Genomic DNA, 110348 nt, shown 5'->3' on the forward strand with positions numbered 1-110348 from the left:
CTTTGTGAGGCGTCAATCTGACCAGCTCAAGCGCAGTCTGCAGCCCCTACGCCAACCCATGGATCTGGCGCAAGAACCCCTCCCCCATGTAGGCGGTGATGTGCTCAAACGCTCCCTGGCCAGAGCTCGTGACCACTGGCTTGAGCTCTACGGCAAGGTTGCCAATGAGGCGGTACTGGAAGCCGCAATGGTGTGGTTAGCTCAGGACATTTGGGCCCAGAGTGATCAGAGTGAGGGGCGCCCTTTTACTTGGTCGCTTGCCTGCGATGTGGTGGCTAATACGGCTCCCAGCTGGGGCAGGGAACCCGCAACTTTTGAGCGAGTCATGGTGATGGCAGGTTTGCTGGAGGATCCCTTCAGCACTTCCACCCTGGAACTTCGCTTACCAACGCTGATCAGGCGCTTTGTTCATCGTTTCCGCAAGCGACGTAAAGGCACATCGTTCCAGACTCTGGAACACACCATGACCCTGCATGGAGCCTTGAAGCTGCTGCAACTGCCAACGGCACCAGGCCAGCGTCTCACCTTGCGACAAATACGGGAGGCTTACCGCGAGTTGGCGATGAGCCATCACCCCGACTCTGGCGGCACGGAAGAAACCATGCGGCGCCTAAACGAGGCCTACCAGCTGCTGAAAGAGCTGTACCGCAACGAATAGACGCGTATATCAAGTCCTGGCTGAGACGCGTAATGGGTCTTGAATTGATTCTTGCGTGAGACTAGTGATCTGTGGCTTTGCGTCTTGCTTGGCTGCAGCATCTCTATAGGCCAAGCGTTTGATTGCCCAGATGCTGGACGGAAATCTATCTAGCTGTTCTCATAAGAGATTTATTATTGGTCTCGTCAAAAGTCTCGGCCGAGGAGGGTGGGAATATGGATTCGTGGCCTGATTAGCTTGGTCTTGGGTTTGGACTAGTAATCAGTCTTGGATGAGATAGCTGAGCCGGCTGCAGGCGAGCATTTCCCCTGGTGATCGTGCCTAGTTGGGCTGATTTCCAATTTTTCCGTATTTCTACTTGTATGTCCCTAGGGGATAGCCCTCTATGGCTTCCTTATTGCTGCGGCCAGAAAATGGGCTGAACAGCTTGTCCAGTCACCTGATGTGGGCTGGTCCAGATGGCCTGTCTCGTTTCAAAGTCATTGCAGCAGCTTGCTTGAAGTGCTTGCGTCACTGTGTCATACACAGGTACGCAGACATTTCTGGCCACTCGTGAGGCTTGTTGAAGCTCCAGAACTTGCTGGCTGTGGATGGCGCCAAGCAGCTGGCTGACGGGATCACCAGTTATCTCAACAAGGACACATGCTAAGACTTAAAATGCGTCTTGAATGAGACTATGCAGAAGGGTGCTGGTTGGGGTTCGAGCTCGGCCGCCAGAGATCAAAACTTGAACAACGCCCTGCCGCTCCATCCGTGCGGGCAAGCGGTGATTCTCTTGCATCCCGGCTGGGACGCATTAATAGTCCAATAAAAAGACCCGGACGAGACAGGCGCTCCTCCGGGTCTTGCGGCTGGTTTGGATTGTCTGAATCAGGTGCTGGTTTGCATGCCCTGGATCAAAAAGTCGAAGTAAGGCCCGGCAAGGGAGGCCTGGTCTGTGCTCAGCAAGGCAAGCGAGGCTTCCTTCATGGTGCGCATTGCGTCCACCATTCCTGGCATGGGTACGCCCAGGCTGTTGTACATCTCACGGGCACCGACCAGGCCAATCTGTTGAATCATCTCGGTGCTCCCGGCGAGAACGCCGTAGGTCACCAAGCGTAGATACCAGCTGTAGTCCCGCAGGCACTGGGCCCGCTGCTTTTGGCCGTAGGCATTGCCACCGGGGGCCACGTAGTCGGGGTTGCGCTGGAAGAGCTGCTTGGCCGACTCATCAACAATTTTTTTCTCGTTGTCGGTAAGAACCCGAACAACCGCCAGCCTTTCGGCTCCCCGGCTGAGGTACTCCACCATGGAGCGCAACTCGCCGCCACTGGGATACCGCAGCTGATCATCAGCCTGAAGGATCAGATCCCGAACGACGCTCATCGCAGCGACCACACGCGTGCATCACTGTATCGACTCCGCAGCAAGATCACCGTGCCCCGCCGCAAGGTGTAACGCCCCTTTGCACGACGTAGGGTGAAGGATTGGTATGCGGGCGTGGGCACTAAAAGCTTTGGCAACGGCGCAGGTGGTGGCATGGGCAGTGGCGTCGAGCTGTCCACCGGCATGACCGTGACGGTGGCCATCACTGGGCTATCCCATGACGGGCAGGGCGTAGCCCGCCTCGCAGATCGGGTCCTCTTTGTAGCTGGTGCCTTGCCTGGGGAGCAGGCGAAGGTACGCCTCACCCATAAGGCCCGTCGCCACTGGTTGGCTGAGCTTCAGCAGGTGCTTGAGCCGGCACCGGAGCGGCGAAGACCTCCGTGCATCCTTGCTGAAGATTGTGGTGGTTGCAGTTTGCAGCACCTCGACGACTCGGCGCAGCAGCACTGGAAGCACCAAAAAGTCGTTGATGCCCTGCGGCGTATTGCCCACCTTGATACCGATGTTGCGCCGTTAATGGCTGCGCCAGAAGGGCTCGGCTATCGCAATAGGGCGATTATCCCGCTTGAGCGCTGCGAGGACGGGCGGTTGCGGGCTGGCTTTTATCGCCCTGGCACCCACAAGATTGTCAATATGAACCGGTGCCCGGTGCTTGATCCGCGCCTGGACGCGTTGATCGCACCGCTTAAGTCGGATCTTGAGACCAGTGACTGGCCCGTTGATCGCGACTGCCGCGAGGGGGGTGGCCTGCGCCATCTGGCCCTGCGAATCGGCAGCTATACCGGCGAGTTGCTGATCACCCTGGTAAGCAGCACCCCAGACCTGGAGGGCATCGAGATCCTGGCCGCCCAATGGATGCACCGCTGGCCAGACCTTGTGGGGGTCTGCCTGAACCTGCAACCCCTAGCTACCAACACCCTGATGGGTCCCGAGACACGCGTGGTGGTTGGTCGGGGCTGGGTGCAGGAGCGTTTCTGTGACCTCGAGCTGCGCATTGCAGCAGACACTTTTTTCCAGGTCCATACCAGGCAGGCTGAACGAATTGTGCCCCTGGTGCTTGCCGCCCTTGCGGGCTCTGCGCCTGGCGTGATGGTCGATGCCTACTGCGGCATTGGCACTTACAGCCTGCCGGTGGCTGCGGCTGGCTGGCACGTTCACGGCATTGAACTAAGCCCCGAGGCCGTGCACCAAGCCAAGGCCAATGCCCGCGAAAACGGCCTAAGTGAATCAGCCACCTTTGAGACCGGAGTGGTGGCCGAGTGCCTGGCTGAGCACCTGGTGCACTGCGATGCGGTCTTTCTCGATCCCCCCCGCAAGGGACTGGAGCCCGCCACCCTGCAGGCGATCATCGAACGCCCCCCTGCCCACCTGCTCTACCTCAGTTGCGACCCCGCCACCCTGGCCAGGGACCTGGCTCTTCTGGTTGGCGGCGGTAGTTATCGCTTGGAGAGCGTTCAGCCGATCGACTTTTTCCCCCAAACAAGCCACATAGAGACTTTGACCGTTCTGAGCCGTATCGGAGCCGGCATCCCAACCCCGCAGCCTGAGGCAGCGGAGCCGGAGTAGGGGTGGACCTGCTGCCGCCTGGATATCAGCTGCGCAACAGGGCGCCTAGCTGCTTTTCCAGGGCTGCCCGGATTGAGGAGTGGGCAACTTCCACCTCTTCATCGGTCAGGGTGCGGCTGGCATCGCGGTAGCGCAGCCGGAAGGCTTGACTGCACTGGCCTGCAGCAAGTTGACCACCCTCGTAGCGGTCTACTAATTCCGCGTGCTCCAGCAGCGGCTTGCCGGCCTTGCGAATCACCTGAAGCAGCTCAGCTGAATTCGTGCTGGCTGCCACCACTACGGCCAGATCTCGCTCCGAAGCGGGAACGGTGGCATAGGGGGCAAAGGCTGGCTGCCAGCGGTTGCGGCGGGTGGCGGCGATGAGCAAGGCATCGAGTTCGAGCTCGAAGATGATGCTTGTTTGCGGCAGGTCGAGCTTTTCGGCCTGCTCCGGGTGCAGCTGGCCAAACCAGCCCTGGGGCCGTCCCTCCACTACCAGCTGGGCGGCTCGGCCCGGGTGTAGCAACGGGTGCTGGCTAAGGGGGCGATCTTCGATTGGAATCGCCAGCGACACCAAGGCTTGCTGCAACAGGCCGCGGGCCTGGTGATAGCTGGGAGGCTGGGGTTTGCCACTGCTGCTCCAGCGCTCACCTCGCCGTTCGCCACAGATAACCCCAGCCAGCAGCTGGCGATCAGACCTGGCGGCATCGCTGCTGAACACCTGGCCGATCTCAAAAGCCCAGAAACCTGGCTGCCCACTTTGCAAGTTGCGGCGTGCAGCGGCGAGCAACTCGCCATGCAGGTTGTCGCGCAGGTAGCCGTAATCAGCTAGCAGGGGATTAGCCAGGGGTATGCGCCCAGCTGCAGCCGGCACCAGGGAAAAGCTGCAGGCCTCCTGCAGCCCGGCAGCGCACAGTTGGCGGCGTAGGCGGCGCTCCACCTGCTGGGCTGGAGTTAGGCCCCCAGGCTCCAGTGGGTCGGGTAGGTGGCAGGCGAAGTGGTCGTAACCAACCAGACGGGCCACCTCCTCGATTAGATCGACTTCCCGCTGCAGATCCATCAACCGCGAGGGGGGCACGGTGACGCGCCAACCCTCACCATCTAGCTCCTCTGCCAGCTGGCAACCAAGGGCCGTCAAGGTCTGGACGATTCTGTCGTCACTTAGGTCTGAATAGCCTTCGCCGTCTTGGACAGGTCCGAGCAAATTGTGCAGGGCGTCACGCCTCAGTTGCAATGGCTCGATTGGCTGCTCGTCTCGTTGATGCAGCCAGCGGCCGGAAACCTTGGCATCGCAATGTTGCTTAAGCAGGGCAACGGCCCGATCTGCAGCAGAGAGGGTGGCCTCCCTGGGCAACCCCTTCTCAAAACGGCTGCTTGCTTCAGTGCGTAAGCCAACGCTGCGGGCGGAGCGGCGCACCGCCTGGGGAGCAAATACAGCAGCCTCAAGCCATATAGTGGTGGTGGTTTCATTTACGGCTTCATCCGCACCACCCATCACGCCAGCCAGGGCGATGGGGCGGTTGCTGTAAGTAACCACCAGGGCTTCGGGGCTGAGTTTGTGTTCCGTAGCGTCCAGGCTGGTGAATTCCTCACCGTCAAGCGCCTGGCGTAGCCCCAGGCTGGCTAGCTGGGGCTCGCTATGTCCAGCGATTACAGCTAGGCGCTTGCTGTCGAAGGCGTGCAGGGGCTGTCCCGTCTCCAGCATCACCAAGTTGGTGATGTCAACAATGTTGTTGATTGGGCGAATGCCGGCCTTTTGCAGGCGCTGTTGCAGCCAGAGGGGCGACGGGGCGACCTTCAGCCCGTCGAGGGCTGTGATGCTGAATAGCCCCCCAGCCTCAACTGCGAGCCGGTCACTGGCGGAAAGAGGCAGCGGCTGGCTTGGTGCGGCAACTTCAGGGGCCTTTATCTGGGTTTGGCCGCCCACCAGGGCCGCCACCTCCCTGGCGATGCCTTGCATGGAGAGGCCATCAGGTCGGTTGGCGGTAATCGCCAACTCCAAAACCTGGTCATCTAGCCCCAGGCTTGGTCCCACCGCTGCCCCCAAGGGGGGCACCTGCTCCAGCAGCTCATCAAGAATGGCGATTCCTTCCCCATCTGCCGCCTGGCCAAGCTCGGCAAGGGAGCAGATCATGCCGCTGCTGGCCACACCGCGAAGTTCGGCTGGTTTGATCGTGAGGTTGACCGCCGGCAGAGTGGCGCCCACCAGGGCAACGGGCACATGGATGCCAGCCCGCACATTCGCTGCCCCGCAGACGATCTGCAGGGTTTCGGCGGCGCCGATATCTACTGAACAGACGCTGAGCTTGTCTGCGTTGGGATGGGCCTGGCGGTCACGCACGAAGCCCACCACGACACCGCCGGCCTGGGCGGCCAGGTCTTCTATGGCATCTACCTCAAAACCAGCCAAAGACAGACGCTCGGCTAGCGGCCCTGGAGCGAGGGCTTGTTCGGGGCCGGTCACCAGCTCCTGCAGCCATTGGAGCGAGACCCGCATAGCCCGTGGTGTGTTGATCGTCGATCTTAGGGATCAACCGGGGGGTGGGACTACCGCCAGGTATGGTGTCAACTTGTCCTTTCGCATCGCTCCAGCGGCGCAACGTCCTTCATGGCTAAAAACAAGGGCGTCCGGATCGTGATCACTCTCGAGTGCACCGAATGCCGGTCCAACCCCGCAAAGCGTTCTCCAGGTGTGTCCCGTTACACCACTGAGAAGAACCGCCGTAACACCACCGAACGGCTTGAGCTGAAGAAGTTCTGTACCCACTGCAACTCCTCGACGGTTCACAAGGAAATCAAGTGATTCAGGCTTGGGCCCCAGCTTTGGAGCTCATTCATCAGTTTCAACTTGATTTGCCCCAGCCCCGTCAGGTACTGGTCAGATCCAGCTTCATTCACCACTCGCCTTCGTAATCCATGTCCAGCTCTTTTTTCAAAAAGCGCCTGTCGCCAATCAAGCCTGGCGATCCGATCGACTACAAAGATGTCGATCTGCTCAAGAAGTTCATCACCGAGCGCGGCAAGATCCTGCCCCGCCGGCTCACTGGCCTGACAGCCAAACAGCAGCGTGACCTGACCAACGCTGTTAAGCGTGCACGCATTGTGGCCTTGCTGCCTTTTGTGAATCCCGAAGGCTGAGGCCTCTCCCCTGGCGGCTGCAACCTTCCAAGTTGGCGATCTGGTGGGACTGGGCGATGAGCGCGGTCCCCAGCTTGCTGTTGTATTGGCTGTGGCCTCAAATAAGGCCTCTTTAGCTATTGGTACAAGCGCGAGGCAGCAGATCCAGCCGCTGCGACAACTCTTGTTGCTTGCTGCGTTTTCTGGCGAGTGCGACCCACCCCAGCGCCTTAGTCAAGCTCCGTGGTCGATCAGTGACGACGCTTTGATGGCAGTGCTGCCTGCTCGAAGCGATTTCGCGGCAGCTTGGAACCTGATGCAGGCTGAACCTCAGGGATTGCAGCTGAGCGACTGGGTTGATCTGGTGTCTTCGCGACGGGATGGCCTAGCTATTGCTGCCTGCTGGCGCTGGTGTCTCGGTCCCCAAACCCTGTTTCGTCTGCGCCAAAACCTTGTAGAGGCCAGGCCCCTGGCGGATCTGCGCCGTCTGCGGCGAGAACGCAGGCTGCGGGTGCTCCAGGAGCAGGCTGAAATGCGCTGGCAGCAGCAGCTGCGCGAGCGTCAGCCGCTTGATCTGCAACTGCTCAGCGCCGAGCAGCGCCAGCAGCTTGAGCTATTGATTGATTGGGCTGGAGGTGAGTGCACAACTCCCCTACCCCTTCCCCTGCGCCAGGCTTTGCAGGCCGCCAAAGTCACGGTTGATACGGGTTCAATTCGCCACCTGTTGGTTGATCTGGGCCAGTGGCAAGCCCACAATTTGCCGTCTCTACGAGCCACGGTCTGGGAGCAAGGTTTTTCCGCTGAGCTACTGGCTGATGCCGAACGCCTGCTAGCTAGCGCTGAGACTGAACAACCAGGCGATGCCGAGCGTCTGGACCTCAGCGGCCAGCGCAGCGTCACCATTGATGACGCTGATACCTGCGACATAGACGACGGCTTGGCGTTGGAAACAACTCCGGCCGGCCAGGTGAAGATTTGGATCCACGTGGCGGATCCAGGTCGCTTGATTGCGCTGGATTCGCCCCTCGACCTAGAAGCAAGACGGCGGGGCAGCAGTCTTTATCTGGCATCAGGAATTTTGCCGATGTTCCCGGAGGCGCTTGCCACCGGCCCCATGAGCCTGCGGGCAGGCCATCGCAGTGCCGCCTGGAGCATCTGGGTTGAACTCGATGGCGATGGGGCTGTTAAGGCTTCGGGTATGCAGCGCAGCTGGGTTAAGCCCACCTACCGGCTCAGCTATGGCGACGCCGATGATCTGATCGATCTTGCCCCGCCTCAGGAGCGCGATCTTGCCGACCTGCACGACCTGCTGCTGCGCCGCCGCCAATGGCGTGTGCGCCAGGGTGCCATGCTGCTGGATCAGCCGGAGGGTCGGATTCGGGCCCAGGGAGACGCTGCCCAGCTTGAGATCACCGAACCCAGCCCCGCCCGATTGATGGTGGCCGAAGCGATGATTCTGGCGGGCGCGGTGGTGGCCGGTTTCGGCCAAGAGCAAGCACTAGCCCTGCCCTATCGCAGCCAACTGACCGCAACTTTGCCGCCGGAGGCCGAGCTGGCAGCCCTGCCGGCTGGCCCGGTACGCAATTGCGCCATTAAGCGGTGTCTTAGTCGCGGTCATACCGGCACCGAGCCAAGCCCCCATTTCAGCCTGGGCTTGCCGGCCTATGTCCAAGTCACCTCGCCGATTCGCCGCTACGCCGATCTTGTGGCGCAACGGCAACTGCTGGCAATTCAACAGGCGCGCCAGCCCATGGTTGCCGCCGATCTAGCCGCCCTGCTCTCCGACCTAGACGGTCCGCTCAGGCAGGGGACGCAGATCAGCCGGGAAGACCAGCGTCACTGGCAGCAGGTGTGGTTTGCGGCCCACGGGAGTGAGCATTGGCAGGCCTGTTTCCTGCGCTGGCTGCGGCCCCAGGACCGGCTGGGGCTGGTGCACGTTGATGCCCTGGCCATGGATCTGGCAGCCGAGTGTCCAGCCCGCTCGTCCCCAGGCGATCTGCTGCAACTGCGAGTTCAGGCGGTAGACCCCCTGCGCGACCAACTGCGACTGCAGGCCACGGGCTAATCCGCGGCCAGTCGCGAGGCCCGCAACCACGGCCCCCATGGATTGGCACAGCCAATCAACTTGGCCTGGGTCGGCTTATCAAGGTTCTGCAGCCAGCGGTTCAGGCCTGGCTCCAGGCTGATTAGGGGCCACTCCCTTTTGGCGTTATCACTGCTGAGATCGGTTTCGCTCACAAAGGTGTAGCCGCCCTGGCCGTCTGGCAGCACCCTTCCTTGCCACAGAGACTCCCTGGGTTCGGGATGGCCCTGGCTCGGACTTAGGGGTCTTTGAAATGGGCGCCCAATTTGGCCATTGGCCTGGAGGAGTTCGGGATTGGCAAGCAGCTGCAGCTGGCGGGCTAACCAATCGCTGGCATGCCAGGGGGTGTCCCAGAGCGGCACTACCGCCGCTGGAGCACGGTGATCGTGGATCAGGCACTGCTGAACTGCCAGGGGAGCAAGCTCAGCTGGGGGGATGCCCCGCTGTACCGCCAGGGCCGCTGCCGCACCGGCCGCCTGGCCGATGTTCAGAATTAGGGGCTGCAAACGGGTGGCCCCATTGGCCATGTGGCTGCTGCCGAAGGCCTTGTCAGCTACCAGCAGGTTGTCGATCTCAGCGCTCAGCAGGGCGCCGTAGGGAATGCAGAAGGGAGTGCCGCTCCAGCGCCCGCCCCAGCGAATGCTTTTAGGTGCCAGGGGCCAGTCAGGCCCGGGGTAGTGGTGGTCGTTGGCGTAGTTGCCCACCGCTATCGACTCCAGTTCGCCGCTGGCATTGAGCGGCAGTGGCCCTTGGGATTCAGCGCTGCCTAGGGGGAGCAGGTGCTGTTCCAGCACCAGCGAGCGGCCCACCAGCCTTCGACCCTCTCGCCAATAGGGCATGGCAGCCAGCCAGGGGGCAGGACTGCCGGCTTCAGCAGGAAAGGCATGGCCCAGTTGAAGCCACCCCCCACTTGCCTGCTCAAGGGCTCTTGCAAATTGCAGGCTGTAGGACTGCATTTCGGCCGCTAATGCAGCTTGCTCCGCTTCATCAGCGCTGAAGGCGCGTTCCAGCCCTTGGTGCCAGTCATTTCCGTGCAACGGCCAGTTGAGCATCACCAGGCCGCCTGGCAGGCGCCCGTAGTTGATCGTGCGCTCTAAACCGAAGGCCTCGCTGGCCAGTTCAAATGGCGCAGCCAAAGGCGGGGGGGCAGCAGCTGGCGGCAACACTTCGCTCTGGAGTTGACCCATCACCACCCAGGTGGGTGATTGCACGGGTTGTTGCTTGAAAAAAGCTTCCGTTTGCAGCCGTTGCAGGCTGGGGGCACTGGGTTCGCCCCATTGCTCCTGGGCTTCCCAGCCGAGTCGAAATGGAGCCTGCGCTAGCGGCAGCAGGTCGCCGCGGTCGCTGCCATCGACCACAACTTTGCAGGCCAGCCATTGGCTTTCACCCTTGTGCTCCAGCTGTATTGCTGTGATGCGGGCCCCCTGACGCTGTACCGCCAGCAGCCTGCTGTTTGGCCACCACTGCAGATTGGCCAGTTCGCTTACCCAGCCCTGCAGGATCGCTTCTGCGCTGGCGGGCCGGTAACCAAAGCAACTCACCCAGTTTTGATCCAGTCCCTCCGGCTCGGCCTGTTCAAGGGCGCGCAGAAAGGCTCCCCAGAGACCTGTCTGCCAGGGGGTGAGCTCATTGCCATCGGGGCAGCAAACGCCGGCGGCGCTCACCATGCCCCCAAGCCAGTTGCCAGGGGTGAGCAACAGCGTGCTGGCACCGCCGCGGGCCGCCTGGATTGCTGCGGCCACGCCGCCGGTGCCGCCCCCCCAAACCAAAACATCCACTGCTTCTGAAGGCAGGGTCATGGCTGGCGGATACGGCTGACATAAGACTCGCAGGGGATGATCTGAGCTGGCGTACTCGTGGTCAGCCTTTCTGTCCGTCGCCGCTCCGTAGGATCAAAAGGATGACTTACACGCTCACCACCCCCCTTTATTACGTCAACGACCGCGCCCATCTCGGCAGTGCTTACACAACGCTTGCCTGCGATGCGGTGGCACGCCACCAGCGGCTGAGGGGTGAATCGGTGATGTTTATCACCGGCTGCGATGAACACGGCCAGAAGATCCAACGCACGGCCGAAGCGGCTGGACTTAGTCCGCAGGCCCATTGCGATCTAATCAGCGAGGGATATCGCGATCTTTGGAACCGTTGGCAAATCAGCAACGACCGCTTCATTCGCACCACCGACCCTCGCCACCGCCAATTGGTGGCTCAATTTTTTGACCGCGTGCAGGCCAATGGCGACGTGGTTGAGGGGCGTCAGCAGGGCTGGTATTGCGTTGCTTGCGAGGAATTCAAAGACGACGCACCGGGCAGTGAGGATCCCGAATGCCCGATCCATCGCAAGCCGTTGGAGTGGCGCGATGAGGTCAATTTGTTTTTCCGCCTTTCCCGCTATCAGGCCCAGATCGAGGCCCTGATTCGTCAGCCGGGCTTCATTGCCCCCGCCACCAGGCAAAAGGAGGTGGAAAACTTTGTGGCCCAGGGGCTGCGCGATTTTTCAATTTCCCGGATCGACCTGCCATGGGGCATTCCGGTGCCCGGCCATGAAGGCCATACCTTTTATGTGTGGTTTGACGCCCTGCTCGGCTATCTCACGGCCCTGCTCGACCCGGCGGAGCCAGTGGTGCTGGAGCAGGTGCTGGAGCGTGGCTGGCCGGCCCAGCTACATGTGATTGGCAAGGACATCCTGCGCTTCCACGCGGTTTATTGGCCGGCGATGTTGCTGTCTGCGGGGTTGCCGCTGCCAGAGCGCGTATTTGGCCACGGCTTTTTGACCCGCGAAGGCCAGAAGATGGGCAAGTCCCTTGGCAATGTGCTCGACCCTGAAGTGCTACTTGAGCGCTGTGGCCGCGATGCGGTGCGCTGGTACTTGCTGCGCGACATACCCTTCGGCGAGGACGGTGATTTCCAGCAGCAGCGCTTCACTGATCTGGTCAACAACGATTTGGCAAATACCATCGGCAATCTGCTGAACCGCACCTCCTCGATGGCACGGCGCTGGTTTGCAGATGCCGTGCCACCGGCCGGAGCCGCCGCCCAAGCCGATCACCCCCTGGCCGTTGCTGCCCTCGCGGCCGGCAACAGCGTCAATACGGCCTTAGACGACCTGGACTTCCGTCGCGCCGCTGAAGTGTCGCTGCAGCTAGCAATCGCTGCAAATGGCTACCTCAACGACCAGGCCCCCTGGAAGCAAATGAAGCTCGAGGGTCAGGAGAGTTTGGTGGCGGCGGATCTTTATGCCGTGCTCGAGGCCACCCGCTGGGTGGCGGTGCTGCTGGCTCCGCTCCTGCCTGAGCTTTCTGATCGGATGTTGGTCCAGCTCGGTCAGGAACCATTTGCCAGTGGCCCGCTGGCTTCTGCCTGCGACCCTGGCAGCCAAGCTTCTCCTTGGCTGCTAGCCCAGCGATGGGGTCAGCTAGAGCCAGGACTGGCCCTGATTGAGCCGCAGCCGGTGATGTTGCGACTTGAGCTCGAGTCACCTCTGTGACCACGACTGCTGTGACCACGACTGCCCGGCTGCAGTGGTGCCCCCTGCTGACCCTGAGCCTGGGTGCGGCAGTAACCCTGCCCGTGCTGTTGGTTGGATGCCGCCCCCAGGTGCCTAAGGAGGAGCCGGCCCAGCCTTTTGTCTTCCGCTCCCTCAACCTGCGCCAGAAGGATTCCAGCGGACGGCCCCTGTGGGAATTGACCAGCCCGGAGGTCCGCTACGACCTTGGTCGCCGTGTTGCCCAAGCCCGTGACCTGCGCGGCACCATCTATGCCAAGGGCCTACCCCTGTATCGAATAACGGCCAGCAGTGGCACCGTCATCAACGATGGTGAAGTGGTGCAGTTGGAGGGCCCGACCCGGCTGCAGCGACTTGGGCCCAAGCCACTTGTTGTGACCTCTACTCGTGTGCGTTGGTATCCCAAGCAGGAGCGGATGGAATTGGACCGCAGTCCGCGCGCTTCCCAGGGGGAGTTGCTCTTGTCCGCTCGGCGGGCCCGCTTCTGGATCAAGCAGGACAAGTTGGAGTTGCGGGGTCTGCCCCTGTTGGAGCGTTCAGGGGCCGTCGGCTTGAAGCTGGCGCTGAGTTCTGCAGATTGGTTCCCAACGACTGGCCAACTGATCGGTCGAGGACCAGTTCGGGGAGAACGGCGTCTGGCCGCTAGTGGAGTTCAAACACTTTCGGCCCCTTCCCTCAGCGGTAATTCCCTGCTTCAGCTGATCGACCTACAGGCGCCGGTGCAGGTGCTTGATCCTGGCCGCAAGGGCCGTCTTGATGCCAGCCATACCCGCCTAGACCTGGCACGGGAGCGCATTAGCAGTGCCCATCCATTCACCGCTGTGCTGGACCAGTCCCGGCTTAGCGGCACTGGCTTTGAAGCGATTGGTCCTAGTCACACCTTGGTGGTTCCACTTAATTGCCGCCTAACCCAACCGACGGATTCCCTCGTCGCCAATAGCTGCAGCTGGAATTGGCAGACAAATCAGATTGAGGCCCTTGGTGCTGTCGAGCTGCGCCGCACCGCTCTAGCCCAGGTCACCCGCTCACAGAGGCTTCAGGGCGTGCTCACTAAGCAGGGGATGGCTGTATTCAGCAGTCCGGGGGCACGGGTGGAAACTCGGGTGACTTTGCCCCCCCGGGCCCGATCAGGTCCTGATTCCCGCAAGCTGGCTCCATTCGCTCTCTAAGCCGCTGGGACCAACCCTCGAGCCAGGTCAAATCGCTGCGGTTAAAGCAGCGTGGCGACCAGCCGGCAAGCACTACCAAGCCCCTTGAGTCAATCGGCTGAACCACCACGGCTGGCACCCCAGGCAGCAGGCTCTCAAATTCAGCACGGCCTGGATAGAGGTTCAGATCTACAAGTGAGATGGCGGCCCCTTTTTCCTGGGCTCGCTGGCAGATTGCCCCTGGTTCAAAGGCCACCGGCGCCAGCAGGCCGCGGCGCAGCAAACACTTGTTTTGCCACAGCACCACCACCGCTGCCGCTGGGGTGGCGGTGAGCAACATCTGGCTACCCCAGCCCAATTCTTCTGCCAACTCTTCAGGTAGCCCATCTGCGAGCTCAACTCCCTGTACCCCTTCGAGGGCAACTCGGGCAGCCGCTTCGGGCAAGGCCCGGGTCCAGAGCACACCCACCAACATCAGAGCCACCGCCAAGAAACTGGCCAATACGGCGGCTCGCTCAAGGGCGGGATCGATGCTGGTAGCGGTTGTTTGATTCAGTACAACCAGGGCTAGGGAGGCCACCCCAGAGAGAAAACAGACCCTTGCGGGTGTGGAGGGGGCCATGGGGGTTAAGCAGGAGGCGACAGCTGGGCCCGCAGGCGGCAAACTAGATCCATGTTGGGCCTGAACCGTTGCCCCCTTCCCTGCGTGTGACCCGTCGGTTTCCCTTATTGGCAGTTGTGGCAGCCCTGTTTATGGGCTTTGCAGCCATTTGGATGCCTGCCCCGGCTCTGGCAATTGCCGCAAGTGGTTTACCGGCCTCCGCTCCCGAGGAACGCATCCTTGACACCGCCGATGTGTTGAGCCGAGCAGCCATCGGCGAGCTCAGCAAAACCCTCGAAAGCTTTTCAGCAGAGCGGGTGGATGCCCACTTGATCACCGTTAACCGCCTTGACTACGGGCTGAGCCTTTCCCAGCTCGGCAATTCAGTCCTGGAGCGTTGGTCCGAGTCTGGGGGCGAGCCCAACCAGGTGCTTTTTTTAATTGACAGCCAGACGAACAGTGCGGCGGTGGTGACCTCCCCAGGTCTGGTTACCCAGCTTGATGCCAGCCTGCTGCGCAGCACGGCCCGAACCACGATGGCCCAGCCGATCCGAGATGGTGGTCGCTATCGCCAGGGCAGCCTCGATGCCATGACTCGCCTGCTCACAGTGCTGCAGGGAGGTGAGGATCCCGGCGAACCAATCACCGCTGAGGTTGTCAGCCAGCCCACCAATATCCCCACGAAGGAGGAAACGAAGTCAAGCAATGCCTTCACTTGGATTGTGGTGCTTCTAACCGTTGGCACGATTGTGCCCATGCTCACCTGGTGGGTCTTCTCGCGCTGATCCGATGGCACTAACCAACTGGATGGGGGCATTTGGGCGCGCCCAAGCCCTAGACCTCAGCAACGATTTGGAGCGCGGTTATGAATCTGCCCTGCTCATCCAGAGCATTGAGCTAGAGCACTACAACGACCGGCCCGTACGGCCGGAATTGGACCTGCGTATTCCCAGGTCGGCCCAAGCCCAGTTGCTGCGTCGTTTCCGAGCTGCGCTAGAGGTCTGCCGCCAGTCTGTACAAACCCTGCAGGGCCACCGAGGCGAGCTGGCCGGTCAGGAAATCCGCCAGTTTCAACTGATTGAGTCTGTAGTTGCCCGCTACGCGGCCAGTAGGGATCCTCTGCCTGCCATCTCTCGCTCTCCTGAGGTGCTGCCCCGCAGCCTGATTGGTGTTGTTGATCAGGTACGTCGCCAGCTCGACCCCGAGGCAGAAGCGAATGTGGTGGCGGGCTTTCGCCGGCGCAGAGACTCCACTTTGGTGTCATTGCGCATCCTGCTACTGCTGATTTTGGTGCCGGTGCTGGTTCAGCAGATCAGCCGCACCTATGTGGTTTCGCCCCTAGTAGATCGCTTCGCTCCAGACAACGCTTTTCTTACCTATCCCAAACCAAAACTTGAGGAAAAGGCGGTTGAGAAATTGCGTCTTTTCCAGGCGGAGATTGAATTTGATGCCCTTTTAAACGGCAATCCCCTGCCAACCCGTGATGAGCTGCAGATGCAGCTGGCGAACAAGGCTCAGACGCTAAAGGATGAAGCCGATCTGGAAAGCACCCACGCCATTAAGAACGTGTTTGCCGATCTTGGTGGTCTGGTTGGTTTTGTTTGCGTTTGCTTGTTTGGTCGCCGTGATCTTCAGGTGTTGCGCGGTTTTCTTGATGAGCTCGTTTACGGATTGAGCGACAGCGCCAAGGCCTTCGGAATTATACTGTTTACCGATATTTTTGTCGGCTTTCACAGCCCGGAGGGCTGGACAGTACTGCTGGATGGCGTCGCTAACCACCTCGGCCTGCCCGCCCAGGAGAATTTCATAATGTTATTCATTGCCACCTTCCCGGTGGTTTTAGCAACTGTGTTCAAATACTGGATTTTCCGCTATCTCAACCGTGTATCACCCTCTTCTGTGGCCACGCTCCACAACATGAACGGTGGTGGTTGATTTTTGCCAGCCATGCACGCTCGTGCTTGGTCCTGCCCGCAGTGGCAAGAGCCGCTGGGCCGAGCACCTCGCTATGCAGTCGGGCCTACCGGTTACCTACTTGGCAACCGGGCCTCGGCCAACACAAGACGATGCAACCTGGTTGGCAAGGGTTGAGGCCCACGCCGCTAGACGTCCACCGCACTGGAACGTCTTGGAGGTTGATAGCGCCTTGGCCGGCGCCCTCGACTCTCTAAGCCCGCCTGGGTTTGCTCTGGTCGATTCCCTCGGCACCTGGGTCGCTGCTGGCCTCGAGCTCGATGCTTCTGCTTGGCAACAGCGCTGTACAGGCCTTGGCCAAAGCTTGAGCCGCTGCAAGGTGCCCGTGCTGCTCGTGAGTGAGCAAACTGGTTGGGGCGTAGTGCCAGCCACCGCGATCGGCGGTTTATTTCGCGATCGGCTTGGCTCTTTGGAGCAGCAGCTTGCCCCCCTCTGCGCTGCTATCTGGCTTGTGGTTGCGGGCCGCGCGCTCAATCTGAGCAACCTGGGTTTTGCCGTACCACCCCCTTGATCGTGCCGCGGATCGTTTTGTTCCAGCCGCAAATTCCACCCAACACAGGCAATGTGGCTCGCACCTGCGCCGCCACTGGCACGGAGCTGCACCTTGTGGAGCCCCTGGGCTTCCAAATCGATGATCGCCAGCTCAAACGTGCTGGCCTCGACTACTGGCCCCTGGTGTCCTTGCAGCGCCATGTCGACTGGTCAGCGTTTGCTGATCATCGAGTCCGCAGCGGCGGTCGCCTGATCGCCCTTAGTAGCCATGCAAGCCAGCCCTACACCAGTTGGCAATTTGAACCCGATGACTGGCTGCTGTTTGGCCGCGAAACCGACGGCCTGCCAACGGATGTGCTGGGCTCGGCCGATGCCGCCCTCACGATCCCAATGTCAGGCGCCAAGCGGCCCCAGCAGGCCGGAGTGCGTAGCCTCAACCTCTCCGTATCGGTTGGGGTCGTGTTGTTTGAGGCGCTACGACAACAGAACTTGCTGACATTGGCGTGATCCCCTGAAGTGACAGGGATCTGGTCAGCCCATCCGCGTTTGTTGTCGCAAGGAGCACTTGTGGCGCTGAGTTCCGTCCGCTACTGTCTGGCCGGCTTGGGGATATCGGCTTCTTCAAAAGCTTTGTCCGACTGAATGAAATGCATGAAGCCTTTGCAAACGACTCTGCGATTCCTGATCCCCTGCGCCATTGCCCTGCCGGCAGTGGTCGCAGCTCTTGACCCCGCCGATATCGAGAAGGCTTCTGTTGATTCTTTGATCGCCGCCCTACCTGCCCCCAGCATCGACAAGATCTGGGTGAAGGTGCGCCAGCCCATCAGCGTTGAAGAGCTTTCCGGCAGCCTCAAGCTTGATGAAGAGCGGCTGGCCAAGCTCAATGATGTCAACGAAGACCACCATTTCCGTCAAGGTGACTGGCTGGTTGTTCCCAGCCAGCAATCGAGGCAAATAAAGCAGCTGGCAGCGATCGATACCAGTGAGTTGCGTCGTACACCCCCTCTCCAGTCCCTGCCGCCTGTGGAGGACCGTGCTGTTGTCCGCTTTGGCGACACGGTCGTAAAGATTGCTCAGCGCTATGGACTGACCCTGCAGGAACTGCTGCGTCTGAATCCTGGCCTTGAAACAGCACGTCTTGTGGTCGGCAGCCAAGTACGGCTAGCCCAGGCATCATCCGGTCGCACCCGCATGGTGCTGGGGCTCAAGCCAACCACTAGCGGTGGTATCAGTTGGCCTGAATTGCCTGGTTTTGATGAGCTCAACAAGCCCTTCTCTGGCCCTAGCTCAGCTCAGGGCTGGATTTGGCCGACCAAGGGAGTTTTTACTTCCGGTTACGGCTGGCGCTGGGGACGCATGCACAAGGGCATCGACGTGGCAAACAACGTGGGGACCCCGATCGTGGCGGCCAAGGCTGGTCGCGTGGTCTTCTCTGGCTGGCACGACGGCGGCTACGGCTACTTGGTGACCCTGGCCCATGCCGATGGCAGCCGTTCCCTTTACGGCCACAACAGCCGTCTGATGGTCCGGGTAGGGCAGGATGTTGAACAGGGATCTTTGATATCCCATATGGGCAGCACAGGCCGAAGCACCGGCCCCCACCTGCACTTCGAGGTACACCCCCCTAGTTCCGGGGCTGCCAACCCACTCCATTTCCTGCCACCTAGAGCCTGATAAACTCAATCAACGGCTCGGTAGCTCAGCTGGTTAGAGCGTGGGATTCATAACCCCAAGGTCGGGAGTTCAAGTCTCCCCCGAGCCATTTCTTTGACTGGGCCTGGATTCAGGCCCTTTTTTATTTTCTATCTATTTGCTTACTAGCGCAATTCGACTGTGTTGAGCCTTTCTCGAAATGAGGCCACGTCGCCGTGATCGCTTGCCATGCTGCTCACCAGCTCAAACGGATCTGGATCAAGCTTTAGCTGTTGAACATCCGGCGAGGCGGAGGAGGCGCCAGCAGTTATGGCAGCACCACCCCGTCTTCCACGGACATAGCCCTGGGAGCGCCCCTCAATTGCCCGAATCAAGGACTTGCTGCGATTGACCTCGCCGATGCTCTGGCCTTCCTTGGGCCGGACCAAAGGGTTGCCTTTCAGCTCAGAGCGCAGCTGGCTAAGCAGACGGAAATGCCCAGTCGTGTTGTATTTCCGCAGCACACTCGGCTCCCAAGCCATCGCCATCACTCCCATAGACATCGCAAGGATCAGCCTATGGCCCCGCCAGCCTGGATCATGTGATAAATTGTGAACAGCAACTGGTAGTCGATCCGACTTTGGACTGAAGTCCCCAGTGTGCCCAGTCCTCACTTACTTAACCAGCATGTCCCGGCTAGTTGGCCTGCAGGCTCCCGATTTCACAGCCACCGCCGTAGTGGATCAGGAATTCAAGGAGATCAGTCTCTCCCAGTTCCGCGGCAAATACGTGGTGCTGTTCTTCTATCCCCTCGACTTCACTTTTGTCTGCCCAACGGAGATCATCGCTTTCTCCGAGCGCTACAACGACTTCTCCAGCCGCAACTGCGAAGTGCTGGGTGTTTCAGTAGATAGCCAGTTCAGTCACCTCGCCTGGGTTCAGACGGATCGTAAGAACGGTGGTATTGGTGATATTGCCTATCCCCTCGTTGCCGACCTCAAGAAGGACATCGCCCGCTCCTACGAAGTCCTCGATGAGGAAGCAGGTGTCGCCCTACGTGGTCTGTTCATCATTGATCCTGATGGCGTGATCATGCAGAGCACAATCAACAATCTGCCCGTGGGCCGCAGTGTGGACGAGACCCTGCGTCTGCTGCAGGCCTTCCAGCACATCCGCAACAACCCCGACGAAGTCTGCCCCGCAAACTGGAACCCAGGTGATAAGACCATGAATCCCGACCCGGTTAAGAGCAAGGAGTTCTTTGCCGCCGTCAACTGATTTCTATCAAGCTTCAATTTTTTGATCCTCAGCGATCAAACCCGGGGGCCTTTGGCCCCCTTTTTTACGACCGCTTGCTATGTGTCGAGTTTGCCAGCCTTCAATTGCGCAGGCTGCTAAGCAGTCTCAATCCGTCTAGCCCCCCTGTGATCGGGTCGCAGGCGCGCTCCGGATGGGGCATCAGACCCAACACATTGCCGCCTGCGTTGGTTAGGCCCGCCACATCACCAACCGAACCGTTGGGATTGCTTGAGTAGCGCAACACCACCTGACCATTTGCTTCGAGCTCAGCCAGTTGCTCGCTCTCGCACTGGTATCGCCCCTCCCCATGGGCGATTGGCAGCACGATCGCTTCTGCCTCGCTGTACCCTCTCAGCCAGCGACAGTTGCCCGGATTAACGCTCAGCGGTGTTGGTTCACAGAGAAAATGCAGCCGAGCATTGCGGGTGAGAGCCCCTGGCAATAACCCCATTTCTGTGAGTACCTGAAAGCCATTGCAGATACCCAATACCGCACCGCCTGCTTCAGCGAAAAGCTTCACCGACTCCAATACGGGGGCAAACCTGGCAATTGCACCGCAGCGCAAATAGTCTCCATAGCTGAAGCCGCCAGGGATCACCACTGCGTCTAGGCCGCTGAGATCGCGCTCCTCATGCCAAAGGAACCGGGTCGGTAGACCGACGCACCCCTCTAAGGCCCAGCGCATATCCCGGTCACAATTTGAGCCTGGGAACACCACGATGCCAATGGTCATTGCTGCTCCTCCCCGGCCTTTTCATGCAGCTCTAGCTGCCAATTTTCGATCACAGGATTGGCAAACAAGCGATCACTGAGTAGTTCCAGCTGAGCTTGGGCGGTGGTTTTGTCCGGAGCCTCCAGTTCCAGCTCTATTGCCTTGCCGATGCGCAGGCTGCGGACGCCGTCGACGCCGAGTCGGGCTGCTGCAGCCCTGGTGGCCTCGCCAGCCGGATCAAGCACCGAGGGCCGAAGTGAAACCTGAACGCGAGCGCGGAAGAGTGGCACCAGAGGAGCAGGAGGTTTGTTAAATCTTGGCAGCCCGATGGCCCGCTGACGTCAGTTTTGGTCAGCTTGAAAGCAGCCCCCTGGCATTTCAGCCGTGGCTTGGCGCTTCAACCCAGTTCCTATTGGCTTCTTGCCAGCCTGCAGGGCAGTGCTGGCAGGCTTGATAGCCATTTGTGCGCCAGCTGCGCTGGCCCAGCCGTTGCAGTGCCGTCTGGCTGATGGTCCTTGGCAGCCATGCACGATGCTCGTTGAAGCCCCGGCAGGTGAGTTGCCTATTCGGTGGACGATTGAGCTCGGCCCACGTCGAATTGACTTCCGCCACGACGGCAGCGGCACGGTGCAGATGCTTGATTCAGCTGGGTGGTTGCCGGTTGATACCAGCTGGATTGCGGGGCCTGCGCTCTGCTGGAACGGGCTATGCGCCCAAGGGGATATCCCCTTGGATTGATCAGCTAGTAGCAGCTGCCAGCTCACCGGTCAGGGCCTGGTTTAGGCAGGATTCGATAGCAGGGCGATCAAGTTGGAAGCCAAGCAAAACCAGCTCCAGGCCTGGGGCCTGCTGGGAGGCAGCAGCCTGCTCAACTCCTGGTTCAAACCAGCACTCCAACCGCGGTCCAACAGCCTGGATCTGAAGCGGTCGGTTTTTACCTGAAAGCCAAAGTCGCCCCTTGAGCCGGATCAGGGCGCTATCACCAACTAGCTGCAGCAGTTGTTGCTCAAGGGCAACGCGGCAGAAATCGCCAGGTAGGTCGAGGGCAAGCGACTCGATGGCGACATGGGTGTGATCGTGATGCTCGTGATGGTCATGGTCATGGTCATGGTCGTGATGGTCATGGCCTGTGGTGGTCGGCTGCCGGGGCTCAAGGCCCAGCACCAGCTCTGGGGAGACCACACCCCTGCCCATCGACAACAGCACAGCTCCTGGCTGCAGCTGGGGGGCAAGGCCCTCATGCACCAGATCAATCTCGCCGGCCGATAGGCAGTCGGCGCGGCTGATCAAAACCAGATCGGCAGCCTCAAGCTGCTCGGCAAACAATTCATCGATAGCCGAAGCGTGATCCAGGCTTGGATCAGCAAGCCGCTGGGCTTCGAGAGCGGCTGGATTTGCCACCACACTGCCTGCTGCAAGGGCTTCGCCATCAACAACAGCCACCACGCCGTTGAGGCGAATGCGGGTGCGGATTTGCGGCCAATTCAGGGCAGCAATCAGTGGTTCCGGTAGCGCCAGACCACTGGTTTCCACCACGATCCCATCGAGGCTGTCTGCTCGTTCAAGCAGCTTCTCCATGGTTGGCAAGAAGTCGTCTTGGACAGTGCAGCAGAGGCAGCCATTTGCCAACTCCACCAGGCGGGTATCGAGCTCATCCTCGGGGCAGAAACCACAGCTGCGCAGCAGCTCCCCGTCGATACCAACCTCGCCGAATTCATTAACCAGCACAGCCAGACGTTGGCCGCTGTTCAGCAGCAGATGACGCAGCAAGGTTGTTTTGCCCGCACCGAGAAAGCCTGTCACCACGGTGACAGGCAGCCTTCCAGTTTGTTTTGTCATCTCAGGCAGTCAAACCCGCCAGGGCCCAGGTGCCCCCAAGGGCCATTAGGGCGAAACCAAGCCAGCGCAGCTGGGTGGAAGAAAGGCGTGCCCCCAAAGGTCGCAACGCAATCAGTGCCAGCGCAAGCAGGGCTGCTTGGGAAAGAAACAGGCCCGTGCCGTAGGCCAATACGGGCATGGCGCTCCAGCCAAATACGGGGCCGCTTAGTACATATCCGTGCAAGGCCATGGCGGGAAGCAGCAGCAGGGGCGGCAACCGCCGCAGCAACACCAGTGCCTCAACAATGAGGGTGCAGGCCACTAGGGATTCAGCGCCTGGCATCCCTGGCCACAGCAGTCCAGCAGCACTGCCGAGCAAGCCAACAGCAAGTAGTCCCAGGCTCCAGCCAAGCCGTTGCTGCAACCCCACCAAGGAAAGTGCCAGTAGGAAAAGCAGATGATCCGGGCCCAGCACTGGGTGGGCGAGGCCACTCAGCACGCCATTGATCGTGCTGGGTTGCAGCTGGCTGACATCAGCAAAATGATGCGCCTGGACTGGGCTCATGGCGCCAATACCGACTGCTGCCAGGCCAGCACCTAGTAGCCAACGGCCCAGTGCTTGGCCGTGGGGTGGTGTTTTTGTCAAATTCATGGACCGGTCCGCGCCGTAGGAAGAACAAAACCGGCGGGCGTTCTGACTTGGCAATGGTTCGCAAGCAGGCCCCAAAGTTGGAGCAGATTCGCGGGCCAAGGCCTTTACAGCTGCGGGACAGTGTCGGATTTCCACCGACCTTTCCCCCTTACCTCCAGTGGCTGATCCCCACTGGAACCGGAAATTAGATGCTATCGGCAAGGGGCCCTATCGGCATGCCAGGCTTTCCTTGGTAGCGACTCCGGTGCTCGGATTGACACCGGCAGCGCGTTTACAGAGTGCTTTCTGCTCAGGCAGGTCGAGCACCGCGTCACTGAAATCAGCTCCTTCAATGGTTGCTCCTTTGAAGTGGCTCTGCATCAACATGGCGTTTCGCAGCACAGCACCACTTAGGTCAGTGTCCTCAAAGTGACTTGCGAAGGCCACCGCGTCTTCCAGGTTGGCGTCTTTCAGGTTGGCTCCGCGTAGGTCGCTGCTGTTGAAAACAGCTCCGCGCAGATCGGTTCCGCTCAGATCGAAGCCCGTCAGGGTCGCCTTCAAAAACTCCTGCTGTTGAAGGTTGCGCCCGTGCATGTCGGGTTGGAGGTCTTGTAGCGAACGCTGGCTGCGCAGCTCTGGGGCGGTGATCGCTGTGGCCGGAGAGACTCCCAGGCACCAGGTCAGCACTAGGGCCAGTGCGGCCAGCAGCCAGCTACCAGACCAACTCGCTCGGCTTTCAGATCTCGAGCTCATGGGCGCGCACTTACGGTGAATCATCAAGTTATGGCAACCATGGTGATGGCTTTGCGGGTGGTGGTTCCCCCCCACCCCCTGATTGGCCACTGGCTTGGCGTACTGCGCGATCGACACACGCCTAGCTCTCTTTACGCCTCCGCTACTGCCGAGCTAGGTCGCTGGCTCACTTATGAGGCTGTGCGCGATTGGCTGCCCCACAGGCGCATCCAGCTGGAATCACCACTTGCTCCGGCAGAGGCGGACGTGGTGGATCCGGCGGTTCCCCTGCTGGCAATGCCCCTGCTAACCGCTGGGCTTGGCCTTTGGCAGGGCGGCCAAACAGTGCTTCCTTCTGCCCAGGTGCTCCACCTCCAAGAAAGCCTCGGTGTGATAACCCCTCCAGCCGGGCCCATCCCCCCCCGCTGTGGAGTTTTGCTGTTCTTAGCGGAACTAGGAGATGGCGAATCCCTGCTCCATCTGCTTGATGACCTTTCAGCCCTAGGAGTGACGGGCGATCGCTTACGAGTGATTACATCCCTGGCCTCCGGGCCAGGACTCAAGGCTGTGGGGGAGCGGCACGGGAGCCTCACCATTTACGCCGCTGGCATTGATCCAGATTTGAACGAAGCCGGTGCGATCGTGCCGGGTATCGGCGATGTGAAGCAGCGGTTGTTCGGTGGCACGGTGCTGGATGAACTGCCCACCGATACCTAGGCTCGCTGAAGAAAGGGCTTGATTTATGGGTAATCACAACGGCGGCACCCCTGCTAGAGGCAGTTCCAGCCTCAGTGTCTTGGCAGGTGCTGTTATTGGTGCTGCCGGCCTTGCCTGGTGGTTGCTGGCTGAGGCAGAGCGACGCCGGCACCAAGCCCGGCCTGCCCGCGCCGCTGGAATCGCCGCCTCGCCGGCTCTTACCAGGACGGACCGGGACCTTCACGATCGGGTCCATGAGCTCAACCAGGCGATCGACGACGTGCGCCGTCAACTGGAGACCATGACCATCCAGGGTTAAGTCTTCTGGGCCTATCGCCCCGGTGGGTAGGTTTCTTCAAGCCCAACCCACCACCATGCTCCGCTCCGCTGCGATCACGCAAGGCATTCAGCGCTCCCCCAACCGCGCCATGTTGCGGGCCGTTGGCTTTGGTGATGGCGATTTCAACAAGCCGATTATTGGCGTTGCCAATGGCTACAGCACAATTACACCTTGCAACCTGGGCTTAAACGAGCTAGCTCAGTGCGCCGAGACGGCTCTTCATACAGCCGGTGCAATGCCCCAGATGTTTGGCACCATCACGGTGAGCGATGGCATATCAATGGGCACGGAGGGAATGAAGTATTCCCTGGTGAGCCGCGAGGTAATTGCCGATTCGATTGAAACTGCCTGCAACGCCCAAAGCATGGATGGCTTGCTGGCAATTGGTGGTTGTGACAAAAATATGCCAGGAGCCATGTTGGCCATGGCGCGCATGAATATTCCCTCCATTTTTGTCTACGGTGGCACGATTAAGCCTGGCAAGCTTGGAGCCTGTGATCTCACGGTAGTAAGTGCTTTTGAGGCTGTCGGTCAATACAGCGGTGGTCGTATTGATGAGCAAGAGCTCACTGCTATTGAAAAGAATGCCTGTCCAGGTGCCGGCAGTTGTGGCGGCATGTTTACTGCCAATACTATGAGTGCCGCCTTTGAAGTATTGGGGTTAAGCCTGCCTTACAGCTCCACCATGGCTGCAGAGGACCCTGAGAAAGCAGAGAGTGCTGCTCGCAGCGCAGAGGTTTTGGTTGATGCACTTAAGGCAAACATCTTGCCTAGTGACCTACTCACCCGAGAGGCCTTCGAAAATGCCATCAGCGTGATCATGGCGGTGGGCGGCTCTACCAATTCCGTGTTGCACCTACTGGCGGTGGCCCGCACCGCTGGAGTACCCCTAACCATCGACGACTTTGAGACGATCCGCCAGCGGGTGCCAGTGATCTGCGATCTGAAGCCCAGTGGCCGCTATGTGACCGTTGACCTTCATCAGGCTGGTGGCATACCCCAGGTGATGAAGCTGCTGCTTGATGCGGGCTTACTGCATGCCGATTGCCGCACCATCGAGGGCAAAACCCTGGCTGAGTTGTTGGCATCTGTTCCTTCCGAGCCCCCCTCTGGTCAGGATGTGATCCGTCCACTTAGCAACCCCCTCTATCCCAAAGGGCACCTAGCGATTCTCAAGGGAAACTTGGCAGAAGAAGGTGCGGTGGCCAAGATCAGTGGGGTTAAAAATCCTGTAATCACCGGTCCAGCAAGGGTTTTTGAAAGCGAGGAATCCTGCTTGGCCGCAATCCTTGATAAGCAGATCAACCCCGGTGATGTGGTGGTAGTGCGCAACGAGGGCCCGGTGGGAGGCCCTGGCATGCGGGAGATGCTCAGTCCTACTGCTGCGATCGTGGGCCAGGGCCTGCTCGATTCGGTGGCCCTGATCACCGATGGCCGCTTTTCAGGCGGTTCCTTCGGTCTGGTGGTGGGTCACGTTGCACCCGAGGCTGCCGTGGGGGGCACCATCGGCCTGGTTGAGGAAGGGGACAGCATCACGGTCGATGCCATCGAATTGCTAATTCAGCTCAATGTCCCTGATGTGGAAATCGCTCGGCGGCGCTCGGCCTGGGTCAAGCCTGAGCCCCTTTACCGCACTGGGGTGCTTGGCAAATATGCCCGCCTGGTTGGTAGCAGCAGCCGGGGTGCGGTGACCGATGAGATCTAATAGCCAAAGCCAGGCCTCAGTCCAGCGGCACTAACAGGGCCCTGAGTCTTCGTGCCAAAGCCTCCAGGGGGGCACCATCAACTGGTCGCTCGCAGCGGAGCCCTGACTCCGGCTCCATCCACACCGGATGGCTCCCCTGCCAAAGCAGGGGGCGTTGATGGTCGTGGCACCAGGCCAGGGTGAGGTTGAGGTCATCACCGCTGCGATAGATCTCAATTTCGAGATCGGCGGCGGGATAGCGCTGTCCATCGGCCTGTCTTACCTCCAGTCTCAAGTTGCAATCGTCGCAGCGCTGAGTGTCATCCAGGGGCAGCACGGCGTGACGCAATGGCTTGCGACAGAGATCGGCGGCGGCTGCAACCAGCTGTTGCAGGTTGCTATTAACCAGCTCAGGGGTAGCCACGTACAGCGCGAAGTTGTAGGTAGATCGGACCGGCGCGGAAGCCAGCATTTAAGCCGCCATCATCGGCGAAGCGTGAATGCAAAAGTTGCAGCCTGGTGATCCGGCTTGGGTCAAATTTCATGGGCAGCCCCACCGGCTTAGCGCGCACCGAGGCTCGTAGATCTGCGAACGGAATCCTCACGAGGCTGGGTCCCTCTGGCTCCGTAGCGAATTCGATCACCCAGCGCAGGCCCCCAGGGATCAAGTTGGTGAGTCCGGCCAGACCGTCAGCGCAGGCAACCGCCAACTTGAAGCGTCTGCCAGCACCAACCAGCTCAAGTTCAAGCCCCTCACAACTCGAGAGATCGAGAGGGGGAGAAAACAGAGGCGAGCGGCAACTGATGAAGCCCCCTCCCTCCTCAACGAGCGTGCCTTCAAACTCCAGCCCTGTTGAGGCGATCCGGCAGTTTCCCTGGCTGCGACCACCCATCACGGTGTCGTTTAAGGCATGCCAGCCAATGAAGCCGTCGCCGCTGGCGATGGAAATCATTGGCTGACTCCAGCCGCTGCTGCTTGGTCAGCAAATATCAGCACCTCACTGGCGGGCTTAACCAACTTGGCTGGGGTCCGCAGAGATGATTCCTCGGGGTCGAGTAACCGTTGCAGGGCCTGCACCTTGCCGGCGCCACTCACTAGGAAGACCACCCGCCGCGCTGCTGAAAGGGTTGGGGCTGTAAGGCTGACCCGGGGTAGACCCTTGCCCTGCCCCAGGGTTACGGAGCGGTCTCGCACCCCCGGTGCAGCGGTGCCTGGAAACAACGAGGCGGTGTGACCATCGTCGCCGAGGCCCAACAGCACCACGTCCAACACCGGTGGGAAGTTGCCGCACAGCTGTTGCAGCAGGTCTGCGTACGCTGCCGCTCCCTGCTCCGGGCTGGCGAGCTGGGTGGGAACCGCATGCAAGCAGGCCTTACTAGCGGGGAGCTCCGCCATCAATGTTTCCCTAAACATGCGGGCATTGCTGGAGGGGTCGTCGCTCGGCACCCAACGCTCATCACCGAGCAACACATCGACCCGATCCCAGGGCAGGTGTTGCTGACCAAGTAGGCGATAGGTCGCCTTCGGTGTCTCTCCGCCGGCCAGTGCTATCTGGGCGCGGTCGCGCTGGGCCAATACCTGATCAAGCTCTGAGGCCAGGGCTTGGGCCGTCTGACGGGCGAGCTCAGCTGCCGACTCAGCCACCACCAGGCGATAGCGAGTATTGGAGCCTGGAGTGATTGGGGTCATTGGTTCAGTCCAGCCACTCGGTGTGGAAGTTGCCAGGCTTGTCGACCCGCTCGTAGGTGTGGGAGCCAAAGCAGTCGCGCATGGCCTGGACCAGGTTTTGGGGTAGGCGGGCGCTGCGGTAGCTGTCGATGTAATCAAGGGTGCTGCTTAAGCAGGGCACGGGAATCCCCGCCAGGGCAGCGCCGGCAACCACCTGCCGCAGCCCGGGCAGACGCCTGTTGATCTGCTCGGCAAACCAGGGGTCGAGCATGAGGTTGGCCAGGCTGGGGTTGGCGCCATAGGCATCCTGAATTCGCTGCAGCAAGCGGGCCCGGATGATGCAGCCCCCTTTCCAGATCTGGCCGATGGCCGAAAAATTGAGGTTGTAATCGTGCAGCTTTGAGGCTTCCTGCAGCAGGGCCATGCCCTGGCCATAGCTAACTATGCAGGCGGCAATGCAGGCATCGCGCAGGGGAGCCATGTCATCTGCCGCGCTGCCAAGATTGAAGCTGTGGGCGGCAGGCTCTGGCAGCAGGGCGCCCGCCTCGAGTCGCTCGGAGCGCAGCGAGCTCAGCACTCGGGCATTGAGGGCGGCATAGATGGTTGGCACGGGTACACCCATCTCCAGGGCACTCACCACGGTCCAAAGACCAGTGCCCTTTTGGCCAGCCGCATCCACGATCGCCTCCACTAGATCGGCACCGGTTTCGGGATCCTTGGTGCGCAGGCAAACCTCGGTGATCTCCACCAGGAATGAGGCCAACTCCTCGGTTTGATTCCAGCTGGCCAGGACGTCGGCCATCTGGTCGCCGTTCAGTCCGCCAACCCGCTTCATCAGGTCGTAGGCCTCAGCCAGGATCTGCTCAATGCCGTATTCGATGCCGTTGTGCACCGTTTTGACGAAGTGACCAGCGCCCCCGGGGCCGATGTAGGTGACACAGGGACCATCGTCTACCTGGGCTGCCATCTTGCGCACCAGCGGTTCAATGGCGTCGTAGGCCGCCTTGGTGCCACCGGGCATCATGCTCGGCCCTTCCAGGGCGCCTTTGGCGCCACCGGAGACGCCCATGCCGATGTAACCGAAGCTCTTGCTCTCCAGCTCGGCAACGCGCCGTTCCGTATCGGCGTAGAGAGAATTGCCGCCATCAATCAGCAGGTCACCCTCCTCAAGGAAGGGGGAGATTGCCGCAATTGTGTCGTCAACGGGCTGGCCCGCCTTGACCATCATCAGGATGCGGCGTGGACGCTCCAGGGTCGCCACAAACTCCTCAAGGGTCGCGGCGCCAACAATGTCCTTGCCTGCACCACGACCTGCCAGAAAATCATCGGTTTTTGCCTTGGTGCGATTGAAGACAACGGAGGAGTAGCCGTTGCGCTCAGCATTGAGGACGAGGTTTTCCCCCATCACTCCCAAGCCGATCAGGCCGAAATGCGCCTTACCCATGACTGAATTTGAAGCTTTTGGCGACAGTGTGGCGAAGCGTGCTGGTCAGCCCAGGCATCCGTCACAACTTGGTGGCAAAGGTGTCAGCAACTCCTGGTTTTTGGCCCGACACCTTGGCAGCTTCCCCTGCTCAGATCACCGTGCCGTCAGCGATGGTCCCATTTTTGACAACCACCACAATGCCGTTGCGTATATAGAAATTGAGCTCGGGTCGGTCAGCTTCCTCCACGTGGTCCTTGTTGACGATCGTGACGTTGTTGCCGATCCGCACGTTCTTGTCGAGGATGGCCCGTTTAACAGTGGTGCCCCTGCCCACGCCCAGGGGGATGCCCCCACGCTCGCGCAGAGCTAGGCGCTCCTCGGAAGACTCGAAGTAGTCGGCTCCCATCACCAGGGTGTCCTGGAGCACCACCTCGTCTTCAACGCGGGAGCGCACACCCAATACGCAGTGGTGAATGCTGCAGGCCTTGAGCAAGGAGCCCTCACCGATTATCGAGGCGGTTACCTGGGCGTCTTGCAACTTGCTGGGGGGCAAGTAGCGGGGCCTGGTGTAAATCGGGAACTTCTCGTCGTAAAAGGAGAAGGCCGGGTTGGGTTGGTCGGTAAGCGCCAGGTTGGCTTCATAGAAGGCGCCGATAGTACCGATGTCCTCCCAGTAATCGTCAAAGAGGAAGCTTTGGAGCCGGTCGCCGCGGGCGAGGGAGGCGGGGATGATCTCTTTGCCAAAGTCTGTTGAAGTTGGGTTGCTGCTCAGCAGGTCAAAGAGGGTGTCACGGCTGAATACATATATGCCCATCGAGGCGAGGTATGGGCGTTTGGCCGCCTCCTCCGGCGAGAGGCCAAGGGCCTGGGTGTCGACTCGCATCGTCTCCAGCTCCGCACCCTTGGGCTTCTCGCGAAACTCCTGGATGCGTCCATCACGGCTGGTGCGCATCAGGCCAAAGCCCTCGGCTTGAGCGGGGTCCACGGGCAAGGCACCCACAGTGAGCTGGGCGCCGGTGTCGATGTGGTGCTGTACAAAACGGCTGTAGTCCATCCGGTATAGCTGGTCACCGGAAAGAATCAAGTAGTGGTCAACGTCCCATTCGTGGAAAAGCCACTGGTATTTACGGACTGCATCCGCCGTGCCCTCAAACCAGCTTGGGCTTTCTGGGGTCTGCTGGGCTGCCAAAACCTCCACAAAACCTTGGCCAAATCCAGCCGAAAGGTTGTAGCTCATCGTCAGGTGACGATTCAGCGACGCACTGTTGAACTGAGTAAGTACATAGATTTTGTTGATTTCCGAATTAATGCAATTGCTGATTGGAATGTCAATCAGCCGATATTTTCCTGCCAGTGGCACTGCTGGCTTGGCCCGCATTTTGGTCAACGGGTAAAGGCGGGTACCAGCACCACCTCCCAGAATTATCGCCAGTACACGCTTCATAAATCCTGCTACCAGCGGGTCTCGGGGCTGACCGTACTTGAGCGTCCTGCTATTGGGCGAGCCTTTTGATCACCTGCGGCACGAACTGTTGCAGTGCCGCAGGCTGGGGCTGGTTCAGGGCTCTGGCGGACGCTCCTGCAGCTCAAAGAGATCCTCGAGGACTCTCATGGCGCTGTGTCGCTGCTGGCGCGGCTGGGGGGCCCGCAAGTTGGTAACAGGCGTGTGCAGGATCTTGTTGATGATGCCCTTGCTGAGGGCTTCAACCACCTTGCGCTCCCTGGCTGAGAGGTCTGGACCCATGCGGCTCAAGGCCTTCTGGAGTTCCTGCTCACGGATGTCTTCCAGCTGGCGCCGGAGGCGGTTTACAACCGGCACCGCTTCAAGCCCGTCCCACCATTCCAGGAAGGCACGAGACTCCTCCTGCAGCAGCCCTTCGGCCTCAGCTGCCATTTCGCGCCGAGCCTCCTGGTTGCGGTTTACCACCTCCTGCAAATCATCAACGTCGTAGGACTGCACGCCGGGCAGGCCAGCCGTATCGGCCGAAATGTTGCGGGGTACGCCGATGTCTACCAGCATCAAGCTGGAGCGGCGATTCAGTCCGCTGAGGCGCTGCGCCGTAATGATTGGTGTGTCAGCAGCGGTACTGGTGAAAACCAGCGAGCAGGTGCTGAGGCAATGGTCCAGGTCGTCAAGGGGACGGCACTGAACTGGCAGTGCTGGGAAGTCAGCGGCCAGTAGTTCCGCCTTGCTAACCGTGCGGTTAAGCAGCACGAGTCCCTTACAGCCCTTGGCCTGAAGGTGCTGTAGCAGCAGCCTGGCCATGCGCCCTGCTCCCACCACGGCCACTTGCTCCTGATCAAGGGGCACCAGCTCATCGAGGCCTCGAGCTTGGCCCACCTTGAGCTGGGCCAGCTCCACCGCCGCTGAACTGATCGAGACAGCGCCGGTGCCAAGGTTCGTTTCTGTACGGACCCGTTTGCCGGTACTAACTGCCTGGGTAAGCAGCCGATTGAGGATTGGCCCAACGGAGTGGTGCTCCTGGCCAAGCCTCACCATTTTTTTTACTTGAGAGAGGATTTGCCCCTCCCCAAGCACTAGAGAATCGAGGCCGGCTGAAACCCTCAGCAGGTGGCTGATCGCCTCCTCGTGGTGAAAGGTAAATAAGTGCGGTGTGAGCTCCTCGACCGCCAAGCCGGAGAGCTGGCTTAAAAAAGCTCCGACAGCAGAAATACCCCGCTCCGGATGGCGGAGCAGGGTGTAAATCTCCAGCCGATTACAGGTGCTGAGTATGGATGCCTCTAGCACCTGATCGTCAGCCCGCAGCTGCTGCAGCGAAGCCTCCATGGTTTGTTCCGGGATGCTGAGGCGCTCCCGGATCTCCACTGGAGCCGTGCGATGACTGAGGCCGACGACGGCAATGTGCATGGAGGCTGGCTGGGGTGCTCGGACTACGGCGGGCTTCAGCTCAGCGCGATGCTCTGGGCTCCATCCTTCATGTGAATGGTATTGGTAAAGCGAGCGGTGTTGTCCAGGTTGCTGATCACCAGGGAGCTGGTGCGGGTGCAATCCTTCTCAAACTTGACACCGTGGAACAGCAGGCCATCGGTGATGCCACTGCCAGCGAATACCACGTTTTCACCTGAAGCAAGCTCCTCTGCCTCGTAGATCTTATCTACGTCGGTGATGCCCATCTCGTTAAGACGAGCGATGTTGCCTTCCTTGGTGTAGTCAGCCCACTCAGATGTCTGAGCCACCGCGGGGTCGTACACGAGCTGGCCCTGGAAGTGACCGCCAAGGGCGCGCATGGCAGCGGCGGAGATCACGCCCTCGGGGGCTGCGCCGATGCCCATCAGGCAATGGGTGCCAGTGCCTGCAAAACCGCAGGCGATAGCGGCCTGAACGTCGCCGTCCGAGATGGGTTGAATCCTGGCGCCAGTAGCACGGATCTCGGCGATCAGGTCCTTGTGACGAGCGCGGTCCATCACGACGATGGTGAGTTCGCTGGCTGCAAGACCAAGGCACTCGCTGAGGATCTTGATGTTCTCGGTAGCCGACTTACGGATGTCCACCTTGCCCTTGGCAGCCGGGGGGGCAGCCAGTTTCTTCATGTAAAAGTCGGGAGCGTTGAAAAGTCCCCCGCGATCAGAAGCGGCCAGGACTGCCATGGAGCCTCGCTGGCTGTTGGCGCAGAGGTTGGTTCCCTCGCAGGGATCAACGGCGAAATCCACGCCGGGGCCGGTGCCACTGCCTACTTCCTCGCCGATGTAGAGCATGGGAGCTTCATCGCGCTCGCCTTCGCCAATAACGATGCGGCCCTGCATTTGGATGAGGCCCATGCGGGTGCGCATGGCTTCAACGGCTGCAGCGTCTGCTTCATCTTTCTTGCCTAGGCCGGTCAGTTCGGCAGAGGCGATGGCAGCTTGCTCAACGACCTCGAGAATTTCCTGGATGAGGGTGCGATCCACGGTGATCCGGCAGGGGAATGGGCTTCAGTAATGGCGTCGGCCGGGCGGGACACGGTTCAGAATCCTGCTGCTGCCAAGCCTTTCGAAGATGAAGCGGCCGCAACTGTATCAGTGCCTGCGGCCATGGGACCTAGGGACCACTCAAGGCTTGTCTGCAGACCACTTCCTACAATCCAAAGCCACCCGATCGGTTGATCCAGCATGAGCACCAAATCCCTGGTGATCTCCCCGTCAATTCTGTCCGCCGACTTCTCCCGTCTCGGCGACGACGTTCGTGCTGTCGATCAAGCTGGTGCCGACTGGATCCACGTAGACGTCATGGATGGCCGGTTTGTGCCGAACATCACAATTGGCCCCTTAATTGTGCAGGCGTTGCGGCCTGTAACCACCAAGACCCTCGACGTTCACCTAATGATCGTTGAGCCCGAGCGATACGTGGCCGATTTTGCCAAAGCTGGCGCAGACATCATTTCTGTGCAGGTTGAGGCTTGTCCGCATCTGCATCGCAACCTTGCCCAGATCAAGGATCTTGGCAAACTTGCTGGTGCCGTACTGAACCCCAGCACCCCTTTAGACACGCTCGACTACTGCCTGGAGCTCTGCGATCTAGTGCTGATCATGAGTGTCAACCCTGGCTTCGGCGGCCAGAGTTTCATCGACAACCAGGTGCAAAAGATTCGCGATCTACGCCGCATGTGCGATGAGCGTGGCCTGGACCCTTGGATTGAAGTGGATGGCGGCATCAAGGCAGAAAACGCCTGGAAAGTAATTGAAGCGGGCGCGAATGCCATCGTTAGCGGTTCTGGTGTTTTCAACCAGCCTGATTACGCCGCAGCAATCACCGGGATTCGCAACAGCAAGCGTCCCGGGGCATGAGCCTCTGAATTGGTTCACAATCTAATTCAGAATCCAGTTCCCTATCCCCCCGCGCATGTGTGCGGGGGGACTCAAATAGGTTTAGCTCCTATCTGTAGTGGAATAAACGCGCTTGGGGTTTAGCTGTCAAAGAACCAGCCGTAGCTGTGCAAGCCAATGCCCAGTAGATTTACACCGATATAGCAAACCACGATAACTACCAAACCTGCTGCGGCTACTAGAGCCGGCTTACGTCCCTGCCAGCCACGGATCAAGCGAGTGTGCAAATAGGCGGCGTAGACGAGCCAGCAGATCAAGGCCCAAGTTTCCTTCGGATCCCAGCTCCACCAGCTGCCCCAGGCCTCGTTGGCCCACACCGCTCCACTTACCAGACCAACCGACAGCAGCAGGAAGCCCACTGTGATCGTGCGGTAGCTGAGGGAATCAAGCTGTTCAACCGCAGGCATGGCAACGCTGCTTAGTTGCAGCTGGGGTGTAGCCAGTTGGGCCTGGCGATAGCCGCCACTGCCGATGGAGCTGCTGCGTAGTTCCAATGAATTGCCGCGGTCAGTGAATAGCACCGCCAACGAAAGCAATGACCCCACCAGCAGGGCCGCGTAGCTGACCATGATCACGCTGACGTGCATCACTAGCCAGCTAGAGCGGAGGGCCGGCACCAGCGGCGAGGCTTCCTGGAGCCGATCAGGTAGGGCAAAGCTGGCAAAAGCAACACAACCGAGGGCCATGGGGGTTGCCGCTGCAGGCACCAACGGCGAAGGCCAGCTGCGCTCAACCAGCAGCTGGGTGAGGGTGCAGCCCCAGGCGAGAAAGCAGAGGGATTCGTAGAGGTTGCTGATCGGGAAATGCCCCGATTCCCACCAGCGCAACACCAATTGGGCCGTGAGGCAGAGATTGGCGCCGGCAACCAGCAGGCGTACCGCCGTGCTCGATCGGCCGCCGCTAAGCGACCAGAAGGCCAGCGGCAGAGCGACCAGCAAGAGGGCAAACGCCGTCAGACCCAGGCCAAGCACTGGGTCGTTCAACAGGGCGGGCACGGGCAATGAATCGGTATCTGCTCAGTTTGGCGAATGGCAGGTGCTGTTAGCGGCTGGCCTGCCGTAACAGATACACGCCGCCACCCAAACCGATCACCACTGGCAGCCAGGCGGAGAAGTAGGGACTGAGCGTCCCCTTGACCCCGAGCGAACTGAAAACAAATGCCACCAGGTAGTAGCCAAAGATCAGCAGGACGCTGAGTCCGAATCCCTGGCTACGGCTGCGCCGCGAATGGGGGCGCACTCCAAGGCTGCTACCAATTAATCCAAACACCAAGCAGACTGCGGGGAAGGCGAACTTCTCCTGGATGCGAACTCGCAGCTTGCGGGCACCTTGCAGATCACTTGCCTCTCTGAGCAGCCGTTCGGCGGTTCGTGCTTGGCCGATTGTCATTGAATTGGAATCCTTTGGCAGCTTGGCAACCTGAAGCGGCTGACTACCCAGCGGATATAGGTAGCGGTCGAAATCAGCTGAAGTGGTGGAGCTGTCCGATCCCTCCGTGACCCCAAAGACATGGCCATCAAGGAATTCCCACTGGGCATCGGCCTCGCTCCAGCGGGCTCGATCGGCACTGAGCAGCACCCGTTGATCTCGGCGTGAAAGGTCTAGCAGGGTGACCCGCTCCATCACTCCTTTATTGAAGCGTTGGGCGTAGAAAAAGTGGGTAAGGCCCCGCTCCGTGCTGCCGTCTTCCGCCTGTATCTCACCGTATTTAGAGAACATGACGTTGTCTTTCTGCTCGCCAGATACGGCACGTCCAATCGCACGGTTGAGGGTGTTTTTGGCCTCGAGCAAGGTGCGCGGCACTATGGCCTCGTTGAAGGTGAAGGTGAGCATGGTCATCACCAGCGCGATAGCAACGGCGGGCACCACCATTCGCCAGGTGGCAACGCCCACGCTGCGCAGGGCGGTGAGCTCACTGTTGCCTGAAAGCTTTGAATAGGTGAGCAACGTGGCCATCAGCGTGGCCATGGGGAAAGAGAGCACAAGAAAGGAGGGCATCTCCAGTACCAGCACCCGCACGGCCACATCTAGGGGCAACCCCGATTCCGCAACCCGGCGGACAAGCTCAAATACGGCACCTACTGAGAGGGAAACGGCGGTGAATGCGGCTACACCGAAAATCAGGGGGCCGATCAGTTCCGCCAGTAGCCAGCGATCAAGCAGGGGTAGGTGGCGCCAAGGGGTCAGCAGCTGCTGGCGTGCGCGATGTGACCAACTCATAGCCGGAAGGATTCTCCGAGGTAGTGGCGGCGAACCAGGGGATCGGAACCCACCTGCTGAGAGCTGCCGGAAGCCAAAATCGATCCTTCAGAAAGGATGTAGGCCCGATCTGTGATCGCCAGGGTTTCGCGCACGTTGTGGTCTGTGATCAGCAGACCCATTCCCCGCCCCTTGAGCTGGTGGATCAACTGCTGCAGGTCTGACACCGCGATTGGGTCTACTCCCGCAAAAGGCTCATCCAGCAGCAGGTAGCTGGGACCTTCCACACCCACAGCCAATGCCCGGGCAACCTCACAGCGCCGCCGCTCACCTCCGGACAACTGGTAGCCCTTGCGGTTTTGAAATTCGCTGAGGTGAAAATCCTCGATTAAGCCATTGAGGCGCTGGCGCCTCAGCTCCATCGGCGTGGCACTTTCTTGCAGGGCAAGGCTCAGGTTGTCACGCACACTTAGCTGCCGAAACACGCTGGGCTCCTGGGGCAAGTAGCCGATGCCTAGGCGGGCACGTTGGGGCATGGGCAGCTGTTCGATTGCCATGCCATCCATCAACACCTGGCCGGAGTCGGGGCGCAATAAGCCAGTCACCAAACCAAAAGTGGTGGTTTTGCCCGCCCCGTTTGGACCAAGCAAGCCCACAACTTCACCAGGCTCCAGCTGCAGCGACACGTGGTTGACCAGCATTCGGCCGCCGATGGCCAGGGCCACATTGACGAGCTCCAGGCTCATGGCGACATGCCTTCTTTTGGTGTTGGCGCATTTATTCGGTAGTGGGTGATCACTTGTTGTCCAGGGGCGGGCTCAGCCACGATTCGCTCCCGCTCCACCAGGTACACCAACCGTTCAGCCCGAATGCTATGACCCGAATCTTGAATTACATCCACATCACCGCTGAGCACCACCCTGCCCTCACGACTGAAGTATTGGGCCTGACGGGCCGTGGCCACTACCCGTTGGTCTGGGTAAACGATGCGCACATTGCCGGTTGCTGTCACAACCCCGGTGCTGTTATCGGCCTTTTGCAAGTCGGATTCAATCGTTACCAGCCCACTGGTGGGAGTCACCAAGGCGGGAGCTGCAAGCGCAGGGGCCAACATTGCCGAGAGGAAAAGGGGCATGGCCATCAGCCGCAAGAGCACGGAGCGCCTAGGGGTAAATAGCAACAGTTGGGTATGAGCCATTGAGTAATTTTTAATCTGTAGAACGGTTACGGGGCGGCGTCTTAACCAATCTGGGCAATTCCAAACCCTCAATTGGAGTCTGCTGCTGCAATGCCAGCAGCCGCTGCATGGATGTGTTGATCAATGCGACTAAATCTATGCCTAGGGCGGTAGGCGAACAAGCCTTAAGGCGGCCTAGACCCTCACCCATCAGGATTGTGGCGCCACGGCAGTTTCCCCGTTCAAGGTGAAGTTCCGCCACGGCGATTTGCAGAATTCCCTGCAAAACTGGCCGCATAGGACCAGCTGTTTCATGCCAGAGGGATTCGAAGCCGTCGTGGCAGGCATACCAATCACCGCTGTTAAACAAGAATATGGCCTCGCCCAGACGGGTGTCGGCCAATAATTCCTGCTCTTCGCTTAAAACCTGCTGCTCAGGGTTCGAGCGCACTGATCAGCGCTTAGCGGCCTTTTTGGAAGGCAGTTTGCGCAATCTGATCGATTGGGGTGTGACCTCAAGCATTTCATCGGGTCCGATGTACTCGAGAGCCCGCTCTAGGGTCATCTGGATAGGTGCCTGCAAGGTGTCAAGCACCTCTGCGCCAGCCGAGCGAATATTGGTAACCTGCTTTGCCTTGCAAACGTTGAGTTCTAGGTCGGGTGGTCGGTTGTGTTCGCCAACAATCATTCCCTTGTAGACCTTGGTACCAGGCGTAATGAAGAACTGGCCGCGATCTTCCGCACCCTTCAGTGCATAGAAGGTGGCTGTGCCTTCCTCAAAGGCAATCAACACGCCATTGCGGCGGTTGTCCATGTCTCCCTGCATCGGCCGGTAGTCGAGGAAGGAGTGGCTCATGATGCCCTCGCCCCTTGTGGCGCGAATGAATTCGCCTCGGAAGCCAATCAGGCCCCGAGCTGGCACCACAAACTCAAGCTGGGTGCGACCATCATTCGTATTTTCCATGTTCTGCATCTCGGCTTTGCGAATGCCTAGCTTCTCGATGCAGGCGCCCACTGACTCCTCAGGCACATCCAAAACCAAGGTTTCGTAGGGCTCCGATGGGGTGCCATCAATGGTGCGGAAAATCACCTGGGGCTGGGATACCTGGAACTCATAACCTTCACGGCGCATTGTTTCGATCAGGATGCCAAGGTGTAATTCACCACGGCCGCTGACGGCCCAGCGATCGGGTGAGTCGGTGTCCTCTACCCGTAGGGCGACGTTGGTGAGCAGTTCTTTCTGCAGGCGATCTCGCACCTGACGGCTGGTCACAAATTTGCCCTCCTTGCCAGCGAAGGGAGAGTCATTGATGACGAAAGTCATCTGAAGGGTGGGTTCGTCAACCCGAATCAGGGGCAGGGCCTCAGGGTGATCGGGGCAGGCAATCGTCTCACCAATATTTACCTCGTCAAAGCCGGCCACGGCCACGAGATCGCCAGCGCGGGCCTCCTCAATTTCAACGCGCTGCAGGCCCTGGAAGCCAAGCAACTTGCTGATGCGGCTGCGCTTGATGCTGCCGTCGTCACGGATAAGCGCAGCAGGTTGGCCAGCCCTGATTGTGCCGTTGTGGATGCGTCCAATCATGATCCGACCCAAAAAGTCGGAGTAGTCCAAGGTGGTGACTTGAAGCTGCAGCGGCTTCTCGGGATCGCCCACTGGAGGCGGAACGTGCCGCAGGATCGCATCGAAGAGCGGTTTCATATTGTCGCTCTCGGTTTTCATGTCTGGCTTGGCGTAGCCGCCCATGCCACTCCCAAACAAATAAGGGAAATCGCACTGGTCGTCGTCGGCACCCAGCTCGAGGAACAAGTCGAGAACCTTGTCGACAGCAACCTCGGGGTCTACCCGGGCCCGATCAATCTTGTTTACGAAAACGATTGGACGTAACCCTTTCTCGAGGGCTTTTTTAAGCACAAATCGGGTTTGGGGCATGGGCCCCTCGTTGGCATCAACAATCAGGAGGCAGCCGTCAACCATGCCGAGAACTCGCTCCACCTCACCGCCGAAATCAGCGTGTCCAGGGGTGTCAACGATGTTGATACGAATTCCTTCGTAATCGACGGCGGTGTTTTTGGAAAGGATTGTGATCCCGCGCTCACGCTCAAGATCGTTCGAGTCCATCACACAGGTCGGAACCGCCTCTCCCTCGCGGAAGATGCCCGATTGGGTGAGCATGGCATCCACCAATGTGGTTTTGCCATGGTCAACGTGGGCGATGATCGCAATATTGCGAATCGGCGTACCTGGGTGTGCACCGCTCATACAAATAAAACCCTACTTTTACGTTGAATGGAATCTGTTGACTTGAAGTTTATGTAGACGGAACGTTTGATGGAACGTTTACGCAGACTTGAAGCCATCGACCAACTCTATCCCACACCCCTGCCGCTTTTGAGGCTGCCGCGGGTCACGCCAAGACGGCTGTCCAGCTGTTCCTGCTGCCAGAGGCTGCGTCCGCTGATCTCACCCCGCAGGGTCGCTGAATATTGCTGCACCCGACGCTGGCTTTCGGCCCCTGATTCCTGCAACAACTCAATTCGGAACTGACGCACCCCAGCTCGCATCAAATGGGGCAGGGCCTCAGCAGCTGTCTGAGCTCGGCCATTAAACAAGGTGTTACGGCAGCCAAGATCCGCCCTCAGCGGGTGCTCACTGCCGCTGCGATCACGCAGAAGCACCGTGTGCTTTTCGCAAGGGCGGCCGCAGTCGGTGTGGTCGTGTCCGTCAGATAAGAAGGCGCAAAAGAGGCAGTGCTCCATGTGGAACAGGGGCATGTGCTGGTGGGCGGTTACCTCCACCTGGCCGGGGGGGCAGCCCCGCACCAGGGACAACATCTGCTTGAGGTCAAGGTCGTAGCTGGCGGTGATTCGCTGCAGCTTCCAATGATCTAGGAACCACGCGGCGGAAATTGGATTTGCGACATTCAAGGAAAAATCGCCATAGCAGGGAGCAAGGGGGGTTAGCGCCTCGAGCTGGTCGGCATTGCGCACCAGGTAGCCATCGGGGGCCGCCCGCACTAGGGGCTCCAGGGTCCAGCGCTCATCAGGCCGTGTGATGCGAGCCCCAGCCAGCCAGATGCCTCCAGGCCAGCAGCCACGGCCGATTGCCACGGCCTCGCGCAGCTCGGCCGGCTGTTCAAGGTCAGCAATCACTGACGCCACTGGTTGATCGCGCAGGGCTCTCAGTTGCTCAAGGCTGCGCACCAGCACAACCAACTGCGGCGCCGAATCCTCAGCCCTGCCCAAACCGGGCCTAGATATTGCCGAAGTAAAGGCTGGGCTGGAAAGACTCTCCAGTAGATCGTTGATATCAGATTTATCCCCTGCCAAAGGCTCCTGCGAGCAGCTGAGGTCAGGCTCAATTGCGGCCAGTGCCTCAACAAGCTCGCGGCGCAACTTGTTGAGCTGGGCTACTGGCAGAAAAAGCTCTCCCTCGAGAGCAAGCTCTAGCTGCTCCAACCTCCAGCAGGTGCCGCCAAGGCGCCCAAGCTGGGCTTGAAGTCGGGGGTTGTCTAGGGCTTGAACGCAGGCTGCTTGCAGGGCAGAGGCGGAGCGCAGCTTTATCTGCACAGATGCTGCTGGATCTAGTCCCTCTGCCCACTCAACCCGCAGCTCCAAGGGCTCGCCAAGCCGTCCTTGCAGGTGAAGCCGCAAGCCTCGGCTGCACTCCGGTGTTGCCTGGCCAGCCATGCGCTGCCATTGACTTTCAAGTGCGGGATCGCTGGTGAGCCAGCAGGGGCTACCCGCTGAAAGTCCGCGGGTTTCGATCCGGCCAGGGCCAAGCCGTACGGCCAGACGGCCCATGGGGCTCTGCTGCACAGCCATCAGCCGGCCGCCAACCTCCGCAGGTGGCTCCAGGGGAGCAGATCCAGGGGCCTCAAACACCAGACCATCGCCAGGCTTCAGAAGGGCCTGGGTCTGGATGATCCACCAACCGTCGGCACTGAAGCGCTCAAATACACCAATCTGAGGGCCACGCTTCTTGCTCCAGCGGCCGTGCACGAGAGCCTGGTGGTCGAGGCCCCCCAACCAGCCTGTGGAAAGCCCCCGCGAGAAGCTCAACTCCAGGGAGCGCCTCTGCTCAGCTGGCTGGGGCGCACTTGGTAGTCCCTCGGCTAGACGATCGAGTCCTTGCCGGTAGGCATCGGTAACAGCGGCCACGTAGGTGGCGTCCTTAAGACGCCCCTCGATCTTGAGGCTTGTGATGCCGATCTGCTTGAGCTGGGGTAAAAGCTCCCAGGCGGATAGGTCCTGGGGTGAGAGCAGGTAGCGCTGGTCTTGAAGATCGCGCTCTTCGCCGTCAACAATCAGCTGGTAGGGCAAGCGGCAAGCCTGGGCACACTCGCCCCGGTTGGCACTGCGCTGGCCCAGGGCTTCGCTGGTGAGGCACTGGCCCGAATAGGCAACGCACAGGGCGCCATGCACAAAAACCTCCAGGGGCATGGCCAACTGGCGATGTTGCAACTGGCTTTGCAAACGGCCCAGGTCGGTGAGAGTCAGCTCCCGGGCAAGCACGACCCGGGCACAACCAAGCTCCGCGGCCATGGCTACCCCTGCGGCGCTGGTGATCGACATCTGAGTGGATCCGTGCACAGCCAGTTCGGGCGCCAACTTGCGCGCCAGCCGGGCCAGGCCAACGTCCTGAACAATCAGGGCATCGACGTGGGCCGCAGCTGCAGCCCTGATCAAACTTGCCGCCTCAACCAGCTCATCGCTGAAAACGAGCACGTTGACGGTGAGAAATCCCTTCACCCCACGCCGATGCAGCCAGTGCATCAGTTCCGGCAACTCCTCCTGCTGAAAATTGGCGGCCCGCATGCGGGCGTTGAATACCTCCACACCGAAATAAACGGCGTCGGCGCCATTTGCTACCGCGGCGCGCAGGGCCTGCCAATTTCCCGCTGGGGCCAGCAATTCCGGAATAGTCATCAGCGCGCCAACCGCTGGGCGGGCTCAAACAACTGCAGGGCTTCGGCGCTGCCCTCAAATCGCCAATGCCAAGGTTCGTAACTCACCCCCTGGGTATTGCCTCGGGGGAAGGAGAGGATGAAGTGATAGCGAGCAGCATTGGCCAGTAGCCACGCATAGGCTGGAGTTTGATCGAAGCTTGGTGAGAGATTCGTGGCAGGTGCCAGGCCATCGCCGAGATCTATGGCGAAGCCGGTGCTGTGCTCAGAAAACCCTGGCGGGGCGCTAACCATGGCCCTTTCTCGAGCGCTCTGGTTGCGATCCGATTTCACATCAAAAAAGAGTTCTTTTTGCAGCGCATGGGATCGGAAGGCGCTCAGCACCACTAGCTCTACCCCGCTAACGGATGCATCTCGCTGCATGGCCAGAAGAGCTGCTGCTGCGTCGCGATGCAGGCTTAGCCCAGGGGCAATCGCCACCCGTTCCGAGGCGGCCAGCTCTCCGTAGGGGAAATGGCCCAGCAGGCGCCCATCAAGGCCCGTGCGGGCGTTTAGTCCCTTTACTGGCGGTGGGGCCAATAGGCGCTGCAGAGGCCCCGGGCGCCAAACCACTACTAGGGTAAGGGCGATCAAAAGTGACCCTGTACCCACGCTGACTCCCAGTAGCCAGCGGTTGGCCTTGGCTGAAGGCGGGCTCGTGCGGCGGGCGACAGGAATGTCCCCCATGGCTACGGGTTGGCCTGGCCTGCGGGAATTGCGATGCGTCACGCGGGTTCCCTGCCTGGCACCGATCAATCTTCCTAAACACAAGCAATGAAGATCCTAGGCGGGGAGGTCGGATTGCCCACCACCCGACCGGTTATCGGTGTTAGCTTCCCAGCAGAATCCATCTTGGCGGAGCGTTTTTTGATGTTGCGAGTCGCGGTTGTGGGTGGCGGCCCCAGTGGAGCCTGTGCGGCTGAGGTGCTTGCCAAAGCTGGCATTAAAACCTGGATTTTTGAGCGCAAGCTCGACAACGCCAAACCATGCGGCGGTGCCATTCCGCTTTGCATGGTTGAGGAATTTGACTTGCCAGAGTCGATCATCGACCGCAAGGTGCGCAACATGAAGATGATCTCCCCTTCAAACAGGGAAGTAGATATCAATTTAGAAAATGAAAATGAATATATTGGCATGTGCCGCAGAGAGGTTATGGACGCCTTTCTCCGCAACAGAGCTGCCGAACTAGGTGCCCAGCTCGTGAACGGATTGGTTACCAAAATCGATACTGGTGCCAACCGACAAGGCCCCTACACCCTTACCTATTCCGATTATGGCGCTGGAGAAGCAACAGGAGAAACAAAGACTCTTGAAGTTGATTTGATTGTGGGGGCTGACGGAGCCAATAGTCGAGTTGCCAAGGCTATGGATGCTGGCGACTACAACGTAGCCATTGCCTTCCAGGAGCGCATCAGACTGCCTGCCGAGGAGATGAAGTACTACGAAAACTTGGCTGAGATGTATGTGGGTACTGATGTATCTCCAGATTTTTATGCGTGGGTGTTCCCCAAGTACGACCACGTGGCGGTTGGTACTGGAACCATGCAACAAAACCAAGGGCTGATCAAGGGACTCCAGGAGGGCATCCGCGAACGAGCCAAAAAACGGCTAGTCAACGGCGAAGTAATCAAGGTCGAAGCCCATCCGATTCCGGAACATCCCCGTCCCCGTCGGGTGGTTGGCCGTATGGCCCTAGTAGGTGATGCTGCTGGCTATGTCACCAAGAGCTCTGGCGAGGGCATTTATTTTGCAGCCAAAAGCGGCCGGATGTGTGCCGAGCAAATTGTGGAATCCAGTGCCGGTGGTAGCAAGGTTCCTACTGAGGCAGATCTGAAAAAATATCTTAAGAAATGGGATCGCCAATACGGCGCTACCTACAAGGTGCTTGAGATACTCCAAAATATTTTCTACCGAAACGATGCTGCTCGTGAAGCATTTGTCGAGATGTGCGACGACAAGGACGTACAACGCCTCACCTTCGACAGTTACCTATACAAGCGGGTGGTAATGATGAATCCATGGCAGCAGTTGAAACTCACGCTGCTTACCCTAGGTTCGGTGCTTAGGGGCAATGCCCTGGCTCCTCAGGGCTACAAGCCGGTGGATAGCGCAGTGCGGGGCGAGGCCGAAGTTAATGCCATGCTGGCGGTTAGTACAATCAAAGGTGGTATTAAAGTGGGCGTTAAATCCCGCAAAAATGAAGCTACATCTGCAAAGAATGCAGAGCCTGAACAGGATCGCGAACCGGCTCTAGCTGGAAAGGATTGATCCTCGGGGGGCTAGTTGGCCTAGGAATTTATGGCGCTCACATTAGCTTCTGCCAGTGTGAGCAATTTTTTTGCGTCTGAGTTCCACAGTACATACCTAAAGCTGCTGGGAAAATCTTTAAGGCTTAATCGTGGACATTCCGCCAGTAGCGCTGAATTTGCTTCGTGGCATGCCTGCAGGCGGTAATTAGGAATTCTTTCGCAGAGGTGATGAATACTGTGGAAAGAAATGTCTGCCCAAAACCAATTTAGAATTGCTGGCATTTCCAAATTACTACTACCCTTTAGGGCGCCACGCTGATAGTCCCACCCTTCGCTGCCACTGGCATAGGAATCTGCAAAATTGTGTTGAACGAAAAAGATGCAGAGAAATAATGCTGCCGATAAAGTCATCACAAATAGATAGCAGCTCCAAAACAGGCCGTGGCCAAGCCATGATCCCATTAGCCACCAACTAGTGAGTACAACCAGATTATTGGCAAACAGATCTATGCACTCAGCCGATGTATACCAATGGCTGGAGCGAAAATTACTGCTCAGCTCTGGCAGCTCGGCAAGGCCAGCTAGTCCCTTTTGGCCTAAGTGGGACGCCATAGCTGCCAGCCATTCAGCTACACCGAGCACAAGCTCAAGTCTTGGCCGAATCAGTAGGTAGTAGCAACCACCTGGAAACAGCATCAGAGGGTGGCGACTAAGTCCATAAAACCAGCGTTGGCGTGGTGATAGGGCTAAGTAGTCGCTCAGGGTCAGCAGCGCAGAGGGGCCCCGGTAGCGATCCCAGTTGCCGTTGTGTTTGTGGTGAAAAGCGTGGCCGCGGGACCAGGGATGCTGGGGGATTGCATTTAAGCAACCCAGAAGAAAACCAACGGGCCTGTTTAACCAGCGAGTTTTGAAGAGCGATTCGTGGCCGCAATCGTGCATTAGCGCGAATGAGCGTGCCGAAAACAGGACTAGTAGCAGCAGCACTGGCAGCAGCAGTAGCCGGCTCGGCCCGGCGGCAGCCAGCGTTGGTATGGATGCCCAAAGCAGGGCTGTCGGAATGAAGGTATTTATTAGCTGCCAGCTGGCGATGCGGTCATCGCCTTGGCGGAAGGCTTCGAGCTGAAAATCCCTGCGGCGAGGGGATATCGGCTGCGAGGGAGCCTTTGGCGACGGGACCTGTGGCGATGGAAGTAAACTCAATAACTACCCTCAATGTGAACAGGCATTTTTTTCAATAACAGGACAACATTCTATGGGAATTTCATCCCATAATGCGATTGAAGTCCGCCAACACGGAAGCTTGATTGCGCAGCACCCCCAGCAAATTGAGACGGTTTCTGCGTACCGCTCCATCTTCAGCCATCACCATCACGCTCTGCTCGCCATCAAAGAAGGCTGCCAAGGCTGGGGCGCCAGCCGAAAGTCCGCTAGCCAAGTTGCGGTAGCGATCGTTGGCGCTGCTGGTGGCGATGGGACCTAGCTTGTTAAGCACCGCCAACATGGCTGCCTCACTGCTTTTTTCAAACAGATCAGGATCGACTACTACCTCGGCACTGAGCACGCCGCTTGGTAGATCGCCCTGGTTTGCAAGTCGCGCCGCGCGGGTAACCACAGCCTGCACCGCTGCCAACTGACCCGAGCTGCGCAACTCCATAAGCAGAGCAACTCGTTGTCGTGCATCCTCTGGATCGGACAGTACCCGCCCTTGATCACCCGTTTGGCCAGCCACCGCTTGCACTAGGTCGACATCCATCCCACCTTCCTCAAGCAGGCTCACCAGTCGCTGGCGCAGGAAGTCGGCTAGCTCGATATTTAATCTTTCCGCATCAACGGCGAAGTGGGGCAGCAGTTCAGCCCAGTGCTGACATGAGCGCTGCAACAGGGCGAGCAGATCCAGGCGCCAGCCCTTCTCCCACAAAATCTGCAGTAGGCCTTGGCCCGCGCGTCGCAGGGCGTAGGGATCAGAGGAGCCGGTAGGACGTTCGCCCTTGGCGTAGATGCTTAAGAGCAACTCCAGGCGCTCAGCTAAGGCGACAACAGCTCCTGCATCGGAGCTGGGCGGGGCGTCGCCCGCACCACGGGGTAAGTAGTGCTCCAGCACTGCTAGGCCGACCTGATAGGGCTCTCCCTCTGCCACCAGGTACTTGCCCCCCATTGCCCCCTGCAGCTCTGGGAATTCACCCACCATCTGGCTAACAAGGTCGTGTTTGCAGAGATGGGCCGCCCGACGGGCATGGCTGCCACAGCTGGACGAGAGCGAAAGCTGCTCAAGTAGGACGTCTGTGCACCATTCGAGCCGCTCAGTGCGATCGAGCAGGGAACCCAAGCCCTCAGCGAAGGTGACACGCTCTAGCTGAGACCTGCGATCAATACTGGCCACATTGCGGTCAGCCCTTACAAAAAATTCAGCGTCGGCAAGTCGAGCCTTCAGCACTCGCTCGTTGCCACGCGCCACGCTGGCAGCGGCTGCGGGCAGGGCGTTGCTGACGCACAAGAAGCGTGGCAGCAAGCTGCCTCGGGCATCAAGAGCCAGGGGGTCAAGGTTGTGGCCCTTTGCAAATAAAGGCACATAGCGTTGGTGTGAGCGCATCACGGTGCTGAGTACCTCGGCTGGCAGGCCTAAGTAGTGCTCGTCGAACTGACCCTCCAGCAAGTTGGGTGACTCGACCAGGTCAATCAGTTCCTGGAAGAGCGTCTCTGGCAGATCGGCATCGGCGTTGTGGGTTGAGGCTGCAGCTTCAACAGCGCTGCGGATCAGGGCTCCACGGCAATCGCGATCAACCTCCACCCCGGCTGCGGCCAGCAGATCGGTATGGGCCTCGGCGCTAGGGATGGTCACACTGGCCCGATGCAGGCGATGGCCCCGGCTCTCCCTACCCGCTGTCACTACCGGATCACTGCCCGCGAGGCTTACGGGCACCAGCTCGCTATCCAGCAGGGCCACAAGCCACCGCACTGGCCTGGAGAAGCGACTCTCCCCCTCCCCCCAGCGCATGAAGCGGCGTCCCTGCAGGGCCTCAATCCAAAGGGGAACCTGGGTTGCCAGCACATCGGTGGTGGGCTGCCCTGGTTCGAGGCAGCTGGCAAATAAAAATGGACCCTTAGGCGTGTCACGAATTTCCAGGGCCTCGGGAGCAACGCCACAGCGTTTCGCAAAGCCAAGGGCTGCAGTCGTCGGTTGACCGTCCTTGAGTGCCTGGGCCTGGGGAGGACCCTTGCGCTCCTCCTCCAGATCTGGCTGACGATGCGGCATCCCTGTCACCCTGACCACCAACCGACGGGGCGTACTTGTGCAGTCAATGCGCTCGTGACTGAGCCTCAAGGTGGCCAGATCGCGGCGCACCAGCTGCTCCAGCTGGGGCAGGGCTAGCCGCGCAAAATCGGCCGGAAGTTCCTCAGTGCCGATTTCGAGCAAAAAAGTCGACACGGCGGCAGGGCAACACAAGACGACTGTATTGAACGCTGTTCGCTAACTTCAGTGGCGTGCCGAGCGTTGTGCCAAGGACCTGATGCCCGAAGTCAAGCCGGCCGCCTCCAAATTTGAGCAGCTCAAGGCCAGTAGTGGCCACCTGAAAGAGCCCTTGCTGACGGAGCTCGGCAACGACTCCCTCAATTTCACCGAAGCTGCTGTCCAGATCCTGAAGTTTCACGGCAGCTACCAGCAGGACAACCGCGAAAACCGGCGCAAGGGCGCTGAAAAGGACTGGCAGATGATGCTGCGGTTGCGCAATCCCGGTGGCCGGGTCCCTGGCTCCCTCTATCTGGCCATAGACGAGCTTGCCGACCGGCTAGGTAACGGCAGCCTGCGGGTTACTACTCGCCAGGCATTTCAAATGCATGGCGTCAGAAAGGAGAACCTCAAAGAGGTGATTGGCACGATCGTGCGCGAGCTGGGCTCGACCCTTTCGGCCTGTGGCGATATCAACCGCAATGTGATGGCCCCGGCAGCCCCATTTGAAAAGGGGGCTTACCCGGCAGCCCGCAAGCTTGCCGATGACATCGCTGATTTGCTTGCCCCCCAGGCGGCTGAGGGTTCCTACCTCGACCTCTGGGTTGACGGTGAACTCAGCTACAGGATCAAGCCCAGCCCGGCGGTTGCCAAAATCAAAGCGCTGCAGCAGCAGGGTGCTGTCTTCAGCGGTGATGAGGCCGAACCGCTCTATGGCAGCACCTACCTGCCCCGAAAATTCAAGGTTGCCGTCACCGTTCCCGGCGACAACTCGGTGGACCTTCTGACCCAGGACATCGGCTTGGTGCTGTTCTGTGACCCCCAAGGCAGCCCCCTCGGCTGCAACGTTTACGTAGGTGGTGGCATGGGCCGCACCCACAACAAGGAGGAGACCTTCGCTCGTACAGCAGACCGCCTCGGCTATGTGGCCTATGGGCACGTGCTGGAACTACTTCAGGCGATCGTGGCCCTACAGCGGGACCATGGCGACCGGGAGCAACGGCGCCATGCCCGAATGAAGTATCTGATCCATGACCGGGGTGTCAATTGGTTTCGTCAGGAGCTCCAGGAGCGCTACTTCGCCCACCCGATCAAGGCGATGCGGCTAGAGCCAAAAACCAAACTCGAGGATTACCTCGGCTGGCATCGCCAGAGCCGTGGCCTCTGGTTTGTGGGCCTGCCGGTGCTGTGCGGACGCCTTTCCGGTGAGCTCAAGAGTGGTTTACGTCAACTGGTCGATACCTACAAGCTTGAGGTGCGACTCACCCCCAACCAGGATCTGCTGCTCTGCAACATCGGCACCGCCCAGCGCTCCACCATCCGCGCTGCCCTCTCAGGGCTTGGTATGGACGCACCGGAAGCACCTGCACCGCTCCAGCGCCACGCTCTGGCCTGTCCTGCCCTGCCCCTATGTGGTCTTGCTGTTACGGAAGCTGAGCGCATCCTGCCAAGCGTGCTGGAGCGGCTGGAAGCCCAACTGCAGCGCCTGGAGATTTCCCGATCGGTGCTAGTGCGTATCACCGGCTGCCCCAACGGCTGCGCCCGTCCCTACATGGCTGAGATCGGCCTGGTTGGCAGTGGTGTCGACCAATATCAGTTGTGGTTGGGGGGCACCCCCAACCTCAGCCGATTAGCGGAGCCCTACCTAGAGAAGATGCCGTTGGAGGATCTAGAAACCACTCTCGAACCGCTGCTGAAGGCTTGGCAGAGTGCCGGTGGCCGCCGCAGTTTTGGCGATTTTGTCGTCAAGAGTGGCCGTGACTCTGTGCAGCAAATGCTGGAAGCAGGGGCTGGGTGAGCTGGGCCGGCATGCCTACGCCAGATCAGCTGAGCCGGGAACTGGCTGAATCCCCTACTCGTCCATAACAGGCCTCCCTGGCGCTGCTACGCCAGGCCCAGAGCTGATCACCCCAGCTGAAGTGCCACCATTCATTGGGGTGCTGCTCAAAACCTGCTCCAGCCATCACCTTGGCCAGCAACTGGCGCCGCTGGTGCCAGACAGCAGCAGGGCTGCAGGAATCAGCCAAGGCGGCAGCTTGATGAAATAAGGGTTCGGAAACCCTGCCAATTGCATCGATCTCTCCCCCCATCGCCAGGGCCTCGCCGCCAGCATCAGCCAGGGTGAGATCCACGGCACCTCCGGTGCTATGGGGTGGCGGTGTGGCCGGATCATCGCTGGGAGGGGCCCAGAAGCGGCCCACGGCAGCCTCTGCCCGATCTCGTTCTGGGGAGGGATGATCGGGGTTGATGCCGATTCGGCCGCACTCGGCCACAAGGGAGTGGCGCACCATGAAGCGCTGCACGGCCACGGGCCTCCAGGCATCAAAAATCGCCAATCTCCAGCCAGGCTGCTCCTTTTGCAGCGCCTGCTGGGCTTGCAGCAGACGGGTGACCACTCCCTGCCGCAACCGAAATGGGGAAGCATTAGGCCCATAGGGGGCACCCAGGGACGCGTACGGATGGGGTTCGAGCCGCAGCAAGGCCGTTGGAATTTCCTGCAGCGGCTCATCAACCTCAGCAATCGGAATGGAGTTCCAGGGGCGCAAGGGAGCTGCAGGCAGGCTTTTCCATTCAAACTTGGCAGCAAAGCCAGAGGTGGCCGGCGGATCAGGGTATCCAGCCCTTAAGGTTTCGAAACTCTGACGATTAACCAGCCCTCGCCCATGCCCACTCGCTTCGTTTTGAGCGGCGATCACCCCCTAGATGGCAGCCATGGCCGAGATTTGTTGCGCTCCTATATGCGCGACATCAGCAGGGTGCCGCTGTTGAGCGCCGAGCAGGAGATCACCCTTGGGCGCCAGGTTCAACAACTGGTCGCCCTCGATGAGGTTCGCGAGGAGCTCACCTTGAGGGCTGGCGGGCTTGCCCCTAATGACCAGCAGCTGGCTGTTGCTGCCGATCTAGAAATAGATGAGCTTCAAGCCACGATCCGGGAGGGTAGGCAGGCCAAGGAAAGAATGGTGTCTGCGAACCTGCGCTTAGTGGTGTCAATCGCCAAGAACTACACCAACAGCAGCTTTGAGCTGGCAGATCTGATCCAGGAGGGCACGATTGGACTGGTGCGAGGCGTTGAAAAATTTGATCCCAGTCGTGGATATAAGTTTTCTACCTACGCCTACTGGTGGATTCGGGAGGGCATCACCCAAGCAATCAAAAACAAGAGCCGCACGATTCGCCTACCAGCACCAATCACAGCTGCCCTCAGCAAACTCAAACGCTGCCAGCGGGAGTTGACCCAGCTATTAGGCCGTCCGCCCAGGCTGCATGAGCTGGCTTCAGCCGCAGGTATGTCTGAATTGGACGTAGAAGAGCTGATGTTTCGAGCTGTGCAGCCACTCAGCTTCGACTACACCACTCCTGAAGGTGAAGCCATCAATCTGCTTGACAAAGTAGCCTGCGATGGTGTGCAACCAGATCAGCTAGCACTTGAGAATTGCCTTAAGAGTAATATACGAAAGCTGCTGGATCAGCTGCCTGAACAGGAAGCCCAATTGCTAAAGATGCGTTACGGCATCGACCAGGAGACGGCTTTGAGTTTGTCAGCCGTGGCCCGCGAACTTGGCATCACCCGTGATACTGCCCGCGGGCTAGAGCGTCGGGCTGTAGCTTCCATGCGGGATTTATCAGGGCAGGTTTCCGACTACTTATCCGCCTAGGTAGGCAGCACGCCACCTGATGTTGGGGCGTTTTCGTGCTTAGTTAAGCCTGGTTAGTTAAGCCGGGCCGCTTGATCCATCTGGCGGCGACGCTGCTCAGCTAAAGCATGGGCAAGGCCCTGATGCTGCTTTAATTCAGGATCAGCAGCTGTTATCATGCGGGCGACGTCGCGGGCTTCTTCGAGCACAGTGCCATCCTCGGTGAGACTCGCTAAGGCCAAATCCGGCAGGCCGCTCTGACGTGTACCCAGCACCTGGCCTGGCCCCCGCAGGCGCAGATCCATTTCGGCTATTTCAAAGCCATCGCTGGTGCGCACCAGTACCTCCAAGCGCTGGCGGGCCAGCACGTTGTTGCTGTCGTTGATCAATAGGCAGTAGGAGGCGGCAGCTCCCCGCCCCACTCGACCCCGCAGCTGGTGCAACTGGGCAAGGCCGAAGCGTTCTGCATGCTCAATCACCATCACGCTGGCCTCAGGCACATCAACGCCCACCTCCACCACGGTGGTGCTTACAAGCACCTGGGTTTGCCCACTGGCGAAGGCGCTGATGGCAGCTTGCTTTTCAGCGCTGCTTAACCGGCCATGCAATAGCCCCACCGCTAAATCCGGAAACTCCTCCTCACTTAGCTGGCGATGCACCTCCACAGCCGAGCGCAGCTCGAGCTTCTCCGACTCCTCCACTAGCGGCAACACCACATAGGCCCGCTGGCCAAGGGCCACCTGCTCGCGGATCAGCTCATAGCTCAGCTGGCGCTGACTGCTTTTGATCATGCTGGTGCGGATTGGCTGACGTCCTGGAGGTAATTCGTCGATCTGGCTGACATCCAGATCGCCATGAAGAGACAGAGCCAGAGTGCGAGGAATTGGCGTAGCCGTCATCGTCAGCAGGTGGGGCTGAAGCCCTTTGGCCAGTAAGCGATTGCGCTGGCGCACCCCGAAGCGGTGCTGTTCATCAACTACAACCAACCCCAGCCGATCGAACTGCACTGGGTCCTCCAGCAGAGCGTGGGTGCCCACCAGCAGTTGCAGCTGACCGTTGACTAGATCCTGCAGCAGCTGCCGCCGTCGCGGGGCTGGGGTGGAGCCAGTGAGAAGAGCTGAGGTGACGTGTAGCTGGGGCAGCCACTCCGCCAGCTTGCGGTAGTGCTGTTCGGCCAGCACCTCGGTAGGTGCCATCAGGGCCCCTTGGCAGCCAGCCTCGATCGCAGTGAGTAGGGACGCCAGGGCAACCACGGTTTTGCCACTGCCCACATCCCCTTGCACCAAGCGGGCCATGGGCTGGGGGCGGGCCAGATCGGCGCGGATCTCAGCCAGCACCCTTTGCTGGGCACCGGTAAGACCAAAGGGCAAGATGGACAAAAATTGCTGCACTAGGCCCTCGCCCCCCGGTGGCAAGGCCAGGGGTGGGGCTGGTCTCTGGCTCAGTTGGCGGCGCCGTTGGGCCAGGCCCAACTGCAGCAGCAAAAACTCATCAAACACCAGGCGGCGGCGGCTTGCCTGCAGCTGCTCCTGGCTGCTGGGCCCATGGATCTGGGTAAGCGCTTCAGAGCGGCCCATCAGCTTCTGGCTGCGACGCAGGGCCTCAGGCAGGGGATCGGGCCAGCTACTCACCAAGGGAATCACGGCTTCGACCACCTGGCGCAGCCGGTCTGCACCCAATCCTTCAGTGAGCCCGTAAACAGGCAGGAGCCTGCCAATCGTTTCGGAGCGCACCGGTGCCTGGGGCGACTCCAACACCTCCATCAACGGATCCTGAAACGCCGGCCCATAGGGGGTTTCCTTGACCAGACCACTGACCGCAACAGTGGCTCCAACTGGAAACAGGCGTTGCTGGGATTGCAGCCAACCGGGACTGGAAAAGCGCTGCCCGGCAAAAAAGCGACTCACCTTGATTCGCCCTGTGCAATCGACTAGGTGAAGTTCGAGAATCGAAAGGTTGGGATTGCGCGGGCTGGCAAAGGCATGGCTGCGGCGCACCGTCGCCACAATCGTGGCGGTGGTTCCCGGTTTGAGCCCGTTGATCCGCACGAGATTGGCGTAGTCGAGATAGTCACGCGGGTAGTAGTGCACCAGGTCGCGCACCAGCAGTAAGCCGAGCTGGGCTAAACGGCTGGCGGTCTTGGGGCCAACCCCGCGAACTTCCGAGAGGGGCGTATCGGCGTTGAGGCTGGCTGAATTGGGGGCCTTGCCGGCGACTGTTGAGTTTGATACCAGCCGCAGCCGGGGTGGTGCCACCGCCAGCACTGGCTGCTGGGCCTGGCGCAGGGCATGCAGCCTTTCCCTAGCCGTTCGCACCAGGCTCTGGCGCCTGGCTAACTGCAACTCGCCATAGGCCTGAAAACCAGCTGAAAGATCAAGTAAGCGCTGCAGGGGTTCGGCAGGCAGATTCGGCGGCCGCAGCTGCAATTGCTGCACCACAAAGCTGCTGAAACAGGTTTGACGGCCCTTTAGGTCGATAAATCCCCGGTCGGCTTCCACCTGCAGGGCCTGCTGCAGAGCCCGCAGCCAGGCTTCTAGTCCGGGCAGCTCGGCAGGCTCTGGGCTGGGTTGATGTCCTGCAGCCACAGCTGTTCCGCCTCTAACGCCTGAACCCGCCGCCTGAGACGGCGATAGTGCTGAGCCATTCTGCGCACCTCCTGGCGGTGCTGCTGGATCCGAGTACGACAGGTGTGCAATTTGGGCAGGGAATGCTCCAGGTCAGCAGGCCGGAGCAGCACCGCTATGGCTACAAGGCGACCGGCTGATGGCTCCGGGCCGAAGGGCAGGGGCAAGCGCAGCAGATTCGCTGGAGCTTCCAGGCTCTCCAACTGTGCTGTAAGGGCAGCATCAAGCAGGCTGACTGGCAACAGGGTTGTCGTTATCCCCAGCCGCATTAGCTCAACGTTGAGAGCATGGGAGAGATTGCGTAGGCGGCGGCTGAGAGCCTGCTCAAAGCCGCCGATCCAGGCGAGCAGCAGCGCAGGGTCTGAAGGTAAGCGCCCCCCTTCCCATGGTGTTGGAGTCCGGTTGGACGGCTCCACCAACCAATCGCTGAAGGCTTCAGCCATGGCCCGCATCGTCACCTCATGGTCTTGCTGGCCATCTGCCTCTTCCTGCTGCTCGTCGGCTGCCTCGATCTCCTCCCCTGGGTTATTGCGATCGGGCTCCGCCAGCTCAACCGCGGACCGGAGGGTGAAGCTGGAGTGGTTGAGGAAGTCAGCTCCAACGGGCAGGGCCATTCCAAGGTTGATTGATCCCCGTGCTGGAGTCTCCTCAGGTTGCTCGAGCTGCTCTGATTGCTCTGATTCAGAGTCGTCTCCTCCAATGGCCGCCAGCAGCCTGCTGCGCTGGCGGCTGCGTTGCTTGTTGTGTTCGCTGGCTATCTGAGCGGCTAGGTGGGCGGTCTGCTCAACTGTGAGCATGCTGCTAGCCCGCTGCACCAGGTTGCGGATGCGCCGATGCAGCACCCGGCGCTTGTTGCTATCCAGATCGCTGTAACGATCAGGATGCACTTGGGTCGCAACATGAAAACAAGCCTGTTGAACACTGTTCAACAGGCCGTCTCTAAGCACCTGGAGATAGAGAGCCAAGTGGCGATAGAGCTGGGGGTTGGAGGCCCCCAGCTGGGATTCCAGATCCTCAAGCTGCTGATGGGCAGCCTCCAATGGGGTCACTGGCTTGCTGATCAGGCCGTCTGGCTCATGGCTGCCACTTCGGCAGCGAAATCAGATTTCTCCACCTCAATGCCCTCACCAAGGGTGAAGCGGGTGAAGCGACGCACCTGGATGTTTTCGCCCACCTTGCCGGCCACCTGCTTCACCATCTCCGCCACGGTGACAGCGCTGTCTTTGATGAAAGGCTGATCAAGCAGGGCCAGTTCCTTGAGGCGCTTGCCAATTCGGCCCTCAACGATTTTGACCTTCATCTGCTCGGGTTTGCCCTCGAGATCATCACGACCCATCTCGATGGACTTTTCGCGCTCTGAAACCTCAGCAGGAATCTGATCGATACTTACGTATTCCACACCAGGACAGGCAGCGATCTGCATGGCCACATTGCGCAGCAATTCCTGGAAAACGTCGCCACGGGCTACGAAGTCGGTTTCGCAGTTGACCTCAACCAGCACGCCCACACGAGCGCCGGTGTGGATGTAGCTGCCCACTGCACCTTCAGCGGCGGTGCGTCCAGCCTTTTTCTCAGCGGTCGCAATGCCCTTCTGGCGCAACCATTCGGTGGCTTTGGTGGCATCGCCACCACATTCGGAGAGCGCCTTCTTGCAATCCATCATTCCTGCGCCGGTTTTATCGCGCAGTTCTTTAACTAGCTTTGCCGAAATCTCAGCCATGGGTTGGTATGGGGTACGGGGTACTAATGGTGAAACGATAAGGGGGAAGGGGATCAGCCCTCGTCGTCGCGGCCCTGATCTTGAGCTCCGTGGCGGCCTTCGTTGATGGCATCGGCAAGGCGGCCAAGCACCAGCTGCACGGAACGAACGGCGTCGTCGTTGCAGGGGATCGGCACGTCGCAGAGGTCGGGATCACAGTTGGTGTCGAGCATGGACACCAAGGGAATATCAAGCTTGCGAGCTTCCAGGACAGCGTTGGTTTCACGGCGCTGATCGACCAGCACGACTACGTCGGGCAGGCGGCGCATGTTCTTCAAACCACCGAGATACTTCTGCAGGCGCTCAAGTTCACGGCGCAGCACAGCAGCCTCCTTTTTGGGTCGCATCGCGATGGCGCCCGAACTTTCCATGCGCTCCAGATCCTTGAGCCGATCGATGCGAGCACGCATTGTGGTCCAGTTGGTGAGCATGCCGCCCAGCCAGCGCTGGTTGACGTAGGAGGCGCCGCAACGGGTGGCCTCAATCGCAATTACTTCAGACGCCTGCTTCTTGGTGCCAACAAACAGAAAGCGCTTGCCACTGCGGGCCGCGCTGCGGGTCCACTTGTAGGCGTTGTTCATGCAGACGGCGGTCTGCACCAAATCAATGATGTGAACGCCGTTACGCGCGCAGTAGATGTAGCGCGACATCTTGGGGTTCCAACGGCGCGTTTGGTGCCCAAAGTGGGCACCCGCCTCCATCATCTCGGCAAGAGTTACAACAGCCATAATTTCGGGTTGGGGTTTCGGGTTTGCCTCCACCTGCCAGGGATCCAGAACAACCCATACGACCAGAAGGGCCGACGGGCATTGCTGCTCGGATCACCCGAAACACGCAGGTGTGCGGTGTGATTTGTACTTAGGCACCTTATCAAATAGGGCTAGGGGCTGGACCTGGGCCCTTGAGTGCTTGGGCTTCTGCAAACAGAGCCCGCACTCCCAGGCGGTTGAGAGGCACTCGCAGCAGCTCCATGGCCACACCGGGATGGCCGCTGCGGATCAACCAGGCCAGCAGGGGACGCAGGCTGCGTTCGTTGAGCAGGCCGCCCAGGGTGAGCGCCTCCCAGAGCAGGCGATGCAGCCAAGTGAACTGAATTATCAGCCTCACCCGCCGGGTGGGGTGCTTTTGGTAGAAGACCAGTCCCATTTTTGCTCGCTCCCTCTCCACCCGAATCAAGTCGGGGATCTGATCCAAATTCAGGGCCGGATGCCAGTGATAGCCAACGGCCTCCGGGCAGCGCACCAGGCCAACTCCAAGCCGCCGCAGTCGTTCGCCGAGCTCCAGGTCTTCCCAGCCATACAAACGGAAGCTCGTGTCAAACAGGCCGGCCTGCTCAAGCAGCTGTCGATCAATCGCCACGTTGCCGGTGGCGAAATAGGCAAAGGAATAATCCTGAAGCTTGTGTGGTTCGCTGCAGGGATCCTGGAAATTTGCCGTGTTTATGACGGCCCCATAGGTGAAACAGCGGCGGTTGCCGCGCCGCTGCCACTCGCGCTCTAGGGCTGCAGCGTGGCTGCGCAGAAAGCTGGGGGTGACCACCAAGTCGCTGTCGATGAAAACGACCACGTCGCCACGGGCTGCCTCCACACCCCGATTGCGGCCCTCAGCAGGACCACCGTGCTCCTGCTCGATCAGTCGCAGGTGCGGCAGCTGCACGTTGTGCTGCCGCAGCCAGCTAACGGTGGCATCGGTTGAGCCATCGTCGACCAGCACAACCTCGTAGCCCGTGATCTCTGCTGAGGGATCCTGGTCCTCTAGGGCCAGCAGGCACTTCTGCAGGATCGGCAAGCGGTTGTAGGTGGGGATGACGACGCTGAGGAACATCGGGGTCGCCGCGAGGGTCTAAACAGCAAAAAGGGGATCCCTCCGGATCCCCTCAGCGATGCAAGGGCTGCACTGATCAGTCGGCGGCGCCACCGTTGTTGGCTGTGCCCGTCACACCATTGCCGGCGCCTTCACCGCGGCCGTCGTTGCGCAGCTTGCGCTTCTTGAATTTGCGCGCGTAGGAGCGATTGCGCTCTTGCTTTTCCTTCTTGAGATTCCTGCGCTTAGCCATGCGAGCGGCGTGTTGGAGAGATGCGAATTTCCACCTTACTCAATTGCGAAGGCGCCGTTGCTCAACTGACCGTCCTCCATCTGCACAAGTCGGTCTGCCACATCAAGAATCCGAGGGTCGTGGGTCACCATCAACACACCGCATCCCTGGTCTTTAGCTAGCCCCTTAAGCAGCTCGACCACCTCACGGCCGGTACGGGAATCCAGCGATGCCGTGGGCTCATCGGCCAATAGGAGCTGGGGCCTGGCGGCTAGAGCCCTAGCGATCGAAACCCTTTGCTTCTGCCCACCGGAGAGATCATGGGGCAGCTTGCCGAGATGGTCGCTCAACCCCACGGCCCGCAACCATTCCCGAGATCTATCCCTACGGGCTCGATAACTGAGCCCTTGCAGCAAGTCTGCACCCATCTGTACGTTTTGCTCTGCCGTAAGGCACCTGAGCAGGTTGTGGCCCTGAATGATCATGCCGATCCTGCGGCGCAATTTGAGCCGGGCGGTCCGACTTGCTCCCCTGAGCTCTTCGCCAAACACCTGGACCGAGCCCTCCTGCACCTGGCGCAGAGCTCCAATCAGTGTCAAGAGGGTTGTTTTGCCGCAGCCGGAGGGACCGGTAAGTAGCACCACCTCACCGGGATCAACGCAAAGGCTGATGTCCTGGAGCACCTGGCGGCGATTGACGCCACTGCCAAATGAGTGCCTCAAGCCATCCAGGCGCACCATCGCAGCCATCAGAAAATCTCCGCGGGGTCGGCGTCACCAAGGCGCCGCATCGCCAAGGTTGCCGAGCCCATACACATCACCAAAATCATGATGAACACGGTCAGCGCCCGGGTCAGGTTCATTGATACCGGTAGCTGGGTGGCGTTGCGCACCAGTAGATAGAGACCCTGGCCGGCGGCGTAGGCAGGCAGATAGCCGAACACAGCCAGCAGCATCCCCTCCCTAGCCACCACCCCAAGCAGGGTGGGGAGCCGGTAGCCCATCGCCATCAAGGTGGCATATTCCGGCAGATGATCGCTGACGTCGGAATACAAAATCTGGTAGACGATTACGCAGCCCACCACAAAGCCCATGGCAGCACCAAGGGTGAAGATGAAACCGATCGAGGTGCTGGATCTCCAGTAGTTCTGCTCAAAAGCGATAAAGCCTGCTTTGGTCAGCACGCTGACGTCATCGGGTAAATCCCGCTTCAGCCTCTCGACCACCGCATCGGCATCGGCCCCAGCTCGCAAGCGGATTAGACCCACCTCAATGCTGCCTGGAGGAGTATTTGGCAGTAGCTGGAGATAGGTCTCCTGGCTCGTGAGCAGATTGCCATCAGCGCCAAAGGAGGTGCCGAGCCCCACCAGGCCGGCCACCCTTACTTTTTTGCCATTGATCTCGCTTTCGACGGTGCGTCCGCCGCGAAACCATTCGGCTACAGGCCCAAACTCTGGCCTGGAGAGCTCATCAAACAGCACTCGGCCCCGATCCTGCAAAAGCTTTGCCTTAGGCGCGAGGCTGGGGTCGGTGAACAGGGGATCGGCAGGTTCAAAGCCCAGGGTGAGGATTGAGCGGGTTGCCTTGGTGTCCGGGTTGCGCCAAAGCAGCAAATTCCAGTGAACCGGAGTAATCCCCTGCACATCTGGATCTGCCATGGCCTGCACCAGACGGCGGCGGGGAAAGCCGGCCATGCTCACCGAGCTGCTGGAACGGGGGCTGATTAACACCAGGTCGGTGTCAAAGAGGCGGTGGATAGTGACACTGGCGTCAAACAGGCCGTCCCTAAATCCCAGCTGCATAAACATCAAAATGCCGGCGAAGGCGATGCCAGCCAGGGCGACAGCCAGGCGCACGGGCTGGCGAGTCAACAGCAGCCAGGCAAGGGGAATGCGGCGGCCCTGCCAGATACGGCCAAGCATCAGGGCTGCACAGGCGCCCTGGTGGCAGCGAGGCGCGCAATCACCTTTAAGCCCGTGAGATCACGCACTCGCTGGCTATCAGCAGGATCTAGAGCCACCCGCACCTCCACAACCCTGGCATCCGCGTCTCCGGTGGGGTCAGTTGAAAGCACTGAACGCTGCCGCACCTGGGGACTGATCCGAATCACCTCGCCTGTAAGCGTGCCTTGATAACCGCCGTTTTCGCTGATCAAAGAGACGCCCTGGCCAAGGCGCACTCGGTCGATGTCACTTTCGTAAACCTCAACCAATGCCTGCATGCGGTTGCTGGCGCCGAGCTCAAGTACGCCTGTTTCAGTCGGGCGCTCGCCAACTCGGGCGTGGAGCTTGAGCACGGTGCCAGCCATGGGCGCCCGTAGTTCGGTAAGCAGCAACTCAGCTTTGAGTTTCTCGCGTTCAGCCCATGCTTCGTTGCGATCCCCCTGAAGCTTGAGCAGGTCCGTCTCGCGATTGTCCAGCTCACCGCTGGGTATGGCTCCGGAACGACTCAGTTGGCGGTAGCGACGGACGTCGCGGGTTTGTACAGCCAATCTGGTGTCAAGGTTGCGAAGTCGTGCCTCAATTAGCCGTTGTTGGGCCACCAGGGTGGGCGCTGTGTCAAAACGGGCCAGCAGCTGGCCACTGCTGACGCGGTCGCCTTCCTCCACCAAAAGCTCGGAGATCCTGGGGCTGCCACCGATGCCGCTGATGGGGGCCGCCAGCAAGCGCACATCACCTGCCGGCTCAAGCCGTCCGAGCGCTGCCACCGCTTCCTGATTACGGGGAGTTGCAGCAACCACGGGTGCTTTGACGGCAGGGGTTCGCTGCTGGCGAACCAGGGCGACTGCCAAAACCACCACCAGGACCCCGCCGCCAAGCCACCAAAGCCTGTTAACACCGAGCAAAGCGCGCTTCACGGTGCCGGCGGATCGTCGAACAACAACTCCTCGATGTAACGGTCTGCCCACTCCGGGTTGAAGGCCTTCTCCAGCACCCGGCGAGTCTTGTCGTTTTGTTTCTGTTGCTTGCAATACCGGAGCTGACCCTGCCATCTACCAACCGTAGCTGGGTGCGTTGGTGCCTGAGGCTCACTGGCGGCTATGGCCGAAGCCAGCACATCGAGAAAGCCGCTTACCTCGTCGAGAAACGCGGCCTCCTCAGCGGCGTTCGTGGGTCTCACAAAACGAACGTAGGGCGAAAAAATTGACCCCCACCCCGGCAGCTCCCGTTCCTGTTCAAAGCTGCTGCGGGGCCTGGCAGCAAGAGCCTCGGCGATGCCGGCTGGTAGCTCGCCGCAAACTGGCGAGAGGTCGACGATGGCGGCAGAGACCCCGGCTGGGCCGGCCACGATGTCTGCCCCAAAAACAGGCAGGTCGAAGCGGGGATCTGGGAAGAGTACGCAGTGCAAAATCTGCAATCCCGCGCCAAGGCGAGCGGTTTCCAGGTGCAGTTTGCGCAGTCCTAGGCAGCGACGCAGCTCGTTGCGTATGAACAGAGATTCGCCATCGAGGCTGCCACTGATGGCTTCGAGATCAGCAGAGACCGCAAACGCTTCCAATTCGGGCAGGCCTTGCCAGAACGTACGAATCCGCGCCGCTAGGGCGTCCATCAGGGGGTGAATCGCACCGCTTTCGGCGCCGGAGCCCTCGGGGGAAGCGTCGCGACTCTGAGACGAAGCGGGGGCGGAACTCACGACAGGAGGTGCAGCCAGCAGAATGCAGATCCTGCCACGCATCTGAGCCTTGCCCCTGGCCCCTTCCCAGCCCCTGCTGCCAGGCCTGGCTAATCCCAGCGATCAACTTCTGGCCAACGGCGCCACCGTGGTCAGCCTGTCCTTGCCCGACTCGCCGCTGGTCTGCCTCGATTTTTGGTGCCGGGCAGGCAGCGTTTTTGAATACGCTGCGGAAAGCGGCATGGCCCATTTTCTTGAACATATGGTGTTCAAGGGCAGTGAGCGGCTGGGGCCTGGTGAATTCGACCTTCGCATCGAGGCGATGGGTGGCAACAGCAATGCCGCAACCGGCTTCGACGACGTTCATTACCACGTTTTGATCCCACCGGAGGCGGCTGCAGACGCCCTCGACCTATTGCTCGATCTGGTGCTGCATCCCCGCCTCGATGTCGCAGCCTTCGACATGGAGAGGCAGGTGGTGCTCGAAGAGCTGGCCCAAAGCGAAGATCAGCCCGATGAAATCGCTCTGCAGCAGCTACTTCGCCTTGGCTGCCCAAAGCACGCCTACGGCCAACCGATCCTGGGCCAGCGCGAGCTGCTGCTCGAGCAGACACCTGATGCCATGGCCGCTTTCCATCGGCGTCTTTATGGTTCCAACCGCTGCGTGCTGGCTATGGGCGGCGCCTTCGAGCTCGAGCCCTTGGCCGAACGCATCGCCGCCAGTGGCCTGGCCCAATTGCCGCTGGTGGAGGAGCCCCGCAGCCGGCAAGCCCTTCTGGTGCAGCCAGGGGAGCACCGGATCGAAGTGCCGCGGCTGGAATCGGCACGCCTACTGATGCTTTGGGGTTTGCCTCCAGCCTCTCAATTGCACGACGTGATGGGTGCAGACCTGCTCACAACCGTGCTGGCAGAGGGGCGCCGCAGCCGCTTAGTGGAGAGGCTGCGCGAGCAACTGCGCATCGTGGAAAGTATCGATCTCGATCTGCACGTAATGGAGTTCGGCAGCTTTGCCCTGCTGGAGGCGATCTGCGAAACGGACGAGCTGGCCTCCGTCCGCAAAGCGATTGATGCGGTCTGGTGCGAGCTGGTGCAGGAGGGGATGGCTGAGGCGGAATGGCAGCGGGCCCAGCGTCTTGTGGCAAACGGCTACCGCTTTGGTTTAGAAGCCGCAGGCGGTGTGGCGGGCTTGATCGGCAGTAACCGTCTCTGGGGGCGCCAACACAGGCTGGAACTGCCGCTCGAAGAGATCGGTTGCTGGAGTGCGTCGGAATTGCTGCAGCAGGCCGTTCCCCTGCTTGATCCCAGCCGGGCCTGCGTTCTCGAGGCGGTGCCGGCATGAGCAGCACCCATCCAGCCACGGCCAACTGGCAGCACACCAGCCTTGAGGGCGGCCTACCTCTGATCTGGCAGCGCCGGCCTGGACCGGCGATCGTGGCCTGCCGGCTGTGGATACGGGGAGGCAGCAGTGAGGATCTGCCTGGCCAGCGCGGGGCTGGTCAATTGCTGGCCGGCTTAATGACCCGCGGTTGCGGCAGCTACGGGCCTGAAGCCTTGGCCGACCTGGTGGAGGGTCGCGGGGCTGCCCTGCGCGCTGAAGCCGCCGAAGACTGCCTGGTGATCAGCCTCAAGTGCGCCAGCAGCGACACGAGCGAGCTGCTGCCCCTGTTGCTGACAATGGCCAGGCAGCCCTGGCTCAATCCCGACCAACTCGAGCTCGAGCGGGACCTGAACCTCCAGAGCCTTCAGCGCCAGCGGGAAGATCCGTTCCAGCTAGCCCACGACCAGTTGCGCCACATGCTCTATGGCGATGGACCCTATGGCCACGATCCCCTTGGTGTAGATGGGGAATTAGCCGCCCTGCACACGGAGCAGATAGGGGCGTTGGTGCCTGATCTCGGCCAGAACGGCGCCCTTTTGGTGGCCTGCGGTGATCTGGATGACGAACTGCCCCAGCTGCTCAATCCCCTGCTGAATCAGTGCCCTTGGAATACGGCCTCGCCAAGCCCCGGTGCCGGCCCCGGCGCAGCCTCCGGGCTGGATCGCTTTGCCTGCTTGGAGCAGGACACTGAGCAACTGGTACTGATGCTGGGTACGGCGACCGTGCCCCTGGGTGATCCGGACGGGCTGGCCCTGAGGCTGCTTCAGGCCCACCTGGGCATGGGCATGTCCAGCCGTCTTTTCGTGACTATGAGGGAGGAGCGCGGCTTGGCCTACGACGTTGGGGTCCACATGCCGGCGCGGCGCGGCGCCACTCCCTTCATCTGGCACCTCTCCACTTCCGCTGAGCGGGCAGAGGAGGCCACCACTGCTCTGCTGGAGGAGTGGCAAAGGGTTCTAGATCAGCCCTTGAGCGCGCCTGAGCTCGCTTTGGCCAAGGCCAAATACCGTGGCCAGGACGCCATGGGGCGCCAGACCTGCGGCCAGATCGCCGATCGTCAGGCGCTGGTGCTGGGTCATGGCCTGGGTTGGAGCTACGTGGAGGACAGCCTGGAGCGGGCCCAGCAACTGGATGCCGGCACCCTGCTGGCGGCAGCTCGCCGCAGGCTTTCGGCTCCCGCCCTCAGCATCTGTGGTCCAGCGCCAGCCCTTGCAGCCGCAGAACAAGCCTGGCAACGCCACGATCTCAGGGCCTGATAGCTAGTGCCCAGTGCCTGATTAAGGCGCGGCAGCTTTTAGTTGGTCGGCTTCCAGCAAAAAGGTGCCGCGACGAAAGCGAACTGCCAGTTGATTGCGCGCCTTAATGGCCAACACCTGGCCTTGCTCATCGCTGTCCACCAGGTCTGGGGGACGCAACATCGGCATTGGATCAGCTGTTTTTAAGTAGTTGGGCCGGCCCTTCAGCTGCACCGCATCGCCCACGGCAAAAGGCAGTGGCTCCAACGACTCGGCTCCTAGGGGCTCGTCCATAGCGTCTCTTGATACCTCGAAGTTAGCGGCCCCATTGGCACGACCCCCCAAAATGGCAAGCAGAAACGACGTGATCAGTTGAGGGCCCTAGCCACCTGGAGCGGCGCAATCGCCGGTCTGCTGCTGATCTTGGTGGGCGGGCTGATTCAGGCCGCCGCCCCGCTTCCGGCCGCCAGTGGGGGCTGGAACCTCACGACCCTGCCCATCACCCTCCAGGTGCCGGCCCTGCTGCTCACCGCCTTGGTCTGCGGCCCCCGCAGCGGCATGCTCGCAGCAGTTGCTTACCTGAGCCTGGGCCTGTTCCAACTGCCGGTGTTTCAGGGCGGGGGCGGTGCCGCCTACCTTTTGGATCCTGGCTTTGGTTATCTAGCTGGCTTCATCCCGGCCGCCTGGCTCACCGGCAAGCTCGTGCGCCAGCAGGGCATGGACGACCTACTGGGTTTGTTTGGCGCCGCAGTGGTCGGGCTGGGCGTCCTTCAGATCTGCGGCATAGCCAACCTATTGCTGGGAGCACTGGCTGGCCGCTGGGGACCAAATCTTGGAATCCTGCTGTTCAGCTACAGCCTGGCGCCCTTGCTACCCCAGTTGCTCCTCTGCTGCGCCGTAGCTCTGATGGCCCTGCTGCTGCGCCGTCTGCTGCTGGTGGAGTCATGAGACGGCTGCGCAACCTCGCCTACGCCAGCGCTGCCATGGTGTTGCTGCTTGACCAGCTCAGCAAGGCTCTAGCCGTTGCCAATCTGCCGCTAGGAAGCAATTCAACTTTTCTGCCGGGGCTCCTTTCCCTGCAGCTTGTCCGCAACACCGGAGCGGCCTTCAGCCTCTTCAGTGGCAACCCCCAGTTACTCGGCCTGGTGAGCCTTCTGGTCTCTATTGGTGTGGCTGTCTGGATTCAGAGGCAGGGTCAGTTGAACCTCATCCGGAGCCTTGGGGTAGGGCTGCTGCTGGGGGGAGCCCTCGGCAACGGGCTCGATCGCTGGCGCCTTGGCTTTGTGGTGGATTTTTTAGCCCTGGTGCCGGTTTCCTTCCCGGTGTTCAACCTGGCCGATGTGGCCATCAACCTGGCGGTGCTTTGCTTCGCCATCGACCTGCTGGGTAACCATGGTCAAGCAGGCGTTTGAAGCCCTAGGCCGCCGTTGGCAGCGGTTCAGCCAGCCAGGCCAAGCCCAACTCCAGGTGCATCTACCGGGCCAAGCCTCGCGCCTGGTGCCCCTGCACCCGGGTACCTATCGCATCGGGCGCGACAACGACTGCCAAATTTGCGTTGATCATCCGGCGGTCAGCCGCCAGCACGCCCTGCTGGAGCGGCGCGGATCCCACTGGTTGCTCAGCGACGACAGCTCAACCAATGGCCTGTGGTGGCAGGGCCGGCGGGTGCAGCAGTTGCTGCTTCGCGACGGCGACAGCCTGCGCTTCGGCCCCAGCCAGGAGGCGGGACTGCCCGAGCTCGATTTTCAGATCCGTCCCCTGCCCCAGCTGCAAAGGTTGCTGCGGGCAACGAGCCTGATGCTTGCGGCGGCGGCCCTAGGCGGCCTTGGCCTGCAGGCCATCTCTGGCCTCCAGGTGCCGATTCGCGGCAGCCTCGCCACGGTGCGGGGGCCGCTGGTGCTCTACGACCGGCAGGGCAAAGCAATCGCAACTGCCCAGGCCAAGGAGCATCGGGAGCTCAAAGCCTTGCAGGGCTATCCCCGGGTGTTGATCGATGCCCTGCTTGCTAGTGAAGACAGCCGCTTCTGGTGGCATCCAGGCGTCGACCCAGTTGGTACGGGCCGAGCCCTTGTTACCAACGTGCTCGGAGGAAGGGTGCTGGAGGGCGGCAGCACTCTCACCCAGCAACTGGCCCGCAGCTTGTACCCCGATCAGGTGGGACAAGGTGAAACCCTTGGCCGCAAGTGGCGTGAGCTGCTGGTGGCGCTACAGCTCGAGGCCCGTTTCAGCAAGCGGGATTTGCTACTGAGCTACCTCAACCGAGTTTATCTAGGCGTTGGCTGGGGTTTTGAGGATGCCTCCCGCCACTATTTCGGTAAGCCCGCCAGCGACCTGAAGCTTGAGGAGGCCGCCCTACTGGTGGGCCTGCTTCCCTCACCCAATGGCTACGACCCGTGTTTCGATCCCCAGGCGGCCCTGAGCTCCCGCAATGCCGTGCTCAGCAAGATGGGAGATACGGGCCGCATCAGTGCCGACCAGGCCCGCAGCGGGCGCCGCAGCCCAATCCGGCTTTCGCCCCAGGCCTGCCGCAGTAGCAGCTCTCTTCGCGGAGTCCCCTTTTATTCAGACCAGGTGGGCCGCGACCTCGATCAGCTGGTGGGGGCAGAGGTGGCTGCCGAGGGTAATTTCCTGATCGATACCTATTTGGATCGCAACCTGCAGGAGCAGGTGGAGCGGTTGCTGCGCCAACGACTTAGCGCCAGCAAGACGCTGGGGGTAGGCGAAGGGGCCGTAGTGGTGCTCGATTCACGCACCGGCGGCATCCTTGCCCTTGCCGGCGGTCGTGACTACCGCCAAAGCCAGTTCAATCGGGCCACGATGGCCCTGCGCCAGCCCGGCAGCACCTTCAAGCTGATTCCCTATTTGGTCGCTCTCGAGCGGGGCGGTAAGCCCAGTGATCCAATCAGCTGCTCGCCATTGCGCTGGCGCGGTCAGAGCTTCAGCAGCGGTTGTGGTGGCAATTTGAGCCTGGTATCTGCCTTCGCTATCAGCAGCAACACGGCAGCGCTGCGTCTGGCCCAGCGGGTAGGGCTTGATGCACTGGTGCAGAAAGCTCGCGATCTTGGCTTCACCAGCCCCCTTGCGGCCGTGCCCGGATTGGCCCTCGGCCAGAGCGAGGTAACCCTGCTGGAGCTCACAGCTGCCTACGCGGCAATCGCCAACGGTGGCGTTTGGCACTCCCCCAGCACAATTCGGCGCCTTACCGATGGAGAGGCATGTAACGGCCAGTCATCAAGCCAGTGCCGCCAGGCCAACGTCCCCACAACATCCCAGGCGGGACGCCGGGTCAGCAGCGAGGCGACGGCCCGCGCCATGCAGCAGTTGCTGCGGGCCGTGGTGCAGCGGGGTACGGGCCAGATGGCCAGTCTTGGCGGCCAGGAGGGTGGCAAAACCGGCACAACCAATGACAGCCGCGATTTGCTCTTTGTCGGCTATGAACCCCAGCGCCATTGGGTGGTGGGTATCTGGTTGGGTAATGACGACAACAGCCCCAGCCGCGCCAGCAGCGCCTTGGCTGCAGGACTGTGGAGCGAGATCATCCGAGCAGCCCGACCCTGATGCCTGAGTTGTGAGCACCCGCACCCGCCTGTGGATGATCGCCGGCCTAGCTGTGCTGGCCCTGATCGCCGTTGGCGCATTGCTGCAGGGGGTCAACAACCTCTACTGGCAACTGAGCTGGTATTTGCCGAGCTGGATTGTTCAGCCGGTGTTTGCTCTTGTTTTCGCTGGCTTCGTGCTGCTGCTTGTGCAACTGGCCTGGCCGTGGCTGCGGACCATTACCGGCAAGGCCAGGTCAGGAGCGGCCGCCAGCTTGCCGCCGCCGGGTAACCGGCGGGAAGCAGCTGCCCAAAACCTGGCCGCCATCGATCAAACCCTCGATCGGGTGCGCGATGCGGTGGAGCGGGAAGCCCTGCGTCAAGAGCGGCAGCGCATGCAGGCCGAGCTCGAACGGGGCGATCTCGTGATTGTGCTGTTTGGTACGGGGTCGGCAGGCAAAACCTCTCTGATCCGGGCCCTGCTGCAAGAGCTGGTGGGCAAGGTGGGAGCTGCCATGGGATCTACCAGCGAAACCCAGCGCTATCGCCTGCGGCTGCGCAGCCTGCAGCGAGCCGTGGTTTTAGTTGACACGCCCGGAATCCTCGAAGCAGGTGCTGCTGGGCTAGAGAGGGAGCGGCTCGCCCGCGACCAGGCAAGCAAGGCGGACCTGCTTCTGCTCGTGGTGGACGGCGACCTGCGCGCCGCCGAGCTTGAGGTTTTTGAAGCCCTGGCTGGTCTGGGAAAGCGGCTGATGCTGGTGCTCAACAAGTGCGACCTGCGCGGTGAGCAGGAGGAAGCAAGGTTGCTGCAGCTGCTGCGCCAACGCAGCCGCGAGCACATTGCGGCCGAAGACGTGATCCCCGCCAGCGCGGCACCCCAGAGCGTGCCCATGCCAGGGGGGCGTCCCTTGCAGCCAGCCGCCGAGGTCGATGCCCTGTTACGCCGTATCGCCGCCGTGCTCCACGCCGACGGGGAAGAACTGATTGCCGACAATCTGCTTTTGCAGTGCCGGCGGCTCAGTGAGGCCAGCCGCTCCCTGCTGACCCGGCAGCGCCGCAGCGACTGCGAGGTGATCGTTGATCGCTACATGTGGATCGGAGCCGGGGTGCTTGCCGTCACACCCCTGCCTGGTCTGGATCTGCTCGGTGCCGCAGCTGTAAACGCCCAAATGGTGGTGGAGATCGCCCGTATTTATGGCATCAGCATGAGTCGCCAAAGTGCCCAAGATCTGGCCCTTTCCGTTGGACGCACCATGGCTGGCCTCGGGCTGGTGAAGGGGGGCGTCAGCCTGCTTAGTGCGTCCCTAAGCCTGAACGTACCTGCTCTGGTTGTGAGCCGTGCCATTCAGGCGGTCAGTGCTGCCTGGCTCACCCGGGTTGCGGGGCTGAGCTTCATCACCTACTTCGAGCGCGACCAAGAATGGGGCGACGGTGGTGTGCAGGAGGTCGTGCAGCAGCAATACGACCTCAGCCGACGCGACGGGGCCATGAGTCGCTTCCTTAAAGCCGCCTTCAGCCGGGTGGTGCAACCACTGCAGGCAAAGCAGCGGAGTTTGCCGCCAAGGCCTGAGCCCGACTGACCGGCAGCTTGCCCAAGGCCTCCGGTGGTGGTGGCTGCAGTGGTCCCCGGCTATCAAGCACCACGATCATGGCCAAATAAAGAACGCCGATTAATACCGAAATGGCGCCAGTCACAATCGCGACCCAACGGCCTCGGCCGGAGCTCGTCACAGCAGGGGGTTCACTCACAGGGGGAGGTGTATCAGGGTTGTTCATCGAGGCTGGCATGCACCACCCTGGCGAGGTTCTCGAGGTGGGCTGGTTTGGTGTGGGGGTTACCGAGCACGGCCTTGAGATGGTGGCGCCCGGCGTAGTGAGGCCGCGAAAGCATCAGCTGCTCCTGGAGCAGACGCTGGCGAGTGCGATCGCTCCAGGCTTGGCTGGCGGCGGCATCAAGTTGATGGGGGGTGAAGGCCAGCAGATGGAAGGAGCCACCGATCAACTGCAGCCGCTCGTTGGGTGCCAGTAGGGCCTGAAGCTGGCGGCGACGCTGAATAGCCCCATCGAGCACCGCTTCGATCCCCACCAGGCCAAGCTGCCGCAAACCGAGCCAAAGCTTGAGAATTTCACCGGGGCGGGTGCCCTGCAGGCCACTTTCACCGCCGTGGCTACCACCCCAGCTCGGCTCCATGTAGGGCAGTCCGGTGTGAAACGCCTCCGCCAGTGCCTGAGGGCGGGCCAGCAATAGCAAGGAGGAGGCTTTGGTGATTCCCAGCAGTTTCTGGGGATTGATCGTGATCGAATCGGCTCGCTCCAGGCCAGCAACCCGATGGCGGTGGGCAGGCACCAGGCCGAACACGGCGCCGATGGCCCCATCCACATGCAGCCACTGGCCGCGCCGCTGGCAAATCCCAGCTATCTCACTGAGGGGGTCGACTGCCCCCCGAACGGTGGTGCCAGCGGTAGCGACTACCGCGATTACAGGCTTCCCAGCCCGCTCGAGTTGATCAAGCTCCAGCTCCAAAGCGGTTGGATCTAGTCGGCCCTGGCTATCGACTGCCACCGGCCGCAGGGCCTCAGGCGGTAAGCCCATCACCGCCAGTGCTTTAGCGAGGGAGACATGGGCATCAATGCTTGCCACCACCACCGCCCGGCCGTCTATGGCCAAACCCCGCTGGCGTCTCGCTGCGACCAGGGCCATCAAGTTGGAAAGGGTGCCGCCGCTGGCGGCCACACCACCACTACCAGCAGGCAGGCCCAGCTGCTCAGCCAGCCAGGCCGTGAGGCTGCGCTCTAGGCGGCTCAAGCTGGGGGACAATTCCTCAGCCAACATGTTGTTGTTAAGGCCGGCGCAGATCAAATCTGCAGCCACCGAGGCCGGCAGTGGTGGTGGGTCGAGATGGGCAAGGGCACCGGGGTGGTTGGGATTAAAGGCCCCATCCATCACGAGCTGCAGATCGGCCAACAGCATCTCCGGAGCCAAACCGTGACCTTCCGGCTCCACCGGTGGCAAAACGCTCAAGCCGGGCAGTGGCGAGCGTTCTGCAGCACTACCAAGCCACACACAGAGCTGCCGTGAAGCCTGCTCTAAAAAGTCCTGCAGCCTGGGGTCTAGCTGCTCCGGACTGGCGAAGGGCAGGGGCTGGCTGGCCCGCGGGGCAGGGGGGGCGCTAGCCAACGAAAACCGATCGGATCAAGCCATTCTCACCTGTGGAGGTGGGCTACAAGTGGGTTTGTGCTGCGGGCAGCAAGCAGTGGATCGTTCCCAACTCATGGGCCCATCAGGGCCCCAGCTGCAGCGCCAGTGGATGCAACTGCTGCTGCGCCACGCAGAACGGGCCGGAAACCAGGGCGAAATTCCCGTCGCCGCTGTGGTGCTCGATGAAGGCGGACGCTGTATCGGCTGGGGCAGCAATCGACGCGAACAGCACAACGATCCCCTTGGACACGCAGAACTGGTGGCCCTTGGCCAGGCGGCCCGTTTGCGCGGCGACTGGAGATTTAATGGCTGCACTTTGCTGGTGAGCCTGGAACCTTGCCCGATGTGTGCCGGTGCCTTGGTGCAAGCCCGCATGGGAACGGTAATTTTCGGCGCTACGGATCCGAAAAGGGGCGCCCTCGGCAGTTGCCTTGACTTAGCAAGCAACGCCAGTGCCCATCACCACATGACGGTGATCGGAGGGGTTTTGGGCGAACAGGCCAGCGGTCTGCTGGCGAGCTGGTTTAAGCGGCGACGGCAGCAGGGGCAACTGCAGGCATGAAGGCTGGCAGCTCGGTTTCAAACAGGTTGAGCAGGAGGTCGACGTTTTGAGGCTGGCTGTTGTAACCCATCAGGCCGATCCGCCAAACCTTGCCCGCCAGGGCGCCCAAGCCTCCACCCACCTCAATTCCATGCTTAGTGAGCAGGTGCTGAGAGAAGGCTTTGCCATCAACTCCTGCGGGGATGCGCACTGTGGTGAGGGTGGGAAGGCGCAGGGCTGCCGGGGCATGCAGCTCGAGCCCGAGGGCTTCGAGACCAGCCCATAGGAGCTCGGAATTGCTGCGGTGGCGGGCCCAGGCTGCCTCCAGTCCCTCCTCGGCAAGCAGGCGCAGGGCTTCGCGCATGCCGAAATTCATATTTACTGGCGCTGTGTGGTGGTACACCCGATCACTGCCCCAGTACTGATTCAGCAGGGTGACGTCCAGGTACCAGTTGGGGACCTTGCCCGCCCGGGCCATCATTTTTGCCTCGGCTCGCGGGCCCATGGTGAAGGGTCCAAGGCCAGGAGGACAGCTGAGGCCCTTCTGGCTGCAGCTGTAGGCCAGATCCACCTTCCATTCATCGAGGTAGAGGGGCACCGCACCGAGGGAGGTGACGGTATCAAGCAAGAGCAGGCAGTCGTGCTCACGGCAGAGATCGCCGATGCCCTCCATGGGCTGGCAGATCCCGGTGGATGTTTCGGCGTGGACGATGGCCAGAATTTTGGGCTGATGGGTGGCTACGGCGCGCTCAAGTTCAGCAAGGCTGAAAGCTTCTCCCCAGGGCTTCTCGATCGTCACAACATTGGCCCGGTAGCGACCGGCCATGTCGGCCAGACGCAGGCCGAAGTAGCCCTTAACGGCCACCAAAACAGTGTCGCCAGGCTCAATCGTGTTGGCCAGACTGGCTTCCATGGCCGCACTGCCGGTGCCGCTCATTGGAATGGTGAGGCGGTTTTCGGTCTGCCAGGCGTAGCGGAGCAGATCCTGCACCTCACCCATCAGCTCGACGTAGAGGGGGTCGAGGTGACCAATCGGCATTCGGGCCAGGGCCTGAAGCACGGTGGGATGGGCATTGGAGGGGCCAGGACCGAGCAGCAGACGATCCGGCGTGGCTATGGGAGCCAGCGTGCGGCGATGGGCTGAATTAACTGGTGGCAGCACGGGCAGGGGAACCAAGACCAGGATGGAGCGTGTAAATCGAGCCTAAGTAGCAATTACGTGGCCTAGCGGGCCCGCAGATTGGTGGCACCAAGACCACGGCACAGATGGTCAAAGGGGGCACGAACCACTGCCGCCGATGCCACACCCGCATCGAGCAGCATCTCGCAGACCACATCAGCCATCAAGGCAATGCTGCGCACGGTGGGGCCGGTCGGCACGCCAAGACTCTTGTAGGTGTCGTCGAGACCGTTCAGCACCCGCTCGTTGAGGATCGATGCGTCGTCGGCGATCAGGGCATAGCTGGCGTAACGCAGGAAGTAATCCATGTCCCGCAGGCAAGCCGAAAGGCGCCTTGTGGTGTAGGCGTTGCCACCGGGCAGGATCAGCTCGGGATCGGCAAGCCAGAGGCGCTGGGCCGCCTCGCGCACGATGGCCGCAGCCTCACGGTTGATCAGCTCCACCGCAGCCAGGCGCACGCTGGATTCGGAGTAATAAATGCTGATGCGGTCGATCGCATCGCGGTCTAAATAGCGGCCGAGCTGGTCATAACGGCCAATTAGACCAGTGATGGCATCGCGCATGGCGGAATCAAATCGACGCACCTGTATCGAAAACTAGCACTCACATTCCGCCAAATCCCAGGCCAGGGATGGGTTCTGGGGAAGTTGACAGAAACGGTTACGCAATCCTCTCCGTCAGTTTGGTTACGGGCGCTACCAATTAGCGTCTGGCCGATCCGTACGGTCCGGCAACGCCGCAACCGGTCGGCACCCATCCTTCTTGTTCGTAATGGCCCAAACAGCCCAAGACGTCCTCCGTCAGATCCATGAGGAGGGAATCGAGCTGATCGACCTCAAGTTTGTCGACTTGCATGGCAAGTGGCAGCACCTGACGGTCTGCCGCGACCTGATCGACGAGGCCTCCTTCAGCGATGGCGTTGCCTTTGACGGCTCCTCGATACGGGGCTGGAAGGCGATCAACGAATCGGACATGGCGATGGTGCCGGACCCCAACACCGCCTGGATCGATCCCTTTTACAGCCACAAAACCCTGAGCCTGATCTGCTCGATCCAGGAGCCCCGAAGTGGCAAGCCCTATGGCCGTTGTCCCCGGGCCTTGGCCCAGAAAGCGCTCAACTACCTCAGTTCCACCGGTATCGCCGATACCGCCTACTTCGGGCCGGAGCCTGAATTCTTTGTCTTCGACGACGTCCGTTACAGCTCAGGCAGCGGCAGCAGCTTCTACAGCGTCGATTCAGTTGAAGCACCTTGGAATAGCGCCCGCCTTGAGGAGGGCGGCAACCTCGCCTACAAGATTCAGTTGAAGGAGGGCTACTTCCCGGTAGCCCCCAACGACACCCTGCAGGACATGCGCACGGAGATGTTGCTCACCATGGGCAGCCTGGGGGTGCCGATCGAGAAGCAGCACCACGAGGTGGCAACGGCCCAGCATGAGCTGGGTATCAAGTTTGCCGAGCTGATCAGCGCAGCCGACAACGTGATGATCTACAAATACGTAGTGCGCAACGTTGCCCGTAAGTACGGCAAGACGGCCACCTTCATGCCCAAACCCGTGTTCGCCGATAACGGCAGCGGCATGCATGTGCACCAGAGCCTCTGGCGAGGCGGCAATCCCCTGTTTTTCGGCGAAGGCACCTACGCCAACCTTTCCCAGACTGCCCGTTGGTACATCGGAGGGCTGCTGAAGCACGCCCCCAGTTTCCTGGCCTTCACAAATCCAACAACTAACAGCTACAAGCGATTGGTGCCAGGCTTCGAGGCTCCGGTGAACCTGGTTTATTCCCAGGGCAATCGTTCCGCCGCGGTTCGCATTCCGCTCACGGGGCCGAGCCCCAAGGCCAAGCGCCTGGAATTCCGCTCCGGCGATGCCCTGTCCAACCCCTACCTCGGCTTCGCGGCAATGTTGATGGCAGGCATCGATGGCATCAAGAACCAAATTGACCCGGGCGATGGCACCGATGTTGATCTGTTCGAGCTCTCGCCAGAGGAATTGGCTCGCATCTCCACTGTGCCGGCCTCACTGAATGGTGCCCTTGAAGCCCTAGATGCAGATAAGGATTATCTGCTAGCTGGTGGCGTCTTCACCGAAGACTTCATCAACAATTGGATCACCCTTAAATACGAGGAGGTGCAGCAGCTACGCCAGCGGCCCCACCCCCACGAGTTTGTGATGTACTACGACGCTTGAGCAGACGCCGGTGGGCAATAGCGCAGGTGGGCGATAGCGCTTGCCTGCAGTTGCTTCTCGCGGGCCTGGCGCCTTGCCCAGGCTTGGAGCTGATGCAGGGCGTCCGCGGCGGGGTTGGGATCGTGGTGTTTGGTTATCTGGGCCAGTTCGGCGCCGTGGAGGCGGTTGTCGCGAGCGTGCAACAGGCTCCAGGTTTGAAATTCAGGATCGGCATGCTGGCTCTGCAGGCGGGCAATGTTCATGGAGTGCTCCCCTCTCTCTGGATCCAGTCTGCTGCTGTCTTGGTAGCGGTTGCTACTAAATGGCCAGAGCTTCACAGCTCTTCAGCAATCGCAGTGTGAGTTCAAATTCGCTGAAATGGACACAAGCCATTGCCTAGCCATGCCCGATCAGCTCACAAAGTTGGCCTACCAAACCATGCAGCAGGGCAGGGCGTTGCTTGGGGTGACCCACAAAGAGGTGAGCACCAGGCTTATGGGGTTGCTTGCTCCAGATGGCACCCCAAAAACCGTGCCAATTCCGCCTGAGCTGCTGGCCAGCCTCAGGCAGGCCATGGATTCATTGCACGAGCGCGACTGGCAGGAAGCAGAACAGGGCCTTTACCCGCCTTCCCTCCTGTTCGATGCCCCCTGGCTTGATTGGGCCAGTCGGTATCCACTGGTGTGGCTAGATATGCCCAGCACCTGGACTCGCCGCCGGGAGCGCAAAGTGCGCGACTTGCCCAGCAGTGTTGATCTAGATAATTATCCCGACTATTACCTTCAAAATTTTCATCACCAGACAGACGGCTACCTAAGCGACCACTCCGCGGCGCTCTACGATCTGCAGGTAGAAATTCTGTTTAATGGCTCAGCCGACCCAATGCGGCGGCGGGTGCTGGCTCCCCTGCTGCGGGGTATCAAAGCCTTCGCCGATCGGCCAGCCGGCCAGGTGCGCGTGCTCGACCTAGCCACCGGCACCGGTCGCACCCTGCGCCAGATCAGGGCGGCTTTACCAAAAGCCCAGCTGGTGGGATTGGATCTTTCCAGTGCCTACCTGCGCCAGGCCAACAAGTGGCTTAGTCAGCTGCCCGGTGAACTTCCCCAGCTAACCCAAGGCAATGCCGAGGCACTGCCCTTTGCCGACGCAAGTTTTCAAGCGGTCACCTGCGTTTTCCTGTTCCACGAGCTGCCGGGCGAGGCCCGTCAGAACGTGATCAATCAGGCCTACCGGGTGTTGGAGCCTGGCGGGGTTGTGGTCATTGCCGATTCCGTACAGCTGGCTGATTCGCCCCAATTCAGTGCCGTAATGGAAAACTTCCGGCGGGTTTTCCATGAGCCCTATTACCGCGATTACATCTCAGATGACATCGGCGCTCGTCTTACCCAACCTGGCTTTGAGGGCATCACAGCCCAAAGCCATTTCATGACCCGGGTCTGGACGGCCCGCAAGCCTCGCTAGCGCTTCAGAATCCAGGCCATGAGCAGACCGGCGGTGGCCCAGCGCAGCCCACGCCAAAACAGCACCTCCTGGCGATAGGGAGGTGCCAGCTGCTCGGGCAGGGGATCAAGCAATCTCTGGGTTAACTCAAGACGCTGGCGTTGCCGCCGCTGATTCACCCCGGAACTTTTAGCTGTCAAAGATGCCTGGGTGAGCAACCCATCCAGCAGGTGCAGGAGGCGAATTGGTTGGCGCACCGAGTGGTGGCCCAATGGTCGCGTCGGCATGGCCAGCTCCCAACGAGGCGTTACAGGCTTCAGGATGGAACCTCGAGCCTGTATGCGTCCAGTGCAAATCCCATTGTCCAAGCAAAAACGAAGCTGGCCAGAAGGCTCCCTAGAGGCGGCTGTCGCTTTGCAGCGGCATCTGGCAATTAGTGACCGGGATTGGCACGCCTTCAAGGCCCAACGCGCCCGGCGCGGCGCTGAGCAGCTTGCAGCAGCCCTGGTGCTGCTGCTTAGGGCCGATGATCCCGGGGCACCTCAAACCTCGGACGCCCGCCGTCAGGCTATCGAGTTGGTTGAGCATGGGCTGGGCTGGCTTAAGGCTGAGCTGAGCGATCCTGGTTGCCCCAGCCACCGACCGGCGTCAGCAACGACGCTCGCTGCCGACTGACTGCCAGTTGCAACCGGTTGCCGCGGTTACTCCAGCGCACGTCGTCGAAGCAGTGATGAATCAAAAACAGGCCGCGACCACCCGCAGCGTCTAGCTGATCGGGCAGGTTGGTGCTGCGAGCCGCTGGTGGCACCCCAGCTCCCTCGTCCTGCACCTGCCACACCAGCCAGTTGGGGGTTTCAATGCGGCGCACTCTCAAGCATTTGGCTGGGTCGCAACCGTTGCCATGGCGGACCGCATTGACCAGTGCTTCTTGCAAACCAAGCTGCACCTGACCCTGAAGCTGCAGGCAGCGAATGGGCTCAATCAACAGTTCCAACAGCGGTGCCAGCTGCAGCGTTGAAGGCGTGATGAAGTCCGACCAGCGCAGGGCCATCGGGCTGAGGGACGCAGGTGCCGTTTTGACCATACGCCGCTGCGTGCACCCTGGCTCAGGCCTTGATCCGCTGTTGCAGAGCTGGGTGGTTGAGCAGGGCATCCATCAGCCGCACGCCGCGCAGTTGATTGACAAGGGGCATATGCCCCTCAGGGGCCTCAATGGACCACTGAAAGGAGCCTGGATAGCGCGTCCAGCGGCCTGCATCCTTCCAGGCCAACTTGGGCCAGAGCAGCTCCCAACGGCCATTGCAACTGCGTAGCAACCTGCCTTGCACCGAGAAGCCAAAACGGCCGCGTGAAAAACAGACCCAGAGCCGATCGAGGCTGTCTAGGTCGGCGGTGGCTATCGGCGGCACCTCGCTGTAGTACACGTAACCTCGCCGTACTGCTTCTGGACCGGCCAGCTTGCGCAGCAAGCTGCTGGTGATTCGATCTGCTTCCTCAAACTGCTGAGCCATCAGGGCTCGTTGCAGGGGCGCGTAGTCCAGTCCACGGGCCGACACCGTGGCAAGCCAGCCGTCGGGGTAGCGGGCCAGGAACTCTTCGCGCAGCCCATCCTGTTCATCGAGCAGGAGCTGAATTAAAAAACCAGCTGCCCAGTCATCTCCGGTGGCATCGACGCCGGCCAGATGGTCTGGGATTAGCGGCCGCAAGACATGGCTCTGATGCTGCAGGGTGGCCAGCAGGGCACGCCTTTGACGGGTATTGCCGGCCTGAAAGCGTTCAAGCAGGGCCCTAGGGCTGGTGCCGGTAGCGGCGGTGACCGGAGGTCCGGAAAGCATGGAAATGGAAGCCGAGCCTGAAGCAGTGCCAGCGTGGCCCACTATGTCAGCTGAGATCCTCAACAGTGATGTCGGGCCCCTGCCCTCCCCAAGATGTGACCGCATTCCTGGCGGCCGAGGGGCCGATCGTGGACGTGCGCAGCCCTGGGGAATATGAACAGGGTCATGTGCCCGGAGCGGTCAACCTGCCTTTGTTTAGCAACGAAGAGCGGGCCCAAGTTGGCACTGTCTATAAGCAACAGGGACGTCAGCATGCCGTGCTGCTCGGCCTGGAATTGGTTGGACTGAAGTTGCCATCCCTTGCCCAGGCGCTATTGGAGCTTGCTGAAGCAGACAAGTCCCTGCGCCTACACTGCTGGCGTGGTGGCATGCGCTCAGGCAGCATGGCCTGGCTGGCGAGCACCTTGGAGCTGCCCGTTTTGCTCTTGGAAGGCGGCTACAAGGCCTACCGCCGCTGGGTGTTGGACTGTTTTGAGTCCGCCTGGCCCCTACTGGTGCTCGGCGGTCGCACCGGCACGGGCAAAACCGACTTGTTGCATGCCCTTCGGCAAAGAGGGCAGGCGGTCGTTGATCTCGAGGGACTAGCCAATCACCGGGGCAGCAGTTTCGGCGGCTTGGGCCAACCCCCTCAACCGAGCACGGAGCACTACGAGAACCTACTGGCTGCAAGCCTTACGGTCTGCGCAGGTCAGGCACCGATCTGGCTTGAAGCCGAAAGCGCCCAGGTCGGTCGCTGCCGTATTCCCGCGGGCTTGTGGCGCCAAATGGGTGAGGCGCCGGCTGTTGAGATCCAACGTCCAATCGCGGAGCGGGTTGAGCAACTGGTTGCGGTATATGGCAATCAAGGGGAGGAGTCCTTACGCCTCGCCACCGAACGCATCGCCCGGCGGCTTGGCCCCCAACGCACGGCAACTGCTCTGGATGCGATCGCCTCTCAAGACTGGGCGGCTGCCTGCCAGCAGATGCTCGACTACTACGACCGCTGCTACGACAAAGAGCTCAGCAGACGCGATAAGCCCCTGTTGTCCAGCTTCGATTTGGGCGGACTAGACCCCGATGCAGCTGCAGCTGAATTGCTGCAACCAGCTCCCTGGTGGGAGCAGCTCTGCGGGTAGTTAGTTAAGGCGGGCTCCTAGGATTGATTTTTGTCCCCGCTTGCCATGGGCGCCGCCATTCAGTTCTTCCGTGGGGTGGATGAGCCGGTCGTGCCCGACATCCGTCTCACCCGCTCGCGGGACGGCCGCACCGGCCAGGCCCTTTTCGTGTTCGAGGAGCCCGATGCCCTTGCGCCCGAAAGCATGGGCGACATTACCGGCATGTTTCTGGTCGATGAGGAAGGCGAGCTGGTCACCCGTGAAGTGAAGGCCCGCTTCGTCAACGGCAAGGCCAGCGCCTTGGAGTGCACCTTCACCTGGAAGAGCACAGAGGATTTCGATCGCTTCATGCGCTTTGCCCAGCGCTACGCCGACAGCCACGATCTGGGCTTCTCGGGCAATAAAGATGATGATCAGCCCGAGCAGGACGAGGCCTGAGGCCTTGAAATTCGGCCAGTGGCTAGGCCTTTTGGCATTGGTGGCATCCCTGGTGCTGCTTTGGAGCTTGCGTCAGAGCCTGATTTACCTGTTTGCGGCTGTGGTGCTGGCTATGGCCCTTTGCACTCTGGTGGGATCAATCCGGTCCCGGTTGGGGTGCTCCAGGCCGCTGGCAGTTTTGCTCAGCCTTGGCACGGTCCTTCTGGTGCTGGCTGTGGCAGCCACCGTGGTGATCCCCCCTTTCGTTGACCAATTCAGCCAGTTGCTTGGCAAGTTGCCCGCAGCTGCCGAAACCCTGCTGAATCTCTTGAGAGACGCTCTATCGCAGGTTTCTCAAATGATTTATGGCAGCGGGGATGGCGGCCTCGCCTGGCTTCGAGAGGGACTGGTTGGTAGCGACCCTGGCACAACCCCAGGGCTCTCCCCCAGCCTGAGCAGCAGCTTGGGCAGCGGCGCCCTGCGCCTGCTTGGGCTTGCAGGTGGAGTTGGCACCGGTCTGTTGCAGATCCTATTTGTAGTTGCAGTTGCTGTGATGGTGGCTGTGCAGCCCACCGCCTACCTAGATGTGGGTGTGCTGCTAGTGCCATCTTTTTACAGGCGCCGCTTCCGTCAGGTCTTGGTGCAATGTGGCGATGCCCTAAGTGCCTGGATGGTGGGAGTGTTAATCAGCTCCCTTTGCGTGGGAATCTTGGCAGCAATCGGCTTGAGTTTGCTCGGGGTGAAGTTGGTGGCAGCAAACGCCCTGCTTGCAGGCCTGCTCAACATCATTCCCAACATCGGACCAACCCTAAGCACGGTTTTTCCGATGTCCGTTGCACTTCTAGATGCTCCCTGGAAAGCGGCAGCGGTGCTAGCGCTTTATGTCGCTGTGCAAAACCTGGAAAGCTATTTGATTACACCTTCGGTAATGCATCACCAGCTCAAGCTGCTGCCTGGCTTCACCCTCACGGCCCAGTTGCTGTTTACGGTTGTGTTTGGTCCGCTGGGGTTGCTGCTGGCCTTGCCTTTAGCCGTTTGCCTGCAGGTGATGGTGCGCGAACTGCTAATCCGCGACATCCTGGACCCATGGAAACGTCTGCGCCTGACAGGCTGACGCGATGAACGGCCGCACAGTGCTTGGAGCACTAGCCCTGATTGTCATTGGGCTGCTCACCTGGGAATTGCGTTGGGTGTTGCTGGTGCTGTTCGGCGCCGTGGTGCTGGCTGTTGCCCTTGATGTACCGATCACCCTGCTGCGGCGTCTTCTGCCCCTGAACCGCCCAGCTGCCCTGATTGTGGTGCTGGTTTCACTGGTGTTGCTCGGCGGGGTGCTGGGTCAGCTGTTGCTGCCTGAGCTGCTGGAGCAGATCAAACAATTGACCACCCTCTTGCCTGTCTTGGCTTTGCGGCTGAGCAGCCTGGCCCGCCAGGTGGACTGGCTACCTGATCTAGAGCAGCAGTTGATGGCACTTGGTACATGGGAGCGGCTCCAGCCCCTAGGCGGCCAGCTGCTTGGCCTGGCGGGCGGTGCTGCAAACACCACAATCCAGATGCTGTTGATGGCCTTGCTGGCGATTCTGCTGGCCCTGGATCCTCGCAGTCATCAAAAGGTGATTGTTTCCCTTACTCCCAGCTTCTGGCGGCCCCAGATGCAACATCTGCTGGGTGAATCCCGTCAGGCCCTGGGTGGCTGGCTCGCCGGCATGACCCTTTCTGCCGTGAGCGTGTTTCTGCTCACCTGGGCCGGGTTAGCCCTGTTGGGTGTGCCGTTGGCCCTATTGAGCGCCCTGGTGTGCGGTCTGCTTACCTTCGTACCAACGATTGGCCCCACCGCAGCCACCTTGTTGCCACTAGCGGTGGGGCTGCTGGTGTCACCAGCAAAAATGCTGCAGGTGTTAGTGCTGCGGCTCATTTTGCAAAATGCCGAAGCCTTTTTGCTTACGCCTGTGCTGCTACGGCGAACTGTGAATTTGCTACCCACCGTTGCCCTCACTGCCCAGCTATGCCTAGGAGCACTCCTTGGGCTGCCAGGAGTGCTACTTGCCTTGCCCTTAGTTGTTGTGCTACAAGTTCTCTTTGAAGAAGTATTGGTAAAGGAAGTGATGGATCACTGGAATTGATTGCTGTAATTGATCTCTGGACTACCACCAGGAGTGATCGGCAGAATAGTTACTAAGCTCTTTGGCGGTAGTGATGCAATAACGAAGGCAACAGCAATAGCACCGCGGTAGCAAGGAGATGATTGCGAATCGCTGCCGCCAAGGAAGTCAAGGTGAAGTGGTCTGCGAGTAGCTGCAGCTCGACTCGCAGATCCAGAAGAGCAAGCAGAGCAAGAAGGATTGGCACGAAGGAGCCTCCCAGGCTGCGCCGGCGCAGCTTTACAGCATGAGCAGGGGCCTGATTAGCGACGGGACAATACCGGTAGCAGGGTTGGAGCAACACCGATACTTGAATAAGCTCCCACCAAAATGCCAAAACTCAAGGCAATGGAGAACCAAAACAAAGTGCTACCACCAAAGAAAATGAGAGCAATCAAAGGCAGAAGGGTTGTAAGGGATGTGTAAACGGATCGGGTCAACGTACTGATCACCGCCTCATCCGCCTGATCCGCTAGGGATAAATCTTTGAGCTGGGCACGTTTCTCACGTATTCGGTCAAAGATGACCACGGTATCATTAACTGAGTAGCCAGCAATGGTAAGCAAGGCCACGGCAAAAAGGCTATTAACCTCTATACCAGCCAGCACTCCAAGCCATGCAAACAATCCACAAGTGATCAAAACATCATGACCCAGGCAAACAAGTGCCAATAATGCATAAACGCGGTCGTAGCGTAAGGAAATATATATGGATATGCCTACGAAACTAACTAACAAAGAAACCAAGCTGGCCCGTAGCAGCTGGGAGCCAAGGGTGGGGCCAATCGTGTCTACGGACAGACCCCCCGAGACCGTATCGCCGATTTGGCTCTTAATGGACTTGATCACCGTTTCTGACTGGGCAGGGCTCAGACTGGGCAGGCGCAAGACCAGTGAGCGTCCACCATCAAGAAGCTGGACTGTGGCTCCGTTTAGTGGTGGAGCAGGATCTGAGCCATCCACTGGCAGCTTCAAGGCGACCAGGCTTGCTTGAACCGAATCAGCAGCCAACGGGGCACAGGCTGGGTCGCAGCTGCGCTCAATTTGAATCTGAGTGCCGCCGGTAAAATCAAGCCCTGGGCGCAGTGGAGCTCGGATTGAGGGCGACAACCAGCTGACAGCCATTCCCAGCAAACTCAAAAGCAACGCCACTGTTGACAGGAGCCACAGCTGGCGGCGGTGGCGATTAACGCGGAAAGAAAACATCGGCTGGTGACTAGTTGGTGCCAGGGACATCTCAGGCAACCCCCTCTGAACGTTGAACAAGCGGAATGAAATAGTTGATGCGGCGTAAGCCGGGATAGCTCATCAGTACCCGCAGAAGTGTGCGGGTGCAAGTGAGGGAACTAAACAAACTAAGCAAAACACCAATTCCAAGCGTGACCGCAAATCCCTTGACAAGCCCCGTTCCCAAAGCGAATAAAGCGATGCAGCTTATTAGCGTAGTAACCTGGCCATCAAGGATGGATGAAAATGCAAGGGCGAAGCCAGTATCTATTGAGCGAATTAAGGTATTACCAGATCGCAGCTCCTCCTTGATCCGCTCAAAAATAAGCACGTTTGCATCTACTGCCATTCCAAGCGACAAGATGAATCCAGCAATCCCTGGCAGGCTGAGTGTGACAGGGATAAGGGCATAGACGGCTAAGTTGAATAGGCCGTAAAGGGATAGGGCGACTACCGCAACGAGCCCAGCCAATCGATAAACGATCACCATGAAAACAGCTACTAGCAGCAGGCCTGTAAGGGCTGCCACAAGGCTAGTACGAATGTTTTCAGCTCCTAATGAAGGCCCAACTGTGCGCACCTCGAGGATTTTTACTGGCAGCGGCAAGGAGCCCCCTCGGAGCTGAACCTCCAAATCCCGCGCCTGTTCGGCGGTGAAATTACCCGTGATACTTGCCGAGCCTCCAGTAATGCCCGCTGCCTTGAACTCAGGGCCAACGCTTGCCTCACTTATGGAGCGACCATCCAGAACAATGCCGAGCAAACGACCAGTGCCGGCGATCGACTGGGTAAGGCTGGCAAACTTATCGCCACCGTCCTTAGTGAAACCGAGTGTCACATCCCAGCCGGTGCCTGTTTGCTGCTGCTGGCGTCCTGCGGTGACAAGATCCTTGCCGCTGAGGCCAGCTGGTTCGAATAGGGCAACAATGTCAACGTTGATACGTTGCAGGTCTGCCTCTAGCTGATCACGATCAGCTTGTTTGGTGTCAGGGGTAGTTGGTTCATCCTGCTGGGAGTCAGCAGCTTCCTTAACAGGGCCATTTAGGCGGATTAAAAGTGCCGTTGCCTGACGTTTCAGGCTGAGCAATTCCTGCATCCGCTGCTCAGTACCCGGTTTTTGAGCCCGAAATTCAAGTAATGCTGTAGTGCCAAGAACCTTGGCGGCGCGTGACGGATCTTGCTCACCAGGCAGTTGCAGCACAAGCTGATCTTCCCCGACAGTTTGCAAGGTCGATTCAGCCACACCCAAACCATTAATGCGGCGGTCAAGCACTTCCTTGACAGCATCTAGCTGCTCCTTCTGGACAGTTTTGATGGCACCGGCCGGCAAGACCTGGAGGGTTAGTTGGCTGCCACCGCGCAGATCCAGTCCCAGGCGCTGGCCTAGGGGAGTCTCCGGTGTGTTCCAGCTAAAGAGCAAGGCCCCGGCCGCAATAGCCAAGGCAAGAATCAGGGCAAACCACCCCTGTTGACGAGCCATATCTAGATCTTTCCGGCGACGAGCTGCTGGGCCGCATCAACAATCTGATGGGGCTGAATGATGGTTAGGTTTTCCAGGGCACCGTTGTAGGGGGTGGGGATGTCCTGGGAAGACAACCGAATCGGCCGGGCATCTAGCTCATCAAAACAGTGTTCCGTAATTAAGGCGATCAATTCAGCCCCGATGCCGCCTGTCTTCATACATTCCTCTACCACAATCACCTTGTGGGTTTTGCGGATCGAGGCGGATATGGTCTCCATATCAAAGGGCTTCAGGCTGATCAGATCGATAAGCTCCACGCTCACACCAGCCTTCTCCAACTGCTCGACCGCCTTGAGACAGTGATGGCGCATGCGTGAGTAGGTAAGAATCGTGACATCCGATCCAGCCCTTACAACCTCGGCCTGGTCAAGGGCACAGATATAATCACCTTCCGGAATATCTTCGGAAAGGTTGTAAAGCAGCACATGCTCAAAAAAGAGCACGGGGTTGTTGTCGCGGATTGCGGCCTTCATCAGGCCTTTGGCATTGGTGGGAGTGCTCACCGCCACAATTTTGATGCCGGGTACGGCATGGAAATAGGCCTCAAGTCGCTGGCTGTGCTCAGCGCCCAGCTGGCGACCAACTCCGCCAGGACCCCTTACTACAGTAGGGATCGTGTAATTGCCGCCGCTGGTGTAACGCAACATCCCCATGTTGTTGGAGATTTGGTTGAAGGCCAGCAGCAGGAAGCCCATATTCATGCCCTCCACGATTGGGCGCAGCCCCGTCATCGCCGCACCAACTGCCATGCCAGTAAAGGCGTTTTCAGCTATCGGGGTGTCCAGCACCCGCAGCTCACCGTATTTCTCGTAGAGATCTTTGGTGACCTTGTAAGAGCCGCCGTATTGGCCGACGTCCTCACCCATCACGCAAACGTAAGGATCTCTAGCCATCTCCTCGTCGATGGCTTCCCGAAGGGCATTGAACAGCAGCGTCTCTGCCACGTCTGGGCTTGCACCATTTAGATGCCAACCTATCTCAGCCGCCGGCGGCGAAGGTTGAGAGCAGCAACACCGAAAGCAGCATGCCGGGGAGCAGCAGCGTTACCAGCAAACCCAGATCGTGGGGAGTCATGGAGAAAAGTTAGGGCTTTTCGCCCGCCTCGGCAGTGGCCGATCCGGAACCGGACACCAAGCTGCGCACGAACACCAATGCCAGACCAATGCCAATGAAGGCAAAGCTGAAGGTGGCAAGAAACGACATGCCAACAATCAGCGTCTTGAGAGCCGTGGCGATGCTCTGGGCAATCGCCGAGCCATAGCTGGGTGGATGCAGGGCGTAGTACGCCACCAATTTCTGGCTCAGACCCAAGGCCAGCCAGGCCAGCAGAGCAGCGGTGAGCGAGCCCGAGAGGAAACTCAGCGGCCCTTTACGGGGCGCTGGATCACTGGGCTTGATAGGGGATTCGGGATTGGTCACTGAAGCAGGCTGACACCCCGATCGCTGAAGCCACAACACCAAGACTCAAAGCCAGTCTGCTCAAATCGTTCGGCTAGGTCTGCATGGGCGCTGCGAGCTTGTTCCAGGTTGGAGAACAGGGCGAAAAGTGTTGGGCCAGAACCACTCATCGCAACTGCCAGGTGTTGCTCGCTCTGGCGCAGCAATGCCAGACCCTGGCGCACGGTTTCCACCTCTGGTTCCACCACGGCCTGCAGGTCGTTGCGCAGTGGTGGCCAGGTCCTATTCCCAGCGATGGCCCCTAGCAAGGGCGCCTGGCGTAGAGCCTGACGGCGCTGTTCAAAATCGGCTTCAGCCTCGAGATAGAAATCGCCGCGTAGCTCCTTGCAGCGTCCATAAGCCCAGGGCGTGCTGACACTCACCCCTGGGTGCTTGAGCAGCAGTAGCGCCGGAGGCTCGCTTGAATTGAAAGGCAAGGCTTCCAACAGCTCACCGCGGCCAAAGCAGAGCTGGGTGCCGCCATCAAGGCAAAACGGCATATCTGAACCAAGCTCAGCCGCCATGCTGTGCAGCTCCTGACTCTCAAAGCCCAGTCCCCATAGCTCGTTGAGACCAATCAGCGCCGCCGCTCCATTACTGGAGCCGCCCGCAAGGCCCGCCCCGATCGGGATGCGCTTCTCGAGCACGATCTGGGCGCCAAGCTCGGAAAAACCTGAGCGGGCGCGCAACATTTCACCTGCTTTGACGACCAAATTGCTGCCGTCAGTGGGCAGGTCGGCCCGATCGCACTGGAGGCTGATTTGGCCATCCGCCGTGGGCCGCAAACGCAGGCTGTCAGCCAGATCGATCGACTGCATCACCATCGCCAGCTCGTGGAAGCCATCGGGGCGCAGGCCAAGCACCTCCAAGTGCAAATTGATCTTGGCGGGGGCACGCACGCATAAATCAGCCATGGGTAGGGGCGGCAGCGGGCTCAGCAATGACCTGATTCAAGCTGCCCGCCAACGCCACCCAGGCTGCTGGCGCGATCTCCTGGGGCCGCTGCTGCAGGCCGATGCCAGCTGCTTCCGCCAACCGAGCAAGTTCAGCTTCGGGCAGCAGACCGGCCAGGGTATTGCGCATCATTTTGCGGCGAGCGGCAAAACAGCGCTTCAAAAGCATCTCCACCGTGCGGGCTAGTTGGGGCGCCAATTGCTGCTCCAGTGGCAGCGGCTCCAACAGGATCACTTCCGAATGCACTTGCGGCGGCGGCTGAAAACAGCGCGGTGGCACGGCACACACGGAGCGGCAGTTGGCCAGCAGCTGCATGCGCACGCTCAGAGCTGAAAAGGCGCTGGCGCCAGGCTCACTGCGGATCCTCTCCCCTACCTCCCGCTGCACCAGCAGCACTAGGCGGTCGTAGGGATGGGCCACCGGGCGATCGAGCCGGCCCACCAGCCGCTCTAGTAGGGGGCCGGTGATGTTGTAGGGAATGTTTGCCACAACCTTGTTGGCGGCTGGCAGCTCCACTGTCAGCACATCCCCCGAGGTGAGCTGGAAGCGCGGCTGGTCGCCAAAGCGTTCCTGCAGGCCCAGCACCAGATCGCGGTCAAGCTCCACTGCAGCCACTGCTGCCGCCGGCGTAGCCAGCAGCCGCTCGCTGAGAGCTCCCCGGCCCGGCCCCACCTCCAACACCCGATCACAGGCTTCAAGCTCTGCGGCCGCCACGATGCGCGCGAGCACCGTCTGATCTATCAACCAGTGCTGGCCGAAGCGCTTGCGGGCGCGGTGGGCAGTAAATGTCATCTTGAAGTCGTCAGGTATCCACAATGGCTGTTGCCCCAGATCCAGCCATTCATTCGCAGACCATTCATTCGCAGACATTGATTTGCGCGGCGGCCATGGTTGCCGCTCTGCCGTTCCTGACCATCCCCGCTCAAGCAGGCAGCGTCACCGCATCCTCGATCTGGGACAAAAGCAACGCGATTGAACGGGCCCGGCAGCAGCTTCCATCTGGTGCGGTTGTTACCGCTGAGCGTTGCCAGGAGACGGAGGTCGGGATGGGCAACTATCGCTACCTATGCACTGTCGAATTCAGCCAGCCAGTTCCGGCGGCCACTACCGATCAGTGATCGGCACGGATCCAGCGGACAGGTCCGGGCGCCGGTGCCAGGGGCACCAAGGCAAAGACCAGCTCCACCGAGCTCTCCGCCCAAACCGGATGGTCCTCCAGCCAGCAGTGCCAGGCACGCTCCAAGCGCTGACGCTTGCCGCGGCGCAAGGCGCCGGCACCCCAACTATCTGGCCCACAACGGCTGCGACCTTTCACTTCCACCACCAACAGGCGACCTCCTTTTTCCAGCACTAGATCCAGTTCTCCCCAGCGACATGTCCACTGGCGGGAGAGCAACCGCCAACCGCTGCCGAGCAGTAGGCGCAGCACCCGCTGCTCGGCCCAGTCGCCCCGGCGGCGTGCAGTGGTGCGAGCCATTGGTTTGGAGCAGTAGCCCCCAGGGTTCCCACGCAGTGCGCTGCTAGGTGCCCTGCCTAGGCTGGAAATACTCATCCAGCTGTCATGTTGCCACTTTTATCTTCCGGTCGATCCAGTTCCGGTCGTTCTCCGCGCAGCCTGGCCGGCGGGGTGCTGGCGCTGTTGTTCGCCCTGGCCAGCGCCATCGGCTTGGCCTTGGTCTCCCCCCTGCCCGCCCAGGCAGCCATGGATGTGGCCAAACAGGTACTAATTGGCGCTGATTTTCATGACCAGGATCTGAGGGGTGCCACCTTCAACCTCACAAATCTGCGGGATGCCACCTTTGCCGGCTCCGACCTGCAGGGGGCCAGTCTGTTTGGCGCCAAGCTTCAGGACGCTGACCTAAGCAACACCAACCTGAAAGAGGCAACGCTCGATTCGGCGATCTTCGATGGCACCAACCTCACCAATGCAGTGCTGGAAGACGCTTTTGCCTTCAATACCAAATTCACAAATGTGGTGATTGAGGGGGCAGATTTCACCAATGTGCCCTTGCGGGGTGATGCGCTCAAAACCCTTTGTGGTCTTGCCAGTGGGACCAACCCGGTGACCGGCCGCGACACCCGCGCCAGCCTGGGCTGCAGCTGAGAGCTAATCGATGAGCTTCGACGCCCGTAGTCGCGAACGCCTCCAGGCGCTGGGCCGCAGCCTGCCCCAACCCCTACCTAAGCCTGAGCCGCTTCAGCAAAGCCAAACCAAGGCCAGCGATAGACGCCACAAGGTGGAGCTGGAGCAAAACCCGGAGGCCCTGTTCCGGGAGCTGATGCAGGTCAGCCCCGATGGCACGGTGCCGACCCACCTGATGGAGCGGCTGCGAGAGCTTGAGAGCCGCCGCCAGAGCGCTACCCCTGCGCCGGCGCCAACCATTGCCGCCAGCCCCACCAAGCTCCGTGGTCGCAACACCGCTGGGCGGGCCGATCGGCGCACCGCAGCTGAATATGGCGATCTATACACCGCCTTTCAGCAATTGCTGCTGGAGGACGAGGAGGACATCCCCTCAGCTATTGATAAGTGATGGCTCCACCCCTTTCCAGCGATCCCAGCCTGGCTGCCTTCGGCTCCAGCCTCACCGCCATCACCCTGGCCGAGCTGGGCGATAAAACCTTTTTCATGGCGCTGATCCTGGCGGTGCGCCACCGCGCCCGCTGGGTATTTATTGGCTCATTTGCCGCCCTAACCGCGGTCACCCTGATCTCCCTGGCCCTTGGATACGGCTTGCGGGAGCTGCTACCCCAAAGCCTGGTGCCCTGGCTGGCCGCCGTGCTCTTCCTCAGCTTTGGCATCAAGCTGCTGATCGATGCCCAGGGCATGGCTGCCAATGCGGCTACCGAGGAGAAGGCGGAGGCTGAGCAGGCGATCAATACGGCGGAAAGCAGTAAGGCCTTCAACACGGCCTGGGCCGTGATCTGGGAGGCCTTCGTGCTGGTGTTTATCGCTGAGCTAGGCGACCGAACCCAGTTCACCACGATTTTTATGGCCACTGCGCCGGCCCAGGTATTCAGCTTTGGCGGCCTGCTCGCCGGCACGCTGTTAGGTCATGCCCTGGTCACCTGGCTGGCCGTAGGCGCCGGCAAGTGGATTGGTCAATGGGTGAATGAGCGCCTGCTCTATCGCCTCAGTGGCGGCCTGTTTCTGGTGTTTGGTCTGGCGGCCTTGAGCCAGGCCCTGAGCTGATCCATTCCCCGTATGGTGCCCCCATACTTTCGCCACAGGGTTTAGGGAGCTCCACCATGACCATTCGCATCGGCATTAACGGTTTTGGCCGCATCGGCCGCCTTGCTTTTCGCCGTGCCATGACCCTGGCGGACGTGGAGATAGTTGGTATCAACGACCTGATTGAGGTCGACTACCTGGCCTACATGCTCCGTTACGACTCCACCCACGGCCGCTTCCAGGGCGAGGTGGCCGTCGAAAACGGCCAGCTGATGGTGAATGGCCAGGTAATCCGTATCAGCGCCGAGCGAGATCCAAATAACCTCAAGTGGGGTGAGGTTGGCGCCGACTACGTGCTTGAAAGCACCGGTTTTTTCCTCACCGACGACTCTGCCCGCGCTCACATCAATGCTGGCGCCAAGCGTGTGGTGATGAGCGCTCCCTCCAAAGACGCCACACCAATGTTCGTGATGGGCGTGAACCACAGCAGCTACGCCGGGCAGGACGTGGTTTCCAATGCCAGCTGCACCACCAATTGCCTGGCCCCTGTCGCCAAGGTGTTGCACGACAACTTCGGCATCGTCAATGGCTTGATGACCACGGTGCATGCCACCACCGCCACTCAGAAAACCGTGGATGGCCCTTCGGTGAAGGACTGGCGTGGCGGCCGCGGCGCGGCCCAAAACATCATCCCCAGCTCCACCGGTGCCGCTAAGGCGGTTGGCCGGGTGATCCCCGAGCTCAACGGCAAGCTCACCGGCATGGCCTTCCGCGTGCCCACCCCGGATGTGTCGGTGGTGGACCTCACCGTGAACCTGGCCAAACCCGCCAGCTACGACCAGATCAAGGCCGCCATGAAGGCCGCCAGCGAAGGCCCCATGGCCGGAATTCTTGGCTACACCGAAGACGAGGTGGTGAGCACCGACTTTCTGGGCGAGAGCTGCACCTCGGTGTTTGATGCCGGTGCCGGCATCGCCCTCACCGACACCTTCGTGAAGGTTGTGGCTTGGTACGACAACGAGTGGGGTTACAGCTGCAAGTGCCTCGACCTGATGCGCCACATGGCCAGCGTGGGATAGGGCCGGCTCAGATCCGGGAGCTGCCCCAGCGCGGCTGACCGTGGGACAGGCCGGGCACTGGAGAAGGGTCATGCCCTTTTCTGCCCATGGCCTGTGCCGCTGTGATCTCCCTGCTTGAACCCTGCCAATCCCGCCAGGGGCACTGGCTGCTGCCAGATGCCGGCTTCCCCCAGCAGCTCGCCAGCTTGCTTGGCTCGCCCCTGCGCAGCAGCGGCAGGCCTCCCAGCAGCTGGCAGGAGCTGCATGCTGTTTTCTTACCCCTGGCGCCGCTGCCAGCACCGGAAACCCTTTCCCCAACACCTGCTGCTACCTACCGCTACCTGATCTGCCTGGACCGGCGCGGTGGCCGCCTGTCCTGCTGGCGCCGCTATCCGGAAGGGCTGGGCTGGCAACGCCGTTGCGGTCCGATGCCGCTGGCACTGTTCATACGTCGCTTCAACCAGCGCCTAACCTCCACCCCATGACCGGCAATCTCCAGGCGATCGGCTTTTTGTTCAGCTGGGTGCTCGGCTGGGGCATCGGCGGCTCCCTGATCGATGCGGGACTAATCCAGGCCGGCGTCTATTCCCTCGAAACCGGCCAGCTCGGCACCCTCACCACCTTCGTGTTGTGGACCTTGCTGTGGGGCGCCGCTGGCGCCTGGCTCTACCGCCGCTTCACCACCACCACGCCCGAGTCCGGCGAGCCCGACTAAAACAGCGCGGCAGTACGCCTGAACTAGTGTGGCTTGACCCGCGGCGCGCGCCTGGCACACCCAGCCCATCCAGCCTCCTCGCCATTGCCGGGCAGGGCCAGTCTCAATGCCCAGCTAATCCGTTGCCGCGCCAGCACGGTGTTGCTGCGGGTGAGTGGTGAATCGATGCAGGCAGCCGGAATCGACCACGGCGACCTGCTGATCGTCGATCGAGGCCTGGAGCCCCGCCCCGGCCAGATCGTGGTGGCCTGCCTAGATGGCTGCTTCACCCTTAAACGGCTAGTAGCCCACCAAGGCCGGCTACGACTGGAGGCAGCCCACCCGGCCTACCCGCCCCTAGAGCTGGATTGCTTTGATGGCGCTCGCATCTGGGCGGTGGCCCTGCACGTGGTCCGCACGCTCGAACCTGGCTGGGGTGTGCCGTAAAGCGCCATGACCTGCGAACCCTGGAGTAGCCGCCGCCAGGCAATCGTGCTGATCGACGGCAACAACTTCTACGCCTCCTGCGAAGCGGTGCTGGATCCCGCCGTGCTGGGGAGGCCGTTGGTGGTGCTCTCCAATAACGACGGTTGCATCGTGTCGCGCAGCGCCGAGGCCCGAGCCCTCGGCATCCGCATGGGCCAGCCCTACTTTCAGGTGCGGCGCGAGCTGGAGCGCCAGGGCGTGGTGGTGCGCAGCTCCAACTACGCCCTCTACGCCGATATGAGCCAGCGGCTGATGGCCACCCTGGAGCCCTGGGTGGAAGCGCTGGAGATCTATTCGATCGATGAAGCTTTCGGCCAGCTAAGCCGGCCCGCCGACCAGCGCAGCCTGCACGATTGGGGCCGGCAGCTGCGTCACCACGTGCTCTGCCAGCTCGGCCTACCGGTGGCGGTAGGCATCGGCCCCAGCAAGGTGCTGGCCAAGCTCGCCAACCGACTTGCCAAGACGACGGCCAGCGCCACGGGTGTCTTCGACCTCGGCAGCATGGATGACCCCGATCCCCATCTAGCAGCGGTCGCCATCGAGGATGTCTGGGGTATGGGCCGCCAGCTCTCCCGCTGGTGCCGCCTGCGCGGCATCGCCGATGCCAAGGCTCTGCGCGACATGCCCAGTGGCGAACTGCGCCGCCGCTGCGGCGTGGTGGGACTGCGCCTGCAGCAGGAGTTGCGGGGTATGGCCTGCCTACCCCTAGAGACCCTGCCGGCCGCCAAGCGGGAAACCTGCGTGAGCCGCAGCTTCAGCCAGCCGATCACCAGCCAGAGCGAACTGAGGGAGGCGGTTGCTACCTACCTGAGCCGGGCAGCGGAGAAATTGCGGCGGCAACAGCAACGGGCTGGTGCCATCACGGTGTTCGTGCGCAGCAACCCCTTCAACGGCACCAGTTTTTACAGCAACAGCGCCACGGTGAGCCTGCCACTAGCCAGCAATGACACCGCCGTACTGCTGCAGGCAGCCCTACCCCTATTGGCAGTGCTGTTCAAACCCCACAAGCCCCTGCACAAAGCGGGGGTGCTGCTGCAGCAACTGCAGGGAGAGGAGACCCTCCAGCACAACTTGCTGCTGCCACTGCCCTTAGAGCAGCAACACCGTCGCACAGCCCTGATGGCGACCATCGACCAGCTCAATCGCCACTACGGCAGCGGCACCGTGCAATGGGCAGCCGCGGGACTGCAAACCCCTTGGCGGATGCGGCGCTCACGACTGTCTGGGGCGGCCACCACTCGCCTAGACGCCATCCCGGTGGTGCGGGCCTGATCACTGCGGGCCTGATCACAATGGCAACAAGGCCGCTTCGATCATGGCGGCAGTAACGGCGATCGTCTCCTGTTCATCGGCATTGTCGAGGTAGTCCTCAAACGAGGCATAGCGCCGGATGCACGGAGGAGCGCTGGCAGCGGCGCAGGCATCAGCCCAGCTGATGTCTTCAGGCTGCACGGAGAGATAGGCGCTGAGAGCTTCCTCAAGATCGCTACCATCGCCGATGGCCTCACCGTCCCAGAACACCTCGAAAAACCCCATGGAACCAGGGTGGCTCAGAAGGTGCGCAGCGTATCCGGGGATCACCACGGGGAGGAGTAGACCAAGGGCGACTGTGACGGGCCCATGACCCCATTACCTAAAGCGCCCGGCAAAACCTGGTGGGAACACCAGCGCACCGGGCTATCGAAGTTGGTGGCGGCACTGGCTTTCATCGTGGTCGCACTCACCCAGAGCCACTGGGAGCTGGAGCATGAGAATGTGGCCACCTTCCTGTTCAGCACCGGCCTTGGCCTGGCCGCCATTGGAGCGACAGGGCGGATCTGGTGTTCATTTTTTATCTCCGGCCGCAAGGATGGAGAGCTGGTCACTGAAGGGCCCTACTCGATCAGTCGCAACCCGTTATATGTATTCAGCTGCATTGGTTTAGTGGGGGTGGGACTTAGCACCGAAACACTCACATACCCGCTGCTTTTTCTGGTTATATTTGGTCTTTATTACCCGGGGATCATGGCTCGGGAGGAAAGACGGCTCGAAGAACTATTCGGCGAGTCCTTCCGCCAATACCGGCAGCGGGTGCCACGCTTCTGGCCCAATCGCGGGCTCTACAGCGAGCCAGCGAGTTGGAGCAGCAACCCGCGTCTGTTTCGCCGCCACATCCTCAGCGACATCTGGTTTGTATGGATTGCGGCAATCATTGAATTGGTGGAGGGCTTGCGCAACGTTGGCTTGCTACCCCACCTGCTGACGCTCTGGTGAAATCACCACCAATCATCCCAGAAAGGGCCACCAAAATGATCGTCATAGGCTGGTTCCACAGTCCAAGTTGGAGTGGGGCCACCTGCCTGTGGCGGTTTCGGAGGGCCGGAGAGAGTTTCGGCGTTGATGCCGGGAATCGGCACCACCCCACAGGGGCACTGACACAGACCATCTGGGCCGATCACGCCCTGGCTGGGTTGCTCACAGCTGCAGGGGCAGGGTTGGGCAAGCGCGGCAGGGGTAAGCCACAAAGGCAGCAGTAAAGATGGCAGTAAAAACAGGGAAAGTGGGGGAAGAAACATCAAAGCGAGGGGAAAAAAGAGTGCTGAAAAGGTCTTATGGCAAGACAGAGGTGGTTACAGCTAATTAAGCCGCCGGTTGAGCCATCACCTCCTCGTAGCCAGCGCGGCGCTGGGAGTCGAGGTGTTCGAGATGTTTACGTTCGTTGTAATAGAGCTCCTGAAAGCGCAGGGCGTCGCTGTTGAGTTCGCTGAAGAGGGCCTCGATGCGCGATTCCATATCGCTCAGCGGTGCCAGGCCTGAGGCCGTGGCCCGGGCCTCCTCCCTTTCTTGCTCTAGCAGCAGGGCAATACAACGCTCCAGGGTCTCAAGACGCTGACTGCTCCAGGCATCCAGCAGATGCCGGCAGCGCTTGACACTCTTCTGGCGCTCCAGAGATGCCGTAGCACCGCGCAACTGAAGCAGAGGCTGGCTGAAAGCCATGCGCTGCAGCTCATTAGGCTCCAGCAAGGGCGTCAGCCTGGAGAGCAGGGCGCTCTGCTCCACCACCAGCTGATCACCCAGCAACCGGGGCAAATCAAGATCGGCGAGGTCTGAGCCAGGGTCGTGGCCGCGGTTGATCGCCTCGAGCCGGCCCACACCGAGGTTGACCTCCTCTAGGCCGCTAATCGCAGCCCAAAGCAGGCGGTGGTGCTTCAGGGCGAAATCATCGAGTTCGCGCTGCCGCAACTCCACCCGGATCGCACTGCGGTAATTGGGGCAGTGCAGATACATCCGCAACACCTCCGCCTCTGCCCGCTCCCGAAGCCCAGCCTCACCCGGCAGCTCCCACTTCTGGGAACGTCCATGCCAGCGCTGGCCTTTGACCTGCTGCCGCAGATCGTCTTCCAGCTGGATCGCCAGACGGGCCTGACCACCGCTGAGGCGCTCGGCCACCCGCTGCAGATAGTGGCTGCGCACTGCGCTCTGGGGCAGCTTGCCAAGCAGGGCAACAAGGGCCGTCACCGCAAGCTGGAACTGGTCGGGACGGGCTAGATCTCGGCCCTCGAGCACCTGCTCGATCTGCCAATCGAGCCAGAGCGGCGCCTGATCAAGCAGGGCTCGGTAATCGCCGGCACCCTGGCTCTTGAGGAACTCATCGGGATCCTTGCCGGAGGGCAGCTGCAGCACCCGCAGCTCCAGCTGGCCCTGCAAGGCCAGCTGCTCCACTTCACCGATGGCCCGTTGGGCAGCGCGCACACCGGCGCCATCGCTATCGAAGTTGAGAACAATCCGCCGCCCTTCGCAGCAGCGGCAGAGCTGGGTGATCTGCTGGCTGCTTAGGGCAGTACCAAGGGACGCCACCGCATTGGTGATACCGGCGGCGTGCAGGGCGATCACGTCGAAGTAGCCCTCTACCACCACGGCTCGGTCGTCCTTGCGGATCGAAGCCGCGGCTTTATCGAGCCCAAAGAGATGCTTGCCCTTCTCGAACACCTCAGTCTCCGGAGAGTTGAGGTACTTGGGCTCGCCGCCATCGAGGCTGCGGCCACCGAAACCGATCACCCGCCCCTGGCGGTCCTTGATCGGCACCATTACCCGGCCGCGAAAGCGGTCGTAGAAACCGCGGCCGTCCTGGGAACTGGCGCCCTTGCGTGGCACCACTAGGCCAGCCTCCTCCAGCAGCTCAGGTCCCAGCCCCTCCACCTGCTGCAGGTGGCTGAGCAGGCCATCCCAACGGTCGGGAGCAAAGCCGAGCTCGAAGGCTTCCAGGGTGGCTTCACTCAGGCCACGACTTTCGCGCAGATAGGTGAGAGCGGCGGCTCCCTCAGGGGCGCGCAATTGGCTGCGGAACCAACCAGCCGCCAGGGTGAGTACCCGGTGCAGCTGTTCGCGGCGGGAGAGCTGCTTGCGCAGCCGCTCCTGCTGGGGGCCATCGAGGGTCTCGATTGGCAGCTGGTATTTGCGCGCCAGCTCCAGCACCACATCGCTGAAGCTCTGACGCTGGTGCTCCATCAAAAACTTGATGGCATTGCCGCCGGCACCACAGGAGAAGCAGTAGTAGAACTGCTTTGCCGGGGACACCGTCATCGACGGCGATGTGTCGTCGTGGAAGGGACAAATGCCTACGTACTCACGCCCCTTCTTTTTGAGCACCACGTGCTCGCCCACCACATCAACGATGTCAGCCCGCTCCTTGACGGCCTCAATCGTGCGGGGGTGGAGACGCGGCAGGCTCAAGGAAGGGGCTAGTTGCGGTGGGCGCTGAAGCGAAGCCTGATTCTGACCGGGGGAGGCAAGCCATGCTCGGCATGGTTGCCAGTGCCCTGAGCTTTTCGCTGATGGGCGTCTGCGTCAAGCAGGTGGGCGGGCGCATTCCCGCTGCCGAGGTGGTGTTCGCCCGGGCGATCGTGAGCGTGGCCCTGAGCTGGTGGCTGCTGCACCGAGCCGGGATTCCAGCTTGGGGCAATAGGCGCTGGCTACTCATATGGCGCGGAGCGATCGGCACAGCCGCCCTGCTGTGTGTTTATGCCGCCCTAGCGGCCTTGCCCCTGGCAGCGGCGACGGTTCTGCAGTACCTCTACCCGCCTTTCACGGCCCTGCTGGCCTGGCTGATGTTGGGGGAGCCAATCGGCAAGCGGGTGCTGGCGGCCATGGCCCTCGGCTGGCTCGGGGTGCTGCTCGTCGCCCAGCCGGCCGGCCTGCTGCAGGGCGGCGCGACCCTGGCGCTTTTTCCCGTACTGATCGCCGTTGCCGGTGCCCTGTTCACCGCCCTTGCCTACGTAAGCGTGCGCTCCTTGGGCACGAGCGAGCACCCACTGGTGATCGTCTTCTACTTCCCCTTGGTGGCCCTGCCCTTGAGCCTGCCCCTGGTGGCCCTCAATCCCGTGCTGCCCACCCCAGCGGAGCTGCTTTGGCTGGTCGGGGTTGGGGTATTCACCCAGCTAGGACAGGTGTATCTGACCCACAGCCTCACTGCCCTGCCGGCGGCGCGAGCAACGGCGATCAGCTACGTGCAAGTGCTGTTTGCCGGTGGCTGGGGCTGGTTGCTATTTGGCGAGTCAATCGACAGCTGGACCATCGCCGGGGCTGGCCTCGTACTGGCAGCCACCCTGGTAAGCCTTAGCCACAGTCAGCGACAGAAGCCGTCTTAGCCTCGGCATGGGCGAGAACGCGGCGGCAAAACTCCACCAGCTCCTCCGGCGTCATGTCGTGCTTGGCGTCGTTGGTTCGCCAGGCGCAGATAACGAAATCTGGTTCGGGGAGATTGGAATGGTGATCGATTGTGGGAAGCAGGGCGTATTGCTTCTTGTGTGCGCCCCTTCCAGCATCAGCTTCCCGGTTGTCGTAGGTGCCAATCAGGTGCCAGTCGAGCTGCTCGCCGGTCCAGTGGTCCAGGCCGCCCGATGCCACCACGGCGTTATGGATGGCGATGCGGTATTCCTGCACGTTGCTGCTGCCGCCACGTTTCTGATCCCGCTTGCACAGGGTGACCGCCTTGCGCTGCACCCAACCGGGGTAGATGCGGGCGGCTGTCTCAGGCAGCCAGGCAGGTGGGCTCGTATCCATCCCTTAAGTCTTGCTGATCAGCCCCTTGCCTTGAGTGGTAGCGGGTCGGTGATCCAGGTCTGCTGGTCTTCAGTCCCGTCCCCGTCAGCGCCGGTTGATGCGGCAGGGCCAACGGGGCGGGCCAAACGCCAGCTTTGCCCCCGCTCGCCCCGCTGCAGAAAGAGCTCAAAGGGACTGTCCACCCGGATCGGATCGCCAGCGAGGCGCCAGTCGAACTGGCCCTCCAGCCGCAGTCCCTTGGCCTCACCGATCACGATCGGCTGCTGCTGAGCCACCCGCACCCGACTCACCTCCGGCATGCCGCCTGCATCTAGGGCCAGGGCATCAGCGATGGCGGCCTGAGTGAGCTGAATCTGCAACTCAAGGGCCTGCAACAACACGGATCGAGGCGGCTGAGCGGTAGCACTGCAACCAGTGAGCACTACGCAAACCAGCAGCAGCAGTGGCAGCAACCAGGCGCTCAACCGGGGGAACAGCAGGGGCTGGGCACGGCTGAACACGGCGGGCACGATGGGGTACCTATTACTGACTCCATGATCGGCTGGCTGCAAGGGCAACTCAACCATCCCTGGCAGCAGGACAAGCGCTATGGGCTGCTGCTGGTGTGTCAGGGGGTGGGTTACGAGGTTCAGGTGAGCCAGCGTCAATGGCAGCAGCTGCCGCAGGAGGGCAGTGCGCTGGGGCTGCACACCCACTTGGCAATCCGCGACGACGCCTGGATTCTTTACGGCTTTGGTGAGCGCCACGAAAGGGATCTGTTTCGGGAATTGGTTGCCGTCAGCGGCGTAGGGCCCCAGATGGGCCTGGGATTACTAGGAGTGATGGATCCCAGGGAGTTGGTGCAGGCCATCGTGCAGACCGATCTACGCCGGCTCTGCCAGGCACCCGGGGTGGGCAAGCGCACCGCCGAGCGCTTGGCTGTTGAGCTGCGGACCAAACTGCAGCAGCGGTTTCTGGGGCAACTGGAAGACCACGGCGATCCGGATTCGCTAGCGGACGGCCCCCTCCTGCCGGCAGAAGGCCGTGATGAAGTGCAGTTAACCCTGGCTGCTTTGGGCTACGAAGCCCTTGAAATTCATCGTGCCCTGCGCGCGGTGGCCGCCGTGGGCATGGGGGAGTCGGCCGGGGCAGAAGATTGGATCCGAGAGTGCTTGCGCTGGCTATCGCGCCCAATGGACTGAGACGGCAATACCAATGTCCACCAGAAGGTATGGTGGGAGCTTGCACCGTAGGTCCCCAAACCGGGCCCAGCCTGCGTTTTATTCCTCAGCCCATGCCGCTCACCACCACCAAAAAGCAGGAACTGATCAACGGTCACCAGACCCATGGCACAGACACCGGATCGGTGGAAGTGCAGGTGGCCATGCTCAGTGAGCGGGTCAGCCAGTTGACCGGCCATCTGCAGAAAAACAAGCACGATTTTTCTTCCCGCCAAGGCCTGCTCAAGATGATCGGACGCCGTAAGCGCCTGCTTGGTTATCTAAATGGCATCAGCAAGGAGCGTTACAGCGCTTTGATCGCCAAGCTCGGCATCCGGGGCTGATCGAGGCAGCCATGGCCGGAAAGGGAATGCAGGGTCGCGCCCAATCGGGCAAAGGCAACCCAAAACCGCCCCGGCGTTCCGGTCCCAGTCAGCAGGTAATCCCTGACGCGGTTGCTAATCGCATGGCGCGCCGAATTGCAATCGGCACCGGCATTCCCACTGTGATGGGCATGGGCGTATTTATTGGTAGCTACCTGTTAGTCAGCCGCCAAATCTTCGACGTTCCACCGAGTGCCACCTTGGCGGCATCGGGTGGATGTTTTTTTCTAGGGCTGTTGGGCTTGAGCTTTGGTGTGCTTTCCGCTAGCTGGGAAGAGAAGCCAGGCAGCTTGCTAGGCACCGAGCAGATCGGACTCAATATCGGCCGCTTGCGCAGCTCGGTCAAGGCGATGCGCAATGGTGCAGGCAATCAGCCAACCAGCTCAGGCCGCCAAGAGCGATGAACTGATGCGGGCCTGAAAATCGGCAGCGATGAGGGTGTCAAGGGCAGCGCCCACATCGCCTACGCAGAATTGGGGGCCAAGCCGCACGAAGCGGGTCTGGCCCGCCTGACGAACCAGAGCCACCACAGGCACTCGCAGACCAGCCTCATCCTGGGGTGGCTTGTGACGATGTAGGCACTCGCGCAGGCGGTGCTGAATGGCGATGTCGGCGGCCTGATCGGCGGGTAAATCGACCATCAACAGCTGCAGATCGTCAATGGAGCGGCAGTCCTCGACAATTAATTGCACCCGATCATCGCGGCGATCCACCGAAGCCCACACCAGCAAGCGCGCATCCACCATTAGGTGGTCGGCTAGACGGGCATAGCTTTTAGGAAACACGACCGCCTCACAGCTGCCGGTTAGGTCCTCAAGCTGAAGCACGGCCATCCGGTCGCCCTTGCGGGTGTTCACCTGACGCAGCTCAGGCACCATCACAATTGCACTCACCTTGGCCTTGTCGGCCATCTCCTCGAGATTGCCCAGAGCGACCGGCGATAGCAACTTCACCTGCTGGGCCAGCTGCTTGAGGGGGTGGTCTGATAGGTAAAAGCCCACCAACTCCTTTTCCAGGCGAAGTTTTTCGGTCGGGGGATAATCGCGCACCGGGGCCGCCTTAGGGGCGGTGCTGATATCGGCCAGGCCGGTGGCATCGGAACCCCCAGCAGAGTCGGCTGCGGCGCTGGCGCCAAACAAATCAAAGAGGTTGCCCTGACCGCTGGCCCGATCCTTGGCACGGGAGCTGGCCCAGTCGATCACCAGATCCAGATCCGCCATCAATTGGGCGCGATTGCCCAGAGGCTCGAGGGCATCAAGTGCTCCTGAATGGATCAGGGCCTCCAAGGCACGGCGGTTGAGCTGCTGGCCAGGAATGCGATCACATAGCTCAGCCAGGGAGTTGAAACAACCATCGCCAGAGCGGGCCTCAATCAACTGTCGAATCGCCCCGTCACCCAAATTACGAACGGCCGAAAGACCAAACAGAATTCGATCACCAACGGGTGTGAAATCGATGCCGGAAGCATTCACATCAGGAGGCATCACTTCGATACCCATAGCATTACAATTGGCTATATATCGCTGCACCTTGGCCGAGTCTCCGGCATTGACGGTGAGCAGAGCCGCCATGTAAGCCACTGGGTAGTGAGCCTTGAGATACGCCGTTTGATAGGTCACCGCGCCATAGGCGGTGGAATGGCTCTTGTTAAAACAGTATTCAGCAAATAAAACCATCTGCTCAAACAACGCCTCCGCTATTCGAGGTTCGACGCCACGTTGGGTGGCACCACTAACAAAAAGGCTCTGGTGTTTCTCCATCTCACTCTTTTTCTTCTTGCCCATCGCCCGCCGCAGCAGGTCTGCTTCGCCAAGGGAATAGCCAGCCAATTCCTGAGCGATCTTCATGATCTGCTCTTGATAAACCATAATCCCATAAGTCTCCTTAAGGATCGGCTCAAGTTTCTCGTGGGCTACATCAATTACCTCCCGACCGTGCTTGCGATTAATAAATTTAGGAATCAGACCTGCATCAAGCGGACCGGGCCGGTAAAGGGCCAAAATCGAAGAGATATCCTCAAGCGACGAAGGCTTGAGGTCGCGCACAATCTGGCGCATGCCGCTTGATTCAAGCTGAAAGATGCCCTCAAGATCACCACGGGCAAGTAGAGCGTAGGTTCCTACGTCGTTAAGAGGCAGATCATCTGGATCGACCTTAATGCCACTGTACTGCTGCACAAGATCGACAGTTTTATCAATCATTGTGAGGTTTTTGAGGCCGAGGAAGTCCATTTTTAATAGACCCATCGACTCCACATCTTCCATAAAGTATTGAGTAATCACCTGGCCGTCGTTATTGCGCTGCAGGGGGACCAACTCATCAAGAGGTTCAGCCGCAATCACCACGCCAGCGGCGTGTACACCAAAGGTCTTGTTTGTGCCCTCAATACGCATTGCCATATCAACCCAGCGCTGTACCACCGGATCTTTTTCATATTTCTCGCGAAATTCTGGAGCCGGTGATTCAGCTCCGATCATTTCCTTGAGCTTGGCTGGTTTACCTCGCACCACAGGGATCAGCTTGGCCAAGCGATCCGCATCGCCATAGGGAATATCGAGTACGCGGGCCACATCCTTGAGCACCGCTTTTGAAGTCATGCGATTGAAGGTGATGATCTGGGCCACCTTCTCTTCGCCATAGCGCTTAGTGACGTAGTCGATAACTTCGCCACGCCGCTCGATACAGAAATCCGTATCAATATCCGGCATCGACTTGCGCTCAGGGTTTAAGAACCGCTCAAACAACAAGCCATTGGTAACTGGGTCAATGTTGGTGATCCCGAGGGCGTAGGCCACCAAGGAACCCGCAGCTGAACCACGACCCGGCCCCACAGGTATGCCGTTGTCTCGGGCGAAGCGGATGTAGTCCCACACCACCAGGAAGTAGGTGGGAAAACCCATCTGCTCCATAACCTGGAGCTCAAAGGCGAGGCGATCGCCATATTGGGGCTCGAAGCTAGCGTCACCAGCCAGGCGTAGGCGCTGCCGGAGGCCCTGCTCGGCCACCTCAGTCAGATAGCTCACCGCTGTGTGCCCAGCCGGGATCGGGAAGCGGGGCATCTGATAGCGGCCGAGGATGTCATAGGCCTCCACCTTGTCTGCCACCTTGGCTGTGTTCGCAACAGCCCGCTCAATGAGCTCAGCTGGAAGGTGGTCATTGAACAGGGAGAGCATCTCGGCCTCCCCCTTGATATATTCGGTACCCGTGTAACGCAGACGTTTCACGTCGCTGATCAACTTGCCTGTGAGTACGCAAAGCAGCGCGTCGTGGGCTTCTACGTCGTTGGCACTTAGGTAATGGGCATCATTGGTGGCGATCAGCTCAATACCTAGCTCGGCACCGATGCTGGCAATCCCGGTGTTGACGATGCGATCTTCGATGCCGCCATGATCCTGGATCTCTAGGTAGAAATCCTCGCCAAAAGTGCGTTGATACCAGCTGGCAACCTCTCGCGCCGCATCGGGCCGGCCATGCAAAATCGCCTGGGGAATTTCGCCGCCTAAGCAGGCAGTTGCCACGATCAAGCCTTCGCTGTACTGGCTCAACAATTGCTTGTCGATACAGGCACGGGCAAAGATGCCACGGCCGCGCATGCCGCGTAGGTGGCTGATGCTGGTGAGCTTCACCAAGTTGCGATAGCCAACCGCATTTTTGGCCAGCACCACCAAGTGGTAGCGGCGCTCCTTTTTCTGCTGAGGGTCATCAATGGAGCCATTGATGACATACATCTCATTACCGATGATCGGCTTGATCCCGGCTTTAGCACAAAGCTTGAGCAGCTCAATGGCGCCATACATGACGCCGTGATCGGTGAGTGCAAGGGCTGGCATGCCCAGCTCCACAGCCCGATCCACCATCGCCGGCAACTGGCTAGCCCCATCTAGAAGGCTGTAGTCGCTGTGGTTGTGGAGCGGAACGAAGGCCAAGGGCAGGTCTAGCCAAAAGGCATCGGAAGCCTCCCCACGCTAGGCGACCACGCAAGATCCAGTGTCATTTGCTCACCAGAGCGGGGGAAACCACTAGATCTGGGGCCAGGTCCTAGGGCACCAATGGGGCCACAGGGCGAGCCTGCATCACCTGGGCGGCCAGTTCGTAGTGGTGGGCCACCTGAAGCAGGCGCGGCTCTTCGAGCACCCCCGTGATCAGCTGCAGACCAATCGGCAGGCCCTCGCGATCAAAGCCGCAGGGCACATTGATGGCAGGCAGGCCAGCCATGTTTGCCGGGATCGTGAGCAGGTCGGCGAGGTACATGGCCAAGGGGTCGTCGCTGTGGGCGCCAAAGCCAAAGGCCGTGGTAGGCGAGGTTGGGGTGAGCAGCACATCCACCGCCTCAAAGGCCCGGTCAAAGTCACGCCGAATCAAGGTGCGCACCTGCTGGGCTTTCTTGTAGTAAGCATCCACATATCCGGCCGAGAGGGCGTAGGTGCCGATCAGGATGCGGCGCTGCACCTCGTCGCCAAAGCCCTCAGCCCGGCTGCGGGCAGTCATCTCGGCCAGGCTGGTGGCATCTGGGGCCCGGTAGCCGTATTTGACACCGTCGTAGCGGGCCAGGTTTGCAGAGGCCTCCGAGGGCGCAATTACGTAGTAGGTGGCGATCCCGTCGTTGAAGCGGGGGCAGCTCACATCCACCAGCTCGCAGCCCAGGGCCTCCAACTGGGCGGCAGCGGCCAGCACCGCAGCCTTCACCTGGGGATCAAGGCCCTCAGCCTCGAAGCACTCCCGCACCATGCCCACCCTCAAACCAGCAACAGGTTGGTCAAGGGCGGCGACGTAATCGGGCACGGCGGCCTGCAGGCAGGTGGCATCGCGCGGATCCGCACCGGCGATCACCTGCAGCAGCTCGGCCGCATCCGCCACCGAGGAGGTGAACGGGCCCACCTGGTCAAGGGAGCTGGCGAAGGCCACCAGGCCGTAGCGGCTGACGCGGCCATAGGTGGGCTTCAATCCCACCACCCCACAGAAGGAGGCGGGCTGGCGGATCGACCCACCGGTGTCGGAGCCGAGGGAGGCGATGCACTCGCCTGCGGCCACTGCGGCGGCGCTGCCACCTGAGCTGCCACCAGGCACCCTCTCTGGATTCCAAGGGTTGCGGCTGGGGCCGAAGGCTGAGGTCTCGGTGGAGCTACCCATGGCGAACTCATCGAGGTTTGTCTTGCCAAGCAGGACAGCTCCCGCCTGCCAGAGGCGGTCGGTAACAGTGCTCTCGTAGGGGGGAACGAAGTGCTCCAGCATGCGGCTGGAGCAGGTGGTAACGACCCCTTTAGTGCAGAGGTTGTCCTTAATTGCCAGAGGAATACCTGCCAGGGGGGGCAAATCTTCGCCAGCAGCGCGGCGGACGTCGATACGGTCCGCATCTGCCCTGGCCCGCTCGGCGGTTATCTCGAGATAGGCGTGAACAGTGGGGTCAACCGCTTGGATGCGGGCCAGATGGTGTTCGGTGAGTTCACGGGCTGAAACCTCACCATTGCGCAGTTGTTGACGCCATTGTGCAATCCCCTGTTCGCGCGAATCAGCGATCCCCATCAACCCTGTTGCCAGTTGGATTGGACGCTATCAGCCAGCGGCAACGGCCACTAGCCCTCAGTCGAGCTCGGTGAGCGGTTCGCCCCGACGGGTGCGCAATAACTGGTGATCCAGAGAACCCGGAGATTCGGCCCGGAGGTCGTTCAAGAAAGCCGGCAGATGGCTTTCCAGAGTGCCGCGACGCACGAAGGGGCCAAACCAATAAACAGCGTTGGGAGAGTGGGTTTCTACCCGTGCCCACCAAGCCAGGCCCAGACCATTGGCGCAGCTGCGCACTGGCCACAGCAGGGGATTCATGAGGCAGGAGCGGCTTGTAAGTCATTCTGCCCGGCGTCGGTACCGTGGCTTGAAGGGAAAGTCACAGTTGAATATCCCCAAGGAAACCAGATTTGGCAGCTGGCTCCATCCCCAGGTCAATGGCCGGTTCCTGGTTGTCCGGTCGCTGGTTAACCGGTTGCTGGTTGACAGGGATATCTGCAGCAATCTGCTGTTCTGCCAATAGCTCTGGCTGATCCTCTGGCTCAATTTCCGGCATTACCTCTTGCTCCAGCTGAGGCTCTTGTTCGTGAAGAAGCTCAGGGGAGCTAGCCGGCTGGCTAGGAGGCAGTTGCTGCGCTGATACCGAACTCGCTTCTGGTGCCGGGGGCTCTTCCTCAGCCTCGGGGCTAGCGGCTGAAGCGGGCAGCTGGGGGCGCACCAAACGGGGCGCGGGCTGGGAACCAGTCAAACCCTTCATCCAGCCACGCCGAGCCACCTCATAGAGCAGCAGGGCGGTAGCCACAGAGGCGTTAAGGCTTGGTGTGGCGCCACGCAGGGGTATGCGCACCAGCTGATCGCAGTTGCGGCGGGTGAGCATGGAGAGACCATCCCCCTCCGAGCCGGTGACTATGACCAACGGCCCACCTAGATCGGCCTCCTCCAGGCTGACGGTGCCCTCGGCTGCCAGACCCACTACCCGATAACCCTCCTGCTTAAGGGTGTCGAGGGCGCGATTGAGGTTGACCACCCGTGCCACGGGCAAGTGCTCAAGCGCACCTGCCGCAACCTTGGCCACCGAGCCGGTAAGCCCAGCGCTGCGGCGCTGGGGCAAAACCAGGCCATGGGCACCCAGGGCTTCGGCACTACGCACAATTGCGCCGAGGTTTTGGGGATCAGTAAGACCGTCCACCGCCATCAGCAAGGCCGGCTCACCAATGGTTGCGCAGCCCTCCATCAGGGTCTGCAGATCAAGGGTCTCAGCTGCCGCTGTCTGCAGGGTGATGCCCTGGTGCACCGCACCACCTGTGAGCTGACCCAAGCGCGCCCAGGTGACCTCCTCAACCAGCACCCCCGAGGCCTTGGCTTCTCGCAGCAGCTGCAGAAACTTGGGGCTGAAGCGCATTTCTGGAGTGCACCAGACGCGATGAATAGGTCGACCGCTCTCAAGTGCCGCCTGCGCTGGATGCCGGCCCCAGATCAAATCGGCGCTGGGATCGACGCTGTGGCGCTCCGCATCACCGCTGGGGGGGAGGCTATCCGCGTCGACGATCAGCGGCTTGCCAGCAAACCTGCCAGGCGCTGGGCGGCCCCCGGGATCAAAACGGCGGCCATCAGGGCGACCGCCCCCTTCAAAGCGACCACCACCTTCATAGCGACGGCCATCTGGGCGACCTGAGTCGGGACGGCGCCCCTGGGGACGACCTTCAAAGCGGCCACCGGGTCGCCGCTCGTAGGGCTTGCTGTCTGAGCCGGAGCGATCGCTAGAAAAACGGGGAGCAGGCGGACGGTCGAAGGACGGCCGCTCGCTGTCACCACGCCGTTCAAATGGGCGGCGCTCGCCGCGACTACTTGGGCGATCCGCTGGCCCATCCCGGCGGGGCTGGAAGCGGGATACACCCCGGGGGGCTGGTCGCGTACCAGCCTCTCGCCGGGGTTCCCGATCTCTTGGCCCTTCACGGCCCTCACGGCCTTCACGGCCTTCTCTTCCCTCACGGCCTTCACCAGCTCCATCGCGGCGCCATTCAGGCTTGGGACCGCTGAAGCGGGGTGGGCGGCCAGCCGCCCCGCGGGCGCCGCCCCCAGTCCGCTTCTCGGGACGGCGTTCAAATCGTGGGCTCATGGCGTTGTCTGCAGGTTATGGATCGATCTCCTTCAAGTGATCTAGCAGCTCGGCTAACCGGGCAGGCTCGTTGAGAAACAACCAACCAAGCAGGGCCTCAAGGCCCGTTGCCTGGCCATAGGCCGCCGCATCCCCCCGTCGGGGCCCCCTGCCAGCCCGATTTCGGCCCCGGCGCACCAGGTCTCGCTCCGCATCAGTGAGCTGGTGATCAAGCCTCGCCAGTGCAAGGGCCTGGGCGTCGGCACGCACTACTTGCACAACCTCCTGATGCAGGGTGTGGGAGCGGCCTGGACGCTGACACCGCTGCAGTCGGTGATGAAGCTCCCAGACCGCATCACCCAGCCAGGCCAGCTGTAGCGGGCCTAATTCGGCCTGGGGAGGATGGGGGGCAAGGCCAGCTAGCCAGCTCGAAGCGGGCCGCAGCTCAGACTTTCCCTGCTCAAGCGGCGAGGTTGCCAAGGGCTGTTTCGAGGTCGGGCTGAAGGTGCAGAAATTCTTCTAGGCGCACCAGCTTCACGGTTTGAACAACCCGGGCATTACCCACCACCAGAAACTTTTGCCGATCGCCGTTGCACTGCTTAGCAAGCTGGACTAAGGCGCCAAGACCGGACGAGTCGAGGAAGTCGATGTGGCTGAGATCAATCACCAAAGGCTGACCATTGCCGCGGTGAGAGGCCACAAATTCCCCGAACTGTTTGTCGGAGTAGGCATCCAGCTGGCCAGTGAAGCGAAACAGCTGGCAGTGGGCCTGCTGCTCGAAGCCCCCTCGCAGGGAGACAGTCAATCGCTGCAGGTCGTTGATGGCTCCAGTCCTCGATCCGTTCTGGGACGAAGTTTAGGAAGCAAATTTGCCGCTGCAGAAGACGCAACAAAAATGCGTCAGCGGCGGCTTGCCATCAGGGCGGCGAAGCGCGCGAAGTGATGGTCGGCGTCGTGGGGACCGGGACTGGCCTCCGGGTGGTACTGAACGCCAAACACCGGTGCCTCAAGCAGCTCCAGCGCGGCCACGGTTTGGTCGTTGAGGTTGTGGTGGGTTACCCGCACTCGGTCGGCGGGCAGGGATTCGGGCACGAGGGCAAACCCATGATTTTGGCTGGTGATCTCCACCTGGCCTGGGCTGCCGCAAGGGTGATTTAGACCGCGATGGCCATAGCCCAGTTTAAAAGTGGTGCCTCCAAGGGCTAGCCCCAGGATCTGGTGGCCAAGGCAGATGCCAAATAGGGGGAGATTAGGCAGGGCGATAAGACCTTTGGCGAGCTCAATAGCGGAGCTAACGGCGGCCGGATCGCCGGGCCCATTGGACAGGAACACTCCCTCGGGCTTGTAACTAAGAACCTGCTCCAAGCTGGTATCGGCTGGAAGCACGGTCACCTCACAGCCATGGGCCACAAGACGCTCGAGGATCGCCCGCTTGATGCCGAAATCAATGGCCACGACCCGGTAAGGGCGATCGGGCTGGGATTGCATACGGGCATCAAAAGCCGCTCCACAGGCTTGATCCCAGTGATAAGGAGTGGGGGTAGTAACAGATGCCGCCAGGTTTAGTCCCTGCATCGAAGGGGCCGAGCGCACTTGGTCAAGCAGGGCCGAAGCCGAGGTGCCATCACTGCAAATTGCGCCGTTGATCGCGCCGCCATCACGCAAATGACGCACTAGAGCTCGCGTATCAATTGCTCGAATTCCAACTACTCCATGGCGGAGAAGCCAGCCATCTAGATCACCCTCTGAGCGCCAGCTACTGGTGCAAGGAGAAAGCTGACGGGCAATCACCCCACGCACATGGGGGCGATCCGCTTCCTGATCGGCATCGTTGATCCCGGTATTGCCCAGTTCGGGATAGGTAAAGGTGACCAACTGCCCGGAGTAACTCGGGTCGGTCATGACCTCCTGATAGCCGGTCATACCGGTGTTGAACACCACTTCTCCGATGGCCGTGCCCCTGGCCCCGAAGGCCTCTCCGCGCAGCACGGTGCCGTCGGCCAACACCAGCAAGGCAGTGGCAGCAGGCTCGCTCACGGGTTCAGCGCAATTGGTTCGATCATCCCGCAACGGGGGCTGGCAGGGCGGCGCGCAGCCGCTCTAGAGCTTGCCAGCCAGCTCCATCGGCAATGGCCTGCTGGGCCAAACTCAGGCCAGCGTCGACCGAGTCGCTCAAACCAGCGGCCCACAGCACCAGCGCCGCGTTGAGGGCCACCACATCAGCCTGGGCGCGGCTAGCTCGGCCCTGGAGCACGGCTTCGAGAATGGCTTGGTTGGTGGCTAGATCTCCGCCCGCCAGATCGGTGATCGGGGCAAGCTGCAAGCCCAATGCCTCCGGATCAAGCTGGTCGCTGCTAACGACTCCAGATTCCACCAGTCGCAGCGAATTAACTCCAGCCAGGGAGGCCTCATCCAGGCCGCCCTGACCATGTACAACCACAGCTCTGCGCAGCCCCAGCCGGGCCAGTGCCTCAGCCATCGGATCGAGCAGATCAGGCCGGGCTACACCGAGCACCTGGGCCTCCGGCCGCAGGGGATTTACCAACGGGCCGAGCAGATTGAAAACAGTCCGCACCCCCAGGCTTCGGCGCAGGGGGGCGAGCCCCACCAGCGCCGGATGCCAACCAGGAGCAAACAAGAAGGTCACCCCCGCACTTGGTAAGGCGCCAATCACCTGCTCCTGGGGGGCCTGCAAATGAATGCCCACTGCCTCCAGCACATCGGCTGAGCCCACCCGACCGCTGGCACTGCGGTTGCCGTGTTTGGCCACGTGGGCGCCACA

General features: G+C 60.7%; 114 protein-coding genes, 1 tRNA gene and 1 riboswitch (2 of these 116 running past the window's edge). Of the genes, 50 read left to right on the top strand and 65 right to left on the bottom strand.

Going from position 1 to position 110348, the window contains the following annotated elements:
- Positions 1 to 658 carry the 3' portion of a J domain-containing protein gene (locus KBY73_RS09065; RefSeq protein ID WP_254936768.1) on the top strand. The gene continues 401 nt to the left of window position 1, outside the view, so only the last 658 of its 1059 coding nucleotides appear in the window; its start codon lies beyond the left edge, outside the window; its stop codon occupies positions 656 to 658.
- 870 nt (positions 659 to 1528) lie between these two features.
- On the opposite strand, the gene KBY73_RS09070 is transcribed toward KBY73_RS09065, so the two are convergent.
- Positions 1529 to 2023, bottom strand: a complete 495-nt coding sequence (locus tag KBY73_RS09070; protein ID WP_254936769.1) for an allophycocyanin subunit alpha-B — start codon at positions 2021 to 2023, stop codon at positions 1529 to 1531.
- 114 nt (positions 2024 to 2137) lie between these two features.
- On the opposite strand from KBY73_RS09070, the gene rlmD reads away from it, so the two are divergent.
- The gene (rlmD, locus tag KBY73_RS09075) at positions 2138 to 3589 is read left to right on the top strand and encodes a 23S rRNA (uracil(1939)-C(5))-methyltransferase RlmD (protein WP_254936770.1); all 1452 of its coding nucleotides are present in this window, start codon (positions 2138 to 2140) and stop codon (positions 3587 to 3589) included.
- A 25-nt stretch (positions 3590 to 3614) separates the two neighbouring features.
- On the opposite strand, the gene pheT is transcribed toward rlmD, so the two are convergent.
- Positions 3615 to 6065 carry a phenylalanine--tRNA ligase subunit beta gene (gene pheT / locus KBY73_RS09080; RefSeq protein WP_254936771.1) on the bottom strand — a complete coding sequence of 817 codons (2451 nt, stop codon included), beginning with the start codon at positions 6063 to 6065 and terminating at the stop codon, positions 3615 to 3617.
- A 111-nt stretch (positions 6066 to 6176) separates the two neighbouring features.
- On the opposite strand from pheT, the gene rpmG reads away from it, so the two are divergent.
- The 3 genes from rpmG (at position 6177) to KBY73_RS09095 (ending at position 8750) form a co-directional block, all read left to right on the top strand.
- Positions 6177 to 6371: a 50S ribosomal protein L33 gene (gene rpmG / locus KBY73_RS09085; protein ID WP_106501787.1), complete on the top strand. Its 195-nt coding sequence runs from the start codon at positions 6177 to 6179 to the stop codon at positions 6369 to 6371.
- Between the two features lie 113 nt (positions 6372 to 6484).
- Positions 6485 to 6706, top strand: coding sequence for a 30S ribosomal protein S18 (gene rpsR, locus KBY73_RS09090; RefSeq protein ID WP_006041316.1), 222 nt, complete (start codon positions 6485 to 6487; stop codon positions 6704 to 6706).
- 295 nt (positions 6707 to 7001) lie between these two features.
- Positions 7002 to 8750 (top strand): ribonuclease catalytic domain-containing protein, encoded by a 1749-nt coding sequence (locus tag KBY73_RS09095; RefSeq protein WP_254936772.1) that lies wholly within the window; start codon positions 7002 to 7004, stop codon positions 8748 to 8750.
- On the opposite strand, the gene KBY73_RS09100 is transcribed toward KBY73_RS09095, so the two are convergent.
- A complete protein-coding gene (locus tag KBY73_RS09100) occupies positions 8747 to 10567 on the bottom strand; it encodes an FAD-dependent oxidoreductase (protein ID WP_254936773.1) in 1821 nt (606 codons plus the stop codon). The genes KBY73_RS09095 and KBY73_RS09100 overlap by 4 nt on opposite strands.
- A 101-nt stretch (positions 10568 to 10668) precedes the next feature.
- Here KBY73_RS09100 and KBY73_RS09105 point away from each other — a divergent pair, with 101 nt between their 5' ends.
- Together KBY73_RS09105 and lptC are read left to right on the top strand one after the other, a co-directional pair.
- Complete coding sequence (locus KBY73_RS09105; RefSeq protein WP_396096883.1) at positions 10669 to 12255, top strand: methionine--tRNA ligase; 1587 nt, start codon at positions 10669 to 10671, stop codon at positions 12253 to 12255.
- A gap of 11 nt (positions 12256 to 12266) precedes the next feature.
- Positions 12267 to 13442, top strand: coding sequence for an LPS export ABC transporter periplasmic protein LptC (gene lptC / locus KBY73_RS09110; RefSeq protein WP_254936774.1), 1176 nt, complete (start codon positions 12267 to 12269; stop codon positions 13440 to 13442).
- Here the strand turns inward: lptC and KBY73_RS09115 are convergent.
- Positions 13345 to 14043: a cofactor assembly of complex C subunit B gene (locus tag KBY73_RS09115; protein WP_254936775.1), complete on the bottom strand. Its 699-nt coding sequence runs from the start codon at positions 14041 to 14043 to the stop codon at positions 13345 to 13347. The two genes, lptC and KBY73_RS09115, sit on opposite strands and share 98 nt — an antisense overlap.
- Before the next feature lie 152 nt (positions 14044 to 14195).
- On the opposite strand from KBY73_RS09115, the gene psb32 reads away from it, so the two are divergent.
- The 6 genes from psb32 to KBY73_RS09145 all read left to right on the top strand — a co-directional run bounded on the left by psb32 (position 14196) and on the right by KBY73_RS09145 (position 18250).
- On the top strand, positions 14196 to 14807 hold the full coding sequence (gene psb32 / locus KBY73_RS09120; RefSeq protein ID WP_254936776.1) for a photosystem II repair protein Psb32: 612 nt from the start codon (positions 14196 to 14198) through the stop codon (positions 14805 to 14807).
- 4 nt (positions 14808 to 14811) lie between these two features.
- Positions 14812 to 15957, top strand: coding sequence for a proton extrusion protein PcxA (gene pxcA, locus KBY73_RS09125; RefSeq protein WP_254936777.1), 1146 nt, complete (start codon positions 14812 to 14814; stop codon positions 15955 to 15957).
- Positions 15958 to 15979: 22 nt separating this feature from the next.
- On the top strand, positions 15980 to 16507 hold the full coding sequence (cobU, locus tag KBY73_RS09130; RefSeq protein ID WP_254936778.1) for a bifunctional adenosylcobinamide kinase/adenosylcobinamide-phosphate guanylyltransferase: 528 nt from the start codon (positions 15980 to 15982) through the stop codon (positions 16505 to 16507).
- Positions 16508 to 16509: 2 nt separating this feature from the next.
- Complete coding sequence (locus tag KBY73_RS09135) at positions 16510 to 16995, top strand: tRNA (cytidine(34)-2'-O)-methyltransferase (RefSeq protein ID WP_254936779.1); 486 nt, start codon at positions 16510 to 16512, stop codon at positions 16993 to 16995.
- A gap of 144 nt (positions 16996 to 17139) precedes the next feature.
- Entirely contained in the window at positions 17140 to 18162 is a 1023-nt protein-coding gene (locus tag KBY73_RS09140; protein ID WP_254936780.1) for a peptidoglycan DD-metalloendopeptidase family protein, read from the top strand.
- 14 nt (positions 18163 to 18176) lie between these two features.
- Positions 18177 to 18250: transfer RNA gene (locus KBY73_RS09145), tRNA-Met, on the top strand.
- 55 nt (positions 18251 to 18305) lie between these two features.
- On the opposite strand, the gene KBY73_RS09150 is transcribed toward KBY73_RS09145, so the two are convergent.
- On the bottom strand, positions 18306 to 18662 hold the full coding sequence (locus KBY73_RS09150) for a hypothetical protein (protein ID WP_254936781.1): 357 nt from the start codon (positions 18660 to 18662) through the stop codon (positions 18306 to 18308).
- A 145-nt stretch (positions 18663 to 18807) separates the two neighbouring features.
- On the opposite strand from KBY73_RS09150, the gene KBY73_RS09155 reads away from it, so the two are divergent.
- Positions 18808 to 19398, top strand: a complete 591-nt coding sequence (locus tag KBY73_RS09155) for a peroxiredoxin (protein WP_254936782.1) — start codon at positions 18808 to 18810, stop codon at positions 19396 to 19398.
- A gap of 100 nt (positions 19399 to 19498) precedes the next feature.
- Here KBY73_RS09155 and purQ read toward each other — a convergent pair whose 3' ends face one another.
- Both purQ and purS read right to left on the bottom strand, forming a co-directional pair.
- The gene (gene purQ, locus KBY73_RS09160; RefSeq protein WP_254936783.1) at positions 19499 to 20152 is read right to left on the bottom strand and encodes a phosphoribosylformylglycinamidine synthase subunit PurQ; all 654 of its coding nucleotides are present in this window, start codon (positions 20150 to 20152) and stop codon (positions 19499 to 19501) included.
- Positions 20149 to 20421 (bottom strand): phosphoribosylformylglycinamidine synthase subunit PurS, encoded by a 273-nt coding sequence (gene purS, locus KBY73_RS09165; RefSeq protein ID WP_254936784.1) that lies wholly within the window; start codon positions 20419 to 20421, stop codon positions 20149 to 20151. The genes purQ and purS overlap by 4 nt, the downstream gene beginning before the upstream one ends.
- A gap of 241 nt (positions 20422 to 20662) precedes the next feature.
- Here purS and KBY73_RS09170 point away from each other — a divergent pair, with 241 nt between their 5' ends.
- Positions 20663 to 20869: a hypothetical protein gene (locus tag KBY73_RS09170; RefSeq protein ID WP_254936785.1), complete on the top strand. Its 207-nt coding sequence runs from the start codon at positions 20663 to 20665 to the stop codon at positions 20867 to 20869.
- Here the strand turns inward: KBY73_RS09170 and cobW are convergent, their stop codons facing one another.
- The 3 genes from cobW to KBY73_RS09185 form a co-directional block, all read right to left on the bottom strand.
- Entirely contained in the window at positions 20870 to 21970 is a 1101-nt protein-coding gene (cobW, locus tag KBY73_RS09175) for a cobalamin biosynthesis protein CobW (protein ID WP_254936786.1), read from the bottom strand.
- Position 21971: 1 nt separating this feature from the next.
- Complete coding sequence (locus KBY73_RS09180) at positions 21972 to 22514, bottom strand: HupE/UreJ family protein (RefSeq protein WP_254936787.1); 543 nt, start codon at positions 22512 to 22514, stop codon at positions 21972 to 21974.
- A gap of 101 nt (positions 22515 to 22615) precedes the next feature.
- A riboswitch (cobalamin riboswitch) is annotated at positions 22616 to 22798 on the bottom strand.
- Between the two features lie 10 nt (positions 22799 to 22808).
- Positions 22809 to 23333: a pentapeptide repeat-containing protein gene (locus tag KBY73_RS09185; RefSeq protein ID WP_254936788.1), complete on the bottom strand. Its 525-nt coding sequence runs from the start codon at positions 23331 to 23333 to the stop codon at positions 22809 to 22811.
- Between the two features lie 30 nt (positions 23334 to 23363).
- On the opposite strand from KBY73_RS09185, the gene KBY73_RS09190 reads away from it, so the two are divergent.
- The 3 genes from KBY73_RS09190 to ilvD are packed head-to-tail and all read left to right on the top strand — an operon-like array spanning position 23364 to position 26053.
- Complete coding sequence (locus KBY73_RS09190; protein WP_315858418.1) at positions 23364 to 24029, top strand: uracil phosphoribosyltransferase; 666 nt, start codon at positions 23364 to 23366, stop codon at positions 24027 to 24029.
- 25 nt (positions 24030 to 24054) lie between these two features.
- Positions 24055 to 24327, top strand: a complete 273-nt coding sequence (locus KBY73_RS09195) for a hypothetical protein (protein WP_254936789.1) — start codon at positions 24055 to 24057, stop codon at positions 24325 to 24327.
- 55 nt (positions 24328 to 24382) lie between these two features.
- On the top strand, positions 24383 to 26053 hold the full coding sequence (gene ilvD / locus KBY73_RS09200; RefSeq protein WP_254936790.1) for a dihydroxy-acid dehydratase: 1671 nt from the start codon (positions 24383 to 24385) through the stop codon (positions 26051 to 26053).
- 16 nt (positions 26054 to 26069) lie between these two features.
- On the opposite strand, the gene KBY73_RS09205 is transcribed toward ilvD, so the two are convergent.
- The 7 genes from KBY73_RS09205 to glpX form a co-directional block, all read right to left on the bottom strand.
- A complete protein-coding gene (locus tag KBY73_RS09205) occupies positions 26070 to 26456 on the bottom strand; it encodes a hypothetical protein (RefSeq protein ID WP_254936791.1) in 387 nt (128 codons plus the stop codon).
- Entirely contained in the window at positions 26443 to 26985 is a 543-nt protein-coding gene (locus KBY73_RS09210; protein ID WP_254936792.1) for a CIA30 family protein, read from the bottom strand. The genes KBY73_RS09205 and KBY73_RS09210 overlap by 14 nt, the downstream gene beginning before the upstream one ends.
- A complete protein-coding gene (pgl, locus tag KBY73_RS09215; protein ID WP_254936793.1) occupies positions 26982 to 27722 on the bottom strand; it encodes a 6-phosphogluconolactonase in 741 nt (246 codons plus the stop codon). The genes KBY73_RS09210 and pgl overlap by 4 nt, the downstream gene beginning before the upstream one ends.
- Before the next feature lie 4 nt (positions 27723 to 27726).
- The gene (gene gndA / locus KBY73_RS09220; protein WP_254936794.1) at positions 27727 to 29145 is read right to left on the bottom strand and encodes an NADP-dependent phosphogluconate dehydrogenase; all 1419 of its coding nucleotides are present in this window, start codon (positions 29143 to 29145) and stop codon (positions 27727 to 27729) included.
- 130 nt (positions 29146 to 29275) lie between these two features.
- Positions 29276 to 30571 carry a glucose-1-phosphate adenylyltransferase gene (locus tag KBY73_RS09225; protein ID WP_254936795.1) on the bottom strand — a complete coding sequence of 432 codons (1296 nt, stop codon included), beginning with the start codon at positions 30569 to 30571 and terminating at the stop codon, positions 29276 to 29278.
- A gap of 114 nt (positions 30572 to 30685) precedes the next feature.
- On the bottom strand, positions 30686 to 31996 hold the full coding sequence (locus KBY73_RS09230) for a glutamyl-tRNA reductase (protein ID WP_254936796.1): 1311 nt from the start codon (positions 31994 to 31996) through the stop codon (positions 30686 to 30688).
- 35 nt (positions 31997 to 32031) lie between these two features.
- Positions 32032 to 33036, bottom strand: coding sequence for a class II fructose-bisphosphatase (gene glpX / locus KBY73_RS09235; RefSeq protein ID WP_106501811.1), 1005 nt, complete (start codon positions 33034 to 33036; stop codon positions 32032 to 32034).
- A 201-nt stretch (positions 33037 to 33237) separates the two neighbouring features.
- Here glpX and rpe point away from each other — a divergent pair, with 201 nt between their 5' ends.
- Positions 33238 to 33912 (top strand): ribulose-phosphate 3-epimerase, encoded by a 675-nt coding sequence (rpe, locus tag KBY73_RS09240; protein ID WP_254936797.1) that lies wholly within the window; start codon positions 33238 to 33240, stop codon positions 33910 to 33912.
- A 119-nt stretch (positions 33913 to 34031) separates the two neighbouring features.
- Here the strand turns inward: rpe and ccsB are convergent, their stop codons facing one another.
- From ccsB to KBY73_RS09280, 8 genes are all read right to left on the bottom strand, one after another.
- Positions 34032 to 34946 (bottom strand): c-type cytochrome biogenesis protein CcsB, encoded by a 915-nt coding sequence (ccsB, locus tag KBY73_RS09245; protein WP_254936798.1) that lies wholly within the window; start codon positions 34944 to 34946, stop codon positions 34032 to 34034.
- Between the two features lie 46 nt (positions 34947 to 34992).
- Entirely contained in the window at positions 34993 to 36171 is a 1179-nt protein-coding gene (locus KBY73_RS09250) for an LptF/LptG family permease (RefSeq protein WP_254936799.1), read from the bottom strand.
- On the bottom strand, positions 36168 to 36896 hold the full coding sequence (gene lptB, locus KBY73_RS09255) for an LPS export ABC transporter ATP-binding protein (RefSeq protein WP_254936800.1): 729 nt from the start codon (positions 36894 to 36896) through the stop codon (positions 36168 to 36170). The genes KBY73_RS09250 and lptB overlap by 4 nt, the downstream gene beginning before the upstream one ends.
- On the bottom strand, positions 36893 to 37285 hold the full coding sequence (locus KBY73_RS09260; protein WP_315858420.1) for an LPS-assembly protein LptD: 393 nt from the start codon (positions 37283 to 37285) through the stop codon (positions 36893 to 36895). The genes lptB and KBY73_RS09260 overlap by 4 nt, the downstream gene beginning before the upstream one ends.
- Before the next feature lie 73 nt (positions 37286 to 37358).
- A complete protein-coding gene (locus tag KBY73_RS09265) occupies positions 37359 to 37778 on the bottom strand; it encodes a DUF309 domain-containing protein (RefSeq protein WP_254936801.1) in 420 nt (139 codons plus the stop codon).
- A 3-nt stretch (positions 37779 to 37781) separates the two neighbouring features.
- The gene (typA, locus tag KBY73_RS09270; RefSeq protein WP_254936802.1) at positions 37782 to 39590 is read right to left on the bottom strand and encodes a translational GTPase TypA; all 1809 of its coding nucleotides are present in this window, start codon (positions 39588 to 39590) and stop codon (positions 37782 to 37784) included.
- 107 nt (positions 39591 to 39697) lie between these two features.
- Complete coding sequence (locus KBY73_RS09275; protein ID WP_254936803.1) at positions 39698 to 42256, bottom strand: U32 family peptidase; 2559 nt, start codon at positions 42254 to 42256, stop codon at positions 39698 to 39700.
- Positions 42256 to 42960 (bottom strand): D-alanyl-D-alanine carboxypeptidase family protein, encoded by a 705-nt coding sequence (locus KBY73_RS09280; RefSeq protein ID WP_254936804.1) that lies wholly within the window; start codon positions 42958 to 42960, stop codon positions 42256 to 42258. The genes KBY73_RS09275 and KBY73_RS09280 overlap by 1 nt, the downstream gene beginning before the upstream one ends.
- 183 nt (positions 42961 to 43143) lie before the next feature.
- On the opposite strand from KBY73_RS09280, the gene chlP reads away from it, so the two are divergent.
- The gene (chlP, locus tag KBY73_RS09285; RefSeq protein WP_254936966.1) at positions 43144 to 44541 is read left to right on the top strand and encodes a geranylgeranyl reductase; all 1398 of its coding nucleotides are present in this window, start codon (positions 43144 to 43146) and stop codon (positions 44539 to 44541) included.
- A 20-nt stretch (positions 44542 to 44561) separates the two neighbouring features.
- On the opposite strand, the gene KBY73_RS09290 is transcribed toward chlP, so the two are convergent.
- Both KBY73_RS09290 and glyS read right to left on the bottom strand, forming a co-directional pair.
- Positions 44562 to 45506: a fatty acid desaturase gene (locus KBY73_RS09290; protein ID WP_254936805.1), complete on the bottom strand. Its 945-nt coding sequence runs from the start codon at positions 45504 to 45506 to the stop codon at positions 44562 to 44564.
- A 277-nt stretch (positions 45507 to 45783) separates the two neighbouring features.
- Positions 45784 to 47949, bottom strand: a complete 2166-nt coding sequence (glyS, locus tag KBY73_RS09295; RefSeq protein ID WP_254936806.1) for a glycine--tRNA ligase subunit beta — start codon at positions 47947 to 47949, stop codon at positions 45784 to 45786.
- 82 nt (positions 47950 to 48031) lie between these two features.
- Between glyS and sir the strand changes: the two genes are divergently transcribed.
- Positions 48032 to 49768 carry a sulfite reductase, ferredoxin dependent gene (sir, locus tag KBY73_RS09300; RefSeq protein ID WP_254936807.1) on the top strand — a complete coding sequence of 579 codons (1737 nt, stop codon included), beginning with the start codon at positions 48032 to 48034 and terminating at the stop codon, positions 49766 to 49768.
- 25 nt (positions 49769 to 49793) lie between these two features.
- Here the strand turns inward: sir and KBY73_RS09305 are convergent, their stop codons facing one another.
- Positions 49794 to 50516 carry a M15 family metallopeptidase gene (locus KBY73_RS09305; protein WP_254936808.1) on the bottom strand — a complete coding sequence of 241 codons (723 nt, stop codon included), beginning with the start codon at positions 50514 to 50516 and terminating at the stop codon, positions 49794 to 49796.
- A 117-nt stretch (positions 50517 to 50633) separates the two neighbouring features.
- Here KBY73_RS09305 and KBY73_RS09310 point away from each other — a divergent pair, with 117 nt between their 5' ends.
- On the top strand, positions 50634 to 51626 hold the full coding sequence (locus tag KBY73_RS09310; RefSeq protein WP_254936809.1) for a sigma-70 family RNA polymerase sigma factor: 993 nt from the start codon (positions 50634 to 50636) through the stop codon (positions 51624 to 51626).
- A gap of 53 nt (positions 51627 to 51679) precedes the next feature.
- Here the strand turns inward: KBY73_RS09310 and recG are convergent, their stop codons facing one another.
- The 10 genes from recG to KBY73_RS09360 all read right to left on the bottom strand — a co-directional run bounded on the left by recG (position 51680) and on the right by KBY73_RS09360 (position 61655).
- On the bottom strand, positions 51680 to 54190 hold the full coding sequence (gene recG / locus KBY73_RS09315) for an ATP-dependent DNA helicase RecG (protein WP_254936810.1): 2511 nt from the start codon (positions 54188 to 54190) through the stop codon (positions 51680 to 51682).
- Positions 54139 to 55278: a hypothetical protein gene (locus KBY73_RS09320; protein ID WP_254936811.1), complete on the bottom strand. Its 1140-nt coding sequence runs from the start codon at positions 55276 to 55278 to the stop codon at positions 54139 to 54141. The genes recG and KBY73_RS09320 overlap by 52 nt, the downstream gene beginning before the upstream one ends.
- An 11-nt stretch (positions 55279 to 55289) precedes the next feature.
- Positions 55290 to 55949: a translation elongation factor Ts gene (gene tsf / locus KBY73_RS09325; protein WP_254936812.1), complete on the bottom strand. Its 660-nt coding sequence runs from the start codon at positions 55947 to 55949 to the stop codon at positions 55290 to 55292.
- Between the two features lie 53 nt (positions 55950 to 56002).
- Positions 56003 to 56716: a 30S ribosomal protein S2 gene (gene rpsB, locus KBY73_RS09330; protein WP_254936813.1), complete on the bottom strand. Its 714-nt coding sequence runs from the start codon at positions 56714 to 56716 to the stop codon at positions 56003 to 56005.
- 142 nt (positions 56717 to 56858) lie between these two features.
- Positions 56859 to 57812 (bottom strand): glycosyltransferase family 2 protein, encoded by a 954-nt coding sequence (locus tag KBY73_RS09335; protein ID WP_254936814.1) that lies wholly within the window; start codon positions 57810 to 57812, stop codon positions 56859 to 56861.
- 76 nt (positions 57813 to 57888) lie between these two features.
- A complete protein-coding gene (locus KBY73_RS09340; protein ID WP_011129965.1) occupies positions 57889 to 58044 on the bottom strand; it encodes a hypothetical protein in 156 nt (51 codons plus the stop codon).
- A gap of 35 nt (positions 58045 to 58079) precedes the next feature.
- Complete coding sequence (locus KBY73_RS09345) at positions 58080 to 58772, bottom strand: DevA family ABC transporter ATP-binding protein (protein WP_254936815.1); 693 nt, start codon at positions 58770 to 58772, stop codon at positions 58080 to 58082.
- Positions 58772 to 59944: an ABC transporter permease DevC gene (gene devC / locus KBY73_RS09350; protein ID WP_254936816.1), complete on the bottom strand. Its 1173-nt coding sequence runs from the start codon at positions 59942 to 59944 to the stop codon at positions 58772 to 58774. Before devC ends, KBY73_RS09345 begins: the two co-directional genes overlap by 1 nt.
- The gene (locus KBY73_RS09355; RefSeq protein ID WP_254936817.1) at positions 59944 to 60879 is read right to left on the bottom strand and encodes an HlyD family efflux transporter periplasmic adaptor subunit; all 936 of its coding nucleotides are present in this window, start codon (positions 60877 to 60879) and stop codon (positions 59944 to 59946) included. The genes devC and KBY73_RS09355 overlap by 1 nt, the downstream gene beginning before the upstream one ends.
- The gene (locus tag KBY73_RS09360; protein ID WP_396096898.1) at positions 60876 to 61655 is read right to left on the bottom strand and encodes a phycocyanobilin:ferredoxin oxidoreductase; all 780 of its coding nucleotides are present in this window, start codon (positions 61653 to 61655) and stop codon (positions 60876 to 60878) included. The genes KBY73_RS09355 and KBY73_RS09360 overlap by 4 nt, the downstream gene beginning before the upstream one ends.
- 49 nt (positions 61656 to 61704) lie before the next feature.
- On the opposite strand from KBY73_RS09360, the gene KBY73_RS09365 reads away from it, so the two are divergent.
- Positions 61705 to 62973, top strand: coding sequence for a pitrilysin family protein (locus KBY73_RS09365; protein WP_254936818.1), 1269 nt, complete (start codon positions 61705 to 61707; stop codon positions 62971 to 62973).
- Positions 62970 to 64268, top strand: a complete 1299-nt coding sequence (locus KBY73_RS09370) for a pitrilysin family protein (RefSeq protein ID WP_254936819.1) — start codon at positions 62970 to 62972, stop codon at positions 64266 to 64268. Before KBY73_RS09365 ends, KBY73_RS09370 begins: the two co-directional genes overlap by 4 nt.
- Before the next feature lie 21 nt (positions 64269 to 64289).
- On the opposite strand, the gene KBY73_RS09375 is transcribed toward KBY73_RS09370, so the two are convergent.
- Positions 64290 to 64541 carry an NAD(P)H dehydrogenase assembly family protein gene (locus KBY73_RS09375; protein ID WP_254936820.1) on the bottom strand — a complete coding sequence of 84 codons (252 nt, stop codon included), beginning with the start codon at positions 64539 to 64541 and terminating at the stop codon, positions 64290 to 64292.
- Positions 64542 to 64619: 78 nt separating this feature from the next.
- Here KBY73_RS09375 and KBY73_RS09380 point away from each other — a divergent pair, with 78 nt between their 5' ends.
- From KBY73_RS09380 to KBY73_RS09395, 4 genes are read left to right on the top strand one after another with little or no spacing between them, the layout of a single operon-like run.
- Positions 64620 to 65195 carry a biotin transporter BioY gene (locus tag KBY73_RS09380; RefSeq protein WP_254936821.1) on the top strand — a complete coding sequence of 192 codons (576 nt, stop codon included), beginning with the start codon at positions 64620 to 64622 and terminating at the stop codon, positions 65193 to 65195.
- Entirely contained in the window at positions 65192 to 65659 is a 468-nt protein-coding gene (lspA, locus tag KBY73_RS09385) for a signal peptidase II (RefSeq protein WP_254936822.1), read from the top strand. The genes KBY73_RS09380 and lspA overlap by 4 nt, the downstream gene beginning before the upstream one ends.
- Positions 65640 to 67805, top strand: coding sequence for a transglycosylase domain-containing protein (locus tag KBY73_RS09390; protein WP_254936823.1), 2166 nt, complete (start codon positions 65640 to 65642; stop codon positions 67803 to 67805). The genes lspA and KBY73_RS09390 overlap by 20 nt, the downstream gene beginning before the upstream one ends.
- A gap of 10 nt (positions 67806 to 67815) precedes the next feature.
- On the top strand, positions 67816 to 69363 hold the full coding sequence (locus KBY73_RS09395; protein WP_396096902.1) for a DUF697 domain-containing protein: 1548 nt from the start codon (positions 67816 to 67818) through the stop codon (positions 69361 to 69363).
- A 182-nt stretch (positions 69364 to 69545) separates the two neighbouring features.
- On the opposite strand, the gene KBY73_RS09400 is transcribed toward KBY73_RS09395, so the two are convergent.
- Positions 69546 to 70961, bottom strand: a complete 1416-nt coding sequence (locus KBY73_RS09400; protein ID WP_254936824.1) for an aminotransferase class V-fold PLP-dependent enzyme — start codon at positions 70959 to 70961, stop codon at positions 69546 to 69548.
- Positions 70962 to 71055: 94 nt separating this feature from the next.
- Here KBY73_RS09400 and KBY73_RS09405 point away from each other — a divergent pair, with 94 nt between their 5' ends.
- On the top strand, positions 71056 to 71544 hold the full coding sequence (locus tag KBY73_RS09405; RefSeq protein ID WP_254936825.1) for a nucleoside deaminase: 489 nt from the start codon (positions 71056 to 71058) through the stop codon (positions 71542 to 71544).
- On the opposite strand, the gene KBY73_RS09410 is transcribed toward KBY73_RS09405, so the two are convergent.
- Both KBY73_RS09410 and KBY73_RS09415 read right to left on the bottom strand, forming a co-directional pair.
- Positions 71507 to 72685 (bottom strand): alanine--glyoxylate aminotransferase family protein, encoded by a 1179-nt coding sequence (locus KBY73_RS09410; RefSeq protein ID WP_254936826.1) that lies wholly within the window; start codon positions 72683 to 72685, stop codon positions 71507 to 71509. The genes KBY73_RS09405 and KBY73_RS09410 overlap by 38 nt on opposite strands.
- 62 nt (positions 72686 to 72747) lie before the next feature.
- Positions 72748 to 73266 (bottom strand): allophycocyanin subunit beta, encoded by a 519-nt coding sequence (locus KBY73_RS09415; RefSeq protein ID WP_254936827.1) that lies wholly within the window; start codon positions 73264 to 73266, stop codon positions 72748 to 72750.
- Between the two features lie 208 nt (positions 73267 to 73474).
- On the opposite strand from KBY73_RS09415, the gene glnA reads away from it, so the two are divergent.
- On the top strand, positions 73475 to 74893 hold the full coding sequence (gene glnA / locus KBY73_RS09420) for a type I glutamate--ammonia ligase (RefSeq protein ID WP_254936828.1): 1419 nt from the start codon (positions 73475 to 73477) through the stop codon (positions 74891 to 74893).
- Here glnA and KBY73_RS09425 read toward each other — a convergent pair.
- Positions 74881 to 75135: a hypothetical protein gene (locus tag KBY73_RS09425; RefSeq protein ID WP_254936829.1), complete on the bottom strand. Its 255-nt coding sequence runs from the start codon at positions 75133 to 75135 to the stop codon at positions 74881 to 74883. The genes glnA and KBY73_RS09425 overlap by 13 nt on opposite strands.
- A 139-nt stretch (positions 75136 to 75274) precedes the next feature.
- On the opposite strand from KBY73_RS09425, the gene KBY73_RS09430 reads away from it, so the two are divergent.
- Positions 75275 to 76333 carry a class I SAM-dependent methyltransferase gene (locus tag KBY73_RS09430; RefSeq protein ID WP_254936830.1) on the top strand — a complete coding sequence of 353 codons (1059 nt, stop codon included), beginning with the start codon at positions 75275 to 75277 and terminating at the stop codon, positions 76331 to 76333.
- Here KBY73_RS09430 and KBY73_RS09435 read toward each other — a convergent pair.
- Positions 76330 to 76599, bottom strand: a complete 270-nt coding sequence (locus tag KBY73_RS09435; protein ID WP_254936831.1) for a hypothetical protein — start codon at positions 76597 to 76599, stop codon at positions 76330 to 76332. The two genes, KBY73_RS09430 and KBY73_RS09435, sit on opposite strands and share 4 nt — an antisense overlap.
- 52 nt (positions 76600 to 76651) lie before the next feature.
- Here KBY73_RS09435 and KBY73_RS09440 point away from each other — a divergent pair, with 52 nt between their 5' ends.
- Positions 76652 to 76987, top strand: a complete 336-nt coding sequence (locus KBY73_RS09440; RefSeq protein WP_315858421.1) for a DUF6439 family protein — start codon at positions 76652 to 76654, stop codon at positions 76985 to 76987.
- On the opposite strand, the gene KBY73_RS09445 is transcribed toward KBY73_RS09440, so the two are convergent.
- Both KBY73_RS09445 and KBY73_RS09450 read right to left on the bottom strand, forming a co-directional pair.
- Positions 76914 to 77363, bottom strand: coding sequence for an ATP-binding protein (locus KBY73_RS09445; RefSeq protein WP_254936833.1), 450 nt, complete (start codon positions 77361 to 77363; stop codon positions 76914 to 76916). The genes KBY73_RS09440 and KBY73_RS09445 overlap by 74 nt on opposite strands.
- A 55-nt stretch (positions 77364 to 77418) precedes the next feature.
- The gene (locus KBY73_RS09450; protein WP_254936834.1) at positions 77419 to 78147 is read right to left on the bottom strand and encodes a GUN4 domain-containing protein; all 729 of its coding nucleotides are present in this window, start codon (positions 78145 to 78147) and stop codon (positions 77419 to 77421) included.
- A gap of 68 nt (positions 78148 to 78215) precedes the next feature.
- Between KBY73_RS09450 and mnmH the strand changes: the two genes are divergently transcribed.
- Genes mnmH through KBY73_RS09470 form a run of 4 tightly spaced genes read left to right on the top strand, consistent with a single transcriptional unit; the run spans position 78216 to position 81778 of the window.
- On the top strand, positions 78216 to 79262 hold the full coding sequence (gene mnmH / locus KBY73_RS09455; protein WP_254936835.1) for a tRNA 2-selenouridine(34) synthase MnmH: 1047 nt from the start codon (positions 78216 to 78218) through the stop codon (positions 79260 to 79262).
- A 45-nt stretch (positions 79263 to 79307) separates the two neighbouring features.
- Positions 79308 to 79679: a photosystem II reaction center protein Psb28 gene (gene psb28, locus KBY73_RS09460; protein ID WP_254936836.1), complete on the top strand. Its 372-nt coding sequence runs from the start codon at positions 79308 to 79310 to the stop codon at positions 79677 to 79679.
- A 4-nt stretch (positions 79680 to 79683) separates the two neighbouring features.
- The gene (locus KBY73_RS09465) at positions 79684 to 80772 is read left to right on the top strand and encodes an AI-2E family transporter (protein WP_254936837.1); all 1089 of its coding nucleotides are present in this window, start codon (positions 79684 to 79686) and stop codon (positions 80770 to 80772) included.
- A gap of 4 nt (positions 80773 to 80776) precedes the next feature.
- Complete coding sequence (locus tag KBY73_RS09470; RefSeq protein ID WP_254936838.1) at positions 80777 to 81778, top strand: AI-2E family transporter; 1002 nt, start codon at positions 80777 to 80779, stop codon at positions 81776 to 81778.
- 281 nt (positions 81779 to 82059) lie between these two features.
- Here the strand turns inward: KBY73_RS09470 and secF are convergent, their stop codons facing one another.
- The 6 genes from secF to rsmA all read right to left on the bottom strand — a co-directional run bounded on the left by secF (position 82060) and on the right by rsmA (position 87727).
- Positions 82060 to 83001, bottom strand: a complete 942-nt coding sequence (gene secF / locus KBY73_RS09480; RefSeq protein WP_254936839.1) for a protein translocase subunit SecF — start codon at positions 82999 to 83001, stop codon at positions 82060 to 82062.
- A gap of 31 nt (positions 83002 to 83032) precedes the next feature.
- On the bottom strand, positions 83033 to 84502 hold the full coding sequence (secD, locus tag KBY73_RS09485; protein WP_254936840.1) for a protein translocase subunit SecD: 1470 nt from the start codon (positions 84500 to 84502) through the stop codon (positions 83033 to 83035).
- 2 nt (positions 84503 to 84504) lie between these two features.
- Positions 84505 to 85488, bottom strand: a complete 984-nt coding sequence (locus KBY73_RS09490) for a pyruvate dehydrogenase complex E1 component subunit beta (protein ID WP_254936841.1) — start codon at positions 85486 to 85488, stop codon at positions 84505 to 84507.
- A gap of 139 nt (positions 85489 to 85627) precedes the next feature.
- On the bottom strand, positions 85628 to 85963 hold the full coding sequence (locus KBY73_RS09495; protein WP_254936842.1) for a DUF3082 domain-containing protein: 336 nt from the start codon (positions 85961 to 85963) through the stop codon (positions 85628 to 85630).
- Positions 85960 to 86895, bottom strand: a complete 936-nt coding sequence (gene ispE, locus KBY73_RS09500) for a 4-(cytidine 5'-diphospho)-2-C-methyl-D-erythritol kinase (RefSeq protein WP_254936843.1) — start codon at positions 86893 to 86895, stop codon at positions 85960 to 85962. Before ispE ends, KBY73_RS09495 begins: the two co-directional genes overlap by 4 nt.
- Positions 86888 to 87727 carry a 16S rRNA (adenine(1518)-N(6)/adenine(1519)-N(6))-dimethyltransferase RsmA gene (rsmA, locus tag KBY73_RS09505; RefSeq protein ID WP_254936844.1) on the bottom strand — a complete coding sequence of 280 codons (840 nt, stop codon included), beginning with the start codon at positions 87725 to 87727 and terminating at the stop codon, positions 86888 to 86890. Before rsmA ends, ispE begins: the two co-directional genes overlap by 8 nt.
- A gap of 23 nt (positions 87728 to 87750) precedes the next feature.
- Between rsmA and KBY73_RS09510 the strand changes: the two genes are divergently transcribed.
- Positions 87751 to 88053: a hypothetical protein gene (locus KBY73_RS09510; protein WP_254936845.1), complete on the top strand. Its 303-nt coding sequence runs from the start codon at positions 87751 to 87753 to the stop codon at positions 88051 to 88053.
- On the opposite strand, the gene KBY73_RS09515 is transcribed toward KBY73_RS09510, so the two are convergent.
- The gene (locus KBY73_RS09515) at positions 88047 to 88412 is read right to left on the bottom strand and encodes a YraN family protein (RefSeq protein ID WP_254936846.1); all 366 of its coding nucleotides are present in this window, start codon (positions 88410 to 88412) and stop codon (positions 88047 to 88049) included. The two genes, KBY73_RS09510 and KBY73_RS09515, sit on opposite strands and share 7 nt — an antisense overlap.
- A gap of 84 nt (positions 88413 to 88496) precedes the next feature.
- Between KBY73_RS09515 and KBY73_RS09520 the strand changes: the two genes are divergently transcribed.
- The 8 genes from KBY73_RS09520 (at position 88497) to KBY73_RS09555 (ending at position 93614) form a co-directional block, all read left to right on the top strand.
- A complete protein-coding gene (locus tag KBY73_RS09520; protein WP_254936847.1) occupies positions 88497 to 89039 on the top strand; it encodes a pentapeptide repeat-containing protein in 543 nt (180 codons plus the stop codon).
- A 10-nt stretch (positions 89040 to 89049) separates the two neighbouring features.
- On the top strand, positions 89050 to 89466 hold the full coding sequence (locus tag KBY73_RS09525; RefSeq protein WP_254936848.1) for a hypothetical protein: 417 nt from the start codon (positions 89050 to 89052) through the stop codon (positions 89464 to 89466).
- On the top strand, positions 89466 to 90125 hold the full coding sequence (locus tag KBY73_RS09530) for a TMEM165/GDT1 family protein (RefSeq protein ID WP_254936849.1): 660 nt from the start codon (positions 89466 to 89468) through the stop codon (positions 90123 to 90125). Before KBY73_RS09525 ends, KBY73_RS09530 begins: the two co-directional genes overlap by 1 nt.
- 56 nt (positions 90126 to 90181) lie before the next feature.
- Positions 90182 to 91183, top strand: a complete 1002-nt coding sequence (gap, locus tag KBY73_RS09535) for a type I glyceraldehyde-3-phosphate dehydrogenase (protein WP_254936850.1) — start codon at positions 90182 to 90184, stop codon at positions 91181 to 91183.
- Positions 91184 to 91269: 86 nt separating this feature from the next.
- A complete protein-coding gene (locus tag KBY73_RS09540; RefSeq protein ID WP_254936851.1) occupies positions 91270 to 91647 on the top strand; it encodes a hypothetical protein in 378 nt (125 codons plus the stop codon).
- Entirely contained in the window at positions 91644 to 91877 is a 234-nt protein-coding gene (locus tag KBY73_RS09545; RefSeq protein ID WP_254936852.1) for a hypothetical protein, read from the top strand. The genes KBY73_RS09540 and KBY73_RS09545 overlap by 4 nt, the downstream gene beginning before the upstream one ends.
- 33 nt (positions 91878 to 91910) lie before the next feature.
- A complete protein-coding gene (locus tag KBY73_RS09550; RefSeq protein WP_396096911.1) occupies positions 91911 to 92303 on the top strand; it encodes a LexA family protein in 393 nt (130 codons plus the stop codon).
- 6 nt (positions 92304 to 92309) lie between these two features.
- On the top strand, positions 92310 to 93614 hold the full coding sequence (locus KBY73_RS09555) for a Y-family DNA polymerase (protein WP_254936853.1): 1305 nt from the start codon (positions 92310 to 92312) through the stop codon (positions 93612 to 93614).
- Positions 93615 to 93629: 15 nt separating this feature from the next.
- On the opposite strand, the gene KBY73_RS09560 is transcribed toward KBY73_RS09555, so the two are convergent.
- Positions 93630 to 93878, bottom strand: coding sequence for a hypothetical protein (locus KBY73_RS09560; RefSeq protein ID WP_254936854.1), 249 nt, complete (start codon positions 93876 to 93878; stop codon positions 93630 to 93632).
- An 84-nt stretch (positions 93879 to 93962) separates the two neighbouring features.
- Between KBY73_RS09560 and KBY73_RS09565 the strand changes: the two genes are divergently transcribed.
- Entirely contained in the window at positions 93963 to 94595 is a 633-nt protein-coding gene (locus KBY73_RS09565) for an isoprenylcysteine carboxylmethyltransferase family protein (protein ID WP_254936855.1), read from the top strand.
- Between the two features lie 366 nt (positions 94596 to 94961).
- Here the strand turns inward: KBY73_RS09565 and dnaG are convergent, their stop codons facing one another.
- A complete protein-coding gene (dnaG, locus tag KBY73_RS09570) occupies positions 94962 to 97055 on the bottom strand; it encodes a DNA primase (RefSeq protein ID WP_254936856.1) in 2094 nt (697 codons plus the stop codon).
- A 71-nt stretch (positions 97056 to 97126) separates the two neighbouring features.
- Between dnaG and KBY73_RS09575 the strand changes: the two genes are divergently transcribed.
- Positions 97127 to 97969 (top strand): DMT family transporter, encoded by an 843-nt coding sequence (locus tag KBY73_RS09575; protein WP_254936971.1) that lies wholly within the window; start codon positions 97127 to 97129, stop codon positions 97967 to 97969.
- Here the strand turns inward: KBY73_RS09575 and KBY73_RS09580 are convergent.
- Both KBY73_RS09580 and KBY73_RS09585 read right to left on the bottom strand, forming a co-directional pair.
- A complete protein-coding gene (locus KBY73_RS09580; RefSeq protein ID WP_254936857.1) occupies positions 97938 to 98384 on the bottom strand; it encodes a hypothetical protein in 447 nt (148 codons plus the stop codon). The two genes, KBY73_RS09575 and KBY73_RS09580, sit on opposite strands and share 32 nt — an antisense overlap.
- A 17-nt stretch (positions 98385 to 98401) precedes the next feature.
- Positions 98402 to 98884 carry a hypothetical protein gene (locus KBY73_RS09585; RefSeq protein ID WP_254936858.1) on the bottom strand — a complete coding sequence of 161 codons (483 nt, stop codon included), beginning with the start codon at positions 98882 to 98884 and terminating at the stop codon, positions 98402 to 98404.
- 33 nt (positions 98885 to 98917) lie between these two features.
- On the opposite strand from KBY73_RS09585, the gene ruvA reads away from it, so the two are divergent.
- The 3 genes from ruvA (at position 98918) to KBY73_RS09600 (ending at position 100370) form a co-directional block, all read left to right on the top strand.
- Entirely contained in the window at positions 98918 to 99565 is a 648-nt protein-coding gene (gene ruvA, locus KBY73_RS09590; RefSeq protein ID WP_254936859.1) for a Holliday junction branch migration protein RuvA, read from the top strand.
- A gap of 92 nt (positions 99566 to 99657) precedes the next feature.
- A complete protein-coding gene (gene rpsO, locus KBY73_RS09595) occupies positions 99658 to 99927 on the top strand; it encodes a 30S ribosomal protein S15 (protein WP_106501986.1) in 270 nt (89 codons plus the stop codon).
- An 11-nt stretch (positions 99928 to 99938) separates the two neighbouring features.
- Entirely contained in the window at positions 99939 to 100370 is a 432-nt protein-coding gene (locus KBY73_RS09600) for a photosystem II biosynthesis protein (protein ID WP_396096915.1), read from the top strand.
- Here KBY73_RS09600 and KBY73_RS09605 read toward each other — a convergent pair.
- The 8 genes from KBY73_RS09605 to trpD form a co-directional block, all read right to left on the bottom strand.
- A complete protein-coding gene (locus tag KBY73_RS09605; RefSeq protein WP_254936860.1) occupies positions 100350 to 103892 on the bottom strand; it encodes a DNA polymerase III subunit alpha in 3543 nt (1180 codons plus the stop codon). The two genes, KBY73_RS09600 and KBY73_RS09605, sit on opposite strands and share 21 nt — an antisense overlap.
- Before the next feature lie 112 nt (positions 103893 to 104004).
- On the bottom strand, positions 104005 to 105489 hold the full coding sequence (gene gatA, locus KBY73_RS09610) for an Asp-tRNA(Asn)/Glu-tRNA(Gln) amidotransferase subunit GatA (protein ID WP_254936861.1): 1485 nt from the start codon (positions 105487 to 105489) through the stop codon (positions 104005 to 104007).
- 57 nt (positions 105490 to 105546) lie between these two features.
- Positions 105547 to 105786 carry a DUF1816 domain-containing protein gene (locus KBY73_RS09615; protein WP_106501869.1) on the bottom strand — a complete coding sequence of 80 codons (240 nt, stop codon included), beginning with the start codon at positions 105784 to 105786 and terminating at the stop codon, positions 105547 to 105549.
- 61 nt (positions 105787 to 105847) lie between these two features.
- The gene (gene rlmB / locus KBY73_RS09620; RefSeq protein WP_254936862.1) at positions 105848 to 107587 is read right to left on the bottom strand and encodes a 23S rRNA (guanosine(2251)-2'-O)-methyltransferase RlmB; all 1740 of its coding nucleotides are present in this window, start codon (positions 107585 to 107587) and stop codon (positions 105848 to 105850) included.
- A 15-nt stretch (positions 107588 to 107602) separates the two neighbouring features.
- The gene (locus tag KBY73_RS09625; protein ID WP_254936973.1) at positions 107603 to 108010 is read right to left on the bottom strand and encodes a ribonuclease III domain-containing protein; all 408 of its coding nucleotides are present in this window, start codon (positions 108008 to 108010) and stop codon (positions 107603 to 107605) included.
- Positions 108011 to 108026: 16 nt separating this feature from the next.
- Positions 108027 to 108371 carry an STAS domain-containing protein gene (locus tag KBY73_RS09630; protein WP_254936863.1) on the bottom strand — a complete coding sequence of 115 codons (345 nt, stop codon included), beginning with the start codon at positions 108369 to 108371 and terminating at the stop codon, positions 108027 to 108029.
- A 95-nt stretch (positions 108372 to 108466) separates the two neighbouring features.
- On the bottom strand, positions 108467 to 109603 hold the full coding sequence (gene carA, locus KBY73_RS09635; protein WP_254936864.1) for a glutamine-hydrolyzing carbamoyl-phosphate synthase small subunit: 1137 nt from the start codon (positions 109601 to 109603) through the stop codon (positions 108467 to 108469).
- A gap of 22 nt (positions 109604 to 109625) precedes the next feature.
- Positions 109626 to 110348: the 3' portion of an anthranilate phosphoribosyltransferase gene (gene trpD / locus KBY73_RS09640; RefSeq protein ID WP_254936865.1), read on the bottom strand. Its footprint extends 321 nt past the window's final position; the window shows 723 of its 1044 coding nt (coding positions 322-1044); its start codon lies beyond the right edge, outside the window; its stop codon occupies positions 109626 to 109628.

Source organism: Cyanobium sp. Tous-M-B4 (genome assembly GCF_024345395.1).
Lineage (GTDB): Bacteria > Cyanobacteriota > Cyanobacteriia > PCC-6307 > Cyanobiaceae > Cyanobium_A.

Bases quoted from the DNA above. Each gene is read 5' to 3' on its own strand.
- devC (WP_254936816.1), bottom strand. From the start codon at position 59,944: ATGCTTGGCCGTATCTGGCAGGGCCGCCGCATTCCCCTTGCCTGGCTG.
- KBY73_RS09115 (WP_254936775.1), bottom strand. From the start codon at position 14,043: ATGGCCCCCTCCACACCCGCAAGGGTCTGTTTTCTCTCTGGGGTGGCC.
- KBY73_RS09250 (WP_254936799.1), bottom strand. From the start codon at position 36,171: ATGAGTTGGTCACATCGCGCACGCCAGCAGCTGCTGACCCCTTGGCGC.
- gndA (WP_254936794.1), bottom strand. From the start codon at position 29,145: ATGGGTAAGGCGCATTTCGGCCTGATCGGCTTGGGAGTGATGGGGGAA.
- KBY73_RS09105 (WP_396096883.1), top strand. From the start codon at position 10,669: ATGACTTACACGCTCACCACCCCCCTTTATTACGTCAACGACCGCGCC.
- KBY73_RS09225 (WP_254936795.1), bottom strand. From the start codon at position 30,571: ATGAAGCGTGTACTGGCGATAATTCTGGGAGGTGGTGCTGGTACCCGC.
- pxcA (WP_254936777.1), top strand. From the start codon at position 14,812: ATGGCACTAACCAACTGGATGGGGGCATTTGGGCGCGCCCAAGCCCTA.
- KBY73_RS09545 (WP_254936852.1), top strand. From the start codon at position 91,644: ATGACCGGCAATCTCCAGGCGATCGGCTTTTTGTTCAGCTGGGTGCTC.
- secD (WP_254936840.1), bottom strand. From the start codon at position 84,502: ATGGCTCGTCAACAGGGGTGGTTTGCCCTGATTCTTGCCTTGGCTATT.
- sir (WP_254936807.1), top strand. From the start codon at position 48,032: ATGCCCGAAGTCAAGCCGGCCGCCTCCAAATTTGAGCAGCTCAAGGCC.
- KBY73_RS09170 (WP_254936785.1), top strand. From the start codon at position 20,663: ATGCTCGTTGAAGCCCCGGCAGGTGAGTTGCCTATTCGGTGGACGATT.
- gap (WP_254936850.1), top strand. From the start codon at position 90,182: ATGACCATTCGCATCGGCATTAACGGTTTTGGCCGCATCGGCCGCCTT.
- KBY73_RS09515 (WP_254936846.1), bottom strand. From the start codon at position 88,412: ATGGCTCGCACCACTGCACGCCGCCGGGGCGACTGGGCCGAGCAGCGG.
- KBY73_RS09340 (WP_011129965.1), bottom strand. From the start codon at position 58,044: ATGGCTAAGCGCAGGAATCTCAAGAAGGAAAAGCAAGAGCGCAATCGC.
- KBY73_RS09375 (WP_254936820.1), bottom strand. From the start codon at position 64,541: ATGGACGAGCCCCTAGGAGCCGAGTCGTTGGAGCCACTGCCTTTTGCC.
- pheT (WP_254936771.1), bottom strand. From the start codon at position 6,065: ATGCGGGTCTCGCTCCAATGGCTGCAGGAGCTGGTGACCGGCCCCGAA.
- rpe (WP_254936797.1), top strand. From the start codon at position 33,238: ATGAGCACCAAATCCCTGGTGATCTCCCCGTCAATTCTGTCCGCCGAC.
- KBY73_RS09530 (WP_254936849.1), top strand. From the start codon at position 89,466: ATGGCTCCACCCCTTTCCAGCGATCCCAGCCTGGCTGCCTTCGGCTCC.
- pgl (WP_254936793.1), bottom strand. From the start codon at position 27,722: ATGACCCCAATCACTCCAGGCTCCAATACTCGCTATCGCCTGGTGGTG.
- KBY73_RS09470 (WP_254936838.1), top strand. From the start codon at position 80,777: ATGAACGGCCGCACAGTGCTTGGAGCACTAGCCCTGATTGTCATTGGG.
- KBY73_RS09180 (WP_254936787.1), bottom strand. From the start codon at position 22,514: ATGAGCCCAGTCCAGGCGCATCATTTTGCTGATGTCAGCCAGCTGCAA.
- gatA (WP_254936861.1), bottom strand. From the start codon at position 105,489: ATGGGGATCGCTGATTCGCGCGAACAGGGGATTGCACAATGGCGTCAA.
- glnA (WP_254936828.1), top strand. From the start codon at position 73,475: ATGGCCCAAACAGCCCAAGACGTCCTCCGTCAGATCCATGAGGAGGGA.
- KBY73_RS09520 (WP_254936847.1), top strand. From the start codon at position 88,497: ATGTTGCCACTTTTATCTTCCGGTCGATCCAGTTCCGGTCGTTCTCCG.
- KBY73_RS09440 (WP_315858421.1), top strand. From the start codon at position 76,652: ATGCGTCCAGTGCAAATCCCATTGTCCAAGCAAAAACGAAGCTGGCCA.
- rpmG (WP_106501787.1), top strand. From the start codon at position 6,177: ATGGCTAAAAACAAGGGCGTCCGGATCGTGATCACTCTCGAGTGCACC.
- typA (WP_254936802.1), bottom strand. From the start codon at position 39,590: ATGAGCGGTGCACACCCAGGTACGCCGATTCGCAATATTGCGATCATC.
- KBY73_RS09150 (WP_254936781.1), bottom strand. From the start codon at position 18,662: ATGGCTTGGGAGCCGAGTGTGCTGCGGAAATACAACACGACTGGGCAT.
- KBY73_RS09155 (WP_254936782.1), top strand. From the start codon at position 18,808: ATGTCCCGGCTAGTTGGCCTGCAGGCTCCCGATTTCACAGCCACCGCC.
- ilvD (WP_254936790.1), top strand. From the start codon at position 24,383: ATGCTCCGCTCCGCTGCGATCACGCAAGGCATTCAGCGCTCCCCCAAC.
- KBY73_RS09450 (WP_254936834.1), bottom strand. From the start codon at position 78,147: ATGCTTTCCGGACCTCCGGTCACCGCCGCTACCGGCACCAGCCCTAGG.
- KBY73_RS09555 (WP_254936853.1), top strand. From the start codon at position 92,310: ATGACCTGCGAACCCTGGAGTAGCCGCCGCCAGGCAATCGTGCTGATC.
- rsmA (WP_254936844.1), bottom strand. From the start codon at position 87,727: ATGACATTTACTGCCCACCGCGCCCGCAAGCGCTTCGGCCAGCACTGG.
- lptB (WP_254936800.1), bottom strand. From the start codon at position 36,896: ATGAGCCTGGAGCTCGTCAATGTGGCCCTGGCCATCGGCGGCCGAATG.
- KBY73_RS09140 (WP_254936780.1), top strand. From the start codon at position 17,140: ATGAAGCCTTTGCAAACGACTCTGCGATTCCTGATCCCCTGCGCCATT.
- KBY73_RS09100 (WP_254936773.1), bottom strand. From the start codon at position 10,567: ATGACCCTGCCTTCAGAAGCAGTGGATGTTTTGGTTTGGGGGGGCGGC.
- psb28 (WP_254936836.1), top strand. From the start codon at position 79,308: ATGGGCGCCGCCATTCAGTTCTTCCGTGGGGTGGATGAGCCGGTCGTG.
- KBY73_RS09435 (WP_254936831.1), bottom strand. From the start codon at position 76,599: ATGCCGACGCGACCATTGGGCCACCACTCGGTGCGCCAACCAATTCGC.
- lspA (WP_254936822.1), top strand. From the start codon at position 65,192: ATGAGACGGCTGCGCAACCTCGCCTACGCCAGCGCTGCCATGGTGTTG.
- KBY73_RS09310 (WP_254936809.1), top strand. From the start codon at position 50,634: ATGCCCACTCGCTTCGTTTTGAGCGGCGATCACCCCCTAGATGGCAGC.
- KBY73_RS09445 (WP_254936833.1), bottom strand. From the start codon at position 77,363: ATGGCCCTGCGCTGGTCGGACTTCATCACGCCTTCAACGCTGCAGCTG.
- KBY73_RS09560 (WP_254936854.1), bottom strand. From the start codon at position 93,878: ATGGGGTTTTTCGAGGTGTTCTGGGACGGTGAGGCCATCGGCGATGGT.
- KBY73_RS09425 (WP_254936829.1), bottom strand. From the start codon at position 75,135: ATGAACATTGCCCGCCTGCAGAGCCAGCATGCCGATCCTGAATTTCAA.
- KBY73_RS09415 (WP_254936827.1), bottom strand. From the start codon at position 73,266: ATGCGCGATGCCATCACTGGTCTAATTGGCCGTTATGACCAGCTCGGC.
- KBY73_RS09405 (WP_254936825.1), top strand. From the start codon at position 71,056: ATGGGCCCATCAGGGCCCCAGCTGCAGCGCCAGTGGATGCAACTGCTG.
- rlmB (WP_254936862.1), bottom strand. From the start codon at position 107,587: ATGAGCCCACGATTTGAACGCCGTCCCGAGAAGCGGACTGGGGGCGGC.
- rpsO (WP_106501986.1), top strand. From the start codon at position 99,658: ATGCCGCTCACCACCACCAAAAAGCAGGAACTGATCAACGGTCACCAG.
- rpsB (WP_254936813.1), bottom strand. From the start codon at position 56,716: ATGGCTGTTGTAACTCTTGCCGAGATGATGGAGGCGGGTGCCCACTTT.
- ispE (WP_254936843.1), bottom strand. From the start codon at position 86,895: ATGGCTGATTTATGCGTGCGTGCCCCCGCCAAGATCAATTTGCACTTG.
- KBY73_RS09190 (WP_315858418.1), top strand. From the start codon at position 23,364: ATGGCAACCATGGTGATGGCTTTGCGGGTGGTGGTTCCCCCCCACCCC.
- KBY73_RS09260 (WP_315858420.1), bottom strand. From the start codon at position 37,285: ATGCCCCTTTTCCTCTCGGCAATGTTGGCCCCTGCGCTTGCAGCTCCC.
- rpsR (WP_006041316.1), top strand. From the start codon at position 6,485: ATGTCCAGCTCTTTTTTCAAAAAGCGCCTGTCGCCAATCAAGCCTGGC.
- KBY73_RS09280 (WP_254936804.1), bottom strand. From the start codon at position 42,960: ATGGGGGACATTCCTGTCGCCCGCCGCACGAGCCCGCCTTCAGCCAAG.
- tsf (WP_254936812.1), bottom strand. From the start codon at position 55,949: ATGGCTGAGATTTCGGCAAAGCTAGTTAAAGAACTGCGCGATAAAACC.
- KBY73_RS09210 (WP_254936792.1), bottom strand. From the start codon at position 26,985: ATGATTTCCATCGCCAGCGGCGACGGCTTCATTGGCTGGCATGCCTTA.
- ruvA (WP_254936859.1), top strand. From the start codon at position 98,918: ATGATCGGCTGGCTGCAAGGGCAACTCAACCATCCCTGGCAGCAGGAC.
- psb32 (WP_254936776.1), top strand. From the start codon at position 14,196: ATGCCTGCCCCGGCTCTGGCAATTGCCGCAAGTGGTTTACCGGCCTCC.
- KBY73_RS09540 (WP_254936851.1), top strand. From the start codon at position 91,270: ATGGCCTGTGCCGCTGTGATCTCCCTGCTTGAACCCTGCCAATCCCGC.
- KBY73_RS09600 (WP_396096915.1), top strand. From the start codon at position 99,939: ATGGCCGGAAAGGGAATGCAGGGTCGCGCCCAATCGGGCAAAGGCAAC.
- KBY73_RS09185 (WP_254936788.1), bottom strand. From the start codon at position 23,333: ATGAGCTCGAGATCTGAAAGCCGAGCGAGTTGGTCTGGTAGCTGGCTG.
- KBY73_RS09510 (WP_254936845.1), top strand. From the start codon at position 87,751: ATGGCTGTTGCCCCAGATCCAGCCATTCATTCGCAGACCATTCATTCG.
- KBY73_RS09275 (WP_254936803.1), bottom strand. From the start codon at position 42,256: ATGACTATTCCGGAATTGCTGGCCCCAGCGGGAAATTGGCAGGCCCTG.
- purQ (WP_254936783.1), bottom strand. From the start codon at position 20,152: ATGACCATTGGCATCGTGGTGTTCCCAGGCTCAAATTGTGACCGGGAT.
- KBY73_RS09565 (WP_254936855.1), top strand. From the start codon at position 93,963: ATGACCCCATTACCTAAAGCGCCCGGCAAAACCTGGTGGGAACACCAG.
- cobW (WP_254936786.1), bottom strand. From the start codon at position 21,970: ATGACAAAACAAACTGGAAGGCTGCCTGTCACCGTGGTGACAGGCTTT.
- KBY73_RS09525 (WP_254936848.1), top strand. From the start codon at position 89,050: ATGAGCTTCGACGCCCGTAGTCGCGAACGCCTCCAGGCGCTGGGCCGC.
- KBY73_RS09095 (WP_254936772.1), top strand. From the start codon at position 7,002: ATGCAGGCTGAACCTCAGGGATTGCAGCTGAGCGACTGGGTTGATCTG.
- secF (WP_254936839.1), bottom strand. From the start codon at position 83,001: ATGTTTTCTTTCCGCGTTAATCGCCACCGCCGCCAGCTGTGGCTCCTG.
- KBY73_RS09430 (WP_254936830.1), top strand. From the start codon at position 75,275: ATGCCCGATCAGCTCACAAAGTTGGCCTACCAAACCATGCAGCAGGGC.
- KBY73_RS09345 (WP_254936815.1), bottom strand. From the start codon at position 58,772: ATGGCTGCGATGGTGCGCCTGGATGGCTTGAGGCACTCATTTGGCAGT.
- KBY73_RS09370 (WP_254936819.1), top strand. From the start codon at position 62,970: ATGAGCAGCACCCATCCAGCCACGGCCAACTGGCAGCACACCAGCCTT.
- chlP (WP_254936966.1), top strand. From the start codon at position 43,144: ATGTTGCGAGTCGCGGTTGTGGGTGGCGGCCCCAGTGGAGCCTGTGCG.
- KBY73_RS09070 (WP_254936769.1), bottom strand. From the start codon at position 2,023: ATGAGCGTCGTTCGGGATCTGATCCTTCAGGCTGATGATCAGCTGCGG.
- KBY73_RS09580 (WP_254936857.1), bottom strand. From the start codon at position 98,384: ATGGATACGAGCCCACCTGCCTGGCTGCCTGAGACAGCCGCCCGCATC.
- KBY73_RS09615 (WP_106501869.1), bottom strand. From the start codon at position 105,786: ATGAATCCCCTGCTGTGGCCAGTGCGCAGCTGCGCCAATGGTCTGGGC.
- mnmH (WP_254936835.1), top strand. From the start codon at position 78,216: ATGTCGGGCCCCTGCCCTCCCCAAGATGTGACCGCATTCCTGGCGGCC.
- KBY73_RS09230 (WP_254936796.1), bottom strand. From the start codon at position 31,996: ATGCACATTGCCGTCGTCGGCCTCAGTCATCGCACGGCTCCAGTGGAG.
- KBY73_RS09390 (WP_254936823.1), top strand. From the start codon at position 65,640: ATGGTCAAGCAGGCGTTTGAAGCCCTAGGCCGCCGTTGGCAGCGGTTC.
- KBY73_RS09195 (WP_254936789.1), top strand. From the start codon at position 24,055: ATGGGTAATCACAACGGCGGCACCCCTGCTAGAGGCAGTTCCAGCCTC.
- KBY73_RS09335 (WP_254936814.1), bottom strand. From the start codon at position 57,812: ATGTTCCTCAGCGTCGTCATCCCCACCTACAACCGCTTGCCGATCCTG.
- KBY73_RS09575 (WP_254936971.1), top strand. From the start codon at position 97,127: ATGGTTGCCAGTGCCCTGAGCTTTTCGCTGATGGGCGTCTGCGTCAAG.